This is a genomic window from uncultured Arthrobacter sp., from assembly GCF_964021775.1.
Classification (GTDB): Bacteria; Actinomycetota; Actinomycetes; order Actinomycetales; family Micrococcaceae; genus Arthrobacter.
This window is the reverse complement of sequence record NZ_CAXHZI010000002.1, coordinates 112849-228191: the sequence shown is the minus strand read 5'-3', so window position 1 is coordinate 228191 and position 115343 is coordinate 112849. Positions and strand designations below refer to the sequence as shown.

General features: G+C 68.9%; 104 protein-coding genes (2 of these 104 only partly in view). 50 read left to right on the top strand and 54 right to left on the bottom strand.

Features of this window, described 5'->3' with window-relative positions; translation table 11 throughout:
• The 4 genes from ABIN76_RS02925 to ABIN76_RS02910 form a co-directional block, all read right to left on the bottom strand.
• On the bottom strand, positions 1–647 hold the 5' portion of the coding sequence (locus ABIN76_RS02925) for a hypothetical protein (RefSeq protein ID WP_346958217.1). Its footprint begins 289 nt before the window's first position; the window shows 647 of its 936 coding nt (coding positions 1–647); it begins with the start codon at positions 645–647; its stop codon lies off the left edge, out of view.
• 52 nt (positions 648–699) lie between these two features.
• A complete protein-coding gene (locus ABIN76_RS02920) occupies positions 700–1206 on the bottom strand; it encodes a GNAT family N-acetyltransferase (RefSeq protein WP_346958216.1) in 507 nt (168 codons plus the stop codon).
• A gap of 342 nt (positions 1207–1548) precedes the next feature.
• The gene (locus tag ABIN76_RS02915; protein ID WP_346958215.1) at positions 1549–2592 is read right to left on the bottom strand and encodes an NAD(P)-dependent alcohol dehydrogenase; all 1044 of its coding nucleotides are present in this window, start codon (positions 2590–2592) and stop codon (positions 1549–1551) included.
• Positions 2593–2919: 327 nt separating this feature from the next.
• Entirely contained in the window at positions 2920–3186 is a 267-nt protein-coding gene (locus tag ABIN76_RS02910) for a hypothetical protein (RefSeq protein ID WP_346958214.1), read from the bottom strand.
• Positions 3187–3321: 135 nt separating this feature from the next.
• On the opposite strand from ABIN76_RS02910, the gene hrpB reads away from it, so the two are divergent.
• Positions 3322–6015 carry an ATP-dependent helicase HrpB gene (gene hrpB / locus ABIN76_RS02905; RefSeq protein ID WP_346958213.1) on the top strand — a complete coding sequence of 898 codons (2694 nt, stop codon included), beginning with the start codon at positions 3322–3324 and terminating at the stop codon, positions 6013–6015.
• Positions 6016–6053: 38 nt separating this feature from the next.
• Here the strand turns inward: hrpB and ABIN76_RS02900 are convergent, their stop codons facing one another.
• The 3 genes from ABIN76_RS02900 to ABIN76_RS02890 all read right to left on the bottom strand — a co-directional run bounded on the left by ABIN76_RS02900 (position 6054) and on the right by ABIN76_RS02890 (position 7987).
• Positions 6054–6275 (bottom strand): hypothetical protein, encoded by a 222-nt coding sequence (locus ABIN76_RS02900; protein WP_346958212.1) that lies wholly within the window; start codon positions 6273–6275, stop codon positions 6054–6056.
• A 63-nt stretch (positions 6276–6338) separates the two neighbouring features.
• The gene (locus ABIN76_RS02895) at positions 6339–7259 is read right to left on the bottom strand and encodes an amidohydrolase family protein (protein WP_346958211.1); all 921 of its coding nucleotides are present in this window, start codon (positions 7257–7259) and stop codon (positions 6339–6341) included.
• Positions 7256–7987, bottom strand: coding sequence for an alpha/beta family hydrolase (locus ABIN76_RS02890; protein WP_346958210.1), 732 nt, complete (start codon positions 7985–7987; stop codon positions 7256–7258). Before ABIN76_RS02890 ends, ABIN76_RS02895 begins: the two co-directional genes overlap by 4 nt.
• Positions 7988–8141: 154 nt before the next feature.
• Between ABIN76_RS02890 and ABIN76_RS02885 the strand changes: the two genes are divergently transcribed.
• Genes ABIN76_RS02885 through ligD form a run of 3 tightly spaced genes read left to right on the top strand, consistent with a single transcriptional unit; the run spans position 8142 to position 13043 of the window.
• Positions 8142–9425 carry a cyclopropane-fatty-acyl-phospholipid synthase family protein gene (locus ABIN76_RS02885; RefSeq protein WP_346958209.1) on the top strand — a complete coding sequence of 428 codons (1284 nt, stop codon included), beginning with the start codon at positions 8142–8144 and terminating at the stop codon, positions 9423–9425.
• Complete coding sequence (locus ABIN76_RS02880) at positions 9425–11974, top strand: cation-translocating P-type ATPase (RefSeq protein ID WP_346958208.1); 2550 nt, start codon at positions 9425–9427, stop codon at positions 11972–11974. The genes ABIN76_RS02885 and ABIN76_RS02880 overlap by 1 nt, the downstream gene beginning before the upstream one ends.
• Before the next feature lie 46 nt (positions 11975–12020).
• Positions 12021–13043 (top strand): non-homologous end-joining DNA ligase, encoded by a 1023-nt coding sequence (ligD, locus tag ABIN76_RS02875; protein ID WP_346958207.1) that lies wholly within the window; start codon positions 12021–12023, stop codon positions 13041–13043.
• Between the two features lie 12 nt (positions 13044–13055).
• Here the strand turns inward: ligD and ABIN76_RS02870 are convergent, their stop codons facing one another.
• On the bottom strand, positions 13056–14081 hold the full coding sequence (locus ABIN76_RS02870) for a 2-oxoglutarate and iron-dependent oxygenase domain-containing protein (protein ID WP_346958206.1): 1026 nt from the start codon (positions 14079–14081) through the stop codon (positions 13056–13058).
• Positions 14082–14202: 121 nt separating this feature from the next.
• Positions 14203–14649: a cupredoxin domain-containing protein gene (locus ABIN76_RS02865; RefSeq protein WP_346958205.1), complete on the bottom strand. Its 447-nt coding sequence runs from the start codon at positions 14647–14649 to the stop codon at positions 14203–14205.
• A 255-nt stretch (positions 14650–14904) separates the two neighbouring features.
• On the opposite strand from ABIN76_RS02865, the gene ABIN76_RS02860 reads away from it, so the two are divergent.
• Together ABIN76_RS02860 and ABIN76_RS02855 are read left to right on the top strand one after the other, a co-directional pair.
• The gene (locus ABIN76_RS02860; protein ID WP_346958204.1) at positions 14905–15606 is read left to right on the top strand and encodes a DedA family protein; all 702 of its coding nucleotides are present in this window, start codon (positions 14905–14907) and stop codon (positions 15604–15606) included.
• 305 nt (positions 15607–15911) lie between these two features.
• Positions 15912–16844: a BTAD domain-containing putative transcriptional regulator gene (locus tag ABIN76_RS02855; protein WP_346958203.1), complete on the top strand. Its 933-nt coding sequence runs from the start codon at positions 15912–15914 to the stop codon at positions 16842–16844.
• 28 nt (positions 16845–16872) lie between these two features.
• Here ABIN76_RS02855 and ABIN76_RS02850 read toward each other — a convergent pair whose 3' ends face one another.
• From ABIN76_RS02850 to ABIN76_RS02765, 18 genes are all read right to left on the bottom strand, one after another.
• Positions 16873–18072 carry an FAD/NAD(P)-binding oxidoreductase gene (locus tag ABIN76_RS02850; RefSeq protein ID WP_346958202.1) on the bottom strand — a complete coding sequence of 400 codons (1200 nt, stop codon included), beginning with the start codon at positions 18070–18072 and terminating at the stop codon, positions 16873–16875.
• A gap of 4 nt (positions 18073–18076) precedes the next feature.
• Positions 18077–18283, bottom strand: a complete 207-nt coding sequence (locus tag ABIN76_RS02845; RefSeq protein ID WP_346958201.1) for a DUF2945 domain-containing protein — start codon at positions 18281–18283, stop codon at positions 18077–18079.
• Between the two features lie 128 nt (positions 18284–18411).
• The gene (locus ABIN76_RS02840) at positions 18412–19713 is read right to left on the bottom strand and encodes a Y-family DNA polymerase (RefSeq protein ID WP_346958200.1); all 1302 of its coding nucleotides are present in this window, start codon (positions 19711–19713) and stop codon (positions 18412–18414) included.
• On the bottom strand, positions 19706–20137 hold the full coding sequence (umuD, locus tag ABIN76_RS02835) for a translesion error-prone DNA polymerase V autoproteolytic subunit (protein WP_346958199.1): 432 nt from the start codon (positions 20135–20137) through the stop codon (positions 19706–19708). Before umuD ends, ABIN76_RS02840 begins: the two co-directional genes overlap by 8 nt.
• Positions 20138–20409: 272 nt before the next feature.
• Positions 20410–20787, bottom strand: coding sequence for a metalloregulator ArsR/SmtB family transcription factor (locus ABIN76_RS02830; protein WP_346958198.1), 378 nt, complete (start codon positions 20785–20787; stop codon positions 20410–20412).
• Positions 20747–22033 carry an MFS transporter gene (locus ABIN76_RS02825; RefSeq protein WP_346958197.1) on the bottom strand — a complete coding sequence of 429 codons (1287 nt, stop codon included), beginning with the start codon at positions 22031–22033 and terminating at the stop codon, positions 20747–20749. Before ABIN76_RS02825 ends, ABIN76_RS02830 begins: the two co-directional genes overlap by 41 nt.
• Positions 22034–22148: 115 nt before the next feature.
• Positions 22149–22871: an EAL domain-containing protein gene (locus ABIN76_RS02820; RefSeq protein WP_346958196.1), complete on the bottom strand. Its 723-nt coding sequence runs from the start codon at positions 22869–22871 to the stop codon at positions 22149–22151.
• A gap of 213 nt (positions 22872–23084) precedes the next feature.
• Positions 23085–23618 (bottom strand): GNAT family N-acetyltransferase, encoded by a 534-nt coding sequence (locus ABIN76_RS02815; protein WP_346958195.1) that lies wholly within the window; start codon positions 23616–23618, stop codon positions 23085–23087.
• Between the two features lie 32 nt (positions 23619–23650).
• Positions 23651–24271: an L-threonylcarbamoyladenylate synthase gene (locus ABIN76_RS02810; RefSeq protein WP_346958194.1), complete on the bottom strand. Its 621-nt coding sequence runs from the start codon at positions 24269–24271 to the stop codon at positions 23651–23653.
• A 36-nt stretch (positions 24272–24307) separates the two neighbouring features.
• Positions 24308–25450 carry an XdhC family protein gene (locus ABIN76_RS02805; RefSeq protein ID WP_346958193.1) on the bottom strand — a complete coding sequence of 381 codons (1143 nt, stop codon included), beginning with the start codon at positions 25448–25450 and terminating at the stop codon, positions 24308–24310.
• A 9-nt stretch (positions 25451–25459) separates the two neighbouring features.
• Positions 25460–26197 (bottom strand): SRPBCC family protein, encoded by a 738-nt coding sequence (locus ABIN76_RS02800; RefSeq protein WP_346958192.1) that lies wholly within the window; start codon positions 26195–26197, stop codon positions 25460–25462.
• Positions 26197–27492, bottom strand: a complete 1296-nt coding sequence (locus ABIN76_RS02795; protein WP_346958191.1) for a VWA domain-containing protein — start codon at positions 27490–27492, stop codon at positions 26197–26199. The genes ABIN76_RS02800 and ABIN76_RS02795 overlap by 1 nt, the downstream gene beginning before the upstream one ends.
• Positions 27485–28408, bottom strand: coding sequence for a MoxR family ATPase (locus tag ABIN76_RS02790; protein WP_346958190.1), 924 nt, complete (start codon positions 28406–28408; stop codon positions 27485–27487). The genes ABIN76_RS02795 and ABIN76_RS02790 overlap by 8 nt, the downstream gene beginning before the upstream one ends.
• Entirely contained in the window at positions 28405–29034 is a 630-nt protein-coding gene (locus ABIN76_RS02785) for a nucleotidyltransferase family protein (protein ID WP_346958189.1), read from the bottom strand. The genes ABIN76_RS02790 and ABIN76_RS02785 overlap by 4 nt, the downstream gene beginning before the upstream one ends.
• Entirely contained in the window at positions 29018–29968 is a 951-nt protein-coding gene (locus ABIN76_RS02780) for an XdhC family protein (RefSeq protein ID WP_346958188.1), read from the bottom strand. Before ABIN76_RS02780 ends, ABIN76_RS02785 begins: the two co-directional genes overlap by 17 nt.
• A 1-nt stretch (position 29969) precedes the next feature.
• Complete coding sequence (locus tag ABIN76_RS02775; RefSeq protein ID WP_346958187.1) at positions 29970–32363, bottom strand: aerobic carbon-monoxide dehydrogenase large subunit; 2394 nt, start codon at positions 32361–32363, stop codon at positions 29970–29972.
• Positions 32360–32923 (bottom strand): (2Fe-2S)-binding protein, encoded by a 564-nt coding sequence (locus ABIN76_RS02770; protein ID WP_346958186.1) that lies wholly within the window; start codon positions 32921–32923, stop codon positions 32360–32362. Before ABIN76_RS02770 ends, ABIN76_RS02775 begins: the two co-directional genes overlap by 4 nt.
• 5 nt (positions 32924–32928) lie before the next feature.
• Positions 32929–33819: a xanthine dehydrogenase family protein subunit M gene (locus tag ABIN76_RS02765; RefSeq protein ID WP_346958185.1), complete on the bottom strand. Its 891-nt coding sequence runs from the start codon at positions 33817–33819 to the stop codon at positions 32929–32931.
• A 119-nt stretch (positions 33820–33938) separates the two neighbouring features.
• Between ABIN76_RS02765 and ABIN76_RS02760 the strand changes: the two genes are divergently transcribed.
• Both ABIN76_RS02760 and ABIN76_RS02755 read left to right on the top strand, forming a co-directional pair.
• On the top strand, positions 33939–34919 hold the full coding sequence (locus ABIN76_RS02760; protein WP_346958344.1) for a LysR family transcriptional regulator: 981 nt from the start codon (positions 33939–33941) through the stop codon (positions 34917–34919).
• A gap of 120 nt (positions 34920–35039) precedes the next feature.
• Positions 35040–35357 (top strand): DUF6457 domain-containing protein, encoded by a 318-nt coding sequence (locus ABIN76_RS02755; protein ID WP_346958184.1) that lies wholly within the window; start codon positions 35040–35042, stop codon positions 35355–35357.
• Between the two features lie 87 nt (positions 35358–35444).
• Here ABIN76_RS02755 and ABIN76_RS02750 read toward each other — a convergent pair whose 3' ends face one another.
• Both ABIN76_RS02750 and ABIN76_RS02745 read right to left on the bottom strand, forming a co-directional pair.
• Complete coding sequence (locus ABIN76_RS02750) at positions 35445–37802, bottom strand: FdhF/YdeP family oxidoreductase (protein ID WP_346958183.1); 2358 nt, start codon at positions 37800–37802, stop codon at positions 35445–35447.
• A 336-nt stretch (positions 37803–38138) separates the two neighbouring features.
• Positions 38139–39914, bottom strand: a complete 1776-nt coding sequence (locus tag ABIN76_RS02745) for a long-chain-fatty-acid--CoA ligase (RefSeq protein ID WP_346958182.1) — start codon at positions 39912–39914, stop codon at positions 38139–38141.
• Between the two features lie 215 nt (positions 39915–40129).
• Between ABIN76_RS02745 and ABIN76_RS02740 the strand changes: the two genes are divergently transcribed.
• The 6 genes from ABIN76_RS02740 (at position 40130) to ABIN76_RS02715 (ending at position 46277) form a co-directional block, all read left to right on the top strand.
• On the top strand, positions 40130–41512 hold the full coding sequence (locus ABIN76_RS02740; protein ID WP_346958181.1) for an MBL fold metallo-hydrolase: 1383 nt from the start codon (positions 40130–40132) through the stop codon (positions 41510–41512).
• Positions 41509–42825, top strand: a complete 1317-nt coding sequence (locus ABIN76_RS02735; protein WP_346958180.1) for an erythromycin esterase family protein — start codon at positions 41509–41511, stop codon at positions 42823–42825. The genes ABIN76_RS02740 and ABIN76_RS02735 overlap by 4 nt, the downstream gene beginning before the upstream one ends.
• A gap of 222 nt (positions 42826–43047) precedes the next feature.
• The gene (locus ABIN76_RS02730) at positions 43048–43917 is read left to right on the top strand and encodes a universal stress protein (protein ID WP_346958179.1); all 870 of its coding nucleotides are present in this window, start codon (positions 43048–43050) and stop codon (positions 43915–43917) included.
• 255 nt (positions 43918–44172) lie between these two features.
• Positions 44173–45384, top strand: coding sequence for an inorganic phosphate transporter (locus ABIN76_RS02725; RefSeq protein WP_346958178.1), 1212 nt, complete (start codon positions 44173–44175; stop codon positions 45382–45384).
• Entirely contained in the window at positions 45381–45602 is a 222-nt protein-coding gene (locus tag ABIN76_RS02720; RefSeq protein WP_346958177.1) for a hypothetical protein, read from the top strand. The genes ABIN76_RS02725 and ABIN76_RS02720 overlap by 4 nt, the downstream gene beginning before the upstream one ends.
• A gap of 126 nt (positions 45603–45728) precedes the next feature.
• Positions 45729–46277, top strand: coding sequence for a dihydrofolate reductase family protein (locus ABIN76_RS02715; RefSeq protein ID WP_346958176.1), 549 nt, complete (start codon positions 45729–45731; stop codon positions 46275–46277).
• Positions 46278–46344: 67 nt separating this feature from the next.
• Here the strand turns inward: ABIN76_RS02715 and ABIN76_RS02710 are convergent, their stop codons facing one another.
• Positions 46345–46809, bottom strand: coding sequence for a hotdog fold thioesterase (locus ABIN76_RS02710; protein ID WP_346958175.1), 465 nt, complete (start codon positions 46807–46809; stop codon positions 46345–46347).
• Between ABIN76_RS02710 and polA the strand changes: the two genes are divergently transcribed.
• From polA to rpsA, 3 genes are all read left to right on the top strand, one after another.
• Positions 46808–49678, top strand: coding sequence for a DNA polymerase I (gene polA / locus ABIN76_RS02705; RefSeq protein WP_346958174.1), 2871 nt, complete (start codon positions 46808–46810; stop codon positions 49676–49678). The two genes, ABIN76_RS02710 and polA, sit on opposite strands and share 2 nt — an antisense overlap.
• A 39-nt stretch (positions 49679–49717) precedes the next feature.
• Complete coding sequence (locus ABIN76_RS02700; RefSeq protein ID WP_346958173.1) at positions 49718–51004, top strand: GNAT family N-acetyltransferase; 1287 nt, start codon at positions 49718–49720, stop codon at positions 51002–51004.
• Between the two features lie 210 nt (positions 51005–51214).
• Positions 51215–52690: a 30S ribosomal protein S1 gene (gene rpsA / locus ABIN76_RS02695; protein WP_346958172.1), complete on the top strand. Its 1476-nt coding sequence runs from the start codon at positions 51215–51217 to the stop codon at positions 52688–52690.
• A 328-nt stretch (positions 52691–53018) separates the two neighbouring features.
• On the opposite strand, the gene ABIN76_RS02690 is transcribed toward rpsA, so the two are convergent.
• From ABIN76_RS02690 to ABIN76_RS02680, 3 genes are all read right to left on the bottom strand, one after another.
• The gene (locus ABIN76_RS02690; protein WP_346958171.1) at positions 53019–53456 is read right to left on the bottom strand and encodes a DUF1810 domain-containing protein; all 438 of its coding nucleotides are present in this window, start codon (positions 53454–53456) and stop codon (positions 53019–53021) included.
• Between the two features lie 370 nt (positions 53457–53826).
• Complete coding sequence (locus tag ABIN76_RS02685) at positions 53827–54363, bottom strand: GNAT family N-acetyltransferase (protein WP_346958170.1); 537 nt, start codon at positions 54361–54363, stop codon at positions 53827–53829.
• Positions 54347–55048, bottom strand: a complete 702-nt coding sequence (locus tag ABIN76_RS02680) for a YigZ family protein (protein ID WP_346958169.1) — start codon at positions 55046–55048, stop codon at positions 54347–54349. The genes ABIN76_RS02685 and ABIN76_RS02680 overlap by 17 nt, the downstream gene beginning before the upstream one ends.
• 22 nt (positions 55049–55070) lie before the next feature.
• Here ABIN76_RS02680 and coaE point away from each other — a divergent pair, with 22 nt between their 5' ends.
• From coaE to ABIN76_RS02660, 4 genes are all read left to right on the top strand, one after another.
• A complete protein-coding gene (gene coaE / locus ABIN76_RS02675) occupies positions 55071–56312 on the top strand; it encodes a dephospho-CoA kinase (protein WP_346958168.1) in 1242 nt (413 codons plus the stop codon).
• A gap of 41 nt (positions 56313–56353) precedes the next feature.
• On the top strand, positions 56354–58435 hold the full coding sequence (gene uvrB, locus ABIN76_RS02670) for an excinuclease ABC subunit UvrB (protein ID WP_346958167.1): 2082 nt from the start codon (positions 56354–56356) through the stop codon (positions 58433–58435).
• 178 nt (positions 58436–58613) lie between these two features.
• Entirely contained in the window at positions 58614–59642 is a 1029-nt protein-coding gene (locus ABIN76_RS02665; RefSeq protein WP_346958166.1) for a TerC family protein, read from the top strand.
• Between the two features lie 38 nt (positions 59643–59680).
• Positions 59681–61057, top strand: a complete 1377-nt coding sequence (locus ABIN76_RS02660; RefSeq protein ID WP_346958165.1) for an MFS transporter — start codon at positions 59681–59683, stop codon at positions 61055–61057.
• Positions 61058–61085: 28 nt separating this feature from the next.
• Here ABIN76_RS02660 and ABIN76_RS02655 read toward each other — a convergent pair whose 3' ends face one another.
• From ABIN76_RS02655 to ABIN76_RS02645, 3 genes are all read right to left on the bottom strand, one after another.
• On the bottom strand, positions 61086–62351 hold the full coding sequence (locus ABIN76_RS02655; protein ID WP_346958343.1) for an alpha/beta fold hydrolase: 1266 nt from the start codon (positions 62349–62351) through the stop codon (positions 61086–61088).
• Between the two features lie 64 nt (positions 62352–62415).
• Complete coding sequence (locus ABIN76_RS02650; RefSeq protein WP_346958164.1) at positions 62416–62916, bottom strand: GNAT family N-acetyltransferase; 501 nt, start codon at positions 62914–62916, stop codon at positions 62416–62418.
• Between the two features lie 20 nt (positions 62917–62936).
• Complete coding sequence (locus ABIN76_RS02645) at positions 62937–65483, bottom strand: DUF3516 domain-containing protein (RefSeq protein WP_346958163.1); 2547 nt, start codon at positions 65481–65483, stop codon at positions 62937–62939.
• Between the two features lie 123 nt (positions 65484–65606).
• Between ABIN76_RS02645 and ABIN76_RS02640 the strand changes: the two genes are divergently transcribed.
• From ABIN76_RS02640 to ABIN76_RS02560, 17 genes are all read left to right on the top strand, one after another.
• Positions 65607–66383, top strand: a complete 777-nt coding sequence (locus ABIN76_RS02640) for a trans-aconitate 2-methyltransferase (RefSeq protein ID WP_346958162.1) — start codon at positions 65607–65609, stop codon at positions 66381–66383.
• Between the two features lie 206 nt (positions 66384–66589).
• Positions 66590–68380, top strand: a complete 1791-nt coding sequence (locus ABIN76_RS02635) for an ABC transporter ATP-binding protein (RefSeq protein WP_346958342.1) — start codon at positions 66590–66592, stop codon at positions 68378–68380.
• Between the two features lie 92 nt (positions 68381–68472).
• A complete protein-coding gene (locus tag ABIN76_RS02630; RefSeq protein WP_346958341.1) occupies positions 68473–70236 on the top strand; it encodes an ABC transporter ATP-binding protein in 1764 nt (587 codons plus the stop codon).
• Positions 70233–70625 (top strand): GntR family transcriptional regulator, encoded by a 393-nt coding sequence (locus ABIN76_RS02625; protein ID WP_346958161.1) that lies wholly within the window; start codon positions 70233–70235, stop codon positions 70623–70625. The genes ABIN76_RS02630 and ABIN76_RS02625 overlap by 4 nt, the downstream gene beginning before the upstream one ends.
• 186 nt (positions 70626–70811) lie before the next feature.
• On the top strand, positions 70812–73667 hold the full coding sequence (gene uvrA / locus ABIN76_RS02620) for an excinuclease ABC subunit UvrA (RefSeq protein ID WP_346958340.1): 2856 nt from the start codon (positions 70812–70814) through the stop codon (positions 73665–73667).
• Between the two features lie 158 nt (positions 73668–73825).
• Positions 73826–74545, top strand: coding sequence for an HAD hydrolase-like protein (locus tag ABIN76_RS02615; protein ID WP_346958339.1), 720 nt, complete (start codon positions 73826–73828; stop codon positions 74543–74545).
• The gene (locus ABIN76_RS02610; RefSeq protein ID WP_346958160.1) at positions 74532–75200 is read left to right on the top strand and encodes a lysophospholipid acyltransferase family protein; all 669 of its coding nucleotides are present in this window, start codon (positions 74532–74534) and stop codon (positions 75198–75200) included. Before ABIN76_RS02615 ends, ABIN76_RS02610 begins: the two co-directional genes overlap by 14 nt.
• A gap of 77 nt (positions 75201–75277) precedes the next feature.
• A complete protein-coding gene (uvrC, locus tag ABIN76_RS02605) occupies positions 75278–77287 on the top strand; it encodes an excinuclease ABC subunit UvrC (protein WP_346958159.1) in 2010 nt (669 codons plus the stop codon).
• A gap of 116 nt (positions 77288–77403) precedes the next feature.
• A complete protein-coding gene (rapZ, locus tag ABIN76_RS02600) occupies positions 77404–78327 on the top strand; it encodes an RNase adapter RapZ (RefSeq protein WP_346958158.1) in 924 nt (307 codons plus the stop codon).
• Complete coding sequence (gene yvcK, locus ABIN76_RS02595; protein WP_346958157.1) at positions 78327–79346, top strand: uridine diphosphate-N-acetylglucosamine-binding protein YvcK; 1020 nt, start codon at positions 78327–78329, stop codon at positions 79344–79346. The genes rapZ and yvcK overlap by 1 nt, the downstream gene beginning before the upstream one ends.
• A 10-nt stretch (positions 79347–79356) precedes the next feature.
• Complete coding sequence (gene whiA / locus ABIN76_RS02590) at positions 79357–80337, top strand: DNA-binding protein WhiA (protein WP_346958156.1); 981 nt, start codon at positions 79357–79359, stop codon at positions 80335–80337.
• A gap of 175 nt (positions 80338–80512) precedes the next feature.
• Positions 80513–81136 (top strand): superoxide dismutase, encoded by a 624-nt coding sequence (locus ABIN76_RS02585; RefSeq protein WP_346958155.1) that lies wholly within the window; start codon positions 80513–80515, stop codon positions 81134–81136.
• 281 nt (positions 81137–81417) lie between these two features.
• On the top strand, positions 81418–82428 hold the full coding sequence (gene gap / locus ABIN76_RS02580; protein WP_346958154.1) for a type I glyceraldehyde-3-phosphate dehydrogenase: 1011 nt from the start codon (positions 81418–81420) through the stop codon (positions 82426–82428).
• 10 nt (positions 82429–82438) lie between these two features.
• Positions 82439–83665, top strand: coding sequence for a phosphoglycerate kinase (locus tag ABIN76_RS02575; protein WP_346958153.1), 1227 nt, complete (start codon positions 82439–82441; stop codon positions 83663–83665).
• Positions 83666–83747: 82 nt separating this feature from the next.
• Positions 83748–84563, top strand: a complete 816-nt coding sequence (gene tpiA, locus ABIN76_RS02570) for a triose-phosphate isomerase (protein ID WP_346958152.1) — start codon at positions 83748–83750, stop codon at positions 84561–84563.
• Positions 84564–84613: 50 nt separating this feature from the next.
• Complete coding sequence (gene secG / locus ABIN76_RS02565; protein ID WP_346958151.1) at positions 84614–84871, top strand: preprotein translocase subunit SecG; 258 nt, start codon at positions 84614–84616, stop codon at positions 84869–84871.
• A gap of 117 nt (positions 84872–84988) precedes the next feature.
• Positions 84989–85381 carry an RNA polymerase-binding protein RbpA gene (locus ABIN76_RS02560; RefSeq protein ID WP_346958150.1) on the top strand — a complete coding sequence of 131 codons (393 nt, stop codon included), beginning with the start codon at positions 84989–84991 and terminating at the stop codon, positions 85379–85381.
• Here the strand turns inward: ABIN76_RS02560 and pgl are convergent.
• From pgl to tkt, 6 genes are all read right to left on the bottom strand, one after another.
• The gene (gene pgl, locus ABIN76_RS02555) at positions 85334–86152 is read right to left on the bottom strand and encodes a 6-phosphogluconolactonase (RefSeq protein WP_346958149.1); all 819 of its coding nucleotides are present in this window, start codon (positions 86150–86152) and stop codon (positions 85334–85336) included. The genes ABIN76_RS02560 and pgl overlap by 48 nt on opposite strands.
• On the bottom strand, positions 86142–87083 hold the full coding sequence (locus ABIN76_RS02550) for a glucose-6-phosphate dehydrogenase assembly protein OpcA (RefSeq protein WP_346958148.1): 942 nt from the start codon (positions 87081–87083) through the stop codon (positions 86142–86144). Before ABIN76_RS02550 ends, pgl begins: the two co-directional genes overlap by 11 nt.
• Positions 87080–88642: a glucose-6-phosphate dehydrogenase gene (gene zwf / locus ABIN76_RS02545; protein WP_346958147.1), complete on the bottom strand. Its 1563-nt coding sequence runs from the start codon at positions 88640–88642 to the stop codon at positions 87080–87082. The genes ABIN76_RS02550 and zwf overlap by 4 nt, the downstream gene beginning before the upstream one ends.
• Before the next feature lie 15 nt (positions 88643–88657).
• Positions 88658–90307, bottom strand: a complete 1650-nt coding sequence (locus ABIN76_RS02540) for a glucose-6-phosphate isomerase (RefSeq protein WP_346958146.1) — start codon at positions 90305–90307, stop codon at positions 88658–88660.
• A 6-nt stretch (positions 90308–90313) separates the two neighbouring features.
• The gene (gene tal, locus ABIN76_RS02535; RefSeq protein WP_346958145.1) at positions 90314–91432 is read right to left on the bottom strand and encodes a transaldolase; all 1119 of its coding nucleotides are present in this window, start codon (positions 91430–91432) and stop codon (positions 90314–90316) included.
• 71 nt (positions 91433–91503) lie between these two features.
• Positions 91504–93621: a transketolase gene (gene tkt, locus ABIN76_RS02530; protein WP_346958338.1), complete on the bottom strand. Its 2118-nt coding sequence runs from the start codon at positions 93619–93621 to the stop codon at positions 91504–91506.
• A 514-nt stretch (positions 93622–94135) separates the two neighbouring features.
• Between tkt and ABIN76_RS02525 the strand changes: the two genes are divergently transcribed.
• A complete protein-coding gene (locus ABIN76_RS02525) occupies positions 94136–95098 on the top strand; it encodes a heme o synthase (RefSeq protein WP_346958144.1) in 963 nt (320 codons plus the stop codon).
• Positions 95099–95194: 96 nt separating this feature from the next.
• Here ABIN76_RS02525 and ABIN76_RS02520 read toward each other — a convergent pair whose 3' ends face one another.
• Genes ABIN76_RS02520 through ABIN76_RS02510 form a run of 3 tightly spaced genes read right to left on the bottom strand, consistent with a single transcriptional unit; the run spans position 95195 to position 97894 of the window.
• On the bottom strand, positions 95195–96139 hold the full coding sequence (locus tag ABIN76_RS02520; protein WP_346958143.1) for a COX15/CtaA family protein: 945 nt from the start codon (positions 96137–96139) through the stop codon (positions 95195–95197).
• Positions 96140–96146: 7 nt separating this feature from the next.
• Positions 96147–96932, bottom strand: a complete 786-nt coding sequence (locus ABIN76_RS02515; protein WP_346958142.1) for an ABC transporter permease — start codon at positions 96930–96932, stop codon at positions 96147–96149.
• Positions 96929–97894: an ABC transporter ATP-binding protein gene (locus tag ABIN76_RS02510; RefSeq protein WP_346958141.1), complete on the bottom strand. Its 966-nt coding sequence runs from the start codon at positions 97892–97894 to the stop codon at positions 96929–96931. The genes ABIN76_RS02515 and ABIN76_RS02510 overlap by 4 nt, the downstream gene beginning before the upstream one ends.
• 219 nt (positions 97895–98113) lie before the next feature.
• On the opposite strand from ABIN76_RS02510, the gene ABIN76_RS02505 reads away from it, so the two are divergent.
• The 6 genes from ABIN76_RS02505 (at position 98114) to ABIN76_RS02480 (ending at position 103260) form a co-directional block, all read left to right on the top strand.
• Positions 98114–98875 carry a helix-turn-helix domain-containing protein gene (locus ABIN76_RS02505; RefSeq protein ID WP_346958140.1) on the top strand — a complete coding sequence of 254 codons (762 nt, stop codon included), beginning with the start codon at positions 98114–98116 and terminating at the stop codon, positions 98873–98875.
• On the top strand, positions 98875–100338 hold the full coding sequence (sufB, locus tag ABIN76_RS02500) for a Fe-S cluster assembly protein SufB (protein ID WP_346958139.1): 1464 nt from the start codon (positions 98875–98877) through the stop codon (positions 100336–100338). The genes ABIN76_RS02505 and sufB overlap by 1 nt, the downstream gene beginning before the upstream one ends.
• The gene (gene sufD, locus ABIN76_RS02495) at positions 100338–101624 is read left to right on the top strand and encodes a Fe-S cluster assembly protein SufD (RefSeq protein WP_346958138.1); all 1287 of its coding nucleotides are present in this window, start codon (positions 100338–100340) and stop codon (positions 101622–101624) included. Before sufB ends, sufD begins: the two co-directional genes overlap by 1 nt.
• A gap of 19 nt (positions 101625–101643) precedes the next feature.
• Positions 101644–102003 (top strand): non-heme iron oxygenase ferredoxin subunit, encoded by a 360-nt coding sequence (locus ABIN76_RS02490; RefSeq protein ID WP_346958137.1) that lies wholly within the window; start codon positions 101644–101646, stop codon positions 102001–102003.
• 113 nt (positions 102004–102116) lie between these two features.
• A complete protein-coding gene (gene sufC / locus ABIN76_RS02485; protein WP_175323330.1) occupies positions 102117–102914 on the top strand; it encodes a Fe-S cluster assembly ATPase SufC in 798 nt (265 codons plus the stop codon).
• Between the two features lie 13 nt (positions 102915–102927).
• A complete protein-coding gene (locus ABIN76_RS02480; protein ID WP_138769377.1) occupies positions 102928–103260 on the top strand; it encodes a metal-sulfur cluster assembly factor in 333 nt (110 codons plus the stop codon).
• Between the two features lie 91 nt (positions 103261–103351).
• Here the strand turns inward: ABIN76_RS02480 and ABIN76_RS02475 are convergent, their stop codons facing one another.
• Entirely contained in the window at positions 103352–104239 is an 888-nt protein-coding gene (locus ABIN76_RS02475; RefSeq protein WP_346958136.1) for a neutral zinc metallopeptidase, read from the bottom strand.
• Positions 104240–104297: 58 nt separating this feature from the next.
• Between ABIN76_RS02475 and ABIN76_RS02470 the strand changes: the two genes are divergently transcribed.
• Positions 104298–105755: an AMP-binding protein gene (locus tag ABIN76_RS02470; protein WP_346958135.1), complete on the top strand. Its 1458-nt coding sequence runs from the start codon at positions 104298–104300 to the stop codon at positions 105753–105755.
• Entirely contained in the window at positions 105748–106947 is a 1200-nt protein-coding gene (locus ABIN76_RS02465) for a thiolase family protein (RefSeq protein WP_346958134.1), read from the top strand. The genes ABIN76_RS02470 and ABIN76_RS02465 overlap by 8 nt, the downstream gene beginning before the upstream one ends.
• A gap of 100 nt (positions 106948–107047) precedes the next feature.
• Here the strand turns inward: ABIN76_RS02465 and ABIN76_RS02460 are convergent, their stop codons facing one another.
• From ABIN76_RS02460 to ABIN76_RS02450, 3 genes are read right to left on the bottom strand one after another with little or no spacing between them, the layout of a single operon-like run.
• Positions 107048–107680 carry an energy-coupling factor transporter transmembrane protein EcfT gene (locus tag ABIN76_RS02460; protein ID WP_346958133.1) on the bottom strand — a complete coding sequence of 211 codons (633 nt, stop codon included), beginning with the start codon at positions 107678–107680 and terminating at the stop codon, positions 107048–107050.
• On the bottom strand, positions 107677–108420 hold the full coding sequence (locus tag ABIN76_RS02455; protein ID WP_346958132.1) for an ABC transporter ATP-binding protein: 744 nt from the start codon (positions 108418–108420) through the stop codon (positions 107677–107679). The genes ABIN76_RS02460 and ABIN76_RS02455 overlap by 4 nt, the downstream gene beginning before the upstream one ends.
• Positions 108417–109103, bottom strand: a complete 687-nt coding sequence (locus ABIN76_RS02450) for a biotin transporter BioY (RefSeq protein WP_346958131.1) — start codon at positions 109101–109103, stop codon at positions 108417–108419. The genes ABIN76_RS02455 and ABIN76_RS02450 overlap by 4 nt, the downstream gene beginning before the upstream one ends.
• A gap of 307 nt (positions 109104–109410) precedes the next feature.
• Here ABIN76_RS02450 and ABIN76_RS02445 point away from each other — a divergent pair, with 307 nt between their 5' ends.
• Positions 109411–111009 (top strand): ABC-F family ATP-binding cassette domain-containing protein, encoded by a 1599-nt coding sequence (locus ABIN76_RS02445; protein WP_346958130.1) that lies wholly within the window; start codon positions 109411–109413, stop codon positions 111007–111009.
• 245 nt (positions 111010–111254) lie between these two features.
• Here ABIN76_RS02445 and ABIN76_RS02440 read toward each other — a convergent pair whose 3' ends face one another.
• Genes ABIN76_RS02440 through ABIN76_RS02425 form a run of 4 tightly spaced genes read right to left on the bottom strand, consistent with a single transcriptional unit; the run spans position 111255 to position 113343 of the window.
• On the bottom strand, positions 111255–111722 hold the full coding sequence (locus ABIN76_RS02440) for a YbaK/EbsC family protein (RefSeq protein WP_346958129.1): 468 nt from the start codon (positions 111720–111722) through the stop codon (positions 111255–111257).
• 11 nt (positions 111723–111733) lie between these two features.
• Positions 111734–112612, bottom strand: a complete 879-nt coding sequence (locus ABIN76_RS02435; protein WP_346958128.1) for an SURF1 family protein — start codon at positions 112610–112612, stop codon at positions 111734–111736.
• On the bottom strand, positions 112613–112888 hold the full coding sequence (locus tag ABIN76_RS02430) for a hypothetical protein (protein ID WP_346958127.1): 276 nt from the start codon (positions 112886–112888) through the stop codon (positions 112613–112615).
• The gene (locus tag ABIN76_RS02425) at positions 112885–113343 is read right to left on the bottom strand and encodes a DUF3099 domain-containing protein (RefSeq protein WP_346958126.1); all 459 of its coding nucleotides are present in this window, start codon (positions 113341–113343) and stop codon (positions 112885–112887) included. The genes ABIN76_RS02430 and ABIN76_RS02425 overlap by 4 nt, the downstream gene beginning before the upstream one ends.
• Positions 113344–113495: 152 nt before the next feature.
• Here ABIN76_RS02425 and fabG point away from each other — a divergent pair, with 152 nt between their 5' ends.
• Both fabG and ABIN76_RS02415 read left to right on the top strand, forming a co-directional pair.
• Entirely contained in the window at positions 113496–114221 is a 726-nt protein-coding gene (gene fabG, locus ABIN76_RS02420; RefSeq protein ID WP_346958125.1) for a 3-oxoacyl-ACP reductase FabG, read from the top strand.
• Positions 114222–114437: 216 nt separating this feature from the next.
• The gene (locus ABIN76_RS02415; RefSeq protein WP_346958124.1) at positions 114438–114857 is read left to right on the top strand and encodes an Hsp20/alpha crystallin family protein; all 420 of its coding nucleotides are present in this window, start codon (positions 114438–114440) and stop codon (positions 114855–114857) included.
• Between the two features lie 102 nt (positions 114858–114959).
• On the opposite strand, the gene ABIN76_RS02410 is transcribed toward ABIN76_RS02415, so the two are convergent.
• On the bottom strand, positions 114960–115343 hold the 3' portion of the coding sequence (locus tag ABIN76_RS02410; protein WP_346958123.1) for a DUF5655 domain-containing protein. The gene runs 54 nt beyond the window's last position; 384 of the gene's 438 nt are visible here — the last part of the coding sequence; its start codon lies beyond the right edge, outside the window; the stop codon is at positions 114960–114962.

The window sequence follows — 115343 nt, the reverse complement described above, 5'->3', positions numbered from 1 at the left end:
GTACTCTTGCGGCGCAGGAGGCTGCGTTCGAGCAGATACTCCTCGCCGCGCTGCCGCGCCGCGGCTATCTCGGGAGTGCCGCCTGTCGCCTTCCCGTACTCCAGCAGCCCCTCCAGGACGTTGATGGTGGTGGCGAAGGAGGACCGGGTCGAGCCCCGGTCTGCGTCGCAGTTCCAGCCGCCGTCGTCGAGCTGTTCGTCGAGCAGCCGCGCGACGATGCCGTCGACGTTCTCGCCGAAGTACGCCCCGAGCGCGACGGCCATGCCGTTGATGCAGGGTTCCACCTCGCCCTCGAAGAACGGCTGGCCGCCCTCTTCCCAGCGGCTGTTGTTCCGGACGCGTTCGACGGCGGTGCGTGCCGGACCGCTCTGCGGGTCAAGCCCGAACTCGCGCAGCAGCAGCAGGGTATAGGCGGTCGAGGTCCAGGGCTGGCCGGGCTCCGAGCCGTCGAACGGTGTCGGGAAGTAGGTGCCGCCGTCCCACTGCCCGTCACGGCCCTGCAGTGCCAGCAGGCGGGCGCCCCAGCCCTGCTCGGCGACCCGGCCACGTTCGGAGGCCAGCTCCTCCGGCGGCGCGTCCGTGAGGTCACGCAGGACCTGCCAGCGGATCGCGGGGTCGGAGTCGAGCAGCCAGTCGAGGACGTCCATCCGGACAAGCTAGCACCGGCGGCGCCGGCCGGGGAAGGGAGTGCCGGCGCCCCTAGTCGCCCTCGTCGTCGTCGGACAGCCGGCGGAAATCGCGCGACAGGTAGAGCGCCAGCGCGGCCGAGTTTCCGCTGTCCACGATCACGGCGACCCGTTTCCGGCCCAGGGTGTGCAGCACGTGCAGGCAGTGGCCCAGCAGTTCTTCGGCCAGCCCCTGCCGGCGGTGGTCGGGGTGGGTGAACAGTTCCGCGATCACGCTGTCCCAGTCGCCTTCGATCCCCGGGGCCGGGTCCGTGACGATGATGGCGGCTGCCAGCTGCCCGTCGGGGGCCGCCTTGACCGCGGAGGCTTCGGGAACGTGCCGGCCCCGGGCACCGGCGAGCAGGGTGTCGATCCAGCCGGCGGTGCGGTCGGGAGGCTGCGGCAGGCTGTCGGCGTAGGAATCCCGGTACATCTCGGAGAGCTCGGGGACGTCGGCGGCCTGGATGGGCCGGATGGCGGTGCCCGGACGGCCGCCATCGCTGGGGCCGGTGACTGCGGTCAGGATGATCAAGGGATTCATAACAACCCTGCTCTCTCTTGCAGCGACGACACCTTCGGGCGTCCCTTCCAGCTTGCACCCGCTGTGTTGCGGCGGCGTTTCCGGATGGTGATATCCAGACGTCGGGACGGCCAGCGGAAGGTGAACGCTGTCTTTCCCAGGGATGTCATGACCGGCCGGCGACGGCGGTGACAAAGCCGGCGGGCGCGCGGGGCCGCCGTCGGGCCGTGCCGGGAGCAAAGTTTCCGCGGCGGTTTCGGTCCCGGGATACGGAAACGGCCCGGCGCTACAGGATTCCCGTAGCGCCGGACCGTTTGCGCGTCGTCCGTCCGGAACCGCCGCGCGGAACGGCAGCCGCGGAGGCTAGACCAGGGTCGCGGTGTCGATCACGAACCGGTAGCGGACGTCGGAGGCCAGCACGCGCTCGTACGCCTCATTGATCTTCTCGGCCGGGATGACCTCGATTTCGGCACCGAGTTGGTGTTCGGCGCAGAAGTCCAGCATTTCCTGGGTCTGGCGGATGCCGCCGATCATCGAGCCGGCGAAGGAGCGCCGGCCGCCGATCAGGGCGAACGCGTTGACCGGCAGCGGCTCGGCCGGGGCGCCGACGTTGACCATGGTGCCGTCGAGGCGCAGCAGCTGCAGGTAGGAGCTGATGTCGATCGAGGCGCTGACGGTGTTGATGATCAGGTCGAACGTGCCCGCGAGTTCGGTGAAGGTGTTCTCGTCGCTCGTGGCGAAGTAGTGGTCCGCGCCGAGGCGCAGGCCGTCTTCCTGCTTCTTGAGCGACTGGGAGAGGACCGTGACCTCGGCGCCCATGGCGTGGGCGATCTTGACGGCCATGTGGCCCAGTCCGCCGAGTCCGACGACGGCGACCTTCTTGCCGGGGCCGGCGTTCCAGTGGCGCAGCGGCGAGTAGGTGGTGATGCCGGCGCAGAGCAGGGGTGCGGCGACGTCGAGCTCGATGCCCTCGGGGATACGCACCACGAAGTCTTCGGTGACGACGACGTGGGTGGAGTAGCCGCCCTGGGTGATGGTGCCGTCGCGGTCCACGGCGCCGTAGGTGCCCGTGTTGCCCTTGAGGCAGTACTGTTCCTCGCCGGCCTGGCAATTGGGGCACTCGCCGCAGGAGTTCACCATGCAGCCGACGCCGACGCGGTCACCGACGGCGTGCTTGGTGACGGCCGAGCCGACCTCGGTAACGATGCCGGCGATCTCGTGGCCGGGAGCGAGCGGGTAGGACTGCGGTCCCCAGTCGCCGCGGACCGTGTGGATGTCCGAGTGGCAGATCCCGGCGAACTTGATCTCGATCAGGACGTCGTGCGGGCCAACGTCGCGGCGCTCGATGGTGGTGGGGACAAGGTCCTCGGTGGCGGACGGGGCAGCGTAAGCGTTTACGGTAAGCATTCTTCTCCAGTAAGAGTCGGTAAGAAAGTCGCGATCGCGGGGGAGAGGATCGGGTCCAGGGGCTTGGGGGGCGCCTCGGAACCGGTCGGCCCACGATGGCGCGGTGGCCGGACGGCATGCCGCCCGGGCCACAGTATGAGCCAACACCCTGCCGGGGTGGATTGTTCCGCAGCGGGACACTTTTTCTGGTCCAGCGTTCGTCACAGGCCCGGATGGGAGTGCTCCGGCGGCGGGGCGCGGGCTCATGGTTCTATTCAAGTGCCTGTTGCGGCGGCGGGGGAGACCCTGCTGGTACAGGTACCGGCAGGGCCTCCCTCCCCAGCGCTGTTAGCCGGCCATGCCGGGGTGGACACGCACGAATTCGATCTTGTTGCCCGGGTCGACCCGCTTCCTGGGGGCCCGGGAAAACCCCTTGGCGTCCAGGTGGTTCTGCGCCCGGTACTCGGCGAGCGCGTCGTCGTAGGCGGCGTTCAGCTGCCGGCCGGTGACTTCCTCGGTGGAACCGTCGGCGAAGGTGATGGTGACGGGTGTGCTGGCGGGGAAGTGACGGTTCATCCGGATGAAGCCTTCGGCGTCCTGCTGCAGATTGATCAAGGGGGGTTCCACCTTTGCGATTGGGTAGTCCCAGTCTTCCGTAGTTTCCACCACCTCCGCGACGCAGCGGGTCCGACGAAGCAATGGCGGCGGCGGGCGGGACCGCCGGCGGGAGCGGCGGGGGACAATGGAGGCGTGACTTTTTCGCCGACCGCGCAGACCCCGGAATCCCGGCCGTTCGATCTCGCCGCCCTTGGCGCCGGCCTGGTCTTCGCAGGATCGCTGGACCAGCTCGCGGCGTCGCTGCGCGCGGAGGGCCCGGCCGGTGCCGCGGTGGTCGAGGCGCCGCCGGGTACGGGCAAGACAACGCTGGTGCCGCCGCTGCTGGCCAATCTGGCCCTGCAGGGCGCCGCCGGCCGGACCCCGCGCATTGTGGTCACCCAGCCGCGCCGCGTCGCCGCACGGTCCGCGGCCCGGCGGCTCGCCGCCCTGGACGCAAGCCCGCTGGGCGGACGCGTCGGCTACACCGTCCGCGGCGACCGCCAGGCCGGGCCGGGCACCTGGGTCGAATTCGTGACGACCGGCATCCTGCTGCGCCGCCTGCTGGCCGATCCCGGGCTGGAGGGCACCGGCGCGGTGGTGCTCGATGAAGTCCACGAACGGGGGCTGGAGACGGACCTGCTGCTCGGCATGCTCGCCGAGGTCCGCCAACTCCGCGGCGACCTGACCCTGGTCGCCATGTCGGCCACCCTGGACGCGCCCCGGTTTGCCGCCCTGCTCGCGGACACCCCGCCGGGGGAGACGCCGGGGCGGGCCCCGGACGACGGCGGCGGCGCGGCTCCCGTCGTCGGCTGCCCGTCGGCGCTGTATCCGCTGGCGGTTCAATGGGCACCGGCGGCGGGACCCCGCCTGGACGAGCGGGGCGTGACTCGGGCCTTCCTTGGCCACGTCGCGGACACAGCAGAGGAAGCCCACGCCGCAGCGCTCGCCGCCGGGGAGGACATCGACGCCCTGGTCTTCCTGCCGGGTGCCCGGGAAGTCTCGGAGGTTGCGGCCCGGTTGCGCGGCCGGACGGGGGCTGAGGTGCTGGAGCTGCACGGCCAGGTCACCCCCGCCGTGCAGGACCGGGCGGTGTCCGGCCGCCGTCCGGGCGAACGCGCACGGATCATCGTTTCCACTGCGCTCGCCGAGTCCTCCCTTACGGTGCCGGGGGTCCGCCTGGTGATCGATTCCGGCCTCGCCCGTGAGCCGCGGCGGGACGCGGGGCGCGGCATGACGGGCCTGGTGACTGTGTCCTGCTCCCGGGCCTCCGCGGAACAGCGCGCCGGACGTGCCGCCCGCCTGGGCCCCGGACGGGTGGTCCGCTGTTATGACCAGCAAAGCTACGGAGCCGCCCCGGCCCATCAAACTCCGGAGATCGCCGTCGCCGACCTGACGGGCGCGGCTCTGGTGCTGGCCTGCTGGGGCTCACCGGGCGGCCGCGGGCTGGCCCTGCCGGACGCCCCGCCCCGGGCGGCGATGGACGAGGCCGTCGAAGTCCTGCGGGAACTCGGCGCGGTGGGCCCCGGCGGCCTCGCGACGGACCTGGGCAAGACGCTGGCCCGGATCCCGGCGGATCCGCGGCTGGCCCGCGCCCTGCTGGACGGCGCGGCCGCCGTCGGGCACCGCGCCGCGGCGGAGGCCGTCGCCGTCGTCGCCGGCGGACAGCGGGTCCCCGGCGCCGATCTGCCCGGGCTCCTGAAGGCCCTGCGGTCCGGCACTGATCCCGGGTCCCGGCGCTGGGCCGACGACGTCCGGCGGATGGAGGCGATCGCGCGCCAGGCCCGGACCGGCAGCGAAGCGTCCCCGCCCGCAGCGCCGGCGGGACCCGCAGCGCCGGGGGGACGCGCAGCCGGGGCGGAAGGCACCGGCTTCGTCGTCGCCCTCGCCTTCCCGGACCGGGTGGCGCGCCGGGTCCCGGGGCCGGGGGAACGGTATCTGCTGTCCTCCGGCACCCGGGCCGGGCTCCCGGCCGGCAGCCGCCTGGCCGGCCACGAGTGGCTCGCCGTTGCGGAGGTATCGCGGGCCGAAGGGCGGGACGCGGCCGGCACCGGTGCCGTCATCCGGTCAGCCGCGCCGCTGACGGCGGAGGCCGCGGAGACCGCCGCGCGGCAGCTGCTCAGTGACACGGTGGAGGCGGCCTTCGGCCAGGGCCGGGTCACCGCGCGCCGGGAACGCCGCCTCGGTGCGATTGTGCTCTCCTCGACGCCGGTGCGGCCGGCCCCGGCGGAGGGCCGCGCCGCGGTGGCCCGCGCCCTGGCGCAATCCGGGCTGGCGACGATTGGCTGGTCCACGGCGGCGGACGCCCTGCGCCGGCGGCTGGCCCTGCTGCACCGGGAACTGGGTGCCCCGTGGCCGGGGATGTCCGAGGCCGCCCTGCTGGGCCGCCTGGACGAGTGGCTCGCGCCGGAACTCGAGGCCTTGGCTGCCGGTGCCCCGACCAGCGGCATCAACCTGGCCGAACCGCTCCGGCGGCTGCTGCCCTGGCCGGACGCGGCCCGGCTGGGGGAGCTGGTTCCGGAGACGCTGGAGGTGCCCAGCGGCTCGCGGGTACGGATCGACTACCCCGAGGCGGGCGACGACGACGGACGGCCGGTGGTCGCGGTCAAGCTGCAGGAGTGCTTCGGCTGGGACCAGACGCCGCGGCTGGTGGCAGGCCGGGTTCCGGTGCTGTTCCACCTGCTCTCCCCGGCCCGGCGGCCGCTCGCCGTGACCGACGACCTGGCATCCTTCTGGTCGGGCCCCTACGCGCAGGTCCGGGCGGAGATGCGCGGCCGCTACCCGAAGCATCCCTGGCCGGAGGATCCGTGGACGGCGCCGGCGACGGCCAGGGTCAAAAGCCGGATGTGACGGCCGGGCGGCGGGGTGGCGCCACCCATGGGCAGGTGCTATCCGGCCTCCGCGCCCTCCCAGGCAACATGGACCCAGCGCTGGCCTTCGCCGTCCCAGGATTCCGAATGGCCCAGCAGGGCCAGGTCCTGGAAGCTGACCTCGATCCCGTTGCGCTGAAGCTCGTCGCGGAGTTCGCTGGTGGCCTCACGGACCGCTGTTACTACTGCTTCGGGGTTGTCGGATTCAACGGGGCGGGATGCTTCGTATGGTTTGCTCATGGGCACCATCTTTCAGCCTGGGCGCCGTTATGGGAACCACCGCCCGCCATGGGAGCGGCCAGCTCAGCTTCCCACCAGCCGTTCGCCGTTGAACCAGCAGACCGCGCGCAGCCAGTCGTCGTCGAGCCGCGGCTCCTTGTCGCGGAGGCGTTCCAGCGCCTCGAGCTGGTGCGCGTAGGGGTACGGGATATTGGGGAAGTCGCTGCCGAGCACAATCCGGTCCGCAAACTCCACCAGCCTGGGCAACAACCCGGCGGGGAACGGGGCGACGTCTTCGAAGAAGTCGGTGAACGCCATGGTGGTGTCCAGATGGACCCGGGGGTACCTTTCAGCAAGGCCCAGGAACTCGCCGTACTCCGGCGTGCCCAGATGCGCGACGACGGCGGTGAGCCCCGGATGCCGGCGCAGCACACCCTCAAGCTTGTCCGGGCCGGTGAACCCGGCCCTCGGTACCGGGCCGCTGCCCACGTGCACGACGACCGGAACGGCCGCGTCGGCAAGGAGGCCCCACACCGGGTCCAGGACCGGCTCGCGCAGGTCGAACCCGCCCACCTGGGCATGGATCTTGAAGACCCGCGCGCCCCGGTTGAGGGCCGACCCGACCTGCCCCAGCACGCCGTCCTCCGGATAGAACGTGGCGCTGGGGACGCAGTCCGGCTCGTCCGCGGCGAGCCCCAGGGCGAAATCGGTCAGGTCGGCCGCCATCCCGGGCCGGTGAGCGTAGGTGAGCGCGGTGAAGCGGCGGACCCCCAGCTGGCGGAGCCGGGCCAGCCTGCTCTCCTGGTCCGTACGGTAGGTGATCGGCCAAGGCCTGCCTACCAGCGGTCCGGCCGCATCGAAATGCGCCCAGACCCGCCGCAACATCCGCTCGGGGAGGAAATGAGTGTGGATGTCGATCAGTCCCGGCAGCCCCAGCCGCTGCCACCAGGCCGGGACGTCGTCGTCCGTGAGCGCTGCCGCCGGGCCGGTGCGCGGCCCCGTCACCGGGGATCCTTCGACCGGGCGCCCTCCGGGCGGCCGCCGTCCGCCGCCCGGTCCTGGCTGTGCAGCCCGATGAACTCCGCCACGGCCGCCGCGAGGCTGGCCCCGGTTTCTTCCGGTGTCCGCTTCGTCCCGGCCACGGCGAAGGAATGGTCGCCGCCCTCGCGCCACTGCAGCGTCGCGGCCGGGCCGATGCGCGCCACCACGGACTCCAGCAGCCCGCGGGTGGCGAAGGTGTCCCTGGTGCCCTGGAGGAAGAGCATCGGCACGGAGAGCCCGTAGAGATGCTCGTCGCGCAGCTTCTCCGGCTTGCCCGGCGGATGCAGCGGATAACCGAGAAACACCAGGCCCGCCGCCGGCATGCCCTCCGCCACCGCCATGGACGCCATCCGGCCGCCGAAAGACTTCCCGGCGGCCCACAGCGGTTCGCCCTCCGAGCGGGCCGCGGCCGCGTCCATCGCGGCCCGCCACGCCGCGATGGCCGCCGGGGGCCGGTCCGGGAACTTCCGGCCCGCCTCGCGGTACGGGAAGTTGAACCGCAAGGTGGCGACGCCGGCGTCGTACAGGGCCGCGGTGAAACCGCGCAGGAACGGGTGCTCCATCCCGGCGCCGGCGCCGTGGGCCACGACAAGGGTCGCGGCGGGGCTCGCGGGCCGCGCGTACACCCCGGAAACCTCAGTGCCGTCGACGTCGATGGTCAACGGAAGTTCAGCGGAAAATGCCTCAGACATGTCAGCCACCCTAATCAGCGGCCGCGGGGATCACCAGAGCGGCCCGCCGCGCGCCGCCGAAGCGTGCGCTTCCGGGACGTCCGGCCCCTGTTCCGGCGCCCCGGCTGCCAATAGATTGGGGCTGGGGCAAGCCACCGGCTGAGAGGAAAGAACCATGTCGACCACTGCTGGAGCCGCGTCGCGGCTGGCCGGGGCGCTGGCCATCGTGCTCGGTACCAAGGACATCCCGCTGCGGCTGCGCGCCTGGGACGGCTCGGAAGCGGGACCGGAGGGCGCCCCGCTGCTGGTCTTCCACTCGCGCCGGGCGCTGCGGCGGATCCTCTTCTCGCCCGGCCAGCTGGGCCTGAGCCGGGCCTACGTCGCCGGCGAGATTGAGGCGCCCGGTGACATTTTTGCCAGCTTCGGCGCGCTCAGCTCGGCGGGAAAGTTCGCCGAGCCCGGGCCGTTCCGGCGGCCCACGGTCCGGGAACTGGGGACCCTGGCCGCGGCCGCGGTGCGGCTCGGCGCGCTCGGGCCGAACCCCGCCCCGCCCCCGGAGGAGGCCCGCGTGGCGCGCAAGGGCCGGCGGCATTCAAGGAAGCGCGACGCCGCCGCCATCTCGCACCACTACGACGTCGGCAACACCTTCTACGCCCTCGTGCTCGGCCCGTCCCTGGTCTACTCCTGCGCTGTCTGGGAAACCCCGGAGACGGGCCTGGACGCGGCGCAGGAAGCCAAACTCGACCTGGTCTGCCGCAAGCTCGGCCTCCGGCCCGGGATGCGGGTGCTGGACGTCGGCTGCGGCTGGGGCAGCTTCGCCATCCACGCCGCCGAACGCTACGGGGCCGACGTCGTGGGCATCACCCTGTCCGCCGAGCAGGCGGAACTGGCCCGGAAACGGGTCGCGGAAGCGGGGCTGACGGACCGGGTCGAGATCCGGATCCAGGACTACCGCGACGTGGACGACGGTCCCTTCGACGCGATCAGCTCCATCGGCATGTCCGAGCACGTGGGCCGCGAACAGCTCGGCCACTACGTCTCCCGGCTGCACGCGCTGCTGCGCCCCGGCGGCCGGCTGCTGAACCACGCCATTTCCTGGAACGCCGGCCCCACCGATCCGGATCCCGATTCGTTCATTCCGCGCTACGTCTTCCCGGACGGGGAGATGCTCAGCCTGGCCGAGATGATTGGCGCGCTGGAGGGCGGCGGCCTGGAGGTGCTCGACGTCGAGGCGCTGCGCCCGCACTACGCACTGACCCTGCGGGCCTGGGTGCAGAACCTGGAACGCCACTGGGACGAGGCCGTGCGGGCCAGCAGCCCGGGCCGGGCCCGGGTGTGGCGGCTCTACATGGCCGCCAGTGCGCTGGGATTCGAGGCCGGAACCACCGGGGTGAACCAGGTCCTGGTGCAGCGCGCCGGCGGCTCCGAACCCCCGCTGCGCCGGACCGCCTGGCTCTGATGAAACCCGGACCGGCCGCCGCCGTCGCGGAGGGGCTCGCCTCGGCGGAGGCGGCCCGGCGGCTGGCGGCCGACGGTCCGAACGAACTGCCGACGGCGAAGCCGCGGAACATCCTGCAGCAGAGCTGGGCCGTGATCCGCCAGCCCATGCTGCTCCTGCTGCTGGTCGCCGGGACCGTGAACTTCCTGCTGGCTGAACTGCTGGACGGCGTGCTGCTGATGTCCTTCGTCGTCGTGGTGATCGGTATTTCCATCTACCAGGAGCGCAAGACCGAGAACGCCCTCGCAGCCCTCCGGGATCTGTCCTCCCCGCGCGCGCTCGTGATCCGCGACGGGGACCAGCTACGCATCCCCGGCCGCGAGGTGGTGCGCGGGGACCTCGCCGTGCTGGCCGAGGGGGACCGGGTGCCGGCGGACGCGGTCCTGCTGGAGGCCCGCAACTTTTCGGCCGACGAATCCGCGCTGACGGGCGAATCCGTGCCGGTGCGCAAGGCGCCGGGCCCGGCCGGTACCGCGGCCGAAGCCATGGGACGGCCCGGCGGGGACGCGACGCCCTGGATCTTCTCCGGCACCCTGGTGGTCAAGGGCCACGGCCTGGCGCTGGTCAAGCAAACCGGGGCCGGTACGGAGCTGGGCCGGATCGGCTCGGCCCTGCGGTCCATCGAACAGGAACCCACCCCGCTGCAACGGGAAATCGACCGGCTGGTCCGGTACCTGGCCGCCTTCGGCCTGGCGGCCGCCGCCGTCGTCGTGGTGGTGTACGGGCTGACCCGCGGCAACTGGCTGCAGGGCCTGCTGGCCGGGATCGCGACCGCGATGGCGATGCTCCCCGAAGAGTTCCCGGTGGTGTTGACCGTCTTCCTTGCCCTCGGGGCCTGGCGGATGTCGCAAAAGCACGTGCTGACCCGGCGCGCGCCGGTGATCGAAGCCCTTGGCTCGGCGACCGTCATCTGCGTGGACAAGACCGGCACCCTGACCCTGAACAGCATGACCGTCCGCCAGCTGGTGGTGGGGACCCAGAGCCACACCATCGACGAAGGGCCGCTGCCGGAGGCTTTCCACACCATCGCCGAGTATGGCGTCCTGGCCTCCCCGGTGGACCCCTTCGACCCGATGGACAAGGCCTTCAAAGCGGTGGGCGCGAAGTACCTCGGCGAGACCGGACACCTGCACGCCGACTGGGAACTGGTCCGGGAATACCCGCTCTCCGAAGGCCTGCTCGCCCTCTCTCACGTGTGGCGCGCGCCCGACGGCAGCCACTACGTGGTGGCCGCCAAGGGCGCCCCGGAGGCGATCGCCCGGCTGTGCCGCCTGGACCCTGCCCGACTCGCGGTCCTGATGGCGGACGTGGAGACGGCCACGGCCGGCGGCCAGAGGGTCCTCGCCGTGGCGCGCGCCTCCTTCGACCGGAACGGGAGCCTGCCGGACCGCCAGGCGGACTTCGGGTTCGAGTACCTCGGCCTGGTCGGCCTGCACGATCCACTGCGGCCCGACGCGGCAGACTCCGTCGCGGCGTGCGCCCGGGCAGGGGTCCGCACCGTCATGATCACGGGGGACTATCCCGGAACGGCGCTGGCGATCGCCCGCGAGATCGGGCTGGACCACGGCGCCGGCGTCATTACCGGTCCGCAGCTGGAGGCCATGACGGACGATGAGCTGGCCCGGCGGATCCGCACCGTCAGCGTGTTCGCCCGGATGGTGCCGGAGCAGAAACTCCGGCTCATCCGCGCCCTCAAGGTCAACGGTGACGTGGTCGGCATGACCGGCGACGGCGTCAACGACGCCCCCGCGCTGCGCGCCGCGGACATCGGCATCGCCATGGGCGCGCGCGGCACCGACGTGGCCCGGGAATCCGCCGACCTGGTCATCACCGACGACGACTTCAGCTCGATTGCCGGCGGCATCCGGCAGGGCCGCGGCATCTTCGACAACCTGCGCAAGGCCCTGGCGTACACCATCGCCGTGCACGTCCCGATCGTCGGCATGTCCCTGCTGCCGGTCTTCGTCAGCGGGTGGCCGCTGGTGCTGCTGCCGGTCCAGATCGCGTTCCTGGAGCTCATCATCGACCCGGCCTGCTCCGTGGTCTTCGAAGCCGAGGAAATCGATCCGGCGATCATGGACCAGCCGCCGCGCCGGGCCGGCCAGGGCATCTTCGGCCGCCGGGTGCTGGCCATCGCCGCCTGCCAGGGGCTCTCCGTGCTGGCCGCCGTCGTCGGCGTCTACCTCTGGAGCATCGGCAACGGCAAGGCGGACGACGTCGTCCGGTCGCTGTCCTTCGCCACCCTGGTGATCGGCAACCTGTCACTGATCCTGGTCAACCGGTCCTGGCGGCTGCCGGTCTGGCGGACCTTCCGCGAGCGCCGGAACCGGACGCTGAAGTGGGTGGTCGGCGGCGCGGCACTGTTCCTCGTGGTGCTGCTGAACGTGCCCTCACTGCGCGGCGCCTTCGACCTGGGGCCGCTGGCGCCGGGGGACTGGGGGCTGGCCGTCGTCGCCGGGGCCGCCGGAGTGGCCTGGTTCGAAATTTACAAGACGGTCCGCCGCTCCTGACGCTGCGTGCTTTCCTTGGACAGCGCCCCGGGGTAGCTTGATCCTCATGGCTCGGGAAGAAACCACGGTCTCCGTCGAGGGACCCGACGGCAGCAGGGACGTCAGGATCTCCAGTCCCAGCAGGCTGCTCTGGCCCGAAGCGGGCCTGAGCAAGCTGGACCTCGCCCACTACATGGTCGCCGTCGGAGACGCGTTCCTGGCCGCCAACGGCGGCCGCCCCATCACGCTGCAGCGGTTCTCCGGCGACGTCGACGGCGACCAGTTCTTCTCGAAGAACCCGCCCAAGGGCGCGCCGGACTTCGTAGGGGCCGTGGACGTGGTCTATCCCAGCGGCCGGTCCCACCCCCAGCTGGTGATCGACGAGATCGCCGCAGCGGTCTGGGCGGTGCAGATGAACACGGTGGTCTTCCACCCCTGGGCGTCGCGGGCGGCGAACCCGGACAACCCGGACCAGCTGCGGATCGACCTTGACCCGCAGCCCGGCACCGGGTTCCGGGACGCCGTGCCGGCCGCCCGGGAACTGCGCACCGTGCTGGCCGAGGCGGGGCTGACCGCCTTCATCAAGACCTCCGGCAACCGCGGACTCCACGTCTTCGCGCCGATCGAGCCCGCGCATGAGTTCCTTGAGGTGCGGCACGCCGTCATTGCCGCCGCGCGCGAACTTGAACGCCGGATGCCGGAGCAGGTCACCACCGCCTGGTGGAAGGAGGAACGCGGCACCCGGGTCTTCATCGACTTCAACCAGGCCAACCGTGACCGCACGATGGCAGGGGCCTACAGCCCCCGCGCCCTGCCCGCCGCCACCGTGTCCTGCCCGCTGGAGTGGGAAGAGCTGGAGGGCGCGGACCCCAGGGACTTCACCGTCGCGACCGTTCCCAGCCGGCTCAAGGCCACCGGGGATCCCTGGGCCGGCATGCATGCCAGCCCCGGCTCCATCGAGGCCCTGCTCGGGTGGTGGGAGCGGGACCTGGCCGCCGGCCTGGGCGAGCTCCCCTTCCCGCCGGACTTCCCGAAAATGCCCGGCGAACCGCCGCGGGTGCAGCCCAGCCGGGCCCGGAGCAAGGACTAGGTCCGGCCCGTTTTATCGGACCAGCTCGGGGTGGTGCAGCCGGGCAACCTCGGGGTGGGCGCGGAGCCAGCCCTTGAGCACGTTCGCCCCGTAGGAGGCGAGCATCGGGTTGGCGGGATCGTCTGAAAGCCCGCGGGACTGTGCCGCCAGCGCCGGCGGCAGCGGAACCGGATCGATGACGGCGTCCAGCCGGGGCGACCAGAAGAACGGGACCGTGTAGCGGTCGACGCCGGGCGGCGGCGCCTGCACCCGGTGGACCGTCGCCGAGAGGTACCCCTGGGTCGCCACTTCAAGCATCTCGCCGAGATTCACCACCAGGGCACCCTCGATCGGCGGCACAGGAATCCAGACATCGCTGCCGTGCGGCCGGACCTCCAGTCCGCCCACCCGGTCCTGCAGCAGGAGGGTGACGAAGCCGTAATCCGCGTGCGCGCCAACGCCCTGGTTCCCCGCGGCCTGAACCACGCCGCCGACGTAGTGCGTGAGTTTCGCCATCCACGCCGGTGTCCCCTCGAAGGCGGCGGCGAAGTAGTCTTCGGGCAGCTCCAGCGACACCGCGATCGAGGCCAGCAATTCCGCGCCGACCCGGCACATGTGTTCGGCCCAGGCCATGGCGACGGTGCGCAGCTCCGGGAGGGCCGCGTCCGGCCAGAGGTTGGGGCCCTGGATCAGCCAGTACGGCTGATCCGCCGGGTAGCCGCGCAGGGCGGGCCGGTCCGGTCCGAAATCAAGTTGCTCGCGGGCGTCCGGCCGCCCCTGGGTCACTTCGTGGCCAAGCCTCGTGTAGCCGCGGAAATGCGGCGACTTGCGGTTGTCCAGGGCCAGCCGCTCCGCTTCCGGCAAGGCGAAGAACCGTCGGGTGACCTCGAAGAGCTCAGTGACCTGGGCGGCGGTGGCGCCGTAGCCGGTCAACTGGAAGAAGCCCACCCGGTGGCTGGCGTCGCGGAGGGCCGCGACGAAAGCGGGGTTAAAGGACCCGTCCTCGCTTCTCGCCTCAGCCAGGTCCAGCACCGGTATTGATTCGGTTGGAGTGTCCATCACTGCAACGTAGCACCGGCCGGACTGCTATTGAAGGCGTCCGCGGTTGCGGCCCCGGCCCCTGGCCAGCCGGGGTCGAACCGGGGCGCCCGGGCGGGTTCAGCACTGCGGACCGGCGCGCTCACTTGACCGTCAGCGTTCCGTGCATGCCGGGGTGGAAGGTGCAATGGAAGGCGTACGTTCCCGGAGTCGACGGGGCCGTGAAGCTGGCCGTGCCGCCGCTGCCCTTGACGTCGACGTCGAACGCCGGGCCGTCGTCGGCCGTGACCGTGTGCTCGGCACCATCCATGTTGGTCACGGTCACGACCGCACCGGCGGCCACCACCAGCGGCGGGCCATAAGCGAAGTCCCGAATTGTGATCACTGCTGCGGAAGTTGCCGCGGCTGATCCGCCGGAGGGCGTGCCGGCCGCGCCGCCGCCCGTCTCCGTACTCCCGGTCGCGGACGCGGTGGCCGCCGGCGCGGTGGCAGGCGGCGCGGTCGTGGTGCCGCCGCCCGGGGCGCATCCCGCCGCACCCAGCAGGATCACCGCCAGCAGCAGCGTTGCGCGCGCGTTTCCGGTGTTCATAGCCGACTACCTTCCCACTTGGATCTTGCGATAACAGTGAAGCTGCCTGCTTCAATTCTGCTCCCGTTCCGCTCCCGTGGCGCCGGCCAATCTGACGGTGGTCACTTGATGCTGCCCCCGCGCCGGGCCTCTGGTTCGGCTTCCGGCGGAGTCGACGCCGACAGGCTGCCCGGGCCGTTTTCGCGCCCCGGACGGGGACGGTGTGGCAGGGTGGAGAGTGCCCGAGTCCCGCCGTGCCGCCAAGGAGTTCGATCGATGACCGTGCCAGCCATACTGCCCGTAGCCTCCGCAACGCAGGACCTGACCGGGATTGTCGGTTTCGCGGCGCGGTCCATCGATGCGCTGGGGGAATGGGGCGTGGGGCTCTTTACGCTGGCCGAAACAGTCTTCCCGCCCATCCCGAGCGAGGTCATCCTGCCCCTGGCCGGATTCCTCACCCGGCAGGGGTCCATGAACCTGGTGCTCGTCTTCCTGACCAGCACCCTGGGCGCCTACCTGGGGGCGCTGGTGCTGTACTGGCTGGGCGCCCGTCTGGGTCTGGAACGGTCCATCCGCTGGCTGTCCCGCCTGCCGTTGGTGGACCGGGGCGATTTTGAGAAGGCCGCGGACTGGTTCGACCGGCACGGCAGGCCGGCGATCTTTTTTGGCCGGCTGATTCCGGGCGTGCGGAGCCTCATCAGTCTGCCGGCGGGGGCCCAGAAAATGAACATGCTCAGCTTCAGTGCCTTCACCCTCGCGGGAAGCGGCCTGTGGAACGGGATCCTGATCGGACTGGGCGCGGTCCTCGGGGCCCGGTACGAACTGATCGATCAGTACTCGCACTATCTCAATTACGCCGTGTACGCGGCCTGCGCGGCCCTGCTGGTCTGGTTCATCGCCAGAGGTGTCCGCCGGAGGAAGCCGGACAGCCAGGGACCGCGCCGCGGAAACTCCGGCCGCGGGCCGTTCGGCGGGTAGGCCAGCGCTGCGCGTGAGGTTGCCACGCTACGTGACGGCCCCTTGCTTGCCGCCGCGATCTACTTGGCCACAGCCCCGGCTACCTGCTTTTCTTCGCGGCACCGTACTCGACGTTCCCGGTCGCCGTACCCGACTTTTGGCGTGCGCCAAATCGGGTAGTTCCCGCGCTTGCCGCCCCCGGAGGGTCGTGTAACCGTGGCTCCGGGGGCAGGAGTGGAAAACGGGGCCGGTCCGCCGTATTCGGCACCTCTTCCCGCCCTGTTCCACGCGATTTGAATTCGTTGCCTGGGGAATCGGAGAACATCGTGCCCACACCGCCGGGAGCACCACCGCCCATATCGGTTCAACTTTTCGGACCTTTGGAAATCCGCCGCGATGGCGTGTCCCTCACGGCCGCGGATCTGGGCGGGAGCAAGCCACGGCATATTCTTGAACTTCTCCTGCTGAACCTGGGCACTCCGGTGTCAAAGACGCGGCTGATCGAAATTCTTTGGGGGCCCCACGCCAGCGACGGAGCCGTAGCCACGCTGGAGAGCTACGTCAGCGGCATCCGGCGGGCGATCCAGCCGGGACAGACCAAAACGGGTCCTCTCAGGACGGCCAACAGCGGATACGTCCTGGAGCCCCGGCTGGTGGACCTGGACCTCACGCGCTTCCACGGCCTGCTGCTCGCTGCGGGCTGCGCCGCGCCGGCCGAGGCGTACGCGCTCCTGGTCGAGGCGCTGGAGCTCTCCGCCGAACCACTCCTCGGCTTCGAACTCGTCGCCGACTGGGCGGACGCGGCCCGCGCCCGCCACGCCGCCGATCGCGTTGCCGCAAAGATCGCGGCCGCGGAGGCGGCACTGTCCCTCGGACGGCACGACGAAGCTGTCCGCTGGGCGCAGTCAGCCGTCCGGTCCGAGCCGCTGAACGAGCGGGCCTGGACGGTGTTGGTGACGGCCTTTGAACATGCCGGCCTGCCGGTAGAGGGCCTGTCTGCGTATGAGCGTTGCCGCCGACTTTTTGACCGCGCGCTGGCCTGCCCGCCGGGACCGGCCCTCCAAGCCGCGCATCTGAGGCTGCTGCGGCAGCGCGCTGAAGAAAATACGGAGCTCTCCGAAGTACTGGCGGCCCTGCTGCTCCTCGGCGAACGGCTGCACGCACCGGGGCCGAAGGGCACAGCGGCCGATGACCGTCTGAGGGAGAACGCCGGAAGGATCTTGGATTCTTTCCTCCAGCGCGTCCGGACCGCGGTCTGACGGCTACCGGCACGCGCATTCTGCAAACCTAGGCGCGGCCCTTGAGGATCAGGTTCCAGTACACCTGCGGGAAAATGTCCCGGTCCACAACCCACGACGCGCGGCTCTCTTTCCACGTCGGAACCTTGGGGACCGAGGGCATGGGCCTGTAGTGGTCATCGAACTCGGCGAAGACAACCGTCGAGCGGGACACCGTGAAGGGGCACACCGAGTATCCGTCGTACTTCTCCGGCAGCGGCTTTCCCTCGCGGGCCGCGACGAGGTTCTTGGCCAGGACCTTCGTCTGCTTCCGCAACGCACCGCCGGACTTGGAGTTGGTGGTCGCCGCGGCATCACCCAGGGACCAGATGTTCGGGAACCGGGTGTGCCGGAGGGTCTGCGGGTCCACGTCCACGAACCCGCCGGAGTCGCCCGGGGCGGGCAGTTCGGTGGCCTTGAGCCAGTCCGGGGCCGACTGCGGCGGCACGGCGTTGAGGACGTCGTAGTGCAGCTGCTCGGTGGATCCGGTTGTATTGTCCCTGATCACCGCGTTTTGGGCCGCCGCCTCCACCGCAACCAGTTCACTGTCCAGGCGCAGTTCAATGCCGTACTCGGCGATCTTGCGACGCAGCTCCTCGTCCACCCCGGGCACGCCGAACACGGTGGGGTAAGGCTGCACCATGAGGACGCGAATGTCCTGGAGGACTCCCTGCCGGCGCCAGTAATCGCAGGCCAGGTACATGGGCTTCTGTGAGGCGCCGCCGCACTTGATGGGGCCTGAGGGCATCGTGAAGACGGCGGTGCCGGCCGTGAGGCCGCTCAGCAGCGCCCAGGATTTCGCTGCCAGGCCGAAGTCGTAGTGGGAGGCACCCGCGGCGGAATGGACGGCCTCGGCCAGGCCCGGGATACCGGCCCAGTCCAGCTGCAGGCCCGGGCAGACCACCAGGTGGCCAAAGCCCAGCCGGCGGCCGGAGGCCAACGTCACCGTGTTGGCCGCCGGGTCGACGTCCACTGCGCTGTCCCGGATCCATTCCACGCCAGGTGGCATGACGGAGCTCTGGGTCCGGACGGCTTCGGCGGCCTTTGCCCTTCCGCCGGCGATGTGGGAGAACAACGGCTGGTAGAAGTGCTGCTCTCCGGGCTCCACCACGGCCACATCCTTGATGCCGTAGCGATGCAGGCGTGCGGCGAGGGAGACACCGGCATTACCGCCGCCGATGATGAGGACGTCGTGGTTCTGGCCGGCCACGGCGTTACTCGTGCACTGTCAGGGCGGAGGCTTTGTGAGCAGCCCGGGCACCTGTTCCGGCGGACTCCACGACATACATCGGCTCGTCCGCACTGGCCCGGTGGGTGTGTCCGTCCAGCTCGAAGTCACTGACCTTTTTCTGCACAACTTTGCCGTGGGTGGGGCCCTGGGGCGTGTTCCACTCGACGGGTGTTCCCTTGCTTAGCGGCATTGGCGCTCCTCGGATCGGCCGGTTCCAGCGGCACACGGGGTGCCAGCAGCCGGAGCCTCAATAGTAAGCATGGTGACCTCTTTTGGGTATCGTCCCGGCGCCGGCCGCCCGATCCTGTGGGGGACTGGTCAGGCGGCCTTGACCACGGGCAGTTCGTCCCAGTGGGTCGTGTAGCGCGGGGACAGCATGTCGCGCTTCATCGTCCAGTCAGGGCCGCCGCGGATCCCTGCGGACCCCAGGCCGATGGAACCCTTGCCGTACTTGCGGCTGACCTCCTCCAGCAGCGGGCCGATGCCCCGTTCCTCGTGCGGGTTCTCAAACACGGCCAGCGGAGCCTGGTTGGCTGTCGGACGCAGGTCCGTGACCATGATGCCGGCCCGCGCATAGTTGACGCCGTCGACGATCCGGGGGAGCAGGGCGTAGGTGGCTTTGGCCAGCAGCAGCGGGTCCGCGGTAGGCATTGGCAGCGAAACGCACGCCGAGGGGTGCGAGCTGTCCCGCGGGTTGTAGTGGGATGTGGCGGCGAAAGCCGTCAGGACTTTGGCCTGCAGGCCGTGCCGGGCGAGCCGGGCGCTGGCCTGCTGCGCGTAGATCCCGAGGACCTGGCGCATCGCGGCCGCAGTGCTGATGGGGGTGGCGAAGGACCGGCTGAAAATCAGCTGGTCGCGGCCGACGCGTTCCTCTTCGAGCGGGATGCACGACGTGCCGCGCAGTTCCAGGACCGTGCGCATCAGCACCACCGAGAAGCGGTCCCTGATGGTGACCGGGTCCGCCCGGGCCAGGTCGAGCACGCTCCGGATCCCCAGCCCGTTCAGGCGTTTGGTCAGCCGCGTGGAGACGCCCCAGAGCTCGATGACGGACAGGCCGGCCATCAGTTGCTCCTGGCGCTCGGCGGGAACGGCGTCCCAGTGGCAGACGCCGTCGAACGCCGGGTTGTGCTTGGCCCACTTGTTCGCCAGTTTTGCCAGGGTCTTGGTGCCGGCGATCCCGACGCACACCGGAACGCCGACATTCCGGCGGACCGACGTCTTCATGGCCTGCCCGAGCCGCAGCAATTCTTCCGGGCTGCCGCGGACGCCAAGGAACGCTTCGTCGATGCTGTAGACCTCCAGCCACGCCGAATACCGGCCCAGGAGTTCCATCACCCGGGCGCTGATGTCCCCGTAGAGCTCGTAGTTGCTGGACCTGGCCACCAGCCCCCATTCCCTGGCCCGCGGGGCAAGTTTGAACCAGGGCTCGCCGAGCTGGATGCCCAGGGCCTTCGCTTCCGGCGAGCGGGTGACGGCGCAGCCGTCGTTGTTGGACAGCACCACCACGGGCCTGCCCTCCAGCGAGGGATCGAACGCCCGTTCGGCGCTGGCGTAAAAGCAGTTCACGTCCACGAGGGCAATACTGCCGCCGGGCCGCGGCTCGGACCCGGGCCTAGACATGGTGCAGGCACCGGGTGGCGACGCCCCAGATGACGAGGTCGGAGAGGGCCGGTACCCGGATGTCCGGGTAGCGCGGGTTATCTGCCTGCAGGACCACCCCGGAGGCGGTGACTCGGAGTCGCTTGACGGTGAGCTCGCCGTCGAGGACGGCGACGACGACGCACCCGTCGCGCGGCTCGAGCGCCCGGTTGACGATCAACTCATCCCCGTCGCTGATGCCGGCGCCCTCCATGGAGTCCCCTGAGACCCTGACGACGTAGGTGCTGGTGATGTCCTTGATCAGGTGCTCGTTGAGGTCGATCCGGCCGTCAAAATAGTCCTGCGCCGGCGACGGATAGCCGGCAGCGACCGGCACCGGCGAGATGAGGACCGACAGGAGGGAAGAGCCCGCATCTATCACGCGGGGCCCGATGATTACGCCCACAACACACCCTTTTTCGAATATATGTTCGAATTAAAGTGTAGCGCCCGGGGCTGACATTTGACCTCTTCATGAGGTTTCATTCGATGCAGGATGCGTTCGAGCCGGGAGGGATTCAAAGGATCGGATTCGCCCGCAGGACGCTGACTAAGCCATGTCATAACCCATAACCGGCAAATGGTGGACACCGACGGGACAGCGGCAGCAGCTTCCCAGTGCCACGGCTGGTGTAGGTGTGGCCGCCTGCGGCAGCACGTCAGCAGGCAGTGTGGAATTCAGTCGTGCGTCGGCTCGCCGGTGATCCGGTGATCGGCGTGGTTGATGGTTTCGCGGATCAGCCGGACGAGGTGTCCGTCGTGGAGGGAATAGATGACGTGTCGGCCGTCTTTGCGGGTGTCCACGAGTCCGCTGAGGCGGAGTTTGGCCAGGTGCTGGCTGGTCACGGTCCGCGGCACCCCGGCGGCGGCGGTGAGCTCGGTGACGGTTTTGGGTCCGTCGGCGAGCTGCCAGAGCAGGTGCAGGCGGGTCGGTTCGGCGAGCATTCGCAACGTGCCGGCGGCAGTCTCCAACAGCTGCGGTCCCGGGGTGACCGGGTGGGCCAGGGACGGAGCGTCAGGGGCGTGATCCGGCGCGCTGTCGGGTTGACTGCTCAACGCTCTGCTCCTTCTCCGCCGGTTCCTTGGCTGCTGCGGCGTGGTGCCGGGGCCAGGACAGGAATGCACCTGCACTGCCTATCATCGCAATAATTGTCAGCGCCATGGCAGCCCAGCCCAAACCGGCCATGGCCCCAACCCATCCGGCCAGCGGATACGTCACGATGTAACAGGCGTGGGAGAGGGAGAACTGGGCCGTGAACACGTATGGCCGGGTCTCTTCGGTAGACGCATCCCGCAGCAGCCGTGAAGAAGGGGTGAGGATGGTGGAGTTCGCGGCGCCCAGCAGGAACCATAGACCCACCAGCAGCCACCATCCCGACCCTGGGGCGCCCAGCAAGGTCAGTGCCGCCGTAGCGGCCAGGACCAGCGGAATGGCGGCGGCGCCGGAGAGCATCACGGCACGGTCCCCGAACCGGTCCAGGACCCGTGGCGCAGACAGGGCCACGATCATCGACCCGACCCCGAAGCAGGCCAACGCCGGCGCCAGGTCGGTGTCCGGCCGGTGCAGGACATCCCGCACGTAGACCACTGTGTTGACCAGCACCAGCGCCGTCGGGGCGGCGACCACGAGGTTCAGCGCCAGCAGGGACCGCAGTCGACGGTTCCGCCAGAAAATCCTGGCTCCCAGGGTAGTCCGGTGCCATAGCGAAGTCTGCGGCGCCGCGGAGGCGGAGACCCGCGGCAGGACGGTGATGGCGACCATGAGCGCCGAAAAGAGGAACCCGGCGACGGTCCCGAGGAAGAGATTGTTGTAGCTGAGCGCGGTCAGCAGCAGTGCAGCAACGGCCGGGCTGACCAGGGCTTCCATGTCGTAAGCCAGCCGGGACAGCGACAGTGCCCGGGTGTAGTCCTTTTCCTGGGTCAGGATGGTGGGGATCAGGGACTGGAACGCCGGGGTGAACGTCGCGGACGCACTCTGCAGCAGGAAGATCACGATGTAGATCTGCCAAACGTCGGTAATGAACGGAAGGCATAGGGCCATCGCGGCCCGGATCAGGTCCGCCCCGATTAGGACCCGTTTCTTTGGCCATCGCGCGGCCAGGGCGTTGATCACCGGAGCCAGGCCCACATAGCCCAGCATCTTGATCGTCAGTGCGGTGCCAAGCACCGCTCCGGCGTTGCTGCCGGCCAGGTCGTAGGCCAGGAGCCCCAGCGCGACGGTGAGCAGCCCGGTGCCGATCAAGGCCACGATCTGGGCTGCGAACAGCCGTCGGTACGGCACGTTCTTCAGAACTGACCACATCAGCGAAACCCCTCAAGTGCATACGTGCATGGTTATGCACTTATGCTAGTCGATGGGAGCGCATGTGCCGCGTTCAACCGGCCCCGGTTGGCAGCCGCGGCGGGCTCCGCTGCGGCTACGCGAAAGCGGCGACGTCGTGACCGGACCCGGCATCCACATTTACCTGTGGAAGCTTCTCGAAAGCGGGCTTCCCCAGCCAGTATCCCTGGAACAGCCGGATGCCCGTACCCTTCAGCTCCAGGAACTCCGCCTCAGTCTCGATGCCTTCTGCGAGCACCGTGATGTTGAGCTCCCGGGCGATATCGACGATGCCGGCGACGACGGCCTGGCGGGCCGGGCTGGTGTCAATCCCGCGGATGAGCTTCATGTCAATCTTCATCAGGTCCGGCTGGAAATCGACAAGGAGGCCCAGACCCGCATGACCGGCGCCGAAGTCGTCGATGGCGGTGGTAAAACCATGCTTGCGGTATTCGGTGATGATGTTCGTAAGGTGGGCGGTATCCGAGACCTCCTCATTCTCCGTGAACTCGAACATGATCGACGAGGTCGGAAAACTGCACCGGCTGGCTGCGAGCAGTGTCGCGCGTAGGCAGGCAGCCGGTTCGTAAACCGCGTTCGGCATGAAGTTGATCGACAACATCAACTCCTCACCCGCCGGAAACAGCCGCGATGCCAGCTCGATTGCCTTGACGCGACAGTCCTGGTCGAAACGGTACTTCTGCTCCGGCGACACCTTTGACAAAACTTCGTAAGCGCCCTCGCCCGACAAGCCCCTGACCAGCGCCTCGTAGCCCCACACGCGGCCGGCAACGGCGTCATAGATCGGCTGGAAGGCCATGCTGAAATCGAAGTCAAGTTTTGAAGATGTGGTGCAGCCGTCACAGGCCATGTGGGAGTCCCCTCTCGTGGTTTAGGACTACCGTAGGACACGAGTGCCGCCGTCGAGGGTCCGAACACAACTGGTTGTTGGCCGTGTCGCGAACCTTCGACGCGAGTGAAGCGCTTGGCACCTTTCCCGCCGGATCAGGCTCCGCGTCATAGCGCTGAGCGTTTAGGGTGCCTCCGGCCGAACGGTATCGATCCAGTAGCGCCGCTTGCCGTTGCGGCTGTCCTCGTAGACGCCGCCGTTCTTTTCGATGGCCGCCCGGGATCCGGCGTTGTCCTCATCGCAGGTGAGGAGGACCCGGGGGATTCCCAGCTCCCGCGCCAGCGGCAGGGCGTCAGCCAGCGCTTTCGCCGCATGGCCGCGGCGCCTGGCGGAGGGTCGCACGCTGTAGCCGATGTGCCCACCCTCATTGAGCAGGAAATCGTTCAGTTCGTGCCGGATGGCAAGTGAGCCCAGGAACGTGTCACCCTCCACGATCCACAAATACGTGCAGGGCACGTAACCCGGTTTCCGCTCGGTCTCCGGCAGAGCGTCATTGAGGAGGACATCGACAAAACGACGGAACGACCCGGCGTCCCTGAGTTCTTCCAGAGGCCAGTCATCCGCGCCCCCGCCGTCCCGGCGCGCGCCCTCAAATTCTGCGGACCCTTCCAGCCAGGAGGAGTGGAAGCTGACGTCAGGCACAGTGAGGCGGGGCATGCCAGGATCGTATCCCAGGGGCGGGGGCCCGACTATTCAAACCGCGACGGGTCGCCCATACCGTGGCGGACAACCTCGGCAACGCCGCTGGAGAAGTCGATGACCGTCGTCGGCTCCGCCCCGCAGTCGCCGGAATCGATCACGGCATCCACCACGTGGTCCAGCCGCTCCTTGATTTCCCAGCCCTGGGTCAGGGGCTCTTCCTCGTCCGGGAGCAGCAGCGTGCTGGAGAGCAGCGGCTCGCCGAGTTCGGCCAGCAGAGCCTGGACCACCTTGTTGTCCGGGATGCGCACGCCGACGGTCTTCTTCTTGGGGTGCAGCAACCGCTTCGGCACCTCCTTGGTGGCCGGCAGGATGAACGTGTAGCTGCCCGGCGTCACGGCCTTGATGCTGCGGAAAACGTCGTTGTCGATCTGGACAAACTGCCCCAGCTGGGCGAAGTCCTTGCAGACCAGCGTGAAGTGGTGCTTGTCATCGAGGTGCCGGATGGCGCGGATCCGGTCCAGCGCGTCCCGGTTCCCCAGCTGTGCGCCCAGCGCGTAGCAGGAGTCGGTCGGATAGGCGATCAGGCCGCCGGACTTCACCATGTCCACCACCTGCGTGATGGATCGCGGCTGGGGGTTGTCGGGGTGCACATCGAAATATCTCGCCATGGCACGAGCTTACGCCCGACGCCGGTCGTCCCGCCGCTAGGCCTGCTGCCCGTGATGCTGCTCGTCGTGGTGGATCCGTTCGTCCAGCTGCCGCAGCGGTTCGCCGCTGCCGCTCCACTGCGTGGCGATGATCTCCGCGGCGATGGACACCGCCGTCTCCTCCGGGGTCCGGGCGCCGAGGTCCAGGCCCACGGGGCTGTGCAGCCGGGACAGTTCGGTCCCGCCCAGTCCCGCCTCGCCCAGCCGCCGGAGCCGGTCCTGGTGGGTGCGCCGCGACCCCATGGCCCCGATATAGGCGACCGGGCCGCCGCGCAGGGCCACCGACAGCAACGGAATGTCGAACTTCGGATCATGCGTGAGGACGCAGATGACGGTCCGTTCATCGACCAGGCCCAGCTCCTGCTGCCCGGCCAGGTAGCGGTGCGGCCACTCGTTGATCACCTCGGCAGCCTCGGGAAACCTGGCCGGAGTGGCGAAGACGGCGCGGGCGTCGCAGACGCTCACCCGGTAGCCCAGGAACGTACCGAGCCGGGCGAGCGCCGCGGCGAAGTCGATGGCCCCGAAAACGAGCATCCGTGGCGGCGGGGCGTAGCTGGTGAAGAAGATCCGCATCCCGCTGTCCAGCCGCTCCCCGTCCGGGCCGTAGCTCAGGATGCCGGTGCGGCCCACGGCCAAGTAACCCTGGCAGTCGTCGCCCACGGCGAGGTTTGCGCGCTCCGAGCCCAGGTTGCCCTCGAAGCCGTCCGTCCGCACCACCAAATGCCGCCCCAGCCAGGTGCTGTCCGGGTGCTCGATGACTGTGGCCACCCCCACCCGCTTTTCGTCCTCGATGTCCTGCCGCACGCCGTCGAGCGCCGCGAAGCGCTGCGCCGAGACCGGCTCAACGAAGATGTCGATGATGCCGCCGCAGGTGAGGCCGACGGCGAACGCGTCGTCGTCGCTGATCCCGTACCGCACCAGCACGGGGACCCCGTCGTCCCGGACCTGGCTGGCCAGTTCGAACACCGCGCCCTCGACGCAGCCGCCGGACACCGACCCGACGGCGGCGCCGCCGGCCGTGACCAGCATGGACGCGCCCGGAAGCCGCGGGGCGGACTTGAACGTGTCCACCACCGTCGCCAGCCCCGCGGTTCTGCCTTGCCGCCAGTCCGGCATGATGGCTGCCAGCACGTCCCGCATGGAGTGCTCCTAAAGCCGTCCGCAGAGCCGGAGCATCCGGAACGCCGACCGGCGGCCGGCCCAGTAGGCCAGGCAGGCGACCGCCGCGAGCAGGCCGAGGGCCTTGCCGGGGCTGGAGAGCTGGTCGGCGGCGATGCCCTTGACGAGGCTGACGGCGTCCAGGCCGCCCGACGGCGGCGCGGGCGGCGCCGTTGGCGTGGGCGGCGTTCCGGGGCCTGCAGGGGAGGGGGCGGCCGGCGCGTGGGCGGCGGTCGGCACCTGTTCGGCCGCCGCGGGGGCCGCGGCGGCGGTTGCCGGCTCCGGTTCGGCCAGCATGGTCTGCAGGTTACCGGCGAAGAGCCCCATCATCTGTTCGGTGACGCTGCCGATCACGCTCTTGCCCATGGCCGCGGCCTTGCCGGAGAGCGCCAGATCGGCACTGACTGTCCCGTGCGTTGTGGTCCCCTCTTGGGTCAGCGCCAGTGTCACCGTAGCTTCGGCGGTGCCCTGGCCCCGGGTTTCCTGTGCCTTGCCGCCCAGCACGGCCCGGTGCTCGGCGGCGTTCCGCTCCAGGACATTGAGCAGGCCCCGGTACTGCATGTTTACCGGACCCAGCTTCACGGTCATGCCCACCTGGTAGGCGTCATCGGAGAGCTTGTTCAGGATCTGGGCGCCCGGGAGGCAGCCTGCCACCCGTTCAAAATCCATCAGGGTGTCCCAGACCTTGCCGATCGGTGCCACCACCGCGAAACTGCTGTCTATCTGCATTAGCTGCTCCCTTGATTTGCGATCCCTTGACTTCCAACTTTGTGTCCTCCGGGTGCGGAGGGGCCATCGCCGCGGATGGCGGCCGCCACCTCCGCCAGCGCCGTGTAGCTGTGCCCGCTGACGAAGGCGTCGCAGTAGGGCAACGCGGCGGCAATCCCGCCCGCCAGCGGCTGATACTGCGGCGCTGCTTTCCGCGGGTTCACCCAGACCACCCGGTGCGCGAGCCTGCGCAGCCGGGCCATCTGGGTCGCGACCTGCTCCGGATCCTCCTGCGCCCAGCCGTCGGAGAAGACCACCACCACGGCGCCCCGGGCGAGTCCGCGGCGGCCGTGTTCGTCCAAGAACCGGCGGAGACTCTCGGCGAGCCGGGTGCCGCTGGCCCAGTCCGGTGCGGTCGCGGCGGCCTGCGCCAGGGCCAGGTCCGGGTCGCGGTGGGCCAGTTGCCGGGTCAGGCGTGTCAGCCGGGTGGAGAACACAAAGGCTTCCGCTCCGGCGGTGGCGACGGCGCCCTGCAGCAGGGCCAGGAAGATCCGGGAGTACGGCTCCATCGATCCGGAAACGTCGCACAGCAGCACCAGCTTGCGCCTCAGCCGGCGGCGCCGGGCGTACAGGAGACGGGGGGAGTCGGCGCCGGAGCGGCGGGCGGCCCGCACGGTGGCCCTGATGTCCAGGCGTGCGCTGCTGTGCGGGGATTTGCGCGTGCGCCGGCTCAGGCGCTCGGGTGTGGCCAGCAGGATCCTGGCAGCCAGCCGGCGGATCTCCGCGGCTTCCACGTCGGACAGGGCGGCAAAGTTCATCCCGTGCAGGTGCTCTTCCGTGGACGCCATCGCCAGGACGGCCTCCCGCACGGACTCCGGCCGGTTGCCGGCGTCGTCGCTGCCGGCGGTCAGCGCGGGCGGCCGTAGGGCGGTGCTGCCGGGCTCGGCGGGGCGGCCGCTCTGCTTGGCGGGCCGGGTCCGCGACCCGTCCGCGGGCGGCGGCGGAGCCGGGACAGGGACGGGTTCCCCGGCGCGGCGTTCCAGCGAGGCGGCGGGATCGAAACCGCCCTGGAACACGGCGCCGAAGACGGCGTCGAACACCGGCAACTGCTCGTGGCCCGAGACAAGCACTATCCGCAGCGCCCAGTAGAGCCGCTCCAGGTCGGTGGGCGGGACCAGCGCGAGCGCCTCAGCCAGCCGGGCGGCCCGGTCCGGCGAGCAGGAAAGGCCGGCGCCGCGCAGGGCCGTGATGAAGGCCGCGGCCAGGGCGGCAGCCTCGACGGCCGGCGAAGAGGGCGGAGGCGCCGATTCAGTCATCGGTGCCGTCCACCAGCCAGGCCGCGCCACGGGAGCCCACCAGCTCCAGGTCGTCGCGGTTCTTCACGATCGAACCCCAGGTTTGTTCCGCCGTGGCGGCGTCGATCCGCTCAATGCCGAGCACCGCGAGCGCGGAGACCCAGTCGATGGCCTCGGAGATCCCGGGCGGCTTTGCCAGGTCAAGGGTCCGCAGCCGGGTGATCACCGCGGCGGCCTGCAGCGCCAGCGGGCCGCTGCTGGCGGGCACCCGGCGGCGCACAATCTCGGCGATCCGGGCCGGCCCGGGATAGTCGATCCAGTGGTAGAGGCAGCGCCGGGTCAGCGCGTCGTGCAGGTCCCGGGTGCGGTTGGAGGTCAGCACGACGATCGGAGGATGCGTGGCGCGGATGGTGCCCAGCTCCGGGATGGTGACCGAGGCCTCCGCGAGCAGCTCAAAGGTGAACGCCTCAAACTCGGCGTCGGCCCGGTCGATCTCGTCCAGCAACAGCACAGCCGGCCGCGGCCCCGGGTGTTCAATGGCCTGCAGCAGCGGCCGACGCAGCAGGTACTGGGGGCCGAACAGCTCGGCCTCGCTGACGTCGGCGTCGCGCGCTTCGGCCAACCGGATCCCCAACAGCTGGCGCTGGTGGTTCCACTCGTAAAGCGCTTCGCCGGCGTCGATCCCCTCGTAGCACTGCAGCCGGTACAGCGGGGTGTCCAGCAGCTCCGCCAGTGTCTTGGCGGCCTCGGTTTTGCCCACTCCGGCCTCGCCCTCGAGCAGGATGGGCTGCGGCAGCCGCACCGCGAGGAACAGGGCGGTGGCCAGCCCGGTGTCGGCCAGATAGTCGTGTTTGTCCAGCGCGGCCATCAGCGCGGCCATGTCCGGGATCCGCCGCTGCACTTCTTCCTCCGCCCCGGTCCGGGCCGCCGTGTTCACCCGGCCCCCTGCAGCTCGGCCAGCACCCGCCGGTAGTCATCCTCGGTGTCGACGTCGAGGGGGACATTGCCCGGTGTGGGAACCTTGATGACGTCCTCCGCCCGCTGCTCCAGCAGCTTCCACACGGCTTTGTCCCCGTGCAGCGACGCCAGGTCCGGGAACAGTCGCCGGCTGAACGCGAGGGGATGGCCGGGGCCGTCGTCGTAGCGGCACACCGCCGCCCCGGGACCGTCCGGCCCGGCCAGCGCCCGCAGCAGCGGGGCCACGCTCGCCGCTCGGATGCCAGGCTGGTCACCCAGCAGCAGCACCACCGCTTCGGTGTCCGGCCGCAGCACCGCGATCGCCGCGGCGATCGAGGACGAGCATCCCTGGCCGTAGTCCGGGTTGAGCGCCACCTCGCAGCCCGTGGTGTCCACGGCGCCGAGGACCTCCCGGGCCGATCCGCCCAGCGCCAGCACGGTCTGCGCGAACCCGCAGCGCCGGGCCGTCGCGAGCACGGCGTCCAGCAGCACGCCGTCGCCGTAGGGCAGCAGCTGTTTGGGCCGGCCCAGGCGCTTGGACGCCCCGGCCGCCAGGATGACAGCCGCGGTGACGGCATTGGAGGGGAATTCACATGCTGGGGGCATAGCGCTCCGGATCCTTGCGGAAGGCGGCGCGGCAGCCGGGGGAGCAGAAGTACACGGTGGCGCCGTTATGCTCGAGCTGCAGCGAGGATTCGGCCACCGGCACGGACATCCCGCACACGGGGTCCACCGCGGTCTCCGGCTGCGGCGCGGACGGCGCCGGAACCCCGCCGGACTGCGCGCTGTTCTGCGCGCCGTTCTGAGCGCCGGCCCGTGCCGCGGCCCGTTCCTGGACCAGCTGGGCGAGGATGGACAGCGCGATTTCAGCAGCGGTGCGGGCGCCCAGCTGCAGGCCCGCCGGGGTGTACACCCGGGAGCGCAGCGCTTCGTCGACGTCGAGCGAGTCCAGTACGGCGGCGCCGCGCGATTCGCTGGCGACCAGCGCGACGTAGGGCACGCCGGCCCGCAGGGCGGCTTCGAGGGCACTCTCCTCGGCCTTCCCGTGCGAGGCAACGATCAGGGCGGCGTCGTCCGGGTGGGGTTCGGCGGCCCCGCCCTCGGCGAGTTCGACGTCGAAACCCACCCCGGACCCCAGCGCGGCGAGGGCCTGCGCCACCGGCGTCGTCCCCACGACCACAACCCGCGGCGCGGGCAGGCGCGGCTGCAGGAAGATTTCGATCGCGCCGCCGCTCAGGCACGGGTTGGACACCTCGACGGCGCCCTCCTGCGCGCGGCGGGAGGGTTCCCCGGGCAGCACCCGCAGCAGCAGGGGTTCCCCGGAGGTCAGAACCTTCAGGCCGTACTCCCGGACCGAGGATTCGACGCAGTTCCCGCCGACGAAGCCCTGGATGTCGCCGCCGGGCAGCACCAGGGCGGTGTCCCCGGCGCGGGCGCTGGTGGGATGCTGGGCGCGGACCACCGTGGCGTGCACGTACGGCTCGCGGCGGGCTGCGAGCTCGCCGGCCCGGGCGGCGATGGAGTCAGCGGCGGTAGTCATCTCAGATCGGCGGCCTTGCCCGGCCCTGCATGGCCGCCCAGACCCTGGCCGGTGTGCACGGCATGTCCATGTGCGTGACCCCGAACGGCGCCAGTGCGTCGACCACCGCGTTCACGATCGCCGGCGGGGAGCCGACGGTGGCGGACTCGCCGATCCCCTTTGCGCCGATCGGGTGGTGCGGGGAGGGCGTGACCGTGAAGCCGGTCTCCCAGTCCGGGACTTCCATGGCGGTGGGGATCAGGTAGTCCATAAAGGAGCCGCCCAGGTTGTTGCCGTCCGCGTCGAACTCGATGATCTCCATCAGGGCCATCCCGACGCCGTCGGTCAGCCCGCCGTGGACCTGGCCCTCGATGATCATCGGATTGATCCGGGTCCCGCAGTCGTCCACCGCGATGAAACGCCGCACCTTGACATGGCCGGTGCCCGGGTCAACGTCGACGACGCAGATGTAGGCGCCGAAGGGGAAGGTCAGGTTGGGCGGGTCGTAGGTTACTTCCGCGTCGAGGTACCCGTCGACGCCTTCGGGCAGCGTCATGGTCCCGTGGGCGGCCATCGCGATGTCCTCGATGGTCTTCCCCGCGCTGGGGTCGCCCTTGACGAACCAGCGGCCCTTTTCCCATTCCAGGTCCTCCGGGCGGGTCTCCAGCATGGCCGCGGCAATCAGCTTCGCCTTTTCCCGCACCTTGCGCGCCACGAGCGCCACGGCGCCGCCGCTGACCGGCGTCGAGCGGCTCCCGTAGGTGCCCAGGCCGAACGGCGTCTGGTCCGTGTCGCCGTGGACGACGTCGATGTTCTCCGGCGGGATGCCGAGTTCCTCCGCGACGATCTGGGCGAAGGTGGTTTCGTGGCCCTGCCCCTGGCTTTGCACGGACAGCCGCACGACGGCCTTGCCGGTGGGGTGCACCCGCAGTTCGGCGCCGTCGGCCATGCCCAGGCCGACGATGTCGAAGTGCTTGCGGGGCCCGGCTCCGACGACTTCGGTGAAGAAGGAGATGCCGATGCCCATCAGCTCGCCCCTGGCGCGCTTCTCCTTTTGTTCGCGCCGGAGGTCCTCGTAGCCGGCCAGCTGCATGGAGAGCCGCATGGCGGCCTCGTAGTTGCCCGAGTCGTAGACCCAGCCGGTTTTGTTGGCGTAGGGGAACTGTTCGGGCTTGATGAAGTTCTTCAGCCGGAGCTCCGCGGGGTCCATGTCCAGCTTCCGGGCCAGAATGTCCACCATCCGCTCCACCAGGTACACGGCCTCGGTGACGCGGAAGGAGCAGGCGTAGGCCACCCCGCCGGGCGCCTTGTTGGTGTAGACGCCGGTCACCTTGCAGTAGGCGGCCTGCAGGTCGTAGCTGCCGGTGAAAATGGAGAAGAAACCGGCAGGGTTCTTGGTGGGCTGGGCGGTGGCGTTGAACGCGCCATGGTCGGCCAGCACGTCGGTGCGCAGCGCCAGGATCTTCCCGTCCTTCGTCGCGGCGATCTCGCCCTTCATGATGTAGTCGCGGGCGAAGGAGGTGGACATCAGGTTCTCGGAGCGGTCCTCCATCCACTTGACCGGCTTGCCGGTGACGATGGAACCGACGACGGCCAGGATGTAGCCCGGGTAGATGCCGACCTTGTTACCGAAGCCGCCGCCGATGTCCGGGGAGACGATCCGGATCTTGTGCTCCGGGATGCCGGCCACGATCGCGAAGAGGGTCCGGTGCGCGTGCGGGGCCTGGGTGGTCTCGTAGAGCGTGAGCTTGCCGTCTATGGGGTCGAAATCGGCGACGGCGCCGCAGGTCTCCATCGGGGCCGGGTGCACCCGCGGGTACACCATCTCCTGGCTGACCACGACGTCGGCGCCCGCGAACACCGCATCCGTCTCCGCCGCGCTGCCCATTTCCCAGTCGAAGATCTTGTTGTCCGTCCGGCCCTCGATTTCGTCCCGGATGAGGGGCGCGTCGGCGTCGAGGGCCCTGCGCGCGTCGACCAGCGGCGGCAGCACGTCGTATTCGACGTCGATCAGTTCCAGCGCGTCGCGGGCGGCGTAGCGGTCCTCGGCCACGACGAACGCGACCTCCTGCCCCTGGAACCGGACCTTGTCCGTGACCAGCACCGCCTGCACGTCGGCGGAGAGTGTCGGCGCCCAGGCCAGCTTGAGGCCCTCCAGGTCCTTGCCTGTGATGACGGCGAGGACCTTGGGGTGCGCCAGGGCGTTGGTGGTGTCGATCGACACCAGACGGGCGTGCGCCACCGGGGCGCGCAGGATCGCGCCGTGCAGCATGCCGGGCAGCACCAGGTCGTCAAGGTAGTGACCCTTGCCGCGGACGAAGCGGGGATCCTCCTTGCGCTGGATGCGGCCGTAACCGATCGGCCGGTCCGCGTCGCCGGCGGCGGGGTTGCTCTCCCGCTCGTGGATGACAGTCATGCCTTCACCTCTGCGTCCTGGGTTTCCGTGGCGACGTCCGCCACCACGGTGTCGGTCCCGTCGAGGACTTCGTCGGCTCCCTCGGCCCCGCCGGCGGCGGACGCCGGATGGGCGGCGGCCCACTGCACCGAGCGGACGATTGTCGCGTAGCCGGTGCACCGGCAGATCTGCCCGGAGATGGCCTGCCGGATCTCGCCGTCGTCCGGGTGCGGGTTCTTGTCCAGCAGGGCCCGGGCGGTGAGCATCATGCCCGGCGTGCAGAAACCGCACTGCAGCCCGTGTTCCTCCATGAAACCCTGCTGCACCGGGTCAAGCGTGGCCCCGGTGGCGAGTCCCTCGACGGTGCGGATGTCGTGCCCGGCGGCCATCGCCGCGAGGACGGTGCAGGACTTTACCGGCTGGCCGTCCATCAGGACCACGCAGGTCCCGCAGTTGCTGGTGTCGCAGCCCCAGTGGGTGCCGGTCAGCCCCAGCACCTCGCGGAGGTAGTGGACCAGGAGCACCCGCGGCTCAATTTCGCTGCTGACTTCGTTGCCGTTCACGGTCATGCTGATCTGCATGCGCTTCAGCCTTCCTGCGTCTGGGCGGCTGTCCGGGCGGCGCGGGCGCAGGCCTGCCGCAGGACCCGCCGGGTGAGTTCGTCGGCGAGGTGCCGTTTGTAGTCGACCGGTCCGCGCTGGTCCGCTACCGGGTCGCAGGCTGCGGCGGCCAGCCGCCCGGCGTCGGCGAACAGTTCCTCGGAGGGGTGCTTGCCGCGCAGTGCCGCGGCGGCTTCCGCGACGGTGTGGTCCAGGCCCAGGGCGGTCAGCCCGACGGCGGCGTCGGCAATGCGGCCGTCCTCCTCGAGCGTCACCGCCGCGCCAGCGGCCCCCACGGCCCAGTCGCCCACGCGCCGCTCCACCTTCTCGTACGCGCTGGACGAGCGGGGCCGGATCGGCAGGCGGACCTCGCACAGCAGTTCGTCCTGGCCGACGGCGGTCTGGTACGGGCCGCGGTGGAAGTCGCGCATCGCCAGCGTGCGCTCGCCGCCGGGGCCGCGGATCACGGCCCGGGCACCGAGGACGTCGCACACCGTGGAGAGGTCTTCGGCCGGGTCGGCCTGGCAGAGTGAGCCGCCGATGGTCCCGCGGTTGCGAACCACCGGGTCGGCGATCACCTGTTCGGCGTCCCGGACAATCGGGAACAGCCCGGCGATCTCCTCCGATTCCAGCAGCGTGCTGTGGCGGGTCAGGGCGCCGATGCGCAATTCCCCGCCGTCGCGCAGGATGAAGTCCAATTCGAAGAGGTCGTTGATGTCGATCAGCCATTCGGGCCGCGAGAGCCGGAGCTTCATCATCGGAAGCAGGCTGTGGCCGCCGGCGACGACCCGGGACTCAGGTCCGTGGCGTGCCAGAAGCTCGAGCGCGTTCTCCACCGTGGTGGCCCGAACGTAGTCGAATGGAGCCGGAATCTGCATGGTCCCACCTCACTCCAAGGCGCGGGCAACGTCGCCCGGCGCCGGTTTAACGCAAGTGTTGCCCCGCCCCGGCGGGGGTGTCAACATCGTCATAAGCGAAAGGTTATGAAGCCGTGCCGATGACGTTGAGCCAGTTGCGGACGTTCGCGCTGGTGGCGCGCCTGGGCTCGCTCCATGCGGCCGCGGCTGCCCTGGGCGTCAGCGAACCCGCGGTGTCCGCGGCCTTGGCGGCGCTCCGGCAGGACCTGGGCGATCCCTTGTTTGCGCGGGCTGCCGGCGGGATCACCCTGACGCCCGGCGGCCGGGCCCTCGCGGACTATGCGCAGGACATTGTCGGGCTCGCGGACCAGGCCCGCTGGGAGGTCGGTAACGCCAAGAACGACGCCGGGCGGCTCAAGATCGCCGCCACCGCGCCGTTTGCCGAGCACGCGGCCGGCCGGCTGCTGGACCTGTTCACCAAACGCGTCCCCGGCGCCTCGGTGGACGTGGTCGCCGAAGCCGCCGAGGATCTGGCCGGGCTTCTGCTGGAGCGGGCCTACGACATTGCCCTTGGCGCCCGGCCGCCGGCGCCTGCGGGTGTCCCGGCCGCCAACTCCGGCCTGGAATCGGTCCCTTTCCTGCGCTACCAGCGGGTCTTTGTTGCGGCCGCGGCCGACCCCCTTGGCCGGCTGCACGGCCCGATCGCCATCCGGCGCCTGCTGGGCCGGCCGTGGTTCGCCGGGCCGGCGGGAATCCTGCCGGGTTCGGAGGAGGGCCGCTGGCTCGCGTCGCTAGACGTGGCGCCGGAAATCATCCGGCTCAGCAGCGAGACAGAGGCCCTTGCTGCCGTGCGGGCAGGGGAGGGGACCATGCTGGCCCTGGCGCACATCGTCCGGGCCGCGGTCCACGGCGGCGCGCTGGTGCGGCTGCCCGTGGCCGGAACCCCGGTCGCCGGCCTGTGGTGGGCCAGCACGCTGGGCCAGCACAGGACCACGACCATGGCCCACACCCTGCAGCGGTTCGTCGGCACTGCCGATGCCACGGCGGCGATGGTCGCCCACAGCGGTTCACGAGGGCTGGAGCGCCGCGGCTCAAAGTTCCACGTCGCCCTGTGGAGCTGACCCGGCTGGCCGCAGGTTATTGGCGGGGTTCCTTGTGTCGCGTTGCACATTGGCCGGAATCGGTGCTACCCCTTGAGGGATAGCCGATCCACCGAAGCACCCGACGATGAGGAGTAGCACATGACTTTGCCCCGAGACGAAGACAGCTCGCTGCGGCACTGGAGCGCCCGCTTGATCCAGGCCCTGCAGATCCTGGACCTGGAAGTGGACCACGAGAAAATCGTCCAGGTGGCCGACGAATCCCTGAAGGCCGTCGGACCGCACGCCGATGCCATCAGCGCGTTCATCGTCGGCTACGCCGCCGGAACGGCGTCCACCAACGGCCGCAAGGGCACCGACGAAGCGGTGCACGCCGCGTCGAACAAGGTCCTCGAACTGTGCGAACACGGCGAGGCCGGCGGCCCGGACGAAAAGGGCTGGGCCAAGCGCGCCCAGTAGCACCCGGAAGGCGCCACCGCCGGTCAGCAGGAAGGCCGCGTCCCCGTTGGGGGCGCGGCCTTCCTGTGTCCGGTTGGGCGCGGCGGTTTAGGCCGGCAACGTGACTCCCGGGGCTGCATGGAGCCGGGCCGGGCTGTCCGGAGACTGGTCCAGGCTGGGCTCAAGCCGGACAATCACGGCCTTGGAGATCGGGGTGTTGCTGCCCTCGGCCGTGTGGTTCAGCGGCACCAGCACGTTGGCCTCCGGATAGTAGGCGGCCGCGCAGCCGCGCGCCGTCGGGTAGGAGACCACGCGGAACTTGCGCAGTACGCGCTCGACGCCGTCCTGGTACTCGCCGTGGATGTCCACGAAGAGTCCGTCCGCGAGGCCCAGTTCGGTGAGGTCGTCCGGATTCACGAACACCACGTGGCGGCCCTTCTTGATGCCCCGGTAGCGGTCGTTGTGGCCGTAGATGGTGGTGTTGAACTGGTCGTGCGAGCGCATGCTCTGCAGGATCAGGGTGCCTTCCGGACGCTCCACGTGTTCGAGCTCGTTCACGGTCAGCACGGCCTTGCCAGTCGGCGTCGGGAACGTCCGGGAATCACGCGGACCGTTTTCGAGGATGAAGCCGCCTTCCTGGCGGATCCGGGTGTTGTAGTCCTTGCAGCCGCCCACAACCCGTGAGATGTGGTCCCGGATCAGGTCGTAGTTCTTCTCGTAGCCGTCCCAGTCGGCCCTGATCTTGTCGCCCACGAGGGCCTTGCCCAGGCGGCTCAGGATGGCGGGTTCGGAGAGCAAGTGGTGCGACACGGGCTCCACGCTGCCCCATGAAGGGTGCACCGCGCAGACGGTGTCTTCCACCGAGACGAACTGCTCGCCGGATTCCTGGATGTCGATCTCGGACCGGCCCATGGTTGGCAGGATCAGGGCCTCCGCGCCGGTGACCACATGGGAGCGGTTCAGTTTGGTGGAGACCTGGATGGACATTTCGGTCCCCGCCACGGCCGCCTCCGCGGCGTTGGTGTCCGAGATGGCGCCGACGAAGTTGCCTCCGACGGCCATGAACACCTTAATCTCGCCTTCCTGCATCCTGTTGATCGTCTCGACCGCGTCCACGCCGTGCTCGCGGGGCGGTTCGAAGTCGAACTCCTCGCCGAGGGCTTCCATAAAGGACTGCGGCATTTGTTCCCAGATGCCCATGGTGCGGTCGCCCTGCACGTTGCTGTGCCCGCGGATCGGCGACGCGCCCGCGCCGGGCTTGCCCATGTTGCCGCGCAGCAGGAGCAGGTTAATGATCTCCTTGATGGTTGCCACGCCCTTTTTCTGCTGCGTGATACCCATGGCCCAGGTGATGATGACCTTGTCGGCCTTCAAGTAACGGGCGGCAAGCTCGTCGATCTCCTCCGTGCGCAGCCCGGTCGCTTCCAGCACCGCGGCCTCGTCCAGCAGGGCCAGGTGCTCCTTGAGCTCCTCGAGGCCTTCGCAGTGCTCGGCAAGGAAGTCGTGGTCCAGCACGGTGCCGGGGTTTTTGGCCTCGGCGTCGAGCACACGCTTGGAGACGGCCTGCAGCAGCGCCATGTCCCCGCCGATCCGGATGTGCAGGAACTGGTCGGCGATCGGGGTGCCGCGGCCGATGATGCCCTTGACCTTCTGCGGGTTCTTGTACCGGTGCAGGCCCGCCTCCGGGAGCGGGTTGACGGCGACAATTTCGCCGCCGTTCTCCTTGCAGTTTTCCAGTTCGGTGAGCATCCGCGGATGGTTGGTGCCGGGATTCTGGCCCATGATGATGATCAGGTCGGCATCCGCGTAGTCGTCGAAATTGACGGTTGCCTTGCCGATGCCGATGGTCTGGCCCATGGCCCAACCGGAGGACTCGTGGCACATGTTGGAGCAGTCCGGCAGGTTGTTGGTGCCGTAGCCGCGGACCAGCAGTTGGTAGAGGAAGGCGGCCTCGTTGGAGGTGCGCCCGCTGGTGTAGAACGACGCCTCGTCGGGGGAGGCGAGGCCCTTGAGCTTGTCCGTGATGATCCGGATCGCGTCATCCCAGCTGACCGGCTTGTAGTGGTCCTCGCCGGCGGGCTTGTAGACCGGCTCGGTCAGCCGGCCCTGCATGCCCAGCCAGTAATCCGAGTGGTTGCGGAGCTCGCTCACGGAGTGCTCCGCCCAGAACTCGGACGCGATGACCACCGGCGTCGCTTCCCAGGTGACGGCCTTGGCACCGTTCTCGCAGAACTCGAAGGCTTTCCGGTGGTGCGGGTCCGGCCAGGCGCAGCTGGGGCAGTCGAAACCGTCCTTCTGGTTCATCGACATGACAGTCTTGCGCGTGCGGTTCAGCCCCATCTGCTCGATGGCAGGCTTCATGGAGTGGTAGACGCCCGGGACGCCGGCGGCCCAGTGCTTCGGCCCGTCGCCGACCTCCAGGTCTTTTTCGTTCGTTTCTTCAACGTGCGGAGTCTTACGAGTCACGACAACTTCCCTTCTGCAGTCGCCGCCGGTAACCCGGCGGCGGGCACAACTACCTCTAGGCACCCTACCTGTCCTCTTATGACAGGCCTATCAGCTTGCCCGGAGCGCCGCAAGCAAATGGACGGCGCCGACGGCGGGCGGCGATCCAGATTTGCCCAAGGTCCGTCCCGCATCCTTGCACCACCATCAACTTCTTCAGGCGGAGGCCCGTCACCGGACCGCCGCCGTCCCGCCGCGGAACAACAGCCAGGGCCGCGTCCCGGAAGCATGTGATGGGACCGCTGGCTGCCGGGTTCCCAGCGACCCGGCAGCCGGCCCTGCCACCGTCAGCGCACGTCAGCGGCCGGCAGCGTCGTCCCGGCGGCCGGCCACCAGCATGTCCCGGATCTCCCGGCGCAGCACCTTCCCGATCAGCGAGCGCGGCAGCACGTCCATCACCACCACGCGGCGTGGGACCTTGTAGGCCGCCAGCTCCCGGCGCGCAAACGCCAGCAGGGCCGCCGGGTCGACGGTGCTTCCCGGGGCCGCCACGACCGCCGCGACGACGTCCTCCCCGCCGCCGGGCCGGGGGAGCCCCACCACCGAGACCTCGGCGATGCCGGGGTATCCGGCCAGGACGTCCTCCACCTCGGTGGGCGAGACGTTGAAGCCGCCGGTGATGATCAGTTCCTTGATCCGGTCCCGGATCGCGACGAAGTAGTCCTTGTCCACCGAGACAATGTCGCCGGTACGGAACCAGCCGCCCTCCAGCAGGGCCTCCTCGGTCTCCTTCGGCCGGTTCCAGTAGCCGGTAAAGACCTGCGGCCCGCGGATCAGCAGCTCGCCCGCTTCGCCCGGGGCGCGGTCGATCCGGACGTTCTGCGGATCCACCACGCGGATGTCGGTCAGCGGGAACGGGACGCCCACCGTGCCAGGTTTGCGGCTGGGGCCAAACGGGTTGCCCACGGAGATGGGGGAGGTTTCGGTCAGGCCGTAACCCTCGATCAGGTAGCCTCCGGTGGCCTTCTCCCAGGTCTCCACAGTCGCGGCCGGCAGGTTCATGGCCCCGGAAATGGAGAAGCGGATGCCCTTGAGGCTGATGCCCTGCCGGGCCGCCGCGGCAGCGATCCGGTCATAGATCGGCGGCACCGCGGGGAGGAAGGTCGCGGGGGACTTCCGGTACGCCTTGAGCACCAGGTCGACGTCGAACTTGGGAAAGAGCACCAGCCGGGCGCCGATGCTCAGCGCGAAGGTCATGCACAGGGTCAGGCCGTAGGCGTGGAACATGGGCAGCACCGCGTACACGGTTTCGCTCCCGTCCTTGAGCCCTGGAACCCAGGCGCGGCCCTGCGCGGCGTTTGCCTGCAGGTTCGCGTGCGTCAGCATGGCACCCTTGGGCTCGCCGGTGGTGCCGCTCGTGTACTGCAGCACCGCCAGGTCTTCCGGGGCGGGGCGCGGGTGGCGCTTCTTCAGTTCCCCGGCGTCGAGGAGGTCCCGCCAGGGCAGCACGGTGCGCTGCACCCCACCACGGGTCCGGGGCGCGGGCTTGCCGGCGGCGAGCGCGGCCCGCGCCTTGCGGGCCGCCGGAAGCGGCAGCCGCAGCGCGAGCCGTTTGCCCAGCGGCATCGCCGCGATCAGATCCACCGACACAACGCTGCGCAGCCCGACGTCGTCCGGCAGCTGCAGCACCCGATCCACTGCCTTGTCCCAGACGACGGCGACGGTGGCGCCGTGGTCCTCGAACTGGTGGCGCAGCTCCCGGTCCGTGTAGAGCGGGTTGTGTTCCACCACAACCGCGCCCAGGCGCAGCGCGGCGTGGAAGGCAACCACGTGCTGCGGGCAGTTCGGCAGGACCAGTGCCACCCGGTCGCCGCGCTTCACACCGAGTTTCTTCAGTCCGGCGGCCGCCCGGCTGATCAGGGCCCCGAGTTCCCGGTAGCTGGTCCGGGCGCCGAAGAATTCCAGCGCCGGCTTGGCGCCGAAGCGCCGGACGGAGGAATCCATCAGGTCCACGAGGGAGCCCGCGGGCAGCTTGAGGTCGGCGGGGACTCCCGGACTGTAGTGCCTGGTCCAGGGACGGTCCGCCCAGGGGAGGCCGGGAACCGGGGCGCCGCGGGAAGATCTCTTGTTCATGCCGTTGTCCTTGCCACTGGGAATAGCGGAGCCGGTTTCCCTTCCGGCCCGAGAGCCTGCCCGGAGAGCCTGCCCCAAAAAGCCTACCGGTGCCGACGCCGGGGCCCGTGCCGCCCGCCGCCACCCGCTGCCGGCGCGTGCCGTGACTTTCGGCCCTAGGTGGGGGCCCGCATTGCGCGGAAGGTGGGTTTGACGGATTCGGGAACGGAAGCACCATGAAACACGAGCAGCCGACCCTCCGGTTCTTCGGTGCAACGGACACCGTGACCGGCTCCCGCTACTTGCTCGAAGCCGGCGGACGCCGGGTGCTGGTTGACTGCGGGTTGTTCCAGGGCTACAAACGCAGCCGCGAGCGGAACCGCATGCCCTTCCCGGTGCCGCCCCGCTCGATCGACGCCGTCGTCCTCACCCACGCTCACCTGGACCACACCGGCTACGTGCCCGCGCTGGTCCGGGACGGCTTCGCCGGGCCGGTTTACGCCACCGACGGGACCACCGAGCTGTGCAAGCTGATCCTTCCGGACAGCGGCTACCTGCAGGAAGAAGAGGCCCGGTATGCGACGCACCGCGGATCCACCCGGCACAGCCCGGCGCTGCCGCTGTACACCGCCGCGGACGCCGTCAGGTCGCTGAACAGCTTCAAGATCCGCGATTTCGACGACCCGCTGGATCTTGGCGGGGGCATGGAAATGACTTTCGTGCCGGCCGGCCACATCCTGGGGGCCGCGCAGGTCCACGTCAGGTTCGGCTCCCGGTCGGTGCACTTCACCGGCGACCTGGGCCGTTCCGATGATCCGTTCATGTTCCCGCCACGGCCGCTGGGCGCCGTCGACGTGCTCGTCACGGAATCCACTTATGGCAACCGCGCGCACTCCACCCTGGATCCCGAGAAGCAGCTCGGGGAGATCATTACCCGGGTCGCCAAACGTGGCGGGGTGGTGATGTTCGCCGCCTTCGCCGTCGGACGGGCCGAGACTCTCATGCTTTACCTGTCCCGGCTCCGCCGCAAGAACGCGATCCCGGACATTCCGGTGTACCTCAACAGCCCGATGGCCATCGACGCCTCGGATATGTACCAGCGGCATCCCGAGGAGCACCGGCTCAAACGGGACGAATACGAGCACATGTACAGCATCGCCAAGCTCACCCGCAGCGTGGACGACTCCAAGCTGCTGAACCTGCGCGGCGGACCGATGATCATCATCTCGGCCAGCGGCATGCTCACCGGCGGCAGGATCCTGCACCACCTCGCCGCGTACGGCACCGACCCCAAAAACGCCCTCATCCTCAGCGGCTACCAGGCCGGCGGCACCCGCGGCGCCGCACTCGCCGCGGGGGAGCGTGAGGTCCGGATTTACGGCGAGGACGTGATGATCCGGGCCGAAGTCATCCAGCTGGAGAACCTGTCCGCGCACGCCGACGCGGACGGCATCCTCAACTGGATGAAGGCCGCACCGCAGGCGCCGCCGATGACCTACATTACGCACGGCGAGCCGGACGCCGCGGACGCGCTGCGGATCCGGATCAAACGTGAACTGGGCTGGCGGGCCAGGGTGCCGGAACACCTGGAACGGATCGACATCGGGGACCCGCGGTGAAACCCGGCAGCGTCACCAAGGCTGCAGTGCTGGGCGAGATCCATTCCCTCGCGCGGCAGCTCCGCAGCGACCGGGACCTCGACGGGCTGGTCCGCCGGGCCGGGGAGTGCCGCTTCACCGCGATCGGGGAAGCCTCGCACGGAACCCACGAGTTCTACACCTGGCGTGCCACGCTCAGCCGCCGGCTGATCGAGGAACAGGGCTACACCTGGATCGGCGTGGAAGGTGACTGGCCCGACTGCTGGCGGATCAACCAGTGGGTCCGCGGGCAGGCCGGGCAGGACCAGGGCGTCCATGCGCTGCTTGCGGGGTTCCAGCGCTGGCCCACTTGGATGTGGGCGAACGAGGAAGTCGCCGGGTTCCTGGACTGGTTGCGGACCTGGAATTCGCGCCGGCCGCTGCCGGAACGGGTCGGCTTCTACGGCCTGGACGTCTACTCGCTCTGGGATTCGCTGCGCGAGATCATCGCCTGGCTCCAGGAGAACCAGCCCGCCGCCGTGCCCGCCGCCATGCGGGCCTGGCAGTGCTTCCTGCCGCACCATGAGGACCCGCACCAGTACGCGTGGAGTACACGGCTGGTCCCGAACTCCTGCGAGGCCGACGTCGTGGCCCTGCTCAGCGAGGTGCGGAGCCGGGTCTTCGGTCCGGGCGATCACGACGAGGAGGCATTCGACGCCGTCCAAAACGCGGAGGTGGCGGCTAACGCCGAGCATTACTACCGCATCATGGTCCGCGGCGACCGGCAATCCTGGAACGTCCGGGACCACCACATGGCGGACACAATCGACCGGCTGAGCCGGCACCTGGGGGCCGGCTCCAAGGGCATCATCTGGGAGCACAACACGCATGTGGGGGATGCCCGGGCCACGGACATGGCGCAGGACGGTCTGGTCAACGTGGGCCAGCTGCTGCGCGAGCGGCACGCCCCGGAGGGGGTCCTGCTGGTGGGCTTCGCCGCCCACCGGGGAACGGTCATCGCCGCGGATGCCTGGGGGACGCCGGAGCGGATCCTGCCCGTGCCCGCGGCGCGGCCGGGCAGCCACGAGGATTTCCTGCACGAGGCCCTGGGCGTGCCGGCGGTGCTGGACTTCGGCGACGACCGCACCGGAGCGTGGCTTTCCACTTGGCTCGGGCACCGCGCGATCGGGGTGGTCTACCACCCGGAGCGGGAGCAGGGGAACTACGTGCCGACCCGGATGGGCGAGCGCTACGACGCCCTGATCTGGCTCGAGCAGACGGCCGCGTTGCGCCCGGTGCACCACGAAGGGCCGCCCCGGGAGCCGGAGTTCGAGACCGAACCGACCGGATTCTAGGGCCTCCCCGTGCGGGGCTTAAGGCCCTAACCGGCGGGCGGGTGCCGGGGCACACTGAAGTGTCGGCAGAGCCTCGGTGCTGCCGGCGATTCATGCCAACAGCAGCGGCCGCCAACAGCGGTCTCCGCCGCGGTCTCAGCAGTGGTCACAGAACGGTGCGCTGCGGGGGCCACCGTAGGGGTCGCGTACACGTTCACGCTATGGAAAAGAGCAGGATTCAGCATGAGTAAACCAATTGTCGTCGGCATCAACGGCTCGGCGGGCAGCGAAGCCGCGCTTGCGTGGGCGCTCGAGCGCGCTGCCCAGCACAAACTCCAGGTCCTGGGCGTCCACGCCGTGGATGACCGCTGGATGTCACCGGACTTCCAGTACCACGAGCTCATCCGCGAGTCGGGGATGGAACTGCTGGAGAAGGCCAAGGCCAACGCGAAAAACCAGGCCCCGGACGTGGACGTGGATGTCCAGCTCCGGCACGGCAGCCCCGGCTCGGCACTGCGGGAGGCGTCCAAGGACGCCTCGATGGTGGTGGTTGGGTGCCACGACAAGCACTGGATGGACGGCGGGCCCATGACGGACCGCGCACTCCAGATCGTTTCCGCCTCGGACAGTCCGGTGGCCGTCATCCCCAGCGCGCGCAGCACCGGCAAGCGCGGCGTGGTGGTCGGCGTGGACGGGTCCGAAGAGTCCCTCCAGGCCGTGGCGTTTGCCGCTGCCGAGGCCGATCGCGGCGGCGACGAACTGACCGTGGTCCTGGCCTTCCGCAGCCCTGCCCGCTGGGTTGAGCACCAGTTGCCCGAAAGCGGACTCGCGGAGACGATCGTCGAGGAGGACCGGGTGGTCCTCGCCGAATCCGTGGCCGGCCTCGGGGACAAATACCCCGACCTGGTGGTTCACCAACGTCTCGAAACCGACACCGAGCCGGCGAAGGCACTCGTTGACATCGCCCGGGAGGCGCGCCTGCTGGTGGTCGGCAGCCGCGGCCGCGGCGGTTTCTCCCGGCTGGTGCTCGGCTCCACCGCCCACGCGGTGCTGCTGAACGTGCCGTGCCCCACCGTGGTGACGCGGGTGCACAAGGTCAAGCACGAGGACTGACCCCGTCAACGGACCAATTGCCGGCGAGGCCCCCTTCATCTGGAGGGGGCCTTCCTGCCGCCGGTCCGGCTCCGGGAGCGGCCCACAGCCCGTGTTTTGCCCCGCACCCATTCGCACGTACGATCTATAAGGTTTCAAGACAGCTTTGGTGAACTGCGCAAGTGACTCCGGCTAAACAGCCGGTGAACATCGACCCGACCAGGCCGCCACGGGGAATGAAACTGCTGACCGTCGACTCTGCAGATTGGGCAACAGGTGGAAATCACCGTAATGGTGGCGCTAGTCATAACGCTGGCGCTGTTCTTCGACTTCACTAACGGATTTCACGACACCGCCAACGCGATGGCCACGCCCATCGCGACCGGCGCCATCAAGCCCAAGACCGCCGTCGCCCTCGCAGCCGTGCTGAACCTCGTGGGCGCTTTCCTGTCCACCGAAGTGGCGAAGACGGTGTCCGGCGGCATCATCCGCGAAGGCTCCGACGGCATCCAGATCACCCCGGACATCATTTTCGCCGGCCTGATGGGCGCGATTCTCTGGAACATGATCACCTGGCTCAAGGGCCTGCCCTCCAGTTCCTCGCATGCCCTCTTCGGCGGCCTCATCGGTGCCGCTATCGCCGGCATCGGGCTGAACTCGGTGAACTTCGCCTCGGTGTTCCAGAAGGTCCTCCTGCCCGCGGTTTTCGCCCCGGTGATCGCGGCTGTCGTGGCCTACATCTGCACCCGGCTCGCCTACGCCCTGACCGCGCGGCACGATCCGGAGACCGGCAGCAAGCTCACGCAGAAGCGCGGCGGGTTCCGTACGGGGCAGATCTTCACGTCCAGCCTGGTGGCCCTCGCGCACGGCACGAACGACGCGCAGAAGACGATGGGCATCATCACCCTGGTCCTGATTTCGGCCGGCAGCCAGGCCCCCGGCTCCGGCCCGCAGCTCTGGGTTATCGCAGCCTGCGCCCTGGCCATTGCCATCGGCACGTACTCCGGCGGCTGGCGGATCATCCGGACCATGGGCTCCGGCCTCACCGACGTCAAGCCCGCCCAGGGCTTCGCCGCCGAGACCAGCACCGCCGCCGCCATCCTGGCCTCCTCGCACCTGGGCTTTGCCCTGTCCACCACTCACGTGGCCTCGGGTTCGGTCATCGGCTCGGGAATGGGCCGGCGCGGCACCACGGTGCGCTGGGGAACCGCCGGGAAGATCGTCCTCGGCTGGCTCTTCACCCTCCCGGCCGCCGGGATCGTCGGGGCCCTGACCGCCATGCTGGTGCACACCGGCACGGTCGGGTTCATCATCGCCGCGGTCGCCGGCACGGCAGCCGTGATCTACATGTTCATCGCGTCGCGGAAATCCCACGTCGGCCACCACAACGCCGTCGAGGTCGAAGAGGCCGGCCAGGCCATCCGCTTCGCTAAGAAGAAGGCGGCTGCAGTCAGCCGCGGCAACAACACCAAGGGTGGCCTGAAATGAAGTGGCTTGAACTCGTCCAGGTAGCGGGGGCCACCCTCGCAGCCGCCGTGACCGTGACCGTCCTCTACGCGCTGGGCGTCCGGCTGACGGCCATCGCCGGGGACGTGCGGACCACCCAGCCCGGCTGGATCCGGCCGCTCTCGTACGTGTGCTTCGGCCTTTGCGGCCTCGCCGTGCTCTTCGGGCTGTACCTGATCATTCCGTACTTCAGCAAGTAGCCCGCAGACGTTGGCCCCGGCGGCCCCAGGCCGTTAAGCCGTGCTGGAAACCCGCTCCGGGAAAGCCCGGGCTCTGGGAAAGGCCGGGCTCTGGGAAAAGCCACCGCGGATGGCTACGCTGGGCCCATGCCGGGTTTCCAGTACTTCGTAGCGGCCTCCCTGGACGGCTTCATCGCCACCGCGGACGACAACCTTGACTGGCTGCTCCAGTTCGACGGTTTCGCCGGCGGCAAGGAAAGCTACGACGCGTTTATGTCCGACGTCGGGTGCATCGTGATGGGCGGGGAGACCTACGCCTGGCTGCGGGAACACGAACCCGATACCTGGCCGTACCCCGGCACCCCCTGCTGGGTGTTCACGCACCATGAACTGGCGGCCCCGACAGGCACGGACATCACCTTCGTCCGCGGACCCGTCACCGAATTCGCCGGGGACCTGAAAGACGCCGCCGCGGGCCGGAACGTCTGGGTGGTGGGCGGAGGGGTGCTCGCCGCTCAATTCGCCGACGCCGGCCTGCTGGACGATTTGATCCTCTCGGTTATCCCGGTGGTGCTGGGCAGCGGGAAGCCGCTGCTTCCGCTGGCCCGCCCGACAGCCCCGCTGGAACTGCGTTCGTCGCGGACCATGGGCCGTGGCATCGTCGAACTTCGCTACCGCCTCGGCGGCGGCGCCTGATTCGCACGCCGCCCGGCTACCGGCCGGCCAGGCCGGCGGCGGCTTACCGGTGCAGGCCGGCCGTTGGTTATTCGGTGATGTCGCGGAGCAGGTTCGTGATCCGCGCGGTGGAAAGCCGGCGGCCGTGCTCATCGGTCATCACAATCTCGTGCGTCGTGAGCGTGCGGCCGAGGTGGATCGCCGTGCAGGTTCCGGTGACGGTGCCGGAGGAGACCGCGCGGTGGTGCGTCGCGCCGACGTCGATCCCCAGGGCCTGCCGGCCCGGCCCGGCATGCATGCCGGCGGCGAACGAACCCAGCGTTTCGGCCAGCACCACGTGCGCGCCGCCGTGCAGGATGCCTGCCACCTGGGTGTTGCCCTCCACCGGCATCGTCGCCACCGTACGTTCCGGGCTCATTTCCAGGAAGTGGATCCCCATCTTGACCACCAGGGCGCCCACACCCATCCGGCCCAGCCAGTCGTGCAGTTCGGCGGGAACGCCGGCGGCTTCCAGTTCAGCGGCGAACGGGGCGGGCGTGAAATTGTCGATCATGGGAACTAGGCTGGCACCTGTGAGCGAAACTACCAAACCGGCCCCTTCCCCTTCTGCCGCAGGCACCACAACTGACAGCATGACCGACAACGCTGGCGCGGCCGGCGGTTCCGTGCTCGTGGCCGAACCGGCGAAGAAGCCCCGCCGCAGCACCCCGGAGGTCTCCGCCACCGAAGCGCCGGTCATCCCGATCACGGACCAGCCCCGGCTCCTGGTGCTGGACGGACACTCGATGGCGTTCCGGGCCTTCTTCGCCCTGCCGGCGGACAAGTTCTCTACCTCCACCGGGCAGCACACCAACGCCGTGCACGGCTTTACCTCGATGCTGATCAACCTGATCAAAGCGCAGAAGCCGACCCACGTGGCCGTGGCCTTCGACGTCTCCGATGACACCACCCACCGCAAGGCCGAGTATGACGGCTACAAGGGCGGCCGCAATGAGACCCCGCGGGAAATGAGCGGCCAGATCGACCTGATCGACAAGGTCATGGGCGCGTGGGGCATCAAGACCATCAAGATGCCCGGCTGGGAAGCCGACGACATCCTGGCCACGCTCGCCGCGATGGGGGAGAAGGCAGGCTACGAGGTGCTGCTGGTCTCCGGCGACCGGGACGCCTTCCAGCTCATTACCGACAACGTGTTTGTGCTGTACCCCAAGAAGGGCGTCAGCGATATTCCCCGGATGGACGCGGACGCCATCCAGGAGAAGTATTTCGTCAGCCCGGCGCAGTACTCGGACCTCGCCGCCCTGGTGGGCGAGAGCGCGGACAACCTGCCCGGCGTCCCCGGCGTCGGACCCAAGACGGCAGCCAAATGGATCAACCTCTACGGTGGCCTCGAGGGAGTCCTGGAGAACCTCGACGCGATCGGCGGGAAAGTGGGGGACGCGCTCCGCGAAAACGTGGAGGACGTCAAGCGCAACCGGCGGCTCAACCGGCTCCGCACCGATCTCGAACTGCCCGTCACGCTGGAGGACCTCGCGGACCCGCGGCCGGACCAGGCCGCGCTCGAGGAGCTGTTCGACGCCCTCGAATTCAAGACCATCCGCACCCGGCTTTTCGCCCTCTACGGCAGTGAAGTGACCGAGGCCGAGCGGGAGAGCCTCGACACTCCGGACTTTGTTATCCCGGCCGACGCCGCCGAGCTGAACGCCTTCCTCGCAGCCGGCGCGGGGACACGCTCAGCCCTGGCGGTCGACCTGATGCCCGGCCGGATCGGCGAGGACGCCGCCGCGCTGGCGATCGTCCGCGACGGCGCCGCCGCCTACCTCGACCTCACCCGCCTGGACGCCGCCACCGAAAATGTCCTCGCAGCATGGCTGCGCGACGAGCAGGCACCCAAGGTGATGCACGGGTTCAAGGCCGCCCTGAAGGCGCTGACCGCCCGCGGCCTGGAACTTGGGGGCGTGGTGGACGACACCTCCATCTCCGGCTACCTCATCCAGCCTGACCGCCGCAGCTATGAGCTCGCCGAGCTGGCCCAGCACCACCTCAACATCGCGGTCTCCCCGGAAGCTGCCAAGGAAGGCCAGCTTGAGCTGGCGTTCGACGGCGACACCGCCGCCGCCGGGGCGCTGGTGCACGTCGCCGCCGTCGTCCAGGCCCTGAGCCGGTACTTCGAAGCAGAGCTGAAGGAGCGCAAGGCCCAGGACCTGCTGACGACCCTGGAGCTGCCGGTCAGCCGGGTCCTCGCCGACATGGAACTCGCGGGCATCGCCATCGATATGCCGCGCATGGACGAGCAGCTGGCGGACCTGGCCAAGGTGATCGACAACGCCCAGGAGCAGGCGTTCGCGGCCATCGGCCATGAGGTCAACCTCGGCTCGCCCAAGCAGCTCCAGACCGTTTTGTTCGACGAGCTGGGCCTGCCGAAGACCAAGAAAATCAAGTCCGGCTACACGACCGACGCCGCCTCGCTCAAGAACCTGCTGGAAAAGACCGGGCACGAATTTTTGGTGCAACTGATGGCGCACCGGGAGTCCTCGAAGCTGCGCCAGATGCTGGAGTCGCTGAAGAAATCCGTCGCGGAAGACGGCCGGATCCACACCACCTACGCGCAGAACGTCGCCGCCACCGGCCGGATCTCCTCCAACAACCCGAACCTGCAGAACATCCCGATCCGGAGCGAGGAGGGCCGCCGCGTCCGCGGCATCTTTGTGGTCAGCGACGGTTATGAGTGCCTGCTGTCGGCGGACTACTCGCAGATCGAAATGCGTATTATGGCGCACCTCTCGGGTGACGCCGGACTGATCCAGGCGTACAAGGACGGCGAAGACCTGCACCGGTTCGTGGGGTCCAACATCTTCCATGTGCCCACGGACCAGGTCACCAGCGCGATGCGATCCAAGGTCAAGGCGATGTCCTACGGCCTGGCGTACGGTCTGACGTCGTTCGGCCTGTCCAAGCAACTGGAGATTTCCGTCGACGAGGCACGGACCCTCATGAAGGACTACTTCGACCGGTTCGGCGCCGTCCGCGACTACCTGCGCGGCGTCGTCGCCCAGGCCAGGATCGACGGGTACACCGCCACCATCGAGGGCCGCCGCCGGTACCTCCCGGACCTGACCAGCACGGACCGCCAGTTGCGCGAGAACGCCGAGCGGATCGCGCTCAACTCGCCGATCCAGGGCTCCGCGGCCGACATCATCAAGCGGGCCATGCTGGGCGTCTCCGGCGCGCTGGCCGAGCAGGGCCTGAAATCACGCATGCTGCTGCAGGTCCATGATGAACTGGTGCTCGAAGTCGCCGAGGGCGAACGCGACGCGGTCGAGAAGCTCGTGACGGAGCAGATGGGCGCCGCGGCGCAGTTGTCGGTTCCGCTCGAAGTCCAGATCGGCATCGGGTCCAGCTGGTTCGAGGCAGGGCACTAGGCCCGTTCAAGTTTGCAGGGATTCCAGGGGGAGAAGCACGTGGCAGAGCAGTATGAGATCAGGCGATTCCAGCCCGCGGCCAAGGACGACCCGGCGTACCCGGAGTCCGTCGCGTGGATGCGGGCGGTAGCCTTCGGTTTCCACGACGCCCGCCGTAGCGACGAACGGGTCGATAAGGGCATCGAGATGCAGCGCACCGACGGGCGCGTCATGACCGGGGTCTATCAAACCGGGCCCGTCGCCGACCACGCACTCGGTCCCGACGTGCCGGTGGCGACGTTCGGCACGATGACCAAGACGCTCAACATTGGCTTTGGGCGGCTCCTGGACACCCGGCTCGTGACTGCCGTGACCGTGCGGACCTCGCACCGCCGCCGCGGACTGCTGCGCCGCATGATGGCCGAGGAACTCGGGCTCGCACAGCGGGAGGGCTTGGCGATGGCCGCCCTGACCGCCTCGGAAGCGTCCATCTACGGCCGCTTTGGATACGGAGTCGCGACGTCGGAACAGTCGATCAAGCTTGACACCGGTGCCCGCTTCGTCCTGAACCACACCCCGGCTGGCAGCGTCGAGGTGGCCGACCCCAAGGTCCTCCTCGAACTGGCTCCGGTGATCTTCGACCGCCTGCACCGCCTCACCCCCGGCTCCATTGACCGGCACGAGTTCTACCGGCAGTTCGCCTCGGGCACCATCAGCCGGGACGACGGAGAGGACCCCAAGGTCAAGGTCGCGCTGCACTACGGCCCCGACGGCGAGGTGGACGGCTACGTGTCCTACAAGTTCGGTGGCTGGGCCAGCACCCCGTATACGATGGAGGTCGTCGACCTGGTGGCGGCCACCCGGCACGCCTACCTGGAATTGTGGCAATATCTTGGCGCCATTGACCTGGTCGAACGCGTGACCTGGGACGAGGCGCCGGTTGACGATCCGTTGCCTTGGGCCCTCGCGGATCCACGCTGCGTTGACGCCTCAGAGGCTCGGGACATGCTTTGGCTGCGGATACTCGATGTGCCACAGGCCCTGGCGGCCCGCCACTACCCGGCCGACGGCAAGCTGCTGCTGAAGGTGGCTGATCCGCTCGGCTTGACCGGCGGGACGTTCGCCCTGGACGTCAACGAGGGCGCAGCGGTCGTCACGGAAGCGGACGGCGCCGGCGTCGACCTCGAACTGGACGTAGCGGCGTTGTCCTCGATCTACCTTGGGGGAGTGCACCCCGTCACGCTGGCTGCCTCGGGGCGGATCCGCGAACAAACGCCGGGAGCGGCGTTCCTCGCTGCCCGCATGTTCGCCGTCGAACGCCCGCCGCACTGCCTCACGCACTTCTAGGCGGCGGCTGTGGGCACCGTTGCGCTTTGACCGGCGTTGCTGTAAACGACTAGACTAAACGGGCGTGTACTACGTGTGCGCAACCAAATCCACAGAATCAGGATGACCCGGCGGATCGCCTTTGATGTGCCGTGTTCTTTGCCCGTGTCGCCGACGCGGGCGCGACGGTCTGCCTGACCGACTAACTATCCACAACGGAGCCCCTACTACATGACCATCACCTCCACCGAGAAGCCCGGTACCCCCGTAGTCGCCATTAACGACATCGGTACCGCTGAGGACTTCCTCGCAGCAGTCGACGCGACCATCAAGTACTTCAACGACGGGGACCTCGTCGAAGGTACCGTCGTCAAGGTCGACCGCGACGAAGTTCTGCTCGACATCGGTTACAAGACCGAAGGTGTCATTCCCTCCCGCGAGCTTTCCATCAAGCACGACGTTGATCCCGGAGACGTCGTCTCCGTTGGCGATCAGGTCGAAGCCCTGGTGCTCACCAAGGAAGACAAAGAAGGCCGTCTGATCCTCTCCAAGAAGCGTGCTCAGTACGAGCGTGCCTGGGGCGACATCGAGAAGGTCAAGGAAGAAGACGGCGTCGTCACCGGTACCGTCATCGAGGTTGTCAAGGGTGGTCTTATCCTCGACATCGGCCTGCGCGGCTTCCTGCCCGCATCCCTGGTCGAGATGCGCCGTGTGCGCGACCTTGCTCCGTACATCGGTCAGCAGATCGAAGCCAAGATCATCGAGCTGGACAAGAACCGCAACAACGTTGTGCTGTCCCGCCGTGCATGGCTCGAGCAGACCCAGTCCGAGGTCCGCTCCACGTTCCTCAACAAGCTGGAAAAGGGCCAGGTTCGTCCCGGCGTCGTTTCCTCCATCGTCAACTTCGGTGCCTTCGTGGACCTGGGCGGCGTAGACGGCCTGGTTCACGTTTCCGAGCTGTCCTGGAAGCACATCGACCACCCGTCCGAGGTTGTCGAAGTTGGCCAGGAAGTCACCGTCGAGGTTCTCGAGGTCGACCTGGACCGCGAGCGTGTTTCCCTGTCGCTCAAGGCTACGCAGGAAGATCCGTGGCAGACCTTCGCCCGCACCCACGCCCTCGGCCAGGTTGTTCCGGGTAAGGTCACCAAGCTGGTTCCGTTCGGCGCGTTCGTTCGCGTTGAAGACGGCATCGAAGGCCTGGTCCACATCTCCGAGCTCGCCGTCCGCCACGTTGAGCTGGCCGAGCAGGTTGTCTCCGTTGGCGACGAGCTGTTCGTCAAGGTCATCGACATCGACCTCGAACGCCGCCGCATCTCGCTGTCCCTCAAGCAGGCCAACGAGGGCGTCGACGCCGAGTCCACCGAATTCGATCCGGCTCTCTACGGCATGGCCGCTGAGTACGACGAAGAGGGCAACTACAAGTACCCGGAGGGCTTCGATCCGGAGTCCAACGAGTGGCTTGAAGGCTACGAGACGCAGCGCGCCGCCTGGGAGCAGCAGTACGCTGACGCCCAGACCCGCTGGGAAGCCCACAAGAAGCAGGTTGCCCAGCACGCTGCCGACGACGCTGCTGCAGCAACGTCCGGCGAGAGCGACTCCGGCACCACCAGCTACTCCTCCGAGCCGGCCGCAGCCGAGACCGGTGCAGGCACGCTTGCATCGGACGAAGCGCTTGCCGCTCTGCGCGAGAAGCTGACCGGCAACTAATTGCCACCGGCCCGGGTTGCTCCGGGCCAGCCAAGCGGGTCCCTGCCACGTGCAGGGGCCCGCTTTGGGTTAAGCCGGGCCGCAGTGCTGCGTGGGCGTGGGACATGCCCAGTCTTAGCGCCCAGGAGTGGACATAGTGGTGTTAGGTCCACTCTTCGCCGCCGCCGCGGCGCATGTCCCTTTCAGCAGGCAGCCTTCGGACTGTGCGGGGGTTGCTCGGGCGTGGGGACATGCCCAGTCTTAGCGCCCAGGAGTGGACATAGTGGTGTTATGTCCACTCTTCGACGCCGCCGCGGGGCATGTCCCTAGGCCGGCGAGGCAGGAGGCACTAGGCGGATGAGGATAGGAGCCGGTCTGTGGCCTCGTCGGGGAGTCCGTCGAAGTATTTGTCCAGGATTTCCCGGAACACCGGCTCGCCGGGTGCCGCCCGGAGGAACAAGGTCGACGACGACTGCAGCTTGCGTGCGTCGATGCCACCGAAAATCGTGTCCGCGCTGCGATTTTCGACGGCGAGGACCGCCCGGGCACACTCCCTGAGACGGGGGCCCAGAAGCGGATGCTCCAGATACGCCCGCGCCTCATCCAAGGAGGAAATGGCATACTTCCGCGAGGTCGGGCTGAGTCCGAGGCCGGCGATCTGCGGGAAGACGAACCACATCCAGTGGCTTTGCTTCGCCCCGGCGCGAAGCTCCGAGAGTGCCCGCTGGTAGGTGCCGGCCGCGTCCTGTGCTTCCGCAAAGCGCGCGAGGTTGAAGGGGTCGTCCACGTGTGTTCTCCTGGTTCGCTCGCCGGGGCCTTTCCTTCATCCAACCACTGTTCCTGCCTCGCGGGGAGGGGCATGTCCATCCTTGGGCGCAGCCGGTGGGCACAGCGGCGTTATGCGCATCGGTCCGCGCGGGCGTGGGGCATGTCCTCTAAGTTACCTGGGGGAGGGACATGTCCATCCTTGGGCGCAGCCGGTGGGCACAGTGGCATTATGCGCATCGGTCCGCGCGGGCGTGGGGCATGTCCCCTAAGTTGCCTGGGGGAGGGACATGTCCATCCTTGGACGCAGATGGTGGGCATAGAGGCACTCTGCGCATCGGTCAGCGCGGGCGTGGGGCATGTCCCGGGGATTCGGCACCCCGCACCGCCAGCTAGCAGAGTTTGAGGCGCGCACCCACCCGGTGGCCGTCCGTTGCCAGCTCGGCGCCGACGGAACGAAGCAGGGCCTGCGCGGCGCCGTTGCCCGTGGTTGTTTCGGCCACCAGCAGGTCCGCCCCGGCCCCTGCGGCTTCGGCCTTGACCAGCCGCAGCGCCTCCCGGCCGATGCCGCGCCCGCGGAAGCTGCGGCCGAGCCAGAGCCCGGTCTCCAGGGCCCCGCCACCCGGCACGGCCGTCCCGGGCCGGTCAGAGGGGACGCGCAGGAGCCGGATGGAACCGGCCAGCTCGCCGTCGGCCGTGATGGCCCAGGTTTTCTGCCGTGCCGGACCGTCCAGCCCTGCCGCGGCGGCGTGGTGGTAGTCGCGGAACCAGCTGATCCGTTCGGTGTTCCAACCCTCGGCGGTCCCCAGCGGCGGGGTGACTTCCTCGGCGTCGGCGTCGTGCAGCGCGACCGACAGCAGCCGCTCCAGCACCGGCTCCGTCACGTCGACCAGCGCCACCGCGGGCACCGGCTCAGTTGATGGCAACATCGATCCACTCCGTTTCTCCGGGCTGCAGCACGGCGGTTCCAGTCGTGAGGGCCGCGAGGCGATCAGCGGCCTGCGCCAGCCCAGCCGGGTCGTCCGGCAGCGCCAGCCGAAGAACCGTCGTCTGCGCATCATAGCTGGTGCCGGCCATCACATAACCGGCCGAGCGCAGTTCATTTTCGAGCCTGCCAGCGGACGCGTGCGGCACCGGCACGGCGCAGATCCGCAGCCGCTGCCGCCGCACCAGCGGCGCGAGTTCCAGCGCGGCGGACACGGATTCGGAATAGGCCCGTACCAGTCCGCCGGCACCGAGCAGGATGCCGCCGAAATAGCGGACGACGACGGCGGTCACGTCGCTGAGGTCGGCCACGCCGGGTGCGGTTTCGCGTTTCAGCAGTGCGTCCAGCATCGGGATGCCTGCGGTGCCGGAGGGTTCGCCGTCGTCGCTGGAGCGCTGCACCCCGCGGTCCGGGCCAAGCACGAAGGCCGAGCAGTGGTGCCGCGCGTCGTGGAATTCCCGGCGCAGCCCGTTCACCAGCGACCGGGCGCTGTCCTCGTCGGCGGTGCGCTGCAGCACCGTGATGAAGCGGGACCGCTTGATCTCCAGCTCGTGTCGGAAGCCGCCGCCGCCCGCGAGGGTGGTGTACGCAGTGGCCCTGCTTTCCGGAGAAACCGCGTCGACTGGCACGGCTTCAGTTTAGTCTGGTGGGGTGCTGAAGATTGGTTTGACGGGCGGCATCGCCTCAGGGAAGTCAGTGGTGGCGTCGCGGCTGCGCGAGCTGGGCGCGGTGCTGGTCGACGCCGACGCGCTGGCCCGCGAGGCGGTGGAGCCGGGGACGCCCGGACTGGCGCGCGTGGTGGAAGCCTTCAGCTCCGCCATCCTCGACCCGGACGGCGCCCTGGACCGCACCCGCCTCGGCGCCGTGGTTTTCGGCAACCCGGAACGGCTCGCCGTGCTGAACGGCATCGTCCACCCCCTCGTCAGGGAACGTGCCGCCGCTCTCGCCGCGGCCGCCCCGAAGGGGGCCGTTGTGGTCCAGGACATCCCGCTCCTGGTCGAGACCGGCCAGGGCGCCAACTTCCACCTCGTGGTGGTCGTGGACGCCCCGGAGGACCTCAGGGTCCGGCGGATGGTGGAGCACCGCAAAATGACCGTCGAAGAGGCACGCTCCCGGATGGCCGCCCAAGCAACGAGGGAAGCCCGGCTGGCCGCGGCCGACGTCGTGCTGGACAACTCCGGCTCCAAGGAGGAACTCCGGGACGCAGTGGACCGGCTCTGGCAGCGACGGCTGCTGCCGTTTGCGGACAACCTGGCCAAGCACCGGATGGCCCCGCGCACCGGCGGGCCGGTGCTCAGCCCCGCGGACCCCGACTGGCCTGCCCAGGCCTCGCGCCTGGCTGGCCGGCTGCAGGCCGTGGCGCCGCGGGACATCCTTGCGGTGGACCACATCGGATCCACGGCCGTCCCGGGCCTCGCCGCGAAAGATGTGCTGGACCTGCAGCTCACCGTCCGGGACCTGGCGACGGCGGACCGCCTGGAGCCGCTGCTGGCCGAGGCAGGGTTCCCGCGCTGGCCGGGAATCGGCGCCGACAACCCCAAGCCCGCGCACCCCGACCCGGCCGACTGGGACAAGCGGGTGCACGGCAGCGCGGACCCCGGCCGTCCCGTGAACCTGCACGTCCGGGCCGCGGGATCCCCGGGCTGGCGGTACGCGTTGTGCTTCCGCGACTGGCTGCGCGACGACGCCGCGGCCCGCGCGGACTACCTAGCGGAAAAGCGGCGCGCGGCGCGGCGGCACGGCGTGGACAAGTCCACCGCGGCCTACGCCGCGGACAAGGAGGAGTGGTTCACGGCCTACGCCGCCCCGCGGATGGACGACTGGGCCCGGCGCACCGGCTGGCAGCCGCCGTCGTACGCCGGCGGCGGACCGGGCGGTACAGCCCAAAGCTGAATCAGGGGAACCCTGTCGGAGGGCGGCGGTAGATTAGTACCATGAGCCTTGCCCAGGAAATCAACCGTGTTGTGGCGCCCTTCGAGGTCATCAGCGAGTTCAAGCCCGCCGGTGACCAGCCCGCTGCGATCGCCGAACTGACCGAGCGCATCAAGAACGGTGAGAAGGATGTGGTGCTGCTCGGCGCCACCGGTACCGGTAAGAGCGCGACGACGGCGTGGCTGATCGAGCAGGTCCAGCGGCCCACCCTGGTGATGGTGCAGAACAAGACCCTCGCCGCGCAGCTCGCGAACGAATTCCGTGAGCTGCTCCCGAACAACGCCGTGGAGTACTTCGTCTCTTACTACGACTACTACCAGCCCGAGGCCTACGTGGCGCAGACGGACACCTTCATCGAGAAGGACTCCTCCGTCAACGAGGAAGTCGAACGGCTCCGGCACTCGGCCACCAACGCGCTGCTGACCCGCCGCGACGTAATCGTCGTGGCCACGGTGTCCTGCATCTACGGCCTCGGCACCCCGGAAGAGTACATCGCCGGCATGGTGACGCTCCGCAAGGGCGCCGAGATGAACCGCGACGACCTGCTCCGGAAGTTCGTCACCATGCAGTACACCCGCAACGACATGGACTTCCACCGCGGCACGTTCCGGGTACGCGGGGACACCGTGGAAATCATCCCGATGTATGAGGAACTGGCCATCCGGATCGAGTTCTTCGGCGACGAGATCGAGAACATCTACACGCTGCACCCGCTGACCGGCGAGGTGCTCCGGGACGAGACCGAGATGTACGTCTTCCCCGCTTCGCACTACGTGGCCGGTCCGGAGCGCATGGCCCGCGCGATCAAGCGGATCGAGGACGAGCTCGCCGACCGGCTCAAGGTCCTGGAGAGCCAGAACAAGCTGGTCGAGGCCCAGCGGCTCCGGATGCGCACCACCTACGACCTGGAAATGATGCAGCAGATGGGATTCTGCAACGGCATTGAGAACTACTCCTCGCACATTGACGGCCGCGCCCCGGGGACCGCGCCGCACTGCCTCCTCGACTACTTCCCGGACGATTTCCTCCTGGTGATCGATGAATCCCACGTCACCGTGCCGCAGATCGGCGCCATGTACGAGGGCGACATGTCCCGCAAGCGGAACCTCGTGGACTTCGGCTTCCGGCTGCCCTCGGCGATGGACAACCGACCGCTCAAGTGGGACGAGTTCCAGGAACGCATCGGCCAGACCGTCTACCTGTCCGCGACGCCGGGCAAGTTCGAGCTCGGCAAGGCGGACGGCTTCGTGCAGCAGATCATCCGGCCCACCGGCCTGATCGACCCCGAGGTCATCGTCAAGCCCACCAAGGGCCAGATCGACGACCTGCTGGGCGAAATCCGCACCCGCACGGCGAAGAATGAACGCGTCCTCGTCACCACGCTGACCAAACGGATGGCCGAGGACCTCACCGACTACCTGCTGGGCCACGGTGTGAAGGTCGAATACCTACACTCCGACGTCGACACGCTGCGCCGCGTGGAGCTGCTCCGCGAACTGCGGATGGGGGTCTTCGACGTCCTGGTCGGCATCAACCTGCTCCGGGAAGGCCTTGACCTCCCGGAGGTCTCGCTGGTCAGCATCCTCGACGCCGACAAGGAAGGCTTCCTGCGCTCCTCCACGTCGCTGATCCAGACCATCGGGCGTGCCGCCCGCAATGTCTCCGGCCAGGTCCACATGTATGCGGACAGAATCACTGACTCGATGGCCCACGCCATCGACGAAACGAACCGGCGCCGCGCCATCCAGGTGGCCTACAACACGGAAAAGGGCATCGACCCGCAGCCGCTGCGGAAGAAGATCGCCGACATCACGGACCAGATCAACAAGGAGGACGCAGACACCCGCGAGCTGCTGGCCAGCGCGGGCAAGGCCCGCGGCAAGGGCAAGGGCAGCTCCAAGGTCCGCGCCGACGGCCTCGCCGCCGCCCCGGCCGAGGACCTGGTGGGCCTGATCGAACAGCTGACCGAGCAGATGCACGCCGCAGCCGGCGAGCTGCAGTTCGAGCTCGCCGCCCGGCTCCGGGACGAGGTCGGGGAGCTCAAGAAGGAGTTGCGCCAGATGCAGTCGGCCGGGCACGCCTAGGGTAAAGTGGGACTGACGTAGGGGAGTATCCCAAGCGCTACGATCGTCAACACGCACGGCACAGATGCCCTGCCGGGCGTAGCGGGCAGCGAATCGGCACCGGAGGGCAACGGCCCCGGTGCGGCAGCTAGCCGGAGAGACTTACACCGCTTAGTTGTACCCTGCGAAAGGTATCTTTGTGCCCGAACTTCCCGTCTGGTTCGAGATCGGCTCCTTCGTCGTTCTCGGCATCATCCTCGCCATCGACCTGCTTCTGGTGCTGAAGCGCCCGCACGAGCCGTCCATGAAGGAAGCGGGCCTCTGGGTCTCCTTCTACATCGCCCTGGCGCTCGTCTTCGCCGGAGCCATGTTTCTGTTCACCGGCCCGGAGTACGGCGGGCAGTTCATCGCCGGCTGGGTGACGGAGTACAGCCTCAGCATCGACAACCTGTTCGTGTTCATCATCATCATGGCTCGCTTCTCGGTACCCCGTAAGTACCAGCAGGAAGTGCTCATGGTGGGCATCATCATCGCCCTGATCCTGCGCGGCATCTTCATCCTGCTCGGCGCGATCGTGATTGAACAGTTCAGCTGGGTCTTCTACATCTTCGGCGCGTTCCTGCTCTGGACCGCCTGGAAGCAGGCGCAGGACGAGGGCGAGGACGAGGAAGACAAGGAAAACCCGCTGATCGCCCGGATCCGCCGGATCCTGCCGATGTCGGAGAAGTTCGACGGCGGCAAGCTGCGCACCGAGGTCGACGGCAAAAAGGTCTTCACCCCGATGCTGATCGTTTTTGTGACCATCGGCATGACCGACCTACTCTTCGCCGTGGACTCCATCCCGGCCATCTTCGGCCTGACCCAGAGCGCGTTCATCGTCTTCACCGCCAACATCTTCGCCCTGATGGGTCTGCGCCAGCTCTACTTCCTGCTCGGCGGCCTGATGAACCGGCTGATCTACCTCAAGCATGCGCTGTCCGTCATCCTCGCCTTCATCGGCGTCAAGCTGGTGCTGCACGCCATGCACGTCAACGAACTGCCCTTCATCAACGGCGGCAAGCACATCGAATGGGCCCCGGAGATCCCGACCTACGTGTCGCTCGGAGTGATCATCGGCACCATTATCATCGCGGTCGTCGCCAGCCTGGTCAGCTCCAAGGCCTCGAAGGCCAAGCTGGACGCCCGGCTCGAAGAGGACTCCCGCAAGAGCCTCACCGACGCCGAGTAGCGCCTCCGGGCGGCCCCGCCACGGGCTAAGCTCGGAGCGTGAAAATCTTTGACGCCGCGACGGCGGCCGGTACGGCGCTGCACCCGCAACGGGTGCAGCGCCGTACCGTTGTGGTGCTGAGCGCCGCCCAGCTGCTCAGCGGCGTGGGCGGCGGCGCCAGCCTCTCCGTCGGCTCGCTGCTGGCCGTCCAGCTCTCCGGATCGAACGCCTGGGCGGGCTCGGTCACCACCACCATGACCCTGGCGGCAGCAGTGGCCGCGCTGCCGCTCGCCGGCCTGGCCGGCCGGCGCGGCCGCCGGGCAGCCCTGGTGACCGGGTTGCTCTCCGCGATGACCGGCGCCCTGCTGGTGATCCTGGCGACCGTCACCGGCCTCTTCCCGGTACTGCTGCTGGGCGCCGCCATGCTGGGCCTGGGCACGGCAGCCAACCTGCAGGCCCGCTTCGCCGCCGTCGACCTCGCAGTGCCGGAACACCGGGGACGCTCGCTCGCGGTGGTGGTCTGGGCGGTCACGGTCGGGGCCGTGGCCGGACCGAACCTGATCCAGCCCGGCGCGGTGGTGGGGCAGGCGCTCGGCCTGCCGCCGATCTCCGGGCCCTTCGTGTTTTCGACGGCGGGACTCGCCCTCGCGGCGCTGCTGCTGTTCCTCGGGCTGCGCCCGGACCCGCTGCTGCTGGCCGCCCGGATCCGGAGCGGGTCAGGGGAGCCGGCAGCGGCGACTGCGGACGGGCCGGCGAAAGGGGCGGCGGGCCGCCGGCGCAGGCATGCCCTGCGGGACGGGCTGCGCGCGGCCCGGTCCTCGCCCCGCGCCCGGCTGGCACTGCTCGCCGTCGTCGCCGCGCACGGCTGCATGGCCGCTGTGATGTCCATGACCCCGCTGCATCTGCAGCTGCTCACCGAAGGGCCGCTGGCCGGCCACGACCCGGGGCATTCGCACGCTGCGGGCACCGACGTCTTTGTGCTGATCGGCTTCACGATCTCGCTGCACATCGCCGGCATGTATGCCCTCTCCCCGGTGATGGGCTGGCTCACCGACACGTTCGGCCGGCTGCCGGTGATCCTGCTGGGCCACGGCCTGATTCTGCTCGCCGCCTGCGTCGCGGGGTTCGGCCAGGCGCAGCCGGCGCTGGTCACGACCGGACTCGTGCTGCTGGGCCTGGGCTGGTCCGCGGCCACCATCGCAGGGTCCACCCTGCTCGCGGAGAGCGTCGCGGCCGGCGACCGGGTCCTCGTCCAGGGCGTCTCGGACACCCTGATGGGTGTCGCGGGAGCCGTGGGATCGGGGTTCGCCGGGCTCGTGATGAGCGGGGTCGGTTACCAGGGCCTGAACCTCGTTGCGGCCGTGGTGGCCGCCGCGGTGCTGGCACTGGTCGTGTCGGCGGGCCACCGCCGCATTGCTGTTTCGGCCGGGGGATGAGCCCCCGCCGGTACCGCGTCGGGACGGCTCAGGCCCTGCCCGCGCGGGCCATGCCGAGCAGCCGGCCGAAGATGGCCTCGCCGTCGTCGGCGATGCCGTCGTGGTGGAACTCGTCGGTCTCCCACACCTGCAGCCGGCGCACCGCCGCGGCGGTTTCCAGCGACAGGTCCCGGTCCACGTAGATGTCATCGCTGTACACGGCGGCCGTCACCGGTACGTTGTTGAGGGCAAGCCGCTCCGGGTCGTAAAGCGGTTTCCAGTCGTTCTTCTCGGCGAGCAGCTGCGCCACCGTCCGTAGCGGACGCAGCGCCGGGTCCTGCTCGAAGTACCAGGGGTAGACCATCTCACCGGTCAGCAGCGGGTCGGCGGCGTCGGGGCGGAACTCCGGGAAGTCCTGGAGCACCCGCAGCGCAGCCCAGTCGGTGGCCTCGCCCTGGCCGTAGATGGATTCGTGCATCAGGGCGTACAGCGGGTTCGCCGCGCGGGAAACGAGGCCCCGGACCTGTTCCAGGAAGCCGTCGGAGAGGCGGTCGCCGTCGGGGGTACTGACGAAGGCATCCTCCAGCAGGTGGTGCAGGCCGTCCACCCGGGTGTTGCCGCCGAGGTAGGAGCCCACCATCTGGAACCGCTCCACCGTGAGCGAGCTGCCGTCGGGCAGGAACTCCTCGGACTCGCGGAGGTGCCGGGCGATCCGGCTGACCAGCTCCCGGTCCTGCGGGTACCAGCCGAAGTACTCGGCGTTCCGCGCAGCCACCCGGCGGAAGGTTGCCTGGTAGACCCGGTCCGCCGGACCGGCCAGGGGCGCAAGGCCGCCGGTGATCAGCGCCTCGCGGAGCCCCTCCGGGGCGAAGGACAGGTAACTGAGCGCGCAGAAACCGCCGTAGCTCTGCCCGTAGATGGTCCACGGCGCGGCGCCCAGGGTCCGGCGGATGGCTTCGGCGTCGGCCACGATCGAGTCGGCCCGGAAGTGCTCCAGGTAGTGCGCCTGGTCCCGCTCGTTCCCGCGCAGCGGGAGGGTGTTGCGGTCGACGGGGGTGGACAGGCCGGTGCCGCGCTGGTCCAGCATCAGGATCCGGAAGTCCTTCGCCGCGGCCTTGCTCCAGCCGCCCAGGGCGGGGAACCGGTTGCCGCGGCCGCCGGGACCGCCCTGCAGGTACAGCAGCCACGGCAGTTCCGCGGCGGCCTCCTCGCTGTGGTCGGCGGAGACGTATTCGCGGGCAAAGACCGTGATCGTTTCGCCGCCGGCGCCGAAGTGGTCCAGCGGAACCTCGAAGTAGTGCTCGGCGGTGCGCATGCCGCGGTAGGCGTGCCGGGCCTTGACGATGTGCGGGACGGAAGCTGTCGTCGCCGAAACAGTGTCAGCCACGCGCGTCGGCCGTCCGGGCGCCGGCGAACGCGTCCAGTGCTTCGCCGGTGAGCCGGAAGGTGGACCATTCGTCCATCGGAGCGGCGCCGAGGTTCTTGTAGAACGCGATCGAGGGTTCGTTCCAATCCAGCACGCTCCACTCCACCCGCGCGTAGCCGCGGTCGACGGCGGTCGCGGCGAGGTGCTGCAGCAGCGCCTTGCCGTGGCCGGCGCCGCGGGCCTCGGGCATCACGTACAGGTCCTCGAGGTAGATCCCGTGCACGCCTTCCCAGGTGGAGTAGTTCAGGAACCACAGCGCGAAGCCCTGGACGTCGCCGGCTTCGTTCTCCGCCATGGTCGCGTATACACGCGGGTTCTCGCCGAACAGCACCTCCGTAAGCATTTCCGGGGTGTTCCGGACGGCGTCCGGCTCCTTCTCGTAGATGGCCAGGTCGTGGATCATCTGCAGGATGGCGGGGACGTCGTGGGCGGTGGCCGGGCGGATTACACTCATGCCCGCCAGTTTACTAGCGGCTACAGGCGGTTCACGTCGGCTACGCGCACGACGGCGGTGCCGGTCTCGTCCGAGGCGGGCAGGTCCACCTCGGCGGAGATGCCCCAGTCGTGGTTGCCGGCCGGGTCGTCGAAGATCTGCCGCACCTTCCAGACGCCCGGTTCCTCGGTGATGATCAGCAGGCCGGGCCCGCGTGCGTCCGGGCCGGTCCCGATGTCCCCGTGCTCCTCGAAGTAGTCGTCCAGCGCATCCTCCCAGCGTTCCGCGTCCCAGCCGGAGCCGCCGTCGAGCTCGCCCAGCGCGGTGGCGGCCTCGTCAGCGAACAGTTCCACCCGCCGGAACATCTCGTTGCGGACCATCACGCGGAACGCCCGGACGTTGGAGGTCAGCGACGGCGGCGGGGGCGGCGGGGCGTCGTGCGGGGTCGGGGCGGCGCCGGAGGTGAGTTCCTCCCATTCGTCCAGCAGGCTCGAGTCCACCTGCCGGACCAGCTCGCCGAGCCAGGCGATGAGGTCCTCGAGGTCCTCGCGCAGCGCATCCTGCGGCACGGTCTGCCGGAGGGCCTTGAACCCGTCGGCCAGGTACCGCAGCACAATGCCCTCGGACCGGGCCAGGCCGTAGAACTGCACGAATTCACCGAAGTTCATGGCCCGTTCGTACATGTCCCGGATCACGGACTTGGGCGCGAGCTCAAAGTCGCCGATCCACGGCGCGGCCTTCCGGTACACATCGAAGGCCTCGCCGAGGATCTCCGCGAGCGGCTGGGGGTAGCTGACCTCCTCCAGCATGGCCATCCGCTGGTCATAGTCGATCCCGTCGGCCTTCATCGCGGCGATCGCCTCGCCGCGCGCCTTCTTCTGCTGCGCGGACAAAATCTGCCGCGGCTTCTCCAGCGTCGACTCGATCACCGACACGACGTCGAGGGCGTACGACGGCGACTCCGGATCCAGCAGCTCCAGGGCCGCCAGGGCGAAGGGGGAGAGCGGCTGGTTCAGGGCGAAGTTCGCCTGCAGGTGCACGGTGAGCCGCACGCTGCGGCCGTCCGGGCCCTGCTCGGCGGGCGGGATGCGTTCGACGACGCCGGCGGCCAGCAGTTCGCGGTAAATGCCGAGGGCCTTCTTCATCAGCTGGAGCTGCGCGGCGCGCGGCTCGTGGTTTTCGGTCAGCAGGCGGCGCGCGGCCTTGAACGGATCGCCCGGGCGTTCCATCAGGTTCATCAGCATCGCGTGAGTGACGGTGAAGCTGGAGCCCAGCGGGTCCGGCACGGACTCCACCAGCCGCTTGTAGGTGGGCTCGCCCCAGGACACAAAGCCCTCCGGCGGCTTCTTTTTCACCACCTGGCGCAGCTTCTTCTGGTCGTCGCCGAACTTCGCCGTGGCCTTGGCCATCGCCTTCACGTTCTCGATCACGTGCTCGGGCGCCTGGACCACCACGGTCCCGGCGGTGTCGTAGCCGGCCCGCCCCGCCCGGCCGGCGATCTGGTGGAACTCGCGGGAATTCAGCAGGCGTGTGCGCGTGCCGTCGTACTTGCTCAGGGCCGTCAGGAGCACGGTGCGGATGGGGACGTTGATGCCGACGCCCAGCGTGTCGGTGCCGCAGATGACCTTGAGCAGGCCGGCCTGGGCCAGTTGCTCGACGAGCCGGCGGTACTTGGGCAGCATGCCGGCGTGATGCACGCCGATGCCGTGCCGGACCAGCCGGTTCAGCGTCTTGCCGAAGCCGGCGGCGAAGCGGAAGCCGGCGATCAGCTCGGCGATCTTGTCCTTTTCCTCGCGGGTGCAGACGTTGATGCTCATCAGGTTCTGGGCCCGGTCGATCGCCTCAAGCTGGCTGAAGTGCACAACGTAGACAGGTACCTGTTTCGTGGAGAGCAGCTCCTCGAGCGTCTCGTGCACCGGGGTCTGCTGGTAGTAGAAATGCAGGGGGATGGGCCGTTCGGCGGAACTGACCGTGGTCGTCGGCCGGCCGGTCAGCTCGGTGATGCCCTCCTCGAAGCGGGTGACGTCGCCGAGCGTGGCGGACATCAGCAGGAATTGGGCCTGCGGGAGTTCCAGCAGCGGCACCTGCCAGGCCCAGCCGCGCTGCGGATCCGCGTAGAAGTGGAACTCATCCATGATGACCGCGCCAAGCTCCGCGGCGGAACCCTCGCGCAGGGCGATGTTCGCCAGGATCTCCGCGGTGCAGCAGATGATGGGCGCGTCCTGGTTGACGCCGGAGTCGCCGGTGATCATGCCGACGTTCTCGGCGCCGAAGATCTCGCAGAGCGCGAAGAACTTCTCCGACACGAGGGCCTTGATGGGGGCGGTGTAGTAGCTGCGCTCCCCACGGGCCATCGCCTGGAAATGCGCCGCGATGGCCACCAGCGATTTTCCGGAGCCGGTGGGGGTCGCCAGGATGACGTTGGACCCGGCGGCGAGCTCCATTACAGCCTCGTCCTGGGCGGTGTAGAGGGCGAGCCCGCGGCTCTCCGTCCATTCGACGAACCGGGTGTAGAGCTCGTCCGGATCGAGGCCGGTCCGGCCGGGAACTCGGGCGGCCGGGGCGGGGAGCTGATCAACGAGTTTCATTGCCTTCCAGCTTAGTGGCCAGCGGCGCGGCCGGCGGCGCGCAGCCACCGATGCATCCATCCCCCGGCCGACCCACGGGGTTAGGCTTCGGCTGACAGAACCAGCGGTGAAGCGGAGGAATGCATGAAATGGGATCCAGCCAAGTACGTCCAGTTCGGGGACTATCGGGACCGGCCCTTTTTCGACTTGACCGCGCGCATCCAGGCGGACGGGCCACGGCACGTCGTCGACCTTGGCTGCGGGCCGGGAAACCTGACGGCGGCGCTGGCGGCCCGCTGGCCCGGCGCCGCGGTGGAGGGGCTGGATTCCTCGGGGGAGATGCTTGCCAAGGCCGGCGCTGTGGCGGCCGCGGCCGGCAACCTGTCGTTTAGCCAGGGGGACATCGCCGCGTGGATGCCGGGGCCGGACACCGACGTCGTTGTCAGCAACGCCGCCCTGCAGTGGGTGCCGGGGCACCGGGAATTGCTGCCCCGCTGGCTTGAGGCGCTGCGCCCCGGAGCGTGGTTCGCGCTGCAGGTGCCAGGCAACTTCGACGCGCCCTCGCACACCCTTATGCGCGGGCTTGCCGCGTCGGACGAATGGTCCGGATGCCTTGCCGGCGTGCTGCGGCACGACGACGTGGTGGGCGGACCGGACGACTACCTTGAGTTGATGCTCGACGCCGGCTGCGACGCGGACGCCTGGGAGACGACTTACCTGCAGGTCCTGCCGGGGGCCAACCCGGTGCTGGAATGGGTCCGCGGGACCGGGCTCCGCCCGGTGCTTGCCGCGCTCACGGCGGAGGAGGGCGCCCGCTTCGAGGCCGACTACGCGCGGCTCTTGAACGAGGCCTATCCGCCCGGCACCCACGGAACGGTGTTCCCGTTCCGGCGGGTCTTCGCGGTGGCCCGCAAACGGTGAAGGCTGCCCCGTCCGGCGCCGTCGACAAACCGCTGCGGCGGGGAAAGCGAGGCACGAACGGGGCCGCGTTTACGGATATGACACGCCGTGTGACAACTCTTGCCATGTGATGGGGCTTACAATGACAAAGCGGTCTGGGGGCGGCCGCCCTCTGGTCCGTATCCTCGCCCTGTTCTAGCGATGGAGGTTCGGTGCTATTTAGCCTGATGCGGCGGCTGCTCGCCGCCCACAGGAGGACCGTCCTGGCCATCATCTGCCTGCAGCTCGTGCAGACCACCGCGAACCTCCTGCTCCCCACGCTGAACGCCGCCATCATCGACGACGGCATCGTCGCCGGCGACACGCCCGTGATCCTCCGTCTGGGCGGCGCGATGGCGGGGATCGCAGCCGTCCAGGTCGGTGCCGCCGTCGCCGCCGGCTATCTCGGCGCCGTCGTGGCCATGCGGGTGGGACGCGGGCTGCGCGAGGAACTGTTTGCCAAGGTCCAGACCTTTTCCTCGCAGGAGGTGGGCGCGTTCGGTGCCCCCAGCCTCGTCACCCGGGCCACCAATGACGTCGCGCAGATCCAGAACCTCACCGTCCTCGTATTCACCATGCTCGTCACGGCCCCCGCCAGCTTCATCGGCGGCGTCGCCCTTGCAGTGCACCAGGACCTGGCGCTCTCCGGCATTGTGGTGGCCGTCATCCCGGTGCTGGCCGGGCTGATGCTGCTGATCGTGCGCAGGCTGATCCCGCTCTACCGGCGCGGCCAGGAACTTATCGACCGGATCAGCCGGGTGCTGCGGGAACAGATCATCGGCGCCAACGTCATCCGCGGCTTCGTCCGGCAGGACCATGAGATCCGCCGCTTCGACGCCGCCAACCGCGACCTCACCCGGAACAACCTGGACTCCGCGCTGCTGGTGGCCGGCATGAACCCGGTGATCATGGTGGTGGTCAACCTGTCCTCGGTCGCCGTTGTCTGGTTCGGCGGCCACCGGATCGAAGCCGGACAGATGCGCCTCGGCGCCCTGACTGCGTTCATCGCCTACATCCTGCAGATCCTGATCGCCATCATGATGGCGATGTACGTCTTTACGACAGCCCCGCGCGCGGCGGCCTGCGCCGAGCGCATCCGGGCGGTCCTCGATACCGAGCCGTCCATCGGCTCTCCCGCGCCGGAGAACTGGCCGGACGCGGCTGCCGACTCCGCACCGGCCTCCGCGGCGAGCCCGGAGCCAGGAACTGAGCCGGAACCTGGGCCGCCGGTGGCCGATGGCACCGTCGAGTTCCGCGAGGTTGCCTTCGCCTACCCCGGGGCGGAAGCGCCGGTGCTGGCCGGGGTCAGCTTCACCGCCGTTCCCGGGACGACGACGGCGATCGTCGGCGCCACGGGCAGCGGCAAGAGCACCCTGCTGAACCTGCTGCCGCGCTTCCTTGACCCGACGGCAGGCAGCATCAGCATCGGCGGCCGCGGGATCCGCTCGCTGCCGCTGGCGTCGCTGCGTCGAATGATGGCGCTGGTGCCGCAGCACTCCTACCTCTTCTCCGGCACCCTCGCCCAGAACCTGCGGATGGGCGGGCCGGCGGCGGACGAGGCGCAGCTGTGGCAGGCGCTGGAAACCGCCCAGGCCGCGGACTTCGTCCGGGACCTCCCCGGCGGCCTCGACGCCCCGGTCAGCCAGGGCGGCACCAACTTTTCCGGCGGCCAGCGCCAGCGCCTGTGCATTGCCCGCGCCTTGCTCCGGCCGGCCCCCGTCTACCTGTTCGACGACAGTTTCTCCGCCCTCGACTACGGCACTGACATCCGTCTCCGCGCTGCGCTGGAGCCGCTCCTGCGGACGGCCACCGTGCTGATCGTGGCCGAACGACTCTCCACCATCGAGGACGCGGACCTGATCCTCGTGCTCGAGGACGGCCGTCTGGTGGCGCAGGGCACCCATCACGGGCTGCTGGAGTCATCCCGGACCTACCAGGAGATCGCCGCCTCCCAGCTGGTCCTCGAGGAAACCCTGTGAGCGCCGGCACCCCGGTGCAGGCCGGAACGCCCGCGGCCAAATGGCGGACCGCCGGCCGGCTGCTGGGGCTGCTGAAGCCGGTACGCCTTCGCATGGCCGGCGTCATCGCCGCGACGTGCTGTTTCGCGGCACTGAACGTGGCGGCCCCCAAATACCTCGGCGACGCCACCGACGTCGTGGTCCGCGGCGTGGTCGGCGGAGTCTTCGACGAGAAGCGGCTTGGCCGGCTGCTGCTCGCGGTGGCACTGATGTACCTTGGCGCCTCGCTCTTCAGCTGGATCCAGGGTGCCCTGACGGCAACAGCGGTGCAGCGGCTGAGCTACGGTCTCCGTTCAGCCGTGGAACACAAGCTGCACCTGCTGCCCTCCAGCCATTTCGACGACCAGCACCGCGGCGACGTGCTCAGCCGGGCCACCAACGACGTCGACAACGTCTCGCAGTCGCTCAACCAGCTGCTCAACCAGCTGATCATGTCGGTGTTGATGCTCTCCGGGGCCCTGGCCATGATGTTTTGGCTGTCGCCGCTGCTGGCGTTGATCGCTCTCGCCTCGGTTCCCGTCTCCACTCTGATCACGGTGGCCGTGGCGCGCAAATCGCAGGCGCACTTCACCGCGCAGTGGGGCAGCACCGGCGAACTGCACACGCACCTGGAGGAGTTCTTCACCGGGCACGAGGTCGTGAAGGCCTTCGGCCGGCAGGACGCTGCGGCGGCCACCTTCAGGCAGAGCAATGACCGGCTCTTCCGGTCCGCCTCCAGCGCGCAGTACCTGTCGGGCGTCGTGCAGCCCCTGATGATCTTCGTCTCCAACCTCAACTACATCGCGGTTGCCGTGATCGGAGCGCTGCAGGTGGCCGCCGGCACCATGACGGTCGGCGGTATCCAGGCCTTCATCCAGTTCAGCCGGCTCTTCAGCCAGCCGATGGGCCAGATCGGCGGCATGCTCACCCTGATGCAGTCCTGCGTGGCCTCGGCCGAACGCGTCTTCGCACTGCTGGACGCCCCGGAAATACCCGCGGACCCGGCTGAGCCGGCCGCCGGCGCCGCCCGGGCCGCAGCCCTGCGCGCCGCCGACGGCGGGGACGCCCCGCCGTCCGGGAGGGTCACCTTCGAAAACGCCACATTTGGCTATACGCCGGGTTCCCCGGTGGTCCGGGACTTGTCCTTCGCCGTCGAGCCGGGCCAGACCGTCGCGATAGTGGGGCACACCGGGGCGGGCAAGACCACGGTGGTCAACCTCCTGATGCGGTTCTACGAGCTCGATTCGGGCCGGATCACGGTGGACGGCGCGGACATCGCCGAACTGCCCCGTGACGTGCTGCGGTCCGCCTTCGGCACCGTGCTGCAGGACGCGTGGCTGTTCACGGGCAGCATCCGGGACAACATCGAGTACGGCCGGCCCGGCGCCAGCGACGAGGAGATTCTCGCCGCCGCGCAGGCGAGCCACGTGGACCAGTTCGTCCGCGCCCTGCCGGCCGGCTACGCCACCATGCTCGGCAACGACGGCGATTCCCTCAGCCGCGGCCAGCGGCAGCTGATCTCGATTGCCCGGGCGGAGCTGTCCGGCCGCAGCATCCTGATCCTCGATGAGGCGACCAGCTCGGTGGACAGCCGCACGGAGGTGCAGATCCGGCAGGCCATGGCGCGGCTCCGGCAGGGCCGGACCAGCTTCGTGATTGCCCACCGCTTGTCCACCGTCCGGGACGCTGATCTAATTCTGGTCATGGACCACGGACGGATAGTTGAACAGGGGAACCACCAGGACCTGATAGCGGGGGGCGGACTGTACAGCTCGCTGTACCGCGCCCAGTTCGCCGGCAGCGAACGGGCCGGGGATGTCCTGGAGCCGGAACTGTGAGTTCCGGCGAGCGGACGGCGGGCCGATTCCCCGGCAGCTGGAAGCCCAATGCCGGCAGTTCGGTGCCGCTCTTCGAGCAGCTCAGGCTGAACATCATCGAGCAGGCCAACAACGGCTCCCTGGCCCCCGGCACCCGGCTCCCGGCCGTGCGCAGCCTGGCGGGCGAACTTGGCGTGGCACCGCACACCGTGGCGCGCGCCTACAAGGAACTTGAGGCCGCCGGCGTCGTGGCGACGCAGGGCAGGAACGGCACGGTTGTCTGTGCCCGCGACGAGGCCTGGGGGTCGCTCACGGCCGCCGCGGCGGAGTTCGCGGCGGCGGCTAAAGCCCAGGGTGCCAGCTTCGCCGAGGCCGTTCAGCTGTTGGCCGCCGCGTACGACCGGCACTAGCGCATCTTCTACTAGCACAACCTCCGCCCGAATAGATATTCGAAGAAGTTTTCGATTAGCATTGGAGGCGTGCCTAAAGCCTTAGCTGAAGAACCCGCCGTCGATGTCCAGTCCGCTGCCGCACCGGTGAAGTCCGGGAAAGCGGCCAGCCCGCAGCCGTCCAGCCCGGCGTCGGCGGGTGCGGAACTGGCCCGCCCCGACTTGTCCCGCCTCGTCGTCAAGGGCGCACGCGAGCACAACCTGCGCAACGTCGACCTCGACCTGCCGCGCGACGCGATGATCGTCTTCACAGGCCTCTCCGGCTCCGGCAAGTCCTCGCTCGCCTTCGACACCATTTTCGCCGAGGGCCAGCGGCGCTACGTGGAATCACTCTCCGCGTACGCGCGCCAGTTCCTGGGCCAGGTGGACAAGCCCGACGTCGACTTCATCGAGGGGCTCTCCCCGGCGGTGTCGATCGACCAGAAGTCCACGAGCAAGAACCCGCGTTCCACTGTGGGCACGATCACCGAGATCTACGACTACATGCGCCTGCTCTGGGCCCGGGTGGGGCGCCCGCATTGCCCCGTCTGCGGCGAGCCGGTCACCAAGCAGACCCCGCAGCAGATCGTCGACCAGCTTCTGGAACTGCCCGAGGGCACCCGGTTCCAGGTCCTGGCGCCCGTGGTCCGCGGCCGCAAGGGCGAGTTTGTTGAACTGTTCAAGGAGCTCACCGCGAAGGGCTACTCCCGGGCCCGGGTGGACGACAAGCTGATCCAGCTCAGCGATCCGCCCAAGCTGGGCAAGCAGTTCAAGCACACCATTGAAGTGGTGGTGGACCGCCTGGTCGTGAAGGAGGGTATCAGCCAGCGCCTCACCGACTCGGTGGAAACCGCGCTGGGCCTGGCCGAGGGCCGGGTGCTGGCCGAATTCGTTGACCTTGACGCCGACGATCCGGAACGGATCCGCGCCTTCTCCGAGCACCTCGCCTGCCCCAACGAGCACCCCCTCGCCATCGATGAGATCGAACCCCGCTCGTTCTCCTTCAACAACCCGTTCGGCGCTTGCTCCGCCTGCAGCGGTATCGGCACCAAGCTGGAGGTCGACGAGGAACTCCTGATCCCCAACCCGGAGCTCTCCCTCTCCGAGGGGGCCATCGCGCCGTGGTCTCTCGGTACCGCCACCACCGAGTACTGGAACCGGCTCCTTGGCGGCCTGGCCAAGGAAATCGGCTTCAAGATGACCACGCCGTGGGAGAAGCTCTCCACCGAGGCCCGGCAGACCGTGCTGCACGGCAAGGACCACAAGGTCGTGGTGCAATACCGCAACCGCTTCGGCCGGGAACGCAAGTACAGCACCGGCTTCGAAGGCGTCGTCCAGTACGTGCACCGCAAGCACACGGAAACGGATTCCGACTCGGCGCGGGACCGCTACGAGGAGTACATGCGCCAGGTCCCGTGCCCGGCCTGCAACGGCGCCCGGCTGAACCCGGCGTCGCTCTCGGTCCTGATCAACGGCAAGTCGATCGCCGAGGTCGCCGCGCTGCCCATGCGCGAGTGCGCGCACTTCCTGGACACCCTGGTCCTCAGCGGCCGCGAGGCCCAGATCGCGCACCAGGTCCTCAAGGAGATCCAGGCCCGCCTGACCTTCCTGCTCGACGTCGGCCTCGAGTACCTGAACCTGGAGCGGCCCTCCGGCACGCTTTCCGGCGGCGAGGCGCAGCGCATCCGCCTCGCCACCCAGATCGGTTCCGGCCTGGTCGGCGTGCTGTACGTCCTCGACGAGCCGTCCATCGGGCTGCACCAGCGCGACAACCGCCGCCTGATCGAAACCCTCACCCGGCTCCGGGACCTGGGCAACACCCTGATCGTGGTCGAACACGACGAGGACACCATCCACGAGGCAGACTGGGTGGTGGACATCGGACCGGGCGCCGGCGAGCACGGCGGCATGGTCGTCCACTCCGGCTCCTACCAGGACCTGTTGAAAAACACCGAGTCCCTGACCGGCGACTACCTCTCCGGGCGGAAGTCCATCGAGGTGCCGAAGAAGCGGCGCAAGTACGACAAGAAGCGCGAGCTCAAGGTCGTCGGCGCCAAGGAAAACAACCTGCTCAACGTGGACGCCGCCTTCCCGCTGGGCCTGTTCACGGCCGTCACCGGCGTCAGCGGTTCCGGCAAGTCCACCCTGGTCAACGAGATTCTCTACAAGGTGCTCGCCAACAAGCTCAACGGCGCCAAGCAGGTCGCCGGGCGGCACAAGACGGTCCAAGGCCTCGAGCACCTGGACAAGGTGGTGCACGTTGACCAGAGCCCCATCGGCCGCACCCCGCGGTCCAACCCGGCCACCTACACGGGCGTGTTCGACCACATCCGGAAGCTGTTCGCGGAGACCAACGAGGCTAAGGTCCGGGGCTACCAGCCGGGCCGGTTCTCCTTCAACGTCAAGGGCGGACGCTGCGAGGCCTGCTCCGGCGACGGCACGCTGAAGATCGAGATGAACTTCCTGCCGGACGTCTACGTCCCGTGCGAGGTGTGCCACGGCGCCCGCTACAACCGCGAGACGCTTGAGGTGCACTACAAGGGCAAAACCATCGCGGACGTGCTGAACATGCCGATCGAGGAGGGCGCCGAGTTCTTCGCCGCGTTCTCGCCGATCGCCCGGCACCTGCGGACGCTCGTCGACGTCGGCCTCGGCTACGTGCGGCTCGGCCAGCCCGCCACGACGCTCTCCGGCGGCGAGGCGCAGCGCGTGAAGCTTGCCGCGGAACTGCAGAAGCGCTCGAATGGCCGCAGCGTCTACGTGCTCGACGAGCCCACCACCGGACTGCATTTCGAGGACATCCGCAAGCTCCTGATGGTGCTGCAGGGCCTGGTCGAAAAGGGCAACACCGTGATCACGATCGAGCACAACCTCGACGTCATCAAGAGCGCGGACTGGATCGTCGACCTGGGACCCGACGGCGGTTCCGGCGGCGGCCGGGTGGTCGCATCGGGTACACCGGAGCATGTCGCGAAGTCCAAGGACAGCCACACCGCGGCTTTCCTGGCCGAGATCCTCAACTAGTCCGAAGCCCGCACTGACCTGACATGCAGCTGCCCTGCCGCCGCCGGAATTCCGGGGGGCGGCAGGGCATCCGCGCGTCGCGGGCCCGCCCTGACCCATACCCGCAGCGGTATGCGAATTTCAGGCATCCCCGCGGTCGTGAGAAACTAAGGCCCGTGATGCCTACCTCCGTGCCCGTGATCTTCGACCTGGACGGCACCCTTGTTGATCCGGCCGGGGGAATCACGGCCGGTATCTCCGCCGCCCTCAGCGAGCTTGGACTTCCCGTCCCGGGACCGGACAGGCTGGACGCGATGATCGGCCCGAAACTCAGCCATTCGCTCCTGGACATTGCCGGCGTGCCTGCGGAACAACTGGACGAGGCCATCCGGATCTACCGGGGGCACTACCTGTCCAGCGGCATTGCGCAGAGCCGGCTCTACGACGGCATCCGTGAGCTGCTGGAATCATACGCCGACGCCGGACGGCCAACCGCTGTCGCCACCCAAAAACCCGAACACCTGGCCCGCATGGTCCTGGAGCACCACGGCATCGCCGGCCTGTTCCGGTCCGTCCGCGGCTCCGCAGCGGACGAATCGACGACCGCCCACGGTCCGGCCGGAAAGGCCGGCATCGTTGCCGCCGCCCTGGCGGACCTCGGGACCGGGCACGCGGTCATGGTGGGGGACCGGGCCCAGGATGTGGCCGGAGCGGCTGCCAACGGCCTGGAATGCATCGGGGTAGGCTGGGGCTTTGCGCTCGACGGCGAACTCCGTGAGGCGGGCGCAGTGGCGGTCGTGCACAGCACCTCCGACCTTCACGAGACTATTTCCAGGCTGGACCCCGTCCGGACCGCCGCCCTGCAGCTGAATGAGGTGCACACCATTGGCAATGTTTGACGCGATCCGCTGGACCACGCGCGGGCTCATTTCCTCCACGTGCCGGCCCACCGTCGTCGGACTCGAGAACGTGCCAAAAGAGGGCCCGTTCATCGTGGCGCCCAACCACCTGTCCTTTCTGGACAGCGTGATCGTCCAGGCACTGATGCCCCGCCCCGTCGCTTTCTTCGCCAAGGCGGAATATTTCACCACGGGCGGCGTCAAGGGCAAGGTGATGAAGTCCTTCTTCGAGGCTGTCGGCTCCATCCCGGTGGAACGCGGCGAACAGGCCGCCAGTGTCCAGGCGCTGAAGACGCTGCTGGACATCCTCGACGCCGGCAAGGGCGTTGGAATCTACCCGGAGGGCACCCGCTCCCGCGATGGAATCCTCTACCGGGGCCGCACCGGCGTCGGCTGGCTCGCCCTCACCACGGGCGCCCCGGTGATCCCGGTCGGGTTGATCGGCACGGAGAACCTGCAGCCGGCGGACAGCAATAAGGTCACCCCGCAGCACTTCACCATGAAGGTGGGTGAGCCGCTTTATTTCGACAAGACCGGTCCGGACCACTCCCTGCCGGCGCGGCGCCAGGTCACGGACCGGATCATGGACGCGATCGCGGAACTGAGCGGGCAGCAGCGGGCCACCACCTACAACCAGAGCAAGAGCGTCGACTAGCCGCTCCACCGGGCGGGTGCACCTCGTGCGGAGGGGCGCGGTCGGCTGCGAGCCGGCCGGCTCAGTAGAATGGACTGGTGGCAAATCCAGCTAGTTACCGCCCCCAGACGGGGGAGATCCCGACCAACCCGGGCGTTTACCGCTTTCGCGACCCGCACGGCCGGGTCATCTACGTCGGCAAGGCCAAGAACCTCCGCTCCAGGCTGAACTCCTACTTCGCGAACCCCGCGGGCCTGATGCCCAAAACCCACGCCATGGTGCACACCGCCAGCAGCGTGGAGTGGACCGTCGTCGGCAGCGAGCTGGAATCCCTGCAGCTGGAGTACACCTGGATCAAGGAATTCAAGCCGCGGTTCAACGTCATGTTCCGCGACGACAAGTCCTATCCGTACCTCGCCGTCACGATGGGGGAGAAGTACCCCCGGGTACAGGTCCTGCGCGGCGAACGGCGCAAGGGAACCCGCTATTTCGGCCCTTACACGGCCGGCGCGATCCGCGACACTATGGACACCCTGCTGCGGGTCTTCCCGGTCCGCAGCTGCAGCGCCGGCGTCCTGAAACGCGCCGAAGCCAGCGGGCGGCCCTGCCTGCTCGGTTACATCGACAAGTGCGCCGCACCCTGCGTCGGCCGGATCTCGGCCGAGGACCACCGCGCCCTGGCGGAGGATTTCTGCGCCTTCATGGGCGGCGAGGCGAAACGCTTTGTCTCGCGGCTGGAGAAGGACATGGCCGCGGCCGTCGCGGAGCTGGATTACGAACGGGCCGCCCGGGTGCGCGATGACATCATCGCGCTGAAAAAGGTCTTCGAACGCAACGCCGTGGTCCTGGCCGAGGACACCGACGCCGACGTGTTCGCGCTGCACGAGGACGAGCTTGAGGCCGCGGTCCAGGTCTTCCACGTCCGGGGCGGCCGGATCCGCGGCCAGCGCGGCTGGGTGGTGGAAAAGGTCGAGGACTCCACCACCCCTGACCTCGTGGAGCACCTGCTGCAGCAGGTCTACGGCGAGGAAGGCGAAAGCCAGGGCAGGATGCCCCGGGAGGTGCTCGTCCCGGCCGAGCCCAGCAACGCCGCCGAACTGGCCCAATGGCTCAGCGGGCTGCGCGGGGCCCGGGTGGACATCCGCGTCCCGCAGCGCGGCGACAAGGCCACGCTGCTCTCCACCGTCCGGGACAACGCCGAACACGCGCTCAAGCTGCACAAGTCCCGGCGTGCCGGCGACCTGACCATGCGCTCCCAGGCGCTGCAGGAACTGCAGGAGGCGCTGGACCTGCCGGTCGCGCTGATGCGGATCGAATGCTTCGACATCTCACACATCCAGGGCACCAACGTGGTTGGCTCCATGGTGGTGGTCGAGGACGGGCTGCCCAAGAAATCCGACTACCGGAAATTCTCGGTCACCGGAGCCGCGGCCAACGACGACACGGCGGCAATGCACGACGTCCTGACGCGCCGCTTCCGGAACTACCTGCAGGAACAAGCCGACAAGACGGCCGAAGGTTCCGGACCGCTGGCCGCCGCCCAGGCCGCCGCAGTGGCCGACGCCCCGCTCACCGACACGACGACGCCGGCGCCCCGGACCAAGTTCGCCTACCCGCCCAACCTGGTCGTCGTCGACGGCGGCAAGCCCCAGGTGAACGCCGCGGCGAAGGCCCTGGCCGAACTCGGCATCGACGACGTCTACGTCGTCGGGCTCGCCAAGCGGCTCGAGGAGGTCTGGCTGCCGGACAGCGACTTCCCGGTCATCCTGCCCCGCGCGTCCGCCGGCCTGTACCTGCTGCAGCGGATCCGGGACGAGGCGCACCGCTTCGCCATCTCCTTCCACCGGCAAAAGCGCGGCAAGGCCATGACGGTCTCCGCCCTGGACGGCGTGCCCGGCCTTGGCGACTCCAAGCGCAAGGCCCTGCTGAACCAGTTCGGCTCGGTAAAAAGCATCAAGGCCGCCAGCATCGAGGAGCTGACGGCCGCCAAGGGGATCGGGCCCGCCCTCGCCGGCGCGATCGTGCGGCATTTCAACGCGGACGACGGCGCGGACAGGCCTGTTGCCCCGGCCGTAAACATGACGACGGGCGAAATCCTCGAAACTTAGCTAGCACCGGCAATCTTAGCTAGGGTAAGGAGCTGAGGTATGGCGCGCGGGCGGCAGGCAACTGCGCCGGACCGCGGGCGCATGGCAGAGCAGACAGCAGAGATGGGGCACGACTGATGGCAGAGTCAACGGCAGGATCCGGCGTGGAGGCGGACGGCTTGACCCCCGTCAAGCCGATTGAGGCCGAGCTGCTCGTGGTGACCGGGATGTCCGGGGCCGGCCGGAGCACCGCGTCGGATGCCCTCGAGGACCACGGCTGGTACGTCGTGGACAACCTTCCGCCGCAGATGCTGGGAACGCTCGCGGAGCTGGTCTCCCACGCGCCCGGCTCCATCTCCAAACTCGCCGTCGTCGTCGACGTGCGCAGCAAGGACCTGTTCGCGGACATCCGAACCGCGCTGCGCAACCTCGAGGCCAGCGGCGTCACCTTCCGGGTGCTCTTCCTGGACGCCAGCGACGACGTCCTGGTGCGCCGTTTCGAACAAGGCCGGCGCCCGCACCCGCTGCAGGGCGGCGGCAGGATCCTCGACGGCATCGCAGCGGAACGCGAACTGCTGCAGGAGCTCCGTGACTCGGCGGACATTGTGCTGGATACCTCGACGCTGAACGTACACGGCCTCGCGACCGCCATCACCGAACTGTTCAGCGAAACGGGCCCCGTGGCGCTGCGCCTGAACGTCATGAGTTTCGGCTTCAAATACGGGCTGCCGGTGGACGCCAACTTCGTCGCCGACGCCCGCTTTATCCCCAACCCGCACTGGGTGCCGCAACTGCGCCCGCACACCGGCCTGGACAAGGACGTCAGCGACTACGTGCTCGACGCCGAGGGTGTGGGCAACTTCGTGGAACGCTACGTGCTGGCGCTGGAACCCGTCCTGGACGGCTACCGGCGCGAAAACAAGCACTACGCGACCATCGCCGTGGGCTGCACCGGCGGCAAGCACCGCTCGGTCGCCGTCGCCGTCGAACTCTCACGGCGGCTGGCGCAGTACCCCCGGGTCACCGTCACCACCACCCACCGGGATCTGGGCCGCGAGTAATGGCGCTCCTCACCGGGCCGCTGCCCCTGGTTCCGGCCGCCAGCGCGGCCTCCGCCGGCCAGCAGGACAAAGGCCCCTCCGTGGTCGCCCTCGGCGGCGGCCACGGCCTCTCCGCCTCCCTCTCAGCCCTGCGCCTGCTCACCTCCGAGCTGACCGCCATCGTCACGGTCGCGGACGACGGCGGGTCCTCCGGGCGGCTGCGCGACGAGTACGGCGTGCTGCCGCCGGGCGACCTCCGGATGGCGCTGTCCGCGCTGTGCGACGACACCGACTGGGGCCGGACCTGGCGCGACGTCATGCAGCACCGGTTCAAGCCCGGCAAGGGCCGCGGCGGCTCGCTTGACGAGCACGCCATGGGCAACCTGCTGATCGTTACGCTCTGGGAACTGCTGGGCGACGCCGTCGTAGGACTGCAATGGGCCGGAGCGCTGCTCGGCGCCCGGGGACAGGTCCTGCCAATGTCCACCACCCCGCTCACCATCGAAGGCGAGGTCCGGGTCACGCGGCCCGACGGCAGTTCGGTCCTGCAGACCGTCAGCGGGCAGGCCAAGTGCGCCGTCGCCGGCTCCCTCGAGGCCGTCCGGCTGCTGCCGGAGTCCGCTCCGGCCTGCGTGGAGGCGCTGACCGCGATCGAGCTCGCCGACTGGGTGGTCCTGGGCCCCGGGTCCTGGTACACCTCGGTGCTGCCGCATCTGCTGCTGCCGGAAATGCGCGACGCGCTGTGCAAGACGGAGGCGCGGCGCTGCCTGACGATGAACCTCGCCACGGACACCAAGGAGACCCTCGGGATGACCGCCGCGGACCACCTGCGCGTGCTGCGGGACTACGCGCCGGAGTTCAGCGTCGACGTCGTGCTGGCCGACCCCGCCTCGGTGCCGGACCTCCCGGACTTCGAGCGGGCCGCCGGGATGCTGGGTGCTGAGGTGGTCTTGGGTAAAGTAGGGGCGTCGAGCCGCCGGCCGATCCACGACCCGCTGCGTCTGGCAACGGCGTACCACGACATTTTCGGGAACAGGTAGGAAAGGTGCCATGGCACTGACAGCATCAGTCAAGGAAGAACTTTCCCGGCTGGACATCAAGAAGTCCTCGGTCCGCAAGGCTGAAGTGTCCGCCATGCTCCGTTTCGCGGGCGGACTGCACATCATCTCCGGCCGGATCGTGATCGAGGCCGAAGTGGATCTGGCCTCCACCGCGCGCCGGCTGCGTGCCGCGATCGCCGAAGTCTACGGACACCAGAGCGAGATCATCGTCGTCTCCGGCGGCGGCCTGCGCCGCGGCAGCCGCTACGTGGTCCGGGTGGTCCGCGACGGCGAGGCTCTGGCCCGCCAGACCGGCCTGCTGGACGCCCGCGGCCGGCCCGTCCGCGGCCTCCCCTCGGTGGTGGTGAACGGCTCCGCCGCCGACGCCGAGGCCGTCTGGCGCGGGGCGTTCCTGGCCCACGGTTCGCTCACCGAACCCGGCCGTTCCTCGGCGATGGAAGTCACCTGTCCCGGCCCCGAATCCGCCCTTGCCCTCGTCGGCGCCGCCCGCCGCCTCGGCATCCAGGCCAAGGCGCGCGAAGTCAGGGGAGTGGACCGCGTCGTGATCCGCGACGGCGACACCATCGCCGCGCTGCTGACCCGGATGGGCGCGCACGACGCGCTGATGGTCTGGGAGGAACGGCGGATGCGCAAGGAAGTCCGCGCCACAGCGAACCGGCTGGCCAACTTCGACGACGCCAACCTGCGCCGCTCGGCGCAGGCCGCCGTCGCGGCCGGAGCCCGGGTTGAACGGGCCCTGGAGATCCTCGGCGACGACGTCCCGGACCACCTCAAATACGCCGGCGAACTCCGTGTGGCGCACAAGCAGGCCAGCCTGGACGAGCTGGGCCGGCTGGCCGACCCGGTGATGACCAAGGACGCCATCGCCGGCCGGATCCGCCGCCTCCTGGCCATGGCGGACAAACGGGCACAGGACCTGGGCATCCCCGGCACCGAGGCGAATGTGACCCCGGAAATGCTGGACGAGTAGCCACCGGCCGGCTCCAGGGCCAGAATCGGATCCAGCAGCCGGGAATACCTCAGCGGGAGCGGAGGCTATGCCCACTGGATCCACATCCATAGACTTCCGGGTGTCCAACCATCCGGATGCACAATCCGAGAGTTAGCAAAACCGGACGAACCCGTCCACGACATTGGAGGATTTTGTGACCGAGTACGTACTGCCCGAACTTGACTACGATTACGCCGCGCTGGAGCCCCACATCTCCGCGAAAATCATGGAGCTGCACCACAGCAAGCACCACGCCACCTACGTTGCCGGCGCCAACAACGCGCTGGCCCAGCTGGCCGAGGCACGCGAGAAGGGCGACTTCGCCAACATCAACCGCCTCTCCAAGGACCTCGCGTTCCACACCGGCGGACACATCAACCACTCCGTGTTCTGGAAGAACCTCTCCCCGAACGGCGGCGACAAGCCCGAGGGTGAGCTCGCGGCGGCCATCGACGACGCCTTCGGCTCTTTCGACGCCTTCCGCGCCCAGTTCAGCGCCGCGGCGCTGGGCCTGCAGGGTTCCGGCTGGGGCTTCCTCGCCTACGAACCGATCGGCGGCAACCTCGTCATCGAGCAGCTCTATGACCAGCAGGGCAACGTCGCACTGGGCACCACGCCGCTGCTGATGCTGGACATGTGGGAGCACGCCTTTTACCTGGACTACGTCAACGTCAAGGCCGATTATGTCAAGGCGTTCTGGAACATCGTGAACTGGGCTGACGTCGCCAAGCGCTTCGACGCTGCCCGCAAGAACGCCACCGGCCTGATCACCCTCTAGGGGCGGTCCCGCCGAACCGGCGCCCAGCCGAAATGTCGCTGTAACAAAGCTCACATTTCGGACCGTTGGGCCCGAATTGTGGACGGCACGCCCCCGCACTTGCGGGGGCGTGCCCACTTAAACGTAAGATGGATCACGGAAGGCGGTTAGCCTTCAGCAACGTGGCTGGTCGCCCTCCGATCTGGTAATCATCTCTGCCCAATGGCGTGCGGGATCTGTTAGTTGGCTTGAACGCCTACTCAACTAGTCGTGCTTGATAGAGCACCAAGGAGACTGAAAACGTGACGACACGTATTGGTATCAACGGCTTCGGCCGCATCGGCCGCAACTACTTCCGCGCCGCCCTGGCGCAGGGAGCGGACCTCGAGATCGTTGCAGTCAACGACCTCACCAGCCCGGAAGCCCTCGCACACCTCTTCAAGTACGACTCCGTCGGCGGCCGCCTGGCCGAAACCATCGAGGTCAAGGACGGCAACATTGTCGTCGACGGCAAGACTGTCAAGGTCCTCGCCGAGCGCGACCCGGCGAACCTCCCCTGGGGCGAGCTGGGGGTCGACATCGTGATCGAATCCACCGGCTTCTTCACCAAGGCCGCCGATGCGCAGAAGCACATCGACGCCGGCGCCAAGAAGGTCCTGATCTCCGCGCCCGCCTCAGACGAGGACATCACGATCGTGATGGGCGTCAACGACGGCCTCTACGACAACGCCACGCACAACATCATCTCCAACGCCTCCTGCACCACCAACTGCCTCGGCCCGCTGGCCAAGGTCATCAACGACTCGTTCGGCATCGAGCGCGGCCTGATGACCACCATCCACGCTTACACCGCCGACCAGAACCTGCAGGACGGCCCGCACAAGGACCTCCGCCGGGCCCGCGCCGCGGCCATCAACATGGTTCCCACCTCCACGGGAGCCGCCAAGGCGATCGGCCTGGTCCTGCCGGAGCTCAAGGGCAAGCTGGACGGCTACGCCATCCGCGTCCCGGTCCCCACCGGCTCCGCCACCGACCTCACCGTGACCGTTTCCCGCGAGACCACCGTCGAGGAAGTCAACGCCGCGCTCAAGGCTGCGTCCGAGACCGAAGAGCTCAAGGGCCTGTTGACCTACACCGACGAGCCGATCGTCTCCTCGGACATCGTCGGGGACCCGGCGTCGTCCATCTTCGACTCCGGCCTGACCAAGGTCATCGGCAACCAGGTCAAGGTTGTTTCCTGGTATGACAACGAGTGGGGCTACTCCAACCGCCTCGTCGACCTCACGGAGCTCGTCGCGTCGAAGCTGGGCTAGGGTAAGACCCATGACATTCCACACCCTCGACGAACTGATCGCTGATGGTGTCCGCGGGCGGTACGTTCTGGTCAGAAGTGACCTGAACGTGCCGCTCGACGGCTCTACAGTCACTGACGACGGCCGGATCAAGGCCTCCCTGCCAGTGCTGTCGAAGCTCACGGACGCCGGTGCCCGCGTGCTGGTAACGGCGCACCTCGGCCGCCCCAAGGGCGCCCCGGAGGAGAAGTACTCGCTCAAGCCCGCTGTGGCGCGCCTGGCCGGGCTCGCGTCCTTCAAGGTGACCCTTGCCGGTGACACCGTGGGCGAAGCCGCCACGGCGGCCGCAGCCGCGTTGCAGGACGGCGAAGCCCTGGTCCTCGAAAACGTGCGCTTTGACGCCCGTGAGACCTCCAAGGACGACGCCGAGCGCGGCGCCTTCGCCGACGAGCTGGTCGCCCTCACCGGCGACAACGGCGCCTTCGTTGACGATGCCTTCGGTGCCGTGCACCGCAAGCACGCATCCGTCTACGACGTCGCCACCCGGCTGCCGTCCTACCAGGGCGACCTGGTCCGCACCGAAGTCGAGGTGCTGCGCAAGCTGACCACCGACACCCAGCGGCCCTACGTCGTGGTGCTCGGCGGGTCCAAGGTCTCGGACAAACTCGCCGTGATCGCCAACCTGATCGGCAAGGCGGACACCATCCTGGTGGGCGGCGGCATGCTGTTCACCTTCCTCGCCGCCGCCGGCCACAAGGTCGCGGGCAGCCTGCTGGAAGAGGACCAGATCCCGGTCGTGCAGGACTACCTCAAGCGGGCCGCGGACGCCGGCACCGAATTTGTGGTCCCCACCGACGTGGTGGTGGCTGCCAAGTTCGCCGCCGACGCCGACCACGAAACGGTATCCGCGGACGCTATTGAGTCCAGCCGCTTCGGCACCTCCGGCATCGGTTTGGACATCGGACCGGACTCTTCCGCCGCGTTCGCGGAACGGATCAAGGGCGCCAAGACGGTGTTCTGGAACGGCCCGATGGGGGTCTTCGAATTCCCCGCCTTCGCCGCCGGCACCCGGGCCGTCGCCCAGGCGCTGACGGAGACTGCCGCGTTCACGGTGGTGGGCGGCGGCGACTCCGCCGCCGCGGTGCGGACCCTCGGCTTCGCCGATGACCAGTTCGGCCACATTTCGACCGGCGGCGGCGCCAGCCTGGAATACCTTGAAGGCAAGGAACTTCCCGGCCTGAGCGTGCTGGACCGCTAGAACTCCCGGCCGGCCGGGTCCCCGTTCCGCACTGCGGGGACCCGGCCGGTTCTTTCACTGCAACGAATCTTTTGGAGATCACGTGACAACGTCAACCAACGGCAAGTTCGACCGCAAGCCCTTCATCGCGGGCAACTGGAAGATGAACATGGACCACGTCCAGGGCATCACCCTCCTGCAGAAGCTGGCCTGGACCCTGTCCGACGCCAAGCACGACTACAGCCGGGTGGAGGTCGCCGTGTTCCCGCCGTTCACGGATCTCCGCGGCGTCCAGACCCTCGTCCAGGGCGACGAACTCGACGTCGCCTACGGCGGCCAGGACCTCTCGCAGTTCGACTCCGGCGCCTACACCGGGGACATCTCCGGGCAGTTCCTCGCCAAGCTCGGCTGCCGCTACGTCCTGGTGGGCCACAGCGAACGCCGCACCATCCACGATGAGTCCGACGAGGTGCTCAACGCCAAGACCAAGGCGGCCTTCCGGCACGGCATCACCCCGGTGCTCTGCGTCGGCGAGGGCCTTGAAGTCCGCCAGGCCGGTACCCACGTCGAGCACACCCTGGCCCAGCTCCGGGCCGGCGTCGAAGGACTCAGCGCGGAACAGGCCGCCGAGCTCGTGGTCGCGTACGAGCCGGTCTGGGCCATCGGCACCGGCGAGGTTGCCGGACCGGAGGACGCCCAGGAAATGTGTGCCGCGATCCGCGCCGAGCTGTCCACCCTCTTCGACGCCCCGGTTGCCGCCAAGACGCGCCTGCTCTACGGGGGCTCGGTCAAGGCCAACAACGCCGCCTCGATCCTGAAGGAACGCGACGTGGACGGGCTGCTGGTCGGCGGTGCCAGTCTGGACGCCGCCGAGTTTGCTAATATTGTCAGGTTCGAGAGTCACCTGCTGACGGATTAGTCCGGACACAGCTGTTGGCCCCCGCAATCCCCCTCTTCTGAAAGGCCGTCGTGGACGTTCTTCATGTCATTCTGCAGGTGCTGCTGGGCATCACCAGCCTCCTGCTGACCTTGCTCATCCTGCTGCACAAGGGACGTGGTGGCGGTATGTCCGACATGTTCGGCGGCGGCATGAGCTCCGGCCTCAGCTCTTCCGGCGTGGCCGAGCGGAACCTGAACCGCTTCACGGTCATCCTCGGAGTCACCTGGGGCGTTGTGATCATCGCCCTCGGCCTGCTGATGCGCTTCAGCACCGGCGCCGACTCCTAATACCCGCTTCCGCAAAAGTTCATAAGGGGCCTTGCGGCCCTCCCGGCATCGGGAATTCCCGGACTACACTGTCGCTGGCAAGCACCAATCCACCAGCTGAGTAGCCAGGAGTTCCCGATGCTGCATTCTGCCTCCGGATTCAGGGGCATCCGCGTGGGCGCCATCGCCGGAGCCTCGGCGCGCCACGAACCGCTCGACGGCGGAGCGGGCCAACCCCGGATCTGCGTTACCTACCGGTGCGCCAAGGGCCACGAGACCTCCCTGGTGTTCGCCAAGCTCCCGGAGGAGCAGATCCCCGGGGTGTGGGACTGCCGCCGCTGCGGCGCCGCGGCCACCCGCGACGAGGCCCGCTTCGCCCTGGAGGACGAGGCCGCCGAGGGGTACAAGAGCCATCTCGAATACGTTAAAGAGCGGCGCTCCAGCCAGGACGCCGAAGACGTGCTGGCCGGAGCGCTGGAAAGGTTACGCGCCCGACGCGCCCTTCCGGACGAGCTGCTCGGGGACGCGTGAGGCCGCGTCCTCGTCAATCAGCCACAGTGTCTGGAAGCGCCCGCGCGGCCCTGACGCCGGCACCTGCACCGGGTTGGCTCCGGCGAGGGCCAGGCCCACGGCGCCGGCCTTGTCATCGCCGGCCACCACCATCCACACCTCGTTCGCGGTGTTGATCGTCGGCAGCGTGAGCGAGAGCCGGGCGGGCGGCGGCTTGGGGGAGTTGCGGACACCGACGACGGTCAGGTCCTTCTCCCGGATGCCTGCCTGCTCCGGGAACAGCGAAGCCACGTGGGCGTCCGGGCCGACGCCCAGCAGCACGATGTCCAGCCGCGGCAGGCTGCCGGGCTCTTCCGGGCGGTCATCGGACATGTCGGCGGCGTGCTCGGCCGCCGCAGCCTCGGCGAGCCGCCGGGCGTAGTCGGCGGCGGCCTCCTCGGGGGTGCCGAAGTCGTCCGTGGAGCCGGGTACGTGGACGCGCGCCGGGTCCACCTCGATGTGCGAGAGCAGGGCCTCGTGCGCCTGGCGGGCGTTCCGGTCGGCGTCGTCGCCGCCGACGAAGCGTTCGTCGCCCCACCAGAAGTTCACCTTCGACCAGTCCACCGCCGGCGCGGCCGGCGACTCAGCGACGGCCTTGAGCGAGCCGATGCCCATCGTACCGCCGGTCAACACCACCGTCGCCTCGCCGTGTTTATCCTGGATGTCCACCAGCTTGGTGATCAGGCGTGCCGCGATCGCGGCCATCAGGACGGTCGAGTCTGGATGGATGCTTACTCTGGGATCAGCGCTCACTGGGACGGACACTCCTTAGGTTGGTACGGGGCAGTCCCATAGTAATCACTTCGCCGAAGACTTCGTCCGGGTCCAGGCGGCGGAGTTCCTCGGCCAGGCAGTCCTTGAGGCTGCGGCGCGGCAACGAGATCCGCTGCGCCGGCTGGCCGGGCTGGGTCAGCTCCGCCACCGTGAGCCCGGGCCGGAACAGCTGCACGTCACCACCGGTACGGGTCAACCGCACCCGTCGGATTCCGGTGCCGGCCGGATCGGCCACGATGGTCACCGGGGCATCCAGCGCCAAGGTGAGCCATGCCGCCAGCAGCATGGTGCTGGGGGAGTCCGAGGCGCCTTCGACGGCGACGGCGGTGACCGGCGAGGAGTCGACCTGGTCCAGGACGGCCGCCAACTGGATCCGCCAGTTGGTCAGGCGGGTCCAGGCAAGGTCGGTGTCACCGGCCTTGTAGGTGGTGCGCAGATTGTCCAGCGCCGCCAGTGGGTCCGGCTCGTTCGCGGAGTCCGTGATACGGCGGTGCGCGATCCGGCCGATCGACGTCTCGCAGGCGTTCCGCGGCGCGCCGTGCGGCCACCAGGCCACAATCGGGGCATCCGGGAGCAGCAGCGCGGCCACCAGGGATTCGCTTTCCTCCGCAAGTTCGCCGTAGCCGCGGAGCAGGATGACCTCGGAAGCGCCGGCGTCGCCGCCCACCCGGATCTGGGCGTCCAGCCGGGTGGGCGCGGAGGCGCCGGCGTCGGCCAGGACGATGATGCGGCACGGGTGCTCCCGGCTGGCCTCGTTGGCGGCCTCGATGGCTTCCTCTTCGAGCCCGGACTTGGTCACCACCACCAGGGTCAGCACGCGGCCCAGGGCGATCACGCCGCCCTGTTCGCGCAGCGCCATGATCTTCTTGGAGATCTTGGAGGTTGTTGTGTCGGGAAGATCTACGATCATGGCCTTCTCCAGGTCCGTCCGTCGCGGGCGAGCAGTTCATCGGCGGAGGCGGGGCCCCAGCTTCCGGGGGCGTAGGGCTCCGGCTGTTCCTTCAGGGACGCCCAGTAGTCCTCGAACGGGTCCAGGATCTTCCAGGACAGTTCCACCTCCTGGTGCCGCGGGAACAGCGGCGGCTCGCCGAGCAGCACATCCAGGATGAGCCGTTCGTACGCCTCCGGGCTCGACTCCGTGAAGGAGTGGCCGTAGCCGAAGTCCATGGTGACGTCGCGGACTTCCATCTGGGTGCCCGGGACCTTGGAACCGAAACGGATCGTGGCGCCCTCATCGGGCTGCACCCGGATCACCACGGCGTTCTGGCCGAAGTCGTCCTCCCCGTGGTCGCGGAACAGCAGGTTGGGAGCGCGCTTAAACACGACGGCGATCTCCGTCACCCGGCGCCCCAGCCGCTTGCCGGCCCGCAGGTAGAACGGCACACCGCTCCAGCGCCGGGTGTTGATGTCCACTCGGATCGCCGCGAACGTCTCGGTGGTGGAGTCGGCGGGGATGCCCTCTTCCTCGAGGTAGCCCAGAACCTGTTCGCCGCCCTGCCAGCCGCCGGCGAACTGGCCGCGGGCGGAGTGCGTGGAGAGGTCGTCCGGCAGTCGCACGGCTGCGAGGACTTTTTCCTTCTCGGCGCGGAGGTCGTCCGCGTTGAAGGAGATGGGTTCCTCCATGGCAGTCAGGGCCAGCAGCTGCAGCAGGTGGTTCTGGATCACATCGCGGGCCGCGCCCACGCCGTCGTAGTAGCCGGCGCGGCCGCCCGTGCCGATGTCCTCGGCCATGGTGATCTGGACGTGGTCCACGTAGTTGGCGTTCCACAGGGGTTCGAACAGCTGGTTGGCGAAGCGCAGGGCCAGGATGTTTTGGACCGTCTCCTTGCCGAGGTAGTGGTCGATCCGGAAGACCGCGTCGGGCGGGAAGACGGATTCCACAATGTCGTTGAGCTGCCGGGCCGATTCGAGGTCGTGCCCGAAGGGCTTCTCGATCACGACGCGGCGCCACTTGTCCCCCTCGGCCTGGGCGAGGCCGTGCTTGGAGAGCTGCCGGCAGACCAGTTCGAAGGCCTTCGGCGGGATGGACAGGTAGAAGGCGTGGTTGCCGCGGGTGCCGCGCTGTTCGTCCAGTTCGTCGATCGTTTCGCTGAGCCTTTCGAAGGCGTCGTCGTCGTCGAACTCGCCCTGCACGAAGCGGATGCCCTCGGAGAGCTGCTTCCAGACCGTCTCGTCGAACGGTGTGCGGGCGTAGCTTTTGACCGATTCCTTGACCTCGGCGGCGAAGTCCTCGTTCTCCCACTGCCGCCGGGCGAACCCGACGAGGGCGAAGCTCGGCGGCAGCAGCCCGCGGTTGGCGAGGTCGTAGACGGCCGGCATGAGTTTCTTGCGGGCGAGGTCACCGGTGACGCCGAAGAGGACCAGGGATGAGGGGCCGGCGATGCGGTTCAGGCGGCGGTCCCGCGGGTCCCGGAGCGGATTGCGCCCCCGGCCCGCGGGCTTGAGGCCGCCGTTTTGCGAGAGTGGCATGGTTGCTGTGGTGCCTTAGCTTTCGGTGGAGGACGCTGGGCGGCCGGCAATTGGCGTGCCGGCCAGCGAGGAGACGAGCTGCTGCAGCTGGCGGACGCCGGCGGCACGGTCCGTGAGGTGGAGCCGGAGCACGGGCCGCCCGTGGTCGCCGAGGACCTGCGCGTCGCCGGCGGCCTGGGCGGAGATCAGTTCGCCGAAGCTGAAGGGACGTTCCGGGATGGCGAGGTCCGTCGAGGACGCCGCCGTGACCTGGAGGAACACGCCGACCGCCGGGCCGCCCTTGTGGAACTGGCCGGTGGAGTGCAGGAACCTGGGTCCCCAGCCGAACGTGACGGGCCGGCCGCTCAGTGCTGCCAGCTCGTCCCGGATGCCCTCAAGCGGTGCGTAGCTGAGCCGGTCGAAGTAGGCCTGGACGCTGAGGTAGCCGTCCGTCCCGAGCTGGCCCAGCAGCGCGCTGACCGCCTCGGCCGCGGTGCCGGCCTGGCCCAGCCAGTCGCCGCCGCGGACCTCGATGGCGCCGTCGGTGAAGTTGGCCGGCGTCGGTTCCGGCTGCGCGTCCAGCAGGCCGCGGGCGGCCACCTTGGCGGCCTCGACGTCGGGCTGGTCGAAGGGGTTGATGCCGAGCAGCCGCCCCGCGACGGCGGTGGCGAACTCCCAGGTCATCATCTGCGCGGCGAGGCCGCCGGCAATTGCGGCCTCGTTGGCGCCCAGTTCGACGTCGGCGTCGGCGGCCACCAGCCGGATCACCAGCACATCCGCGGCGCCGGTCTTCACCTCGGGCGCTTCCGGGCCGGCGACCACCGGCAACACGCCGGTGCCGAGCTTGCCGGTGGACTCGGCGATGAGCTGTTCGGCCCAGTCGGCGAACCCGGCAATCCCGGAACCGTCCTCGGCGATGACAATCTTGTCGCGCAGCGGGTTGGTGCCGCCCAGCGCGGCGCCGAGCGCAAGGCCGATGTTCTCTTCGCTGTCGTCGTTGAGGATTTCGGCGGTTTCTTCGGCTTCGTCCAGGAAGGCCTGGATGTCCACGCCGGCCAGGCCGCACGGCACCAGCCCGAAGGCGGTCAGCGCCGAGTAGCGGCCGCCGACGTTGGGGTCGGCGTTGAAGACGGCACGGTAGCCGGCCTCACGCGCGGACTTGTCCAGGGGGGACCCCGGGTCCGTGACGATGATGATCCGGCTCTTCGCGTCGAGCCCGGCTTCGGTGAAGGCGCGCTCGAAGACGCGGCGCTGCGAGTCGGTCTCCAGGGTCGAGCCCGACTTGGAGGAGACCACGATGGCGGTCTCCGCCAGCCGGTCCGCGAGGGCAGCGGCGACCTGCTCGGGGTCGGTGCTGTCCAGCACCGTCAGCTCGACGCCGGCGGTTCCGGCGATGACCTCGGGGGCGAGGGAGGAACCGCCCATGCCGCATAGGACGATCCGGGTTACGCCCTCGGCGCGGAGCGCGTCGCGGAGCGCCAGGATGTCCGCCACGAGCGGCTGGGAGATGGTGGCGGCCTCCACCCAGCCGAGCCGGACCGCGGCCTCGGCTTCGGCGTCGGGACCCCACAGGGTGGCGTCCTTGGCGAAGATCCGGGTGGCAACCCGTTCCTCCAGCAGCGCGGGCAGGTGCTGTTCATGGGCCTGGCGGGCAGCGCCAGTGGCGTCGTAGCTGAGAGTGGTCATGGGGGACTACGCGTCCTTCCGTGCAGCGGCGAGGGCGCCCTCGACGTCGGCCAGCAGTTCCTTCCAGCTGGCCACAAACTTGTCGAGCCCCTCCGACTCGAGCACGGCGACGACCTCGTTGTAGGAGATGCCGAGGGCGTCGAGCGCGTTCAGGGTCGCGTTCGCGTCATCGTAGCCGCGGGTGACCGTGTCGCCGGTGATGGCGCCGTGGTCGTAGGTGGCGTCCAGGGTCTTTTCCGGCATCGTGTTGACCACGCCGGGGGCCACGAGTTCGGTCACGTACAGGGTGTCCGGGTAGGCCGGATCCTTGACGCCGGTGGACGCCCAGAGCGGCCGCTGCGGACGCGCGCCGGACTCGGCGAGCAGCGCCCAGCGCTCGGTGGAGAAGAGCTCCTCGTAGACCTGGTACGCCAGGCGGGCGTTGGCGAGGCCGGCCTTGCCCTTGAGCGCCTTGGCTTCCGGCGTGCCGATCGCGTCGAGGCGCTTGTCGATTTCGGAGTCCACGCGGGAGACGAAGAACGACGCCACGGAGTGGATCTTGGACAGGTCGTGGCCGTTTTCCTTGGCCTGCTCGAGTCCGCTCTGGAAGGCGTTGATGACGGCGCGGTAGCGCTCGAGCGAGAAGATCAGGGTCACGTTGACGCTGATGCCGCTGGCCAGGGTAGCGGTGATTGCCTCGAGGCCTTCGAGCGTGGCGGGGATCTTGATCAGGACGTTGTCCTTGTTGACCTGGCCAAAGAGTTCCTTCGCCTCGGTGATGGTGCCGGCGGTGTCCCAGGCAAGGCGGGGATCCACCTCGATTGAGACGCGGCCGTCGACGCCGTTGGTCGCGGCGGCGACGGGGGCGAACAGGTCGCAGGCGTCGGCGACATCGGTGGTGGTGATGGCGAAGACGGTCTCCTCGACGCTGGCGCCGGCGGCTGCCATTTCCTTGATCTTGCCGTCGTAGTCGGTCCCGGTGGTGATCGCGGCGTGGAAGATGCTCGGGTTGGTGGTGACACCAACGACGTTCTTCTCTTCAATCAGCTTGCGCAGCGTGCCGGTGGCGAGGCGGCCGCGGGAGAGGTCATCGAGCCAGATGGAAACGCCGGCGTCGGACAGCTGCTGGGTGGGGGTGGTGTTCATGGGTAACTCCTGAAGTCTGGGGCCGCCGCCGTCGGGTGGGCGGCGGCGGCCCGGAAAGCGTGAAGTTGGGCTCAGGCGGTGAGGCCCGCGAGGGATTCCTTCGCGGCGGCGGTCACAGCCTCGGCGGTGATGCCGAATTCCTGGAACAGGCGCTTGTAGTCGGCTGAGGCGCCGAAATGCTCCAGGCTGATGGAACGGCCGGCGTCGCCGACAAATTCCTTCCAGCCCAGCGCGAGGCCGGCTTCAACGGAGACGCGGGCCTTGACGGACGCGGGAAGCACAGCCTCGCGGTAGGCGGGGTCCTGCTTGTTGAACCATTCCACGCACGGCATGGACACGACCCGGGTGGGGATGCCGTCGGCCTGCAGGGCTTCGCGGGCCTCCACGGCCAGCTGGACCTCGGAGCCGGTGGCGATCAGGATGACCTGCGCCCCGGTGGTCCGGCCGTTGGCGGAGGCTTCGGCCAGCACGTAGCCGCCCTTGGCGACCCCCGCGGTCGAGGCGAACGTGTCGGCGTCGGCGTCGCCGGTGCCGCGGGCGTACGTGGGGATGTTCTGCCGGGTCAGCACAATGCCGGCCGGATTCCCGTGGTTCTCGAGCATGACCTTCCAGGCCGCCGCGACCTCGTTCGCGTCTCCCGGGCGGACGACGTCCAGGCCCGGGATCGCGCGGAGCGAGGCGAGCTGCTCAACCGGCTGGTGGGTCGGGCCGTCCTCGCCGAGACCGATCGAGTCGTGCGTCCAGACGTACAGCGACGGGACGCCCATCAGGGCGCCGAGCCGGATCGCCGGGCGTTGGTAGTCGGAGAAGATCAGGAACGTGCCGGAGAACGCGCGGGTCGGGCCGGCCAGGCTGATCCCGTTCACGATCGACGCCGCGGCGTGTTCGCGGATGCCGAAGTGCAGCACCCGGCCGTAGGGGTTGCCCTTCCACGCCTCGGTCTGCCGGGAGGCCGGAATGAACGACGGCGAGCCTTCGATGGTGGTGTTGTTCGACTCGGCGAGGTCCGCGGAGCCGCCCCACAGTTCGGGCAGGACCGGGCCGATCGCGTTCAGGACCTTGCCGGAGGCGGCGCGGGTGGAAACATCCTTGCCGGCTTCGAAGACCGGCAGGGCGGCGTCGAGTTCGGCCGGGAGCTTGCGGGCCTCGACCCGTTCGAGCAGGGCGGCCGCCTCCGGGTTGGCGGACTGCCAGGCCTCGAAGGAGTCCTGCCACGCGCTCCGGGCAGCGGCGCCGCGGGCCTGCGCCTCGCGGGTGTGGGCCAGGATCTCGTCATCAACCTGGAAAGAGCGTTCCGGGTCGAAGCCCAGGACCTTCTTCAGGCCGGCGACTTCCTCGGCGCCCAGGGCCGAGCCGTGGATCTTGCCGGTGTTCTGCTTCTTGGGCGCGGGCCAACCGATGATGGTCCGCAGCGAGATGATCGAGGGTTTGCCCGTCTCGGCCTTCGCAGCGAGCAGGGCGGCGTGCAGTTCCGCCACGTCTTCCTTGTACTCGCCGGTCCGGGTCCAGTCGACCCGCTGGGTGTGCCAGCCGTAAGCCTTGTAGCGGGCCAGCACGTCCTCGGTGAACGCGACGTCGGTGTCGTCCTCGATGCTGATGTGGTTCTCGTCGTAGATCACTACGAGGTTGCCCAGTTCCTGGTGGCCGGCGAGCGAGGAGGCCTCGGAGGTGACGCCTTCCTGCAGGTCGCCGTCGGAGGCGATCACCCAGACGGTGTGGTCGAACGGGCTGGTGCCGGCGGGGGCGTCGGCGTCGAACAGTCCGCGCATCCGGCGCTGGGAGTAGGCGAAGCCGACGGCGGATGCCAGGCCCTGGCCGAGCGGGCCGGTGGTGATCTCCACACCGGCCGTGTGCTTGTACTCCGGGTGGCCCGGGGTCAGCGAACCCCAGGTCCGCAGCGCCTCGAGGTCCTTCAGCTCCAGGCCGTAGCCGGAGAGGAACAGCTGGATGTACAGCGTCAGGGACGTGTGGCCCGGGGACAGGACGAATTTGTCACGGCCCAGCCAGTCCGGGTTCGCCGGATCATGCCGCATCAGTTTCTGGAAGAGCAGGTACGCGGCCGGCGCCAGGCTCATGGCCGTGCCGGGGTGGCCGTTGCCGACCTTCTCCACCGCATCCGCCGCGAGCACCCGGACGGTATCCACGGCACGCTGGTCCAGATCAGTCCATGACAGTTCTTGCTCTTCCAAATGTGGCACGAAAACCGGGCCCCTCTCTGTGCTGACGGCCGGCGGTACGATTCCCTCCGGGCGGATTCCCTCGGGGAGCTTTCCCGCCGGGGCACAGGTCGGTGCCCGCTGCGGTTCGTACCAGCCGTTCACCATCGAAACGTTGATCTATCATTCAGTCGCATGCGTAGGGCAGGGAACGCCGTTTGGGGCGTCCGCCGGTGCGTGCTGATCTGTCAGACAGCTTAGCCCCATTCCACCTGCCGGGCAGCGTACATCTCACGAATTGGACCGGATTTCGGCTTATATGAATCACCGCGGGCCGCCGCGGCGGTGAGGCGGCGTTAATCTGCCGGAATTCCCGGCGGCCGCTGCGGAACCGGGACGCCGGTGCCGCCACGGTATGATGGTGCGTGGCTACCAATGGGGGAGAGGACATGCCTGTGCGCCGCGCGTGGACCCCCTCCGAATGCAGTGCGGCGGATTTAGCACGCACTGCGATGACCAGCCGGACTGAACAGCCAGACAGAACAGAGTGACTGCCACCGTGAGCACAACAGATACGCCGCTTAATGCCGCCCAGGCCCCAGGCCGGATCGGCTTCGCCCGCAAAGCCAAGGCCTACCTGGCGCTCACGAAACCCCGGGTGATCGAACTCCTGCTGGTCAGCACCCTGCCCACCATGATCTACGCCGAGCGCGGCTTCCCGTCCCTGGGCCTGATCCTGGCAACACTCGTAGGCGGCGCCTTCGCCGCCGGCAGCGCAGGCTCCTTCAACTGCTATATCGACCGGGACATCGACAAGCTCATGCACCGGACGGAGAACCGGCCGCTGGTCACGGGCGAGGTGACGCCGCGGGAAGCGCTGGTGTTCTCCTGGCTCCTCGGCGCCGCCGCCATCGCGATCCTCTGGTTTGGCGCCAACCCGCTCTCGGCCTGGCTGGGCCTCGGCGCCATCGTGTTCTACGTCGTGATCTACACCATGATCCTCAAGCGCCGCACCGCGCAGAACATCGTCTGGGGCGGCGCCGCCGGCTGCTTCCCGGTGCTGATTGCCTGGGCCGCGGTGACCAACACGGTGGAGTGGCCCGCCGTCGTACTCTTTATGGTGATCTTCCTCTGGACCCCGCCGCACTACTGGCCGCTGTCCATGCGCTACGGCGAGGACTACCGCAACGCCAACGTGCCGATGCTCGGCGCGATCGCCGGCGCCAAGGTCGTGTCCGTGCAGGTCGTCCTGTACGCCTGGGCCATGGTCGCCTGCTCGCTGCTGCTGATCCCGGTAGGCGGGGCCGGCTGGGTCTACACCGTCACCGCCGTCGCCGCAGGCGCCTGGTTCCTGTACGAATCGCACGCCCTCTACAACCGGGCCCAGGGCGGGGACGTCTCCAACAAGGGCGCCATGAAGGTCTTCCACGGCTCCATCAGCTACCTCACCCTGCTCTTCCTCGCGCTGGCCGTCGACCCCTTCATCGGGTCCGCCCTCGTCGGCGGCTAAGCAGCGCCCCCCGAACCAACAACGAACGCGGGGTCAGATACAGCCCATCCGGACGGCCGGTATGGACTGTATCTGACCCCGCGTTGTTGTGTGTGGCTAGTTGACCGGGCTGCTGCGGGCGATGTCCGCGGCGTTGGTGGACGCGATCATCAGCAGCGCCGCGCCGAGCATGTGTGCGCCGACGAGCAGCGCCGGGATGCCGTTGTAGTACTGCGTGAAGCCGATCGCGGCCTGCAGCACGGTGACGCCCAGCAGCGCGAACACGGCGGTGCGGAACGGGCCGGAGATGCGGCCGCGGAGCACGAGGAACACACCGAACAAGGCCCCTGCCGTGACGAGGTACGCCGGGACGGCGTGAATGTGTGAGAAGAGGTCCCAGTCCAGGTTGTTGCGCGGGGCGTTCGCGTCGCCGGCGTGCGGGCCCGCGCCGGTCACCACAACGCCGAGGCAGACGGCGACGGCGGAGAACACGGCGACGGCGCCCAGCACCGGCCGTGCGGCGCCAGGCAGGGCGGGGAGATCACGGGTGCGGAAGGCGCCGGTCCGCCCGTAGGCGCGGTTGACGAGCAGCGTCGCGACCACCACGAGGGCCATGGAGACAAGGAAGTGCAGCCCCACTACCCACGGGTTCAGCCGGGTCAGGACGGTGATGCCGCCGATGACGGCCTGGGCCGGAATGCTGGCCAGCAGGCCAAGCGCCAGCAGGAACAGGTCGCGGCGTTCGCGGCGCAGGTTCCACAGGTACACCAGCATCATCACCGCGACGGCGGCCAGCGCGAAGGTCAGGAGCCGGTTGCCGAACTCGATGATGCCGTGGATGCCCATCTCCGGCGTGTTCACCAGCGAACTGTCGGTGCAGCGCGGCCAGGTGGGGCAGCCCAGGCCGGAGGCGGTGAGGCGGACGGCGCCGCCGGTGACCACCAGCACGGTCTGGCCGACCAGGGACAGCACGGCCAGCCGGCGGACCGTCTTGTCGACGGTGCCGGGCAGCCGGGAGGAAATCCGGGACACGATCCGGGAAGGGCGGGACGCCGTACTCACAGTTTTCTCAATTCCACTTGAACCAACGGGTTGCTGCGGCGCCGGCGATCGCCGTCCAGAGCAGCAGGACAAACACGGCGGCCAGGTTGACGCTGCCGTGCAGGAAAGCATCCCGCAGCGCCTGGCCCAGCGCGCCGGAGGGAAGGAAATGCACTATCGCCTGGGCGAGGGCGGGGAGGCGTTCGGCCGGAATGACAATGCCGCCGAGCGCACCGAGCAGGATCCACAGCAGGTTGGTGATCGCCAGGGTGGCCTCCGGACGCACCGTGCCCGCGACCAACAGGCCCAGGGCGGTGAACGCCGCGGCGCCGAGCACCAGCAGCGCCAGACCGGGGAGGATCCCCGGCGTGGAGGGCTGCCAGCCCAGCGGTAGGGCGACGGCGGTCACCACCAGCACCTGCAGCAGCAGGACGGCGAGTACCGCCAGTACCTTGCCCAGGATCAGCCCGGCCCGGCCCAGCGGGGTGGTGGAGAGGAAGCGCAGCACCCCGTACCGGCGGTCGAAGCCGGTGGAGATGCCCTGCCCGGTGAAGGCCGTGGACATGGCGCACAGGGCCAGGATGCCCGGCACGGCGATGTTGACCCGGCTGGAGCCGAGACCGTCCAGCAGCGGCGTGACCGTCAGCCCGATCAGCGCCAGCAGCGGCAGGATGACCGCGAGGATCAGCTGCTCGCCGTTGCGGAGCATGGTGACAGTCTCGTACCCGCCCTGCAGCAGGATCCGGCGGAGCAGCGGAGCGGGGGCACTTCCCAGCGGGGTGCGGGCGGTTGTGCCGGCGGGCGTGGAGCTCATCGGATCTCCCTTCCGGAGATGTCGAGGAAGACGTCCTCGAGGCTGCGGGCGGCCAGGCTCATGGAGGCGGGCATGATGCCCCGTTCGGCCCACCAGGCCGCGACGGCGGCGAGGTCGGCCGGGGTCAGCGCGCCGGTGGCGCTGTAGCTGCCGGCCCGCGTCTCGCGGATCTCGACGTCGGCGGGCAGGACGCCGGCCAGGTCCAGCCCGGGCGCCGCCTCGAAGAGCAGTGTCCGGATATGCTGTTCGCCGTCGGTCGCCAGCTCGTGCTTCAGCAGCTGTGCGACGGTGCCTTCGGCGACGTTCCGGCCGGCGTCGATGATGTAGACGTAGTCGGCCAGGCGCTGCGCATCGTCCATCAGGTGCGTGGTGAGCACAATGCCCATTCCGCGGTCCCGCAGCTCGCCGATTAGTTCGAAGACCAGCTGGCGGGACTGCGGGTCCAGGCCGGCGCTCGGCTCGTCGAGGAAGAGCACCTCGGGTCGGCCCACCAGGGCCGCGGCAAGGGCAAGCCGCTGCTTCTGGCCGCCGGAGAGGCGCCGCACGGAGGTGCGGCTGAACGCGTCGATGCCCAGCCGCTCCACCAGCTCGTCCACCGGCCACGGGTCCTGGTACATGCCGGCGACGTGCCGGAGCAGCGGGATGGGCCGGGCCGACGGTGGCAGCCCGCCGTCCTGGAGCATGACGCCGACGCGGGCGCGCAGCTCCGCCCCGGCTGTGTCCGGGTCCTGGCCGAGCAGGCTGATGCTGCCGCCGGTGCGTTTCTGCAGGCCCTGGGCGCATTCGATGGTGGTGGTCTTGCCGGCACCGTTGGCGCCCAGCAGGGCGGTGACCTGGCCGCGTTCGGCCACGAGGGAGAGCCCGCTGACCACCCGCAGCATTTTGCCGTCAAGGCTGGGCAGGGGACCTACATCCTTGATGAGCCCGCTGATGGCCAGGGCGGGGGATTCGGGAGATCGCACCACAGCATTCTACGCGATGTAGTAGGCCCGGCCCCGATCTTCGGCGGGCGCCAGGAAAGCCATGCCTTACTGGATCGGGGGACTAAATTACGACATGATTGTGTTGTGTATTCCATGAGCCCAACTACTTCCGCCGTGCCTGCCGTGCGCGCGGGGTCACGTGAGGCTGCCGGGCCCGCGGCAGTGCCTGTTGCGGTGCCGCCGGCAGTGTCTGTTGTTGTGCCGTCGGCACACGCCGCGGACGCCGAGGAACGCACCCGGGACCGCGTGCTCGCCGCAGTGCTGGAACACGGCCCGATCAGCGCCGCCGAGCTCGGTGAGCTGCTGGGATTCACCCCCGCCGCGGTCCGCCGCCACTTGGACCACCTGTCACGCCATGGCGTGATCGAGGTCAAGCGGGTGGCCCGCGCGGGTGCCGGCGCCGGCCGGCCGGCGCGCCGCTACGTGCTCAGCTCGCAGGGCCAGTCCACGCTCGGGAACGACTACCTCGATATCGCCAGCTCCGCGCTGCGACGGCTCGGCGAAACCGCAGGCTCCGACGCCGTGCGGGAGTTCGCCGTCGAGCGCTTCGCCGAGATGGAACGCCGCTACGCGCCGGAAATCGAACAGGCGGGGACCGACATCACCGCCCGCGCCCAGGCGCTGTCGGAGGCCCTGAGCCGCGACGGGTTTGTCGCCTCGGCGCAGTCAATCGAGGCCAAGGCCCCGCTTCCGGCGGCACTCTCCAGCGTCCAGCTCTGCCAGGGGCACTGCCCCATCCAGCAGCTCGCCGCCCAGTTCCCGGTGTTCTGCGATGTGGAGACCGAGCTGTTTTCCCGGCTGGTCGGCGTCGACGTGCGCCGGCTCTCCACCCTGGCGCGCGGCGGCCACGTCTGCACCACCCACATACCTACGGGCCGTCCGGCCGCCGTCGGGGCTCCCAGCCCCGCGGGCCCGGGCAACCCGGACGAAGTATCCAACCATCTGCAAGAAAGGCCGTGATGACGGACCAACTATCAGAGAAGAAGGTTGCTGAATCCACTGTGATCTCGGAGATTCTGGAAAAGAATCCCGAGCTCCACGGAATCGGCACCTACGAATACGGCTGGGCCGACAAGAACGACGTCGGCGCGAACGCCCGCCGTGGTATCGATGAGGACGTCGTGCGTGACATCTCGGCCAAGAAGAACGAGCCGGAATGGATGCTCGACCTTCGCCTCAAGGGCCTGAAGTACTTCGACCGCAAGCCCATGCCCACCTGGGGCGCGGACCTGTCCGGCATCGACTTCGACAACATCAAGTACTTCGTGCGTTCCACCGAGAAGCAGGCCGCCACCTGGGAGGACCTGCCCGAGGACATCCGGAACACCTACGAGAAGCTGGGCATCCCGGAAGCCGAGCGCAGCCGCCTCGTCTCCGGCGTCGCTGCCCAGTACGAGTCCGAGGTTGTCTACCACCAGATCCGCGAGGACCTGGAAGCCCAGGGCGTCATCTTCCTGGACACGGACACCGCGCTGCGTGAGCACCCGGAGATCTTCCAGGAGTACTTCGGCACCATCATCCCGGTGGGCGACAACAAGTTCGCCTCGCTGAACACGGCTGTGTGGTCCGGCGGGTCCTTCGTGTACGTGCCCAAGGGCGTCCACGTGGACATCCCGCTGCAGGCCTACTTCCGCATCAACACCGAAAACATGGGCCAGTTCGAGCGGACCCTGATCATCGCGGACGAGGACTCCTACGTCCACTACATCGAGGGCTGCACCGCACCGATCTACACCTCGGATTCGCTGCACTCCGCCGTCGTGGAGATCATCGTGAAGAAGGGCGCCCGCGTCCGCTACACGACCATCCAGAACTGGTCCAACAACGTGTACAACCTGGTCACCAAGCGCGCCATCTGCGAAGAGGGCGCCACGATGGAGTGGATCGACGGCAACATCGGTTCCAAGGTCACCATGAAGTATCCGGCCGTTTACCTCGTCGGTGAGGGCGCCAAGGGCGAGACCCTTTCGATCGCGTTCGCCGGCGAAGGCCAGCACCAGGACACCGGTTCAAAGATGGTGCACATCGCTCCGAACACGAAGAGCTCGATCATCTCCAAGTCCGTGGCCCGCGGCGGCGGCCGCGCCGCCTACCGCGGCCTGGTCCAGGTCCGCGAAGGCGCCAAGCACTCGGCCAACACGGTCCGCTGTGATGCGCTGCTGGTTGACACCATCAGCCGTTCGGATACGTACCCGTACATCGACATCCGCGAGGACGACGTCACCATGGGGCACGAGGCCACGGTCTCGCGCGTCAGCGAAGAGCAGCTGTTCTACCTGATGTCCCGCGGCATGCGCGAAGACGAGGCCATGGCGATGATCGTGCGCGGCTTCATCGAGCCGATCGCCCGTGAACTGCCGATGGAATACGCCCTTGAGCTGAACCGCCTGATTGAACTGCAGATGGAAGGATCGGTCGGTTAATGACTGACATCACTACTGAAAAGGCCCGCATCGGCGCGCCCTCATCGAAGCCGTTCATTGACGGGTTCACCGAGGAAGGCGAAAGCCTCTCGCCGCTGAACTCCGCCGAGTCGAAGGCCCCGCTGGCCGGCGAGGCCGTCAAGGCGCACTCGCACGGCGGCGGCGTCGGCGTCCCGGACAGCTCGCGCGCCGGCCGCCTGACCTCCTACAAGCTGGCGGACTTCAAGCCGCTGACCGGCATGGAGGAAGACTGGCGGTTCACCCCGCTCAAGCGGCTCCGCGGCCTGCACACCGAGGTCCTGAACGGCGCCGCGCCGTCCGTGGCCGTCACCGGCCCGGAGAGCGTCCGGGTTGAGACCGTCGGCCGCGACGATGCCCGCATCGGCTCCGCAGCCATCCCGGAGGACCGGGTTTCGGCCAACGCCTGGGAGAACTTCACCGAGGCCACCGTCATCACGGTGCCCGCCGAAGTCCAGGCCGTCGGCGAGGTCAGCGTGGTGCTGACCGGCCAGGGCGACGCGGCGTCCGCGCAGCACATCGTGATCATCGCGGAGAAGTTCTCCAAGGCCGTTGTTGTGCTGGACCACCAGGGCTCCGCCGTCGTCTCGGAAAACATCGAAATCCTGGTCGAGGACGGCGCGCAGCTCACCGTCATCTCGCTGCAGGAATGGAACGACGACGCCGTGCACGCCTCCTCCCAGCAGGCGAAGCTGGGCCGCGACGCCAAGTTCAAGCACATCGTCGTCAGCCTTGGCGGCGACCTGGTCCGGGTGACGCCGTCGGCCCGCTTCACCGCGCCAGGTGCCGAAGCGGAAATGTTCGGCCTGTACTTCGCCGACGCCGGACAGCACCTCGAGCAGCGCCTCTTCGTGGACCACGCCGTCGCCAACTGCAAGTCCAACGTGCTCTACAAGGGCGCCCTGCAGGGCCGGAACGCGCACACCGTCTGGGTGGGTGACGTCCTGATCCGCAAGGAAGCCGAAGGCACCGACACGTACGAGGCCAACCGCAACCTGGTCCTCACCGACGGCGCCCGCGCTGATTCCGTGCCCAACCTTGAGATCGAGACCGGCCTGATCGCCGGCGCCGGCCACGCCAGCGCCACCGGCCGTTTCGACGACGAGCACCTCTTCTACCTGATGGCCCGCGGCATTCCGGAAAAGGTGGCCCGCCGCCTGGTGGTCCGCGGATTCCTGAACGAGATCATCCAGCAGATCAAGGTTCCTGTCATCGAGGATCGCCTCACGGCCGCCGTCGAGCGCGAGCTCGCCGCCACGGACCACTAGAGAAGTACGGGACAAAGACATGACGGAACAGCCAAAAGGCGAGTTGGTCTGCAACGCCAGCGAGATCCAGGTCAAGCAGGCGCTGCGGATCCTGATCGACGACTACCCGGTAGCGGTCGTCAAGGACTCGATGGGGGAGATCCACGCCATCGGTGACACCTGCTCGCACGCGGACATCTCGCTCTCCGAGGGCGAAGTGGAAGGCTGCAAGATCGAGTGCTGGGGCCACGGCTCCCAGTTCGACCTGCGCAGCGGCCAGCCGCTCCAGCTGCCCGCCTACGATCCCGTGCCGGTCTTTGCCGTCACCATCCAGGATGACGACGTCTATGTGGACGTCAGCACCATCCTGAACGGCGCCGAGGCTCCGAACTTCAGCTGACCGCGGGGGCAAGCCACGCTTGCCCCCGCCGGCCGGCAGCCAGCAACAACCAAAACTTATCGACGAGAAAACGCACCACCGCCGAGGTGGCGGTGCAGAGGAGAACAAGACACATGTCCACTCTTGAGATCAAGGACCTGCACGTCAGCATTGACACCGAGCAGGGCACCAAGGAAATCCTTAAGGGCGTCAGCCTGACCATCAAGACCGGCCAGACCCACGCGATCATGGGCCCGAACGGCTCGGGCAAGTCCACCCTGGCGTCAACGATCGCCGGCCACCCGCGCTACAACGTCACGAGCGGTACCATCACGCTCGACGGCGAAGACGTGCTCGCGATGAGCGTCGATGAGCGCGCCCGCGCCGGCCTGTTCCTGGCCATGCAGTACCCGGTCGAGGTTCCCGGCGTCAGCATGACCAACTTCCTGCGCACCGCCAAGACCGCGATCGACGGCGAAGCCCCGAAGCTGCGCACCTGGACCAAGGACGTCAAGGCCGCCATGGCGCAGCTGCGCATCGACGCCGACTTCACCCAGCGCAACGTCAACGAGGGCTTCTCCGGCGGCGAGAAGAAGCGCGTGGAGATCCTCCAGCTGGAGCTCTTCAAGCCCAAGTTCGCCATCCTCGACGAGACCGACTCGGGCCTGGACGTCGACGCGCTGAAGGTTGTCTCCGAGGGCGTCAACCGCGCGCACGCCGAGGGCAACATGGGCACCCTGCTGATCACCCACTACACCCGGATCCTGCGCTACATCAAGCCGGAATTCGTGCACGTGTTCGTGGACGGCAAGGTTGTCGAAGAGGGCGGCCCGGAGCTGGCCGACCGCCTCGAAGAAGAAGGCTACGACCGCTACCTCCCGGGCGCCGGAGCCGCCACCATCGCTGCCGCCGACGCCGCAGCACAGGCCTAGTTAGGACTACGCCATGACCGAAATCAATATGGCCCGGACGGGCCTCGAGGATGTCGAAGAGGCACTCAAGGATGTGATCGACCCGGAACTGGGCGTGAACATCGTTGATCTGGGCCTGCTCTACGGCCTGAAGTACTCCGACGACGACGGTGCCCTGCTGATCGACATGACGCTGACCACGGCCGCGTGCCCGCTCACCGACGTGATCGAGGAGCAGGTGGGCAAGGCCCTGGACGGCATTGTGGACGACTGGCGACTGAACTGGGTATGGATGCCGCCGTGGGGTCCGGAGCGGATCACCGAAGACGGCCGCGACCAGATGCGCGCCCTGGGCTTCAACATCTAGCCCCCGCCGGTTCCGCCGAGAGCCGGGATTAACGACGACGGCGGGCCCACCTCCAAGAGGTGGGCCCGCCGTCGTCGTCTGAGGGGTCGGGCTACGGGGTGGCGACCTTAAACGTGTCGCACTGGTTGATGTCGCCGGTCTTGTAACCCTGGTAGAACCACTTCTGCCGCTGCGCGCTGGAGCCGTGGGTCCAGGATTCGGGCGAGACCCGGCCGGTGGCGGCCTTCTGGATCCGGTCATCGCCCACCGACGACGCGGCGGACAGGGCGTCCTGCAGGTCCTGCGTCTTGAGCGGTTCCAGGAACGGCTGGCCGCTCTTCGGATCCTTGGTGGTGGTGGCGTAGCGGACCCAGAGGCCGGCGTAGCAGTCGGCCTGGAGCTCCACCCGCACCGCGCCGGACTCCGGACCCTGCGGATCCTGCTGGGCACGATCGATGGTGCCGAGGACATTCTGGATATGGTGGCCGAACTCGTGGGCCACCACGTACTCCTGCGCCAGCGGGCCGCCCGAGGAGCCGAAGCGGTCCACGAGTTCCTGGAAGAAGCCCGGATCGAAGTACGCCGTCTGGTCGGCCGGGCAGTAGAACGGGCCGACCTCCGAGGTGGCGGAGCCGCAGCCGGTGCTCGTTGCCCCGCGGAACAGGACCGTGTCCGGTTGCGGGTACTTCTTGTTGTACTGCGCCAGATAGTCCGGCCAGAACGCATTCAGGCTGTTGACTGTGCCCACGATCCGGCACTCCAGGCTGGCATCGGCGTCGGCGCCGGTCTTGCACGCCGGTGCGGTGCTCTGGCCCTGCGACTGCTGGTCTTGGGCGCTGCCGGCCAGGCCCTCCAGCAGTTGCGGGTTGATGCCGAACAGCGCGGCCAGGAGCAGCACAATGCCGCCGCCGATGCCGCCGCCGATTTTGGTGCCGCGGCCCATGCCGCCGCGGCTCTGGACCTGCGACGGGTCCAGTTGCACGTTGTCATTGAAACTCATGCTGAAACAATATCCTCTCCCGGCTGTCCGGGCTCCGTTGCCCGGTAAAGTTGGTCCGATGCCTTTTCTCGACAGACTCCAGCGCTGGGCCGACGAGCGCCCCGACGGCACCGCCGTCGTCGTGGCCGGGCAACGCCTGAGTTTCTCCGAACTGCGGGATGCCGCGGCCGCACTCGTCCCCGTGACGCCGGGCGTCACGGTCCTGGCCGAGCGCAACTCCACGGATTTTGCCGCTGCCTTCGCGGCGGCGGTCGCCGGTAGCCGCCGCTGCGCCGTGCTGGACCCCACCTGGCCGCAACAGCTGCTCGACAGCCTGACCGCGCGGATCGCGGACACCGTGCCCGGGGGCGGTCCCGCCCTGGACGGGTCCGCCGGGGGCGGCACAGGCGAGGGCGGCGCCATGGGCGACGACCTCGCTGACGGCCCGCCCGACTCGCCGTTCCTGATCGGGCTCACGTCCGGGACCACGGCGGTGCCGAAGGCGTTCAGCCGGTCGCGGCGGTCCTGGCAGCTGTCCTTCGAGTCCTCTGTCGAGTTCTTCGGCCTGGGCCCGGACGACAGGACGCTCGCGCCCGGGCCCCTGGCCGCCAGCCTCAACCTCTATGCCCTCGCCGAATGCCTGTATGCCGGCTCCGCATTCCACACCCTGGACCATTTCGACGTCGGGGACGCGCACACCGCTGTCAGCCACGACGGCATCACCCGGCTGGTGCTGGTGCCCACGATGCTCCGGCTGCTGAGCGAGCGCGGGCTGGCCGGCGGTGTGGACGGCTCCGGGCTGCGGAGCATCATCTGCGCCGGTTCCAGGCTCGACGCGCGGACCCTGGAGGCCGCGCGCCGCTGGGCGCCGAACGCGACCATCTTCGAATACTACGGCGCCGCGGAGCTCAGTTTCGTCGCCGGCGAGGGCCTGCGGCCCGGTGAGGTAGCAACAGCAGGGGAGCCGGGCCTGGGAACCGGGATCGGCGGGCCGTTTCCCGGCGTCGAGGTGAGGATCCTGGACGACGGCGGAGCCCCGGTGCCGGACGGGCACGACGGCAACGTGTGCGTGCGCAGCGGCATGGTCAGCGACGGCTACCTCTGGGGCGACGACGGCGAGGCACTGCGGTGCTTTAACGGCTGGTACACCGTGGGGGACCAGGGCTACCTGTCCAGCGGGATCCTGCACCTGCTGGGCCGCCGCTCGGACATGATTATCACGTCGGGAAGCAACGTGTACCCGCACGAGGTGGAGCTGGCCCTCGCGTCGGTCCCGGGAGTCGCCGCCGCCGTGGCCGCCGGCCAGCCGGACGACCTGCGCGGCCAGCGCGTCGTGGCAGCGGTACTGCCCTCGCACGGCGGCCTGACCGGCACCCAGCTGAGAGCCGGCGTCGAGGACGTCCTGGCCCGAAACAAGCGGCCACTGGACTATTACCTGCTGGCCGAGCTGCCCCTCACCGACCGCGGCAAGCCCAGCCGTCCGCTGCTGCTCGAGTGGATCGCCCGCAACGACCCGCGGATCCAGCGCCTTGGCTGAAGATCCGCTGCCGGCCGACCGGCAACCCGTCATCATCGCCGCGCGGCGGACCCCGGTCTGCCGGGCCCACGGAGCCCTGAAAACCCTGCAGGCCGAGCAGCTGCTGGCACCGGTGCTGCGCCGCCTGCTGGCCGACACGGGTGTTGCAGCGGACCAGGTCCAGGATGTGGTGATTGGTAACGCGGTGGGCGGCGGCGGCAACGTTGCCCGGCTGGCGGCCCTGGAGGCCGGCCTGCCGGTGAGCGTTCCCGGGCTGACCGTGGACCGGCAGTGCGGTTCCGGGCTGGACGCGATTGTGCTGGCATCCCGGCTGGTTGCCGCCGGGGGTGGTTTCGGGAGTGGCCCCGGCGGCGTTTACCTGGCCGGCGGAGTCGAGAGCATCAGCACGGCGCCGCTCCGTGCCCGTCCCGGCGCCGGTGGCGAGCCGCAGTTCTACCGCCGGGCCCGGTTCGCCCCGGCGGGCTACGGCGACCCTGACATGGGGGTGGCCGCCGAAAACGTGGCTGTGCGTTTCGGCATTTCGCGGCAGCGGCAGGACGAGTTCGCACTGCGCAGCCACCAGCGGGCCCTCGACGCCGCCGCAGCCGGCGCCTTCGACGGGGAAGTTGTGGCGCTGCCCGGGCCAGCGGGTCCTGTCCGCTCCGACGACGGGCCGCGCCGCTCCCTGACCCCTGCGGTGCTGGCCCGGTTCCCGGCCGCGTTTGTTCCCGGCGGGAGCGTGACCGCCGGAAATTCCTGCTTCGACGCGGACGGGGCCGCCGCCGTGGTGGTCACCTCGCTGGCCCGTGCACGCCAACTCGGCGCCCGCGACGGCCTGCTGGTGCTCGGGACGAACACCGCGGGCGTGGAACCAGCGCTGCTGGGGATGGGCGCGGCGGCGGCTGCGGCACGCCTGCTCGCGGGTGCTTCCGTCGCGGCCCGGGACCTCGGGCTGATCGAGTTCAACGAGGCCTTCGCCTCGCAGACGCTGGCGTGCCTCGACCAGCTGGGCATCGAACCGCGCCGCGCCAACCTCGACGGCGGAGCCCTCGCCCTGGGCCACGCCTACGGGGCATCCGGAGCCGTCCTCGTGACGAGGCTGCTGGCCCAGGCCCGCCGGGAGCCGGTGGACGGCACGCTGGCCCTGGCCATGATCAGCATCGCCGGCGGGATGGGGACGGCTGCGCTGTTCGAGTACAGGACGCTCCTCTAACCCCACGGGACATGCTCATTCTTCGGACCCGGGATCGGACACAGTGGTGGTATGTCCACGCCCCGCGGCCAAGGGTGGGCATGTCCCGGGGTGGCCGGGCTCAGTCCTCCCAATCCTCCGCCTCGCCCAACCCGCGGGCCGCCAGGGCCTCGCCGGTCTGCCGGGCAAAGGCCACCGTGGTGATGAACACCGGCAGTACCAAGGCGCGGGGGTTCCGCTCCAGGCCACGGGCGCGGGCCGAATCACGGACATCGGCATAGGCTCCGGCGATGAAGGGGATGCTGCGCAGCATCACGGCGATCGTCAGCGCGAACCGCTCGGGATCGGCGCCGAACCGGCGGAACGGCCGGGCCAGCGAGGCCACGCCGTCCAACAGGGTCTGGACCGGGGTGGTGGCGGTGAGGATAGACGCCGCCACCACACAGACCAGGACGTTTAACACGATCCGTGCCGCAACGGGGCCGCCGAGCTGCCACCATTGGAACAGCCCGATCATGGCCAGCACGGGCAGGACCGGCCGGACGGCCCGGAGCAGCCTGCCGGCACCGGCGCCGCTGAGCAGGAACACCCCGCACAGCAGCACAAGCCCCGCGGCAGCCGCGGCCCAGTCCGCCACCAAGAATGACCCCATCCCGCACGCCAGCACCAGAAGGAACTTCAGCCACAGCGGCGCGCGGTGCACCGGGGAACTCCCCGGCACGTAGTTGGCCAGCAGGAAACCGTGCCCCCTCATGGCCCCGCCGTCTCCCCGCGGGCGGGCGGCACGGCAGCGGGATCCGCCGCGCACAGCGTCCGGTACTGCGCGACGGCGGCCGCCGCCCCGCCGTCGAACACAACCTTCCCGGCGTCCACCACGAGCACCCGGTCCAGATCGAGGGCAAGGTCCAGGTCGTGCGTGGACAGGATGACCTGCTGTTCCAGCCCGGCCAGGGTGCGGCGCAGGAGTTCGCGGTTTCGCAGGTCCAGCAGGGTGGACGGCTCGTCCAGCACCAGGACGTCCGGTTTGACGGCCAGCACGGCGGCGAGGGCCACCAGCTGCCGTTCGCCGCCGGAGAGCTCGTAGACACTCTGGTCCGCCAGCGCCAGCAGCCCGAAACGCTCCAGCGCCGCTTCAGCCAGGGCACGTCGTCGGCCGGCGTTCCGCTCCGAACGGCGCAGGGACAATTCCACGTCCTCCCGGCCCGTGGGCATTACCAGCTGCGAGAGCGGATCGGTGAACACAAAGCCCACCCGGCGGCGCACGGCCCGCACCTCCCGGACCGTGTCCGCACCGGCGACCGTGACACTGCCGGAGCTCGGCGCGACCAGGCCGTTCAGCAGCCGCAGCAGCGTCGACTTCCCGGAGCCGTTGGCGCCGATCACGCCGATCCGCCGCTCGGTCAGGTCCAGGGACGTGGCGTGGAGCAAGGTCTTGGGCTCCGCCGAGCCGTCAACGGCGACCCGCACCTCCGCGCGGTCCAGGACAATGCTCATGCGCGTCCGTCTGCGCGCCGGATGCGGCGCACCAGCAGGTCAGGGAAGGCCTTGTGCAGGGCGAGGGCGACCGTGACCGCAAGGACGTTCTTAATGATGTCGCCCGGGTAGAACGCGAGGTCGGCCACGAAAGCTGCGGAGAAACTGAGTTTCGCGTTGACCACCATGCCGAGGATGCCCAGCCCGTGGACAAAGACGATGCTGCTGACCATGGCGGCGCAGAAGAGCAGCACGGCCCGGAGCTTCCCGGAGCGGCCCGCCGTGCGGCGCAACACGACGGCGGTCAAGGCGCCGACGGCGGTGGCCGCCAGCAGGAAGCCGATGATGTAGCCCGCCGACGGTCCGGCCAGGACACCCAGGCCGCTGCGCCCGCCGCTGAAGATCGGCAGTCCGGCGAAGCCCAGGAGCAGGTAGAGCCCGACGGCGGCGAAGGCGCGGCCCGCGCCCAGCGCGAGTCCGGTGAGCATCACAGCGAGGGTCTGCAACGTGATCGGCACACCCAGGCCGGCCACCGGGATGGCCGCCACGAGCGCCGACGCCGCGACGAGTGCGGCGAAGACGGCGATCAGTCCCAGGTCGGTAGCATCCCAGCGGTTGCGCCGGCTTCCCCGCGGCGTCGCGGCACTGGAACCGGTGGGTTTGGTGGTGCCGGCATCGGTAACGGCATTCTCGGCATTGCTCATGATGTTTCCTGTCGCGTGGTGGGTCCGGGGATCTACTTCCGACGATACGGCCGCGGCCACGCCGCCATTTTGTAGGCCTTCCACTAAGCGCGGGCCCGCTCGCTGGACCACTCCGCCAATTCGGCGACGCGGCGGTCAACCACGGCGGGCGCCGGCCGCCGTCGTCCGCGGCGTTCCCCGATGTCACCCGGCAGGGGAGGTGCCGGTAGACTGGTAGAGGCCGAACTCTTGGCCACACTGCCCCGGCCCCGTCCAGACTTCATCTGTTGTGCCGCGGCGTTCCCTGTTGTGAAAGGCCTTAGCTGCATTGATTACCGTCCAGGATCTCGAACTGCGCGCCGGCGCCCGTCTGCTTATGGACCAGGTGAGCTTCCGGATCGACAAGGGAGACAAGATCGGCCTCGTTGGCCGTAACGGTGCAGGCAAGACCACGCTGACCCGGGTGCTGGCCGGTGAAGGCCTCCCCGCCGCCGGGAAGGTGACCCGCAGCGGCGAGATCGGCTACCTGCCGCAGGACCCCCGCACGCCGGACATGGAGCAGCTGGCCCGGGACCGGATCCTGTCCGCCCGCGGCCTCGACATCGCGGTCGGCAAGCTCCGGGTCGCGCACGAGGAGATGGCCAGCGAGGACGCCAACATCCAGCGCAAGGCTATGAACCGCTACGACCGGCTGGAATCCGAGTTCCTCGCCGCCGGCGGCTACGCAGCCGAGGCTGAGGCCGCCGCGATCTGTTCGAACCTCGCCCTGCCGGACCGGCTGCTGAACCAGCCACTCAAGACCCTCTCCGGCGGCCAGCGCCGCCGTGTGGAGCTCGCCCGCATCCTCTACTCCGACGCCGAGACGATGCTGCTCGATGAGCCCACCAACCACCTCGACGCCGACTCCATTGCCTGGCTGCGCGAGTTCCTCAAGAACCACCAGGGCGGCCTGATCGTGATCAGCCACGACACCGAACTGCTCGAGGCGACGGTCAACAAGGTCTTCCTGCTGGACGCCAACCGCGCGCAGATCGACTTCTACAACATGGACTGGAAGCGCTACCTGACGCAGCGCGAAACCGACGAGCGCGCCCGCAAGCGCGAACGCGCCAACGCCGAGAAGAAGGCCCAGGTCCTGATGGACCAGGCCAACAAGATGCGCGCCAAGGCCACCAAGGCCGTCGCAGCGCAGAACATGGCCAAGCGCGCGGAGCGGCTGCTCGGCGGCCTGGAAGCGGTGCGCGAGAACGACCGCGTGGCCGCCCTGCGCTTCCCGGACCCCTCGCCCTGCGGCAAGACCCCGCTCACCGCCGACGGCCTCAGCAAGTCCTACGGGTCGCTGGAAATCTTTACCGACGTCGACCTCGCGATCGACCGCGGCTCCAAGGTGGTTATCCTGGGCCTCAACGGCGCCGGCAAAACGACACTGCTGCGCATGCTCGCCGGCGTCGACAAGCCCGACACCGGCGAAGTCATCCCCGGCCACGGCCTCAAGGTGGGCTACTACGCGCAGGAGCATGAGACGCTCGACGTCGACCGCACCGTGCTGCAGAACATGCGCTCGGCCGCGCCGGACATGAACGACTCCGAGGTCCGCGGCATCCTGGGCTCGTTCCTGTTTTCCGGCGACGACGTCGACAAGCCCGCCGGGGTGCTCTCCGGCGGTGAGAAGACCCGCCTGGCGCTGGCCACGATTGTCGCGTCGAGCGCCAACGTGCTGCTCCTGGACGAGCCCACCAACAACCTCGACCCCGCGAGCCGCTCCGAGATCCTGGGCGCGCTGCGCAACTATACCGGCGCGGTTGTGCTGGTGAGCCACGACGAGGGCGCCGTCGAGGCACTCAACCCGGAGCGCGTCGTGTTGCTGCCTGACGGGGTCGAGGATCTCTGGAACGAGGACTACCTGGATTTGATCACGCTGGCGTAGGCCTCTGGGCAGTCCCTCTTGGTCACCTCCGCGCCTCGGCACGCCCGATTTGCCGCGTGCTCGCTCGTACTCCCCACCGTCCCCCTAACCTCGCAAGCTCGGCCAGGGAACCCGGACGGCGTGGGCCCCCGCTTAGACGCACGCTACGCAAATCAGCCGCACCGTTGCGCTAGTGCATCGTCATCATCGCGCTCAGCGCTCTCACGGATGTCGCTCCGCTGGCGGTCATGTCGCCACTGCGGAAGCTAACGTACCTGGAGTTCTTCGGCGGCGGTGATGCGGTGGAGTTCTTGGTAGCTGATGGAGAACATGGAGTTGTGGTCTCCGGCGCCGGCCCAGAGCAGTTCGTGGTTCTTCAGCGATTCGTCGAGGAGGGTTCTGATTTTCGCCGGGTGGCCGAGCGGGGCCACTCCTCCTACGCGCTGGCCCGTGTGGTGCAGGACGAAGTCGGGGGAAGCGCGGCGGATCTTCCCGGAGCCGAGAAGGGCTTCAACCTTGCGGACGTCCACTTTGGCTGCGCCGCTGGCAAGGATCAGCAGGGGAGCGCCGTCCAGGTCGAAGATGAGGCTGTTCGTGATCGCCGCGACGTCGCAGGCCAAGGCAACGGCGGCTGCCGCTGCCGTCGGTACCGGGGACTCGAAAATGGCCACGGTATCCGTGGCGCCGGCCGCGAGGAGCGCGCGCCGGACGCTGGCGACGGCGTCGGGGTCCATACGGTGCTCCCTCAGAATCCCTGGGCGTCCAGGATTGCGTCTTCCTCTTCCTCGGCCGTGGCAGTCTTGCGTTTCCGGGGGACTGTCCGACGGCGCGGGGACGGATTGCTCGCGTGCAGGTACCCGTCACCGGCGTCCTGGCCCTCAGCGTCCTCCGCATCAATAGCAGCGTTCCGGGCCTGTTGGCGGGCAGCGTAACCGAAGCCGACGAACATGAGGACGCCGAAGGCAAACCACTGCAGCGAATAGGACAGGTGGGTGCCTTCCTCGGTGGAGGGCTTGGGGAAGCCGACGGGCATGTCTGCGGCCGGCGGGGTCTCCGAAGCCAGTTGGCCGTAGGCGCCGGTGAGCAGCGGGTATCCAAGCTGGGAGGAGTAGGTTGCCAGGTCGATCGACGCGAGCTGCCCGTCCGGGGCGCCGCGCTGCAGCGCCGGCTCGGCCGGCTTGAGCCGGGCCACCACGGTGACGTTGCCGGCCGGCGGAGCCGGGACCGAATCCGGGCTCCCGGGAGTCTTATTGCCGATGGGAAGCCAGCCGCGGTCGATCACCACCGTTTCGCCGGACTCCAGCTTGAACGGCACCACCACCTCATAGCCGGGTTGTCCGTTGAGCGGGCGGTTGCGGACAATCCGCTGCCCGGCCTCGTCGTAGCGGCCGCGGAGTTCTACCTGCGTCCATTCCCGGTCAGCGTCGAGCTTGATGAACTGGTCCCGGGCGTCCGCGAAGGGAATCGGGGTCGCGGAGTAGTTCGAGACGACGCGGTTGATCTCGGCGAGGGTCTCGGCCCGGCGGTCCATCTGCCAGCGGCCCAGGAACACGCACGCGGTGGCAAAAATGGCGGCCAGCAGCAGGTAACCCAGCCACTTGCTGGAGAAAAGGAAGCGGTACATTCAGCCGGCCCTGCCCGGGACAATGGGGGATTCCGCGCCGTTGCCGGCAGCGTCGTCCAGCGGGACGGTTGCCTTCCAGAGCCCGCGCGTCTGCAGATAATCCTCCAGCCAGGCGCGGTGTTCCGGGCAGGCGAGCCAGGTTTTGCGGCGCTCCGGGGTGTGGATCTTCGGGTTGTTCCAGAGCAGCTGCCAGGCGGCGTCGGCGCGGCAGGCCTTGCGCGAGCACATCGCCGTTGCAGGCGCGGCAGCGGGGTCGGCCAGATCAAAAATGTTCATGAAGCAGCCCGCCTGTGGTCCTCGTCGTCGTCGTCAATCAGCTCGCCTTGGAGCAGCGTGATGGGGGCGTCGTCCGCCGCCGGGGGGCGCTGGCCGGGAGTCTCCGCCGGGCGGGGCGCGTCGAGTTCGCCCATCGGGACGTAGTCGATCAGGGACTCGCTGTGGACTTCGGCGCGGTCGCTGCCGTTGGCGATCACCACCGCAAACCAGGGCAGGAAGACGGCTCCGATGATGGGGATGACCTTGAACCAGCCGTCCACCACGAACACGAGGACCAGGCAGATCATGCGGATGCCCATGGCCACGGCATATTTGACCATCCGCTGGCGCATCTCTTCCGAGTGGGCGGCGGCGGCGTCGGTAATGCTATGGACCTCGGTGTCACCGGAGTACTCCCCGGACGACCGCTCACCGGGTCGGTTCTTGTTTGTCACGGCTGTCAGATCACGCTCCATAGGCTTACTTCGATTCTCTCACCATCGGCGGGGGCACCCAAACAGCTGCCGGCCCCGGGCCGGAACGTTCGCGCCGGAGGCTAAGATCGGAGGCAGGAAAATCCAGCCCACCCGACGCGGTGCCAGTGAGCCGCAGAATCCCGGAGCCCAATATGTCTGAAGCAACCTCGACCAGCCGCAGCGTCCTCATCACCGGCGGCAACCGGGGCATTGGCCTCGCCATCGCCGAGTCCTTCCTGGCCAACGGCGACAAGGTCGCTGTGACCTACCGCAGCGAGACGACGCTCCCGGCCGGCATCCTCGGGGTCAAAGCCGACGTCACGGACGAGGCCTCCGTGGACGCCGCGTTCGCCGAGGTCGAGGCGGCGCACGGGCCGGTGGAGGTCCTCGTCGCCAACGCCGGCATCACCAAGGACACACTCCTGATGCGGATGAGTGAGGACGATTTCACCTCGGTGATCGACACGAACCTCACCGGCGCCTTCCGCGTCATCAAGCGCGCTTCCAAGGGCATGATCCGGGCCCGCAAGGGCCGCGTGGTGCTCATTTCCTCCGTGTCCGGCCTCTACGGCGCCCCCGGCCAGATCAACTACTCCGCGTCCAAGGCCGGCCTGGTCGGCATCGCCCGCTCACTTACCCGCGAGCTCGGGGCACGCGGCATCACCGCCAACGTGGTGGCGCCCGGCTTCATCAACACGGACATGACCGCCGAACTGCCGGAAGCCACGCAGAAGGACTACCTGTCCAAGGTTCCCGCCGGCCGCTTCGCCGAAGCGTCGGAAGTCGCCGACGTCGTGCGCTGGATCGCCAGCGATGAGGCGGCGTACATCTCCGGCGCGGTTATCCCGGTCGACGGCGGCCTCGGCATGGGCCACTAGGCCTGAGCCGGCTGGGCCGGGCTGCGTTTGCCCTCCCCGCGGACGACGGCGGCTGCCGGGACCGGGGACGACGGCGGCTGAGGGCCGGTCTCGGCGCCGCGGGTTCCGCCCGGGGCCGGGCCTTTGGCCCTAGGCGGCGCAGCAGCCGGGGGCGTGTAATGGGTCGTACAGCCCCTGACCGCGCCAAGGCAGGGGCGTGGACCCAGGAGGATTATTATGGCTGATCTCAGCAAGTGGGCACCCTCGGACATGTTGGAGCCCGTCCGCCGCTTCCTCGACGGCGACCTGACGATGGCCTCGACCATCAAGGTCGAGCAGTTCCAGGACGGAAACACCCTGGTGGTGCGGGCGGAGGTTCCCGGCATCGATCCCGACAAGGACGTCGACGTGTCGGTCAGCGAAGGCATGCTGCATATCAGGGCCGAACGCGAGGAAAAGACCGAGCACAAGAGCAAGACGGGTTACCGTTCAGAGTTCCGCTACGGCTCCTTCCTGCGCAGCATCGCCCTGCCGGCCGGGGCCAAGGAAGAAGACATCACCGCCAGCTACAAGGACGGCGTCCTGGAAGTGCGCGCCCCCGCCCCCGTCACGGCGCCGGGCGAGACGACCAAGAAGATTAGGGTCGACCGGGGCTGACGCAGGCAGGTCTCACCGCCGGCAGGCACCTCACCGCAGGTTTTCGCAGGTTCTTGGGGGAGTCGGCCGGCTGGCTGCGGCAGGCGAGTGGTGCGCCGGACTTCAGCCGGCTTCGTCCCGGGCCTGCCGCAGCCAGCCCGCCACCTCGGCGTCGAGGTCCTCCGCGGAACGAAGCTCCAGATGATGCATCCACAGTCCGGGTGACGGGTGTACCACCGACTTGAACCGGGGCGAGTCGATCCGGCTGCCCGCGGCAATCGAGAGCACTGCCGGCACGTCGGAGCGCACGTAGCGCCCGGGCCACCAGACGTAGGCGAAGCCGCGGCGCCGCCCGCGGAAGGCGACCTGGCTTTTGGTTGCCCTGATTTCAGGCGGATCGACGGCGCCCGGACGGATTATAGGCGGACCAGCTGAAAGCCGGCCTGCTGCGACCGGCGCGGGTCCGGTAAGCATCCGTTCCACGACGCGGTACAAGGCAAGGCCCCG

Excerpts from the sequence above, each read along its gene's own strand:
- ABIN76_RS02920 (WP_346958216.1), bottom strand. The coding sequence starts at position 1,206 with ATGAATCCCTTGATCATCCTGACCGCAGTCACCGGCCCCAGCGATGGC.
- ABIN76_RS02915 (WP_346958215.1), bottom strand. The coding sequence starts at position 2,592 with ATGCTTACCGTAAACGCTTACGCTGCCCCGTCCGCCACCGAGGACCTT.
- ABIN76_RS02900 (WP_346958212.1), bottom strand. The coding sequence starts at position 6,275 with ATGAGCAAACCATACGAAGCATCCCGCCCCGTTGAATCCGACAACCCC.
- ABIN76_RS02890 (WP_346958210.1), bottom strand. The coding sequence starts at position 7,987 with ATGTCTGAGGCATTTTCCGCTGAACTTCCGTTGACCATCGACGTCGAC.
- ABIN76_RS02885 (WP_346958209.1), top strand. The coding sequence starts at position 8,142 with ATGTCGACCACTGCTGGAGCCGCGTCGCGGCTGGCCGGGGCGCTGGCC.
- ABIN76_RS02880 (WP_346958208.1), top strand. The coding sequence starts at position 9,425 with ATGAAACCCGGACCGGCCGCCGCCGTCGCGGAGGGGCTCGCCTCGGCG.
- ligD (WP_346958207.1), top strand. The coding sequence starts at position 12,021 with ATGGCTCGGGAAGAAACCACGGTCTCCGTCGAGGGACCCGACGGCAGC.
- ABIN76_RS02870 (WP_346958206.1), bottom strand. The coding sequence starts at position 14,081 with ATGGACACTCCAACCGAATCAATACCGGTGCTGGACCTGGCTGAGGCG.
- ABIN76_RS02865 (WP_346958205.1), bottom strand. The coding sequence starts at position 14,649 with ATGAACACCGGAAACGCGCGCGCAACGCTGCTGCTGGCGGTGATCCTG.
- ABIN76_RS02860 (WP_346958204.1), top strand. The coding sequence starts at position 14,905 with ATGACCGTGCCAGCCATACTGCCCGTAGCCTCCGCAACGCAGGACCTG.
- ABIN76_RS02845 (WP_346958201.1), bottom strand. The coding sequence starts at position 18,283 with ATGCCGCTAAGCAAGGGAACACCCGTCGAGTGGAACACGCCCCAGGGC.
- ABIN76_RS02840 (WP_346958200.1), bottom strand. The coding sequence starts at position 19,713 with ATGTCTAGGCCCGGGTCCGAGCCGCGGCCCGGCGGCAGTATTGCCCTC.
- ABIN76_RS02825 (WP_346958197.1), bottom strand. The coding sequence starts at position 22,033 with ATGTGGTCAGTTCTGAAGAACGTGCCGTACCGACGGCTGTTCGCAGCC.
- ABIN76_RS02820 (WP_346958196.1), bottom strand. The coding sequence starts at position 22,871 with ATGGCCTTCCAGCCGATCTATGACGCCGTTGCCGGCCGCGTGTGGGGC.
- ABIN76_RS02815 (WP_346958195.1), bottom strand. The coding sequence starts at position 23,618 with ATGCCCCGCCTCACTGTGCCTGACGTCAGCTTCCACTCCTCCTGGCTG.
- ABIN76_RS02810 (WP_346958194.1), bottom strand. The coding sequence starts at position 24,271 with ATGGCGAGATATTTCGATGTGCACCCCGACAACCCCCAGCCGCGATCC.
- ABIN76_RS02805 (WP_346958193.1), bottom strand. The coding sequence starts at position 25,450 with ATGCGGGACGTGCTGGCAGCCATCATGCCGGACTGGCGGCAAGGCAGA.
- ABIN76_RS02800 (WP_346958192.1), bottom strand. The coding sequence starts at position 26,197 with ATGCAGATAGACAGCAGTTTCGCGGTGGTGGCACCGATCGGCAAGGTC.
- ABIN76_RS02795 (WP_346958191.1), bottom strand. The coding sequence starts at position 27,492 with ATGACTGAATCGGCGCCTCCGCCCTCTTCGCCGGCCGTCGAGGCTGCC.
- ABIN76_RS02785 (WP_346958189.1), bottom strand. The coding sequence starts at position 29,034 with ATGCCCCCAGCATGTGAATTCCCCTCCAATGCCGTCACCGCGGCTGTC.
- ABIN76_RS02780 (WP_346958188.1), bottom strand. The coding sequence starts at position 29,968 with ATGACTACCGCCGCTGACTCCATCGCCGCCCGGGCCGGCGAGCTCGCA.
- ABIN76_RS02775 (WP_346958187.1), bottom strand. The coding sequence starts at position 32,363 with ATGACTGTCATCCACGAGCGGGAGAGCAACCCCGCCGCCGGCGACGCG.
- ABIN76_RS02770 (WP_346958186.1), bottom strand. The coding sequence starts at position 32,923 with ATGCAGATCAGCATGACCGTGAACGGCAACGAAGTCAGCAGCGAAATT.
- ABIN76_RS02765 (WP_346958185.1), bottom strand. The coding sequence starts at position 33,819 with ATGCAGATTCCGGCTCCATTCGACTACGTTCGGGCCACCACGGTGGAG.
- ABIN76_RS02760 (WP_346958344.1), top strand. The coding sequence starts at position 33,939 with ATGACGTTGAGCCAGTTGCGGACGTTCGCGCTGGTGGCGCGCCTGGGC.
- ABIN76_RS02755 (WP_346958184.1), top strand. The coding sequence starts at position 35,040 with ATGACTTTGCCCCGAGACGAAGACAGCTCGCTGCGGCACTGGAGCGCC.
- ABIN76_RS02745 (WP_346958182.1), bottom strand. The coding sequence starts at position 39,914 with ATGAACAAGAGATCTTCCCGCGGCGCCCCGGTTCCCGGCCTCCCCTGG.
- ABIN76_RS02740 (WP_346958181.1), top strand. The coding sequence starts at position 40,130 with ATGAAACACGAGCAGCCGACCCTCCGGTTCTTCGGTGCAACGGACACC.
- ABIN76_RS02730 (WP_346958179.1), top strand. The coding sequence starts at position 43,048 with ATGAGTAAACCAATTGTCGTCGGCATCAACGGCTCGGCGGGCAGCGAA.
- ABIN76_RS02720 (WP_346958177.1), top strand. The coding sequence starts at position 45,381 with ATGAAGTGGCTTGAACTCGTCCAGGTAGCGGGGGCCACCCTCGCAGCC.
- ABIN76_RS02715 (WP_346958176.1), top strand. The coding sequence starts at position 45,729 with ATGCCGGGTTTCCAGTACTTCGTAGCGGCCTCCCTGGACGGCTTCATC.
- polA (WP_346958174.1), top strand. The coding sequence starts at position 46,808 with ATGGGAACTAGGCTGGCACCTGTGAGCGAAACTACCAAACCGGCCCCT.
- ABIN76_RS02710 (WP_346958175.1), bottom strand. The coding sequence starts at position 46,809 with ATGATCGACAATTTCACGCCCGCCCCGTTCGCCGCTGAACTGGAAGCC.
- rpsA (WP_346958172.1), top strand. The coding sequence starts at position 51,215 with ATGACCATCACCTCCACCGAGAAGCCCGGTACCCCCGTAGTCGCCATT.
- ABIN76_RS02685 (WP_346958170.1), bottom strand. The coding sequence starts at position 54,363 with ATGTTGCCATCAACTGAGCCGGTGCCCGCGGTGGCGCTGGTCGACGTG.
- uvrB (WP_346958167.1), top strand. The coding sequence starts at position 56,354 with ATGAGCCTTGCCCAGGAAATCAACCGTGTTGTGGCGCCCTTCGAGGTC.
- ABIN76_RS02655 (WP_346958343.1), bottom strand. The coding sequence starts at position 62,351 with ATGCGCACCGCCGAGCACTACTTCGAGGTTCCGCTGGACCACTTCGGC.
- ABIN76_RS02650 (WP_346958164.1), bottom strand. The coding sequence starts at position 62,916 with ATGAGTGTAATCCGCCCGGCCACCGCCCACGACGTCCCCGCCATCCTG.
- ABIN76_RS02645 (WP_346958163.1), bottom strand. The coding sequence starts at position 65,483 with ATGAAACTCGTTGATCAGCTCCCCGCCCCGGCCGCCCGAGTTCCCGGC.
- ABIN76_RS02640 (WP_346958162.1), top strand. The coding sequence starts at position 65,607 with ATGAAATGGGATCCAGCCAAGTACGTCCAGTTCGGGGACTATCGGGAC.
- ABIN76_RS02635 (WP_346958342.1), top strand. The coding sequence starts at position 66,590 with ATGCGGCGGCTGCTCGCCGCCCACAGGAGGACCGTCCTGGCCATCATC.
- ABIN76_RS02630 (WP_346958341.1), top strand. The coding sequence starts at position 68,473 with ATGGCCGGCGTCATCGCCGCGACGTGCTGTTTCGCGGCACTGAACGTG.
- ABIN76_RS02615 (WP_346958339.1), top strand. The coding sequence starts at position 73,826 with ATGCCTACCTCCGTGCCCGTGATCTTCGACCTGGACGGCACCCTTGTT.
- rapZ (WP_346958158.1), top strand. The coding sequence starts at position 77,404 with ATGGCAGAGTCAACGGCAGGATCCGGCGTGGAGGCGGACGGCTTGACC.
- yvcK (WP_346958157.1), top strand. The coding sequence starts at position 78,327 with ATGGCGCTCCTCACCGGGCCGCTGCCCCTGGTTCCGGCCGCCAGCGCG.
- whiA (WP_346958156.1), top strand. The coding sequence starts at position 79,357 with ATGGCACTGACAGCATCAGTCAAGGAAGAACTTTCCCGGCTGGACATC.
- ABIN76_RS02575 (WP_346958153.1), top strand. The coding sequence starts at position 82,439 with ATGACATTCCACACCCTCGACGAACTGATCGCTGATGGTGTCCGCGGG.
- ABIN76_RS02560 (WP_346958150.1), top strand. The coding sequence starts at position 84,989 with ATGCTGCATTCTGCCTCCGGATTCAGGGGCATCCGCGTGGGCGCCATC.
- ABIN76_RS02550 (WP_346958148.1), bottom strand. The coding sequence starts at position 87,083 with ATGATCGTAGATCTTCCCGACACAACAACCTCCAAGATCTCCAAGAAG.
- zwf (WP_346958147.1), bottom strand. The coding sequence starts at position 88,642 with ATGCCACTCTCGCAAAACGGCGGCCTCAAGCCCGCGGGCCGGGGGCGC.
- ABIN76_RS02540 (WP_346958146.1), bottom strand. The coding sequence starts at position 90,307 with ATGACCACTCTCAGCTACGACGCCACTGGCGCTGCCCGCCAGGCCCAT.
- tal (WP_346958145.1), bottom strand. The coding sequence starts at position 91,432 with ATGAACACCACCCCCACCCAGCAGCTGTCCGACGCCGGCGTTTCCATC.
- ABIN76_RS02515 (WP_346958142.1), bottom strand. The coding sequence starts at position 96,932 with ATGAGCTCCACGCCCGCCGGCACAACCGCCCGCACCCCGCTGGGAAGT.
- sufB (WP_346958139.1), top strand. The coding sequence starts at position 98,875 with ATGACGGACCAACTATCAGAGAAGAAGGTTGCTGAATCCACTGTGATC.
- sufD (WP_346958138.1), top strand. The coding sequence starts at position 100,338 with ATGACTGACATCACTACTGAAAAGGCCCGCATCGGCGCGCCCTCATCG.
- ABIN76_RS02490 (WP_346958137.1), top strand. The coding sequence starts at position 101,644 with ATGACGGAACAGCCAAAAGGCGAGTTGGTCTGCAACGCCAGCGAGATC.
- sufC (WP_175323330.1), top strand. The coding sequence starts at position 102,117 with ATGTCCACTCTTGAGATCAAGGACCTGCACGTCAGCATTGACACCGAG.
- ABIN76_RS02480 (WP_138769377.1), top strand. The coding sequence starts at position 102,928 with ATGACCGAAATCAATATGGCCCGGACGGGCCTCGAGGATGTCGAAGAG.
- ABIN76_RS02475 (WP_346958136.1), bottom strand. The coding sequence starts at position 104,239 with ATGAGTTTCAATGACAACGTGCAACTGGACCCGTCGCAGGTCCAGAGC.
- ABIN76_RS02470 (WP_346958135.1), top strand. The coding sequence starts at position 104,298 with ATGCCTTTTCTCGACAGACTCCAGCGCTGGGCCGACGAGCGCCCCGAC.
- ABIN76_RS02460 (WP_346958133.1), bottom strand. The coding sequence starts at position 107,680 with ATGAGGGGGCACGGTTTCCTGCTGGCCAACTACGTGCCGGGGAGTTCC.
- ABIN76_RS02455 (WP_346958132.1), bottom strand. The coding sequence starts at position 108,420 with ATGAGCATTGTCCTGGACCGCGCGGAGGTGCGGGTCGCCGTTGACGGC.
- ABIN76_RS02450 (WP_346958131.1), bottom strand. The coding sequence starts at position 109,103 with ATGAGCAATGCCGAGAATGCCGTTACCGATGCCGGCACCACCAAACCC.
- ABIN76_RS02440 (WP_346958129.1), bottom strand. The coding sequence starts at position 111,722 with ATGGACCCCGACGCCGTCGCCAGCGTCCGGCGCGCGCTCCTCGCGGCC.
- ABIN76_RS02435 (WP_346958128.1), bottom strand. The coding sequence starts at position 112,612 with ATGTACCGCTTCCTTTTCTCCAGCAAGTGGCTGGGTTACCTGCTGCTG.
- ABIN76_RS02430 (WP_346958127.1), bottom strand. The coding sequence starts at position 112,888 with ATGAACATTTTTGATCTGGCCGACCCCGCTGCCGCGCCTGCAACGGCG.
- ABIN76_RS02425 (WP_346958126.1), bottom strand. The coding sequence starts at position 113,343 with ATGGAGCGTGATCTGACAGCCGTGACAAACAAGAACCGACCCGGTGAG.
- fabG (WP_346958125.1), top strand. The coding sequence starts at position 113,496 with ATGTCTGAAGCAACCTCGACCAGCCGCAGCGTCCTCATCACCGGCGGC.
- ABIN76_RS02415 (WP_346958124.1), top strand. The coding sequence starts at position 114,438 with ATGGCTGATCTCAGCAAGTGGGCACCCTCGGACATGTTGGAGCCCGTC.